Origin of the sequence: Nocardioides sp. zg-1308 (genome assembly GCF_013155375.1) — a bacterium.
Classification (GTDB): Bacteria; Actinomycetota; Actinomycetes; order Propionibacteriales; family Nocardioidaceae; genus Nocardioides; species Nocardioides renjunii.
This window is the reverse complement of sequence record NZ_JABJQY010000002.1, coordinates 1,635,089-1,747,034: the sequence shown is the minus strand read 5'-3', so window position 1 is coordinate 1,747,034 and position 111,946 is coordinate 1,635,089. Positions and strand designations below refer to the sequence as shown.

Genomic DNA, 111,946 nt, shown 5'->3' with positions numbered 1-111,946 from the left:
TCCCCCGGCCCCGGCTCCACCGTCTCGAGGATCTGGCCCTCCACGAGCCGGGTGAAGGTCTGGGCCTGGATGCGTACGGCGTCGGGCCCGAGGTCGGCGGTGAGCTCGGACGAGCGGCCGAACAGGAAGTCGCCGGTGAGGATCGCGACGTGGTTGTCCCAGCGGGCGTTGGCGGTGTCGGCCCCGCGGCGCAGGGCCGCCTCGTCCATCACGTCGTCGTGGTAGAGCGAGGCGACGTGGGTCAGCTCCACGACGCACGCGGCGGTGTCGACCTCCGGTGCGTCCGGGTGCGTCCCGGCCTCCGCCGCCAGCAGCACGAGGAGCGGCCGGAACCGCCGTCCGCCCGCCGCCATCAGGTGGGTCGCCGCCTGCGTGACGTAGGGCGTGCGCCCCTGGCAGTGCTCGGCCAGCAGCTCCTCGATGCGCGCCAGCCGGCCGACCAGCCGGAGCTCGAGCTCGGCGTCGACGACGGGCATGGCGAGGGGCGAGTCGGTCACCTGATGAATTCTCCCGCAACCGCCGCCAGGTCGAGCACCGGGCCGGGCAGGACGCCGAGCACGAGCGTCACGGCCGCGCCGACGGCGATGGTCGTCGCGGTCAGCACGGACGGGTACGCCACGCTCGGACCGGCGCCGATCGGCTCGTCGAAGTACATGACCTTGATGACCCGGATGTAGAGGAACGCCGCGATGATGCTCGCGAGCACGGCGGCCACGACGACCGGCCACGCCCCCGCGGCGAGGGCCACGGAGAAGACGGCCAGCTTGCCGACGAAGCCCGCGGTGAGCGGGATCCCCGCCATGGCGAGGAGGAAGAAGGCGAAGACGGCCGCGACCACCGGCGACTCCTTGCCGAGCCCGGCCCACCGGTCGATGGCCGTGGTCTCGCCGCCGCCGTCGCGGACCAGGCTGACCACGGCGAACGCGCCGATCGTGGCGAAGCCGTAGGTGGCGAGGTAGAACAGCACCGCCTGCACCGAGCTGATCTCGCCGACCGCGAGCTGGTCGGAGGCCTGGATCCCGATCACGCCGGTGAGGATGAAGCCGGTGTGGGCGACCGAGGAGTAGGCCAGCAGGCGCTTGATGTCGCTCTGCGTGATCGCGAGCGCGGCACCGACGAACATCGACAGGATCGCGATGATCCACAGCATCGGCTGCCACGACCAGCGGTCGGCGCCGAGGGCGACGTAGAACAGGCGCATGATCGCGCCGAAGGCGGCGACCTTGGTGCCGGCCGCCATGAAGGCCGTGACCGGGGTCGGGGCGCCCTGGTAGACGTCGGGCGTCCACGCCTGGAACGGCACCGCGCCGACCTTGAACAGCAGGCCGACGGAGAGCAGGCCGGTGCCGAGGAGCAGCAGGCTGGAGCTGCCGACGTCGTTGCGGACCGCCTCGTTGATCGCGGCGAAGTCCATCGACCCGGCGTAGCCGTAGAGCATGGCGGCGCCGTAGAGGAAGAAGCCGGACGAGAACGCGCCGAGCAGGAAGTACTTGAGCGCCGCCTCCTGGCTCAGCAGCCGGCGACGGCGCGCCAGGCCGGTGAGCAGGTAGAGCGGCAGCGAGAGCACCTCGAGGCCGACGAACATGGTGAGCAGGTCGTTGGCGGCCGGGAACAGCATCATCCCGAAGACCGCGAACATCATCAGCGGGTAGACCTCGGTGTGCTCGCGGTTGGCCGCGATGGCGGCGGTCTCCGCGTCGGTCCCGGGCACCGCGGCGGCCTGGCCGGCGAAGGCCGAGACGCCGTTGTCGAGCCGGCGCTCGGCGAAGAGGAGGACGCCGGCGATGGCCAGGGCCAGCACCAGTCCCCAGATGAAGAGGCTGGGCCCGTCGACGGCGATGGTGCCGCCGACCGCCAGGACGCCGCGCGCGGCGCCCTCGTCGTACGTGGTGACGTCCCGGGCGACCAGCACGACGCCGACCAGCGCCACGACGAGGCCGACCAGCGCCAGCACGACCTGGGCGGTGTAGCGCGCGGCGCGCGGGAGGAAGGCCTCCACGACGACGCCGAGGCAGGCGACCCCGAAGACGACCAGCAGCGGCCACAGCTCGAAGTACTCGATGCTGGGCTTCACGAACTCGGTCACTGGGGACCACCCTCCTGGCCGATGCCCACTTCCGCGAGGGTGTCGTGGACGACGGGATTGATGACGTCGAGCAGCGGCATCGGGTAGAAGCCGAAGAGCACCAGTGCGAGCAGCAGCGGCGCGAGGATGCCGACCTCACGCCGGTCGAGGTCCGCGACGGGCGCGAGGCCCTCGCGGCCGGCGGCCCCGCGGCCGCCGCCGGTCATCGTCCGCTCGTACATCCAGAGCGCGTAGAACGCGGCGAGGACGATGGCGAGCACGGCGACCGACCCGACCAGCCAGTGGTGGTCGAACGCGGCGATGATGACGAGCATCTCCGAGACGAACGGCGACAGGCCGGGCAGGCCGGCAGCCGCGAGCCCGGCGACCAGGAAGAAGCCGGCGAGGACCGGGGCCGTCCGCTCGACGCCGCCCATCTGCCGGATGGACGCCGTGCCGGTGCGACGGATGAGGAACCCGGCGACCAGGAACATCAGCGCCGTCGCGATGCCGTGGTTGACCATGTAGAGGATCGCGCCGGCGCCACCGGTGGAGCTGAACACGAAGATGCCCAGCACGATGAAGCCGAAGTGCGAGAGCGACGTGAGGCCGATCAGGCGCAGGACGTCGTCCTGGCCGATGGCGACCAGCGCGCCGTAGATGATCGAGACCAGCGCCAGCGCGACCACGACCGGCGTCGCCCACTGCGAGGCGTCGGGCAGCAGCCCGAGGCAGAACCGCAGCATGCCGAACGTGCCGATCTTGTCGAGGACGCAGACCAGGAGCACCGAGGTGCCGGTCGTCGCCTTCTCGGTGGTGTCGGCCAGCCAGGTGTGCACCGGGAACATCGGCGCCTTGATCGCGAAGGCGATGAAGAAGCCGACGAACAGCCAGCGCTGGGTGGTCTCGTCGATGTCGATGGCGGCGAGGTCGCTGAGCAGGAAGCTCGGGCTGCCGGCGTTGGCGGAGACGACGTAGAGGCCGATCACCGAGGCGAGCATGATCAGCCCACCGGCGAGCTGGTAGATGAGGAACTTGGTCGCGGCCCGTCCCCGACCGGCGCGGCCGAAGCCGCCGATGAGGAAGTAGGCCGGGATCAGCGTCGCCTCGAAGACGACGTAGAAGAGCAGCACGTCGGTCGCGGCGAAGACCGCCAGCGACATGGCCTCCAGGGCCAGGGTCCAGGCGAAGAACGCCCGGGCGCCGCTGTTGCCCGGCTCGTCGGACTCGCGCCAGCCGGCGAGCAGCACGATCGGCACGAGGACGACGGTCAGCAGGATCATCAGCAGGCCCAGGCCGTCGACGCCCAGGGCGTAGTGGACGCCGAGGGACTCGATCCAGGTGTGGGTCTCGGTGAGCTGCATGCCCCCGCCGGCGTCGTACTGCGTGGCGACGACGACGCCGGCGACCAGCGTCGCGGCGGCGAAGCCGAGGCCGACCAGTCGGGCGAGCGCGCCCGGCACGACGGCCGTGACGACCGCGCCGACCAGCGGCAGCAGGATGAGGATCGTCAGGATCATGCGGGGTCCTCGCAGAGTTGTTCGGTGGAGGAACGAAGCGGGGGAGGCGAAGAACTCTGTGGGGTGGTCATGCGAGGTTCACCGCCAGGAGAGCGAGGACGACCAGGAGGGCGCCCCCGAGGAGGGACAGGGCGTAGGAGCGCACGAAGCCGTTCTGGATGCGGCGCATCGTGCGGGACAGCCCGCCGACGGCGGCCGAGCCGCCCTCGACGACGCCGTCCACCCCGACCCGGTCGAAGGTGGTCAGGCCGCCCACGAGCGAGGCTCCGGGACGGACCACGACCGCGTCGTTGATCGCGTCGCCGTAGAGGTCCGCACGCGCGGCCCGGGTCGCGAAGGAGACGTCACGGGGCGCCTCCCGCGGCACGTCGCGCTTGCCGACGAGGAACCAGGCGGCGGCGACGCCGAGGGCGACGACGGCGGTGATGATCAAGGTGATGACGATCGCGGGCAGCGGCGGCTCGTGGTGCTCGGCCTGTCCGGTGACCGGCTCGAGCCAGGTCACTATCCAGTCGTTGAGCAGCAGGGCACCGCCGAGCACGGACAGCGCCGCCAGCACGATCAGCGGCACGGTCATCACCTTGGGCGACTCGTGCGGGTGGACGTCCTTCTCCCAGCGCCTGCTGGTGAAGAACGTCAGCAGCATGAGGCGGGTCATGTAGAAGGCAGTGATGCCCGCTCCGATGACGGCGAGGACACCGACGAGCAGGTTCTCGGCCAGGGCGGACTCGATGATCTTGTCCTTGGACCAGAACCCGGAGAACCCGGGGAACCCGATGATGGCGAGGTAGCCCATCGCGAAGGTCAGGAACGTCACCGGCATGGCCTTGTTGAGCGCGCCGTAGTGGCGCATGTCGACGTCGTCGTCCATCCCGTGCATGACCGAGCCGGCGCCGAGGAACATGTTGGCCTTGAAGAACCCGTGGGTGAGCAGGTGGAAGATCGCGAACGGGTAGCCGACCGGCCCGAGGCCGGCGGCGAGCATCATGTAGCCGATCTGGCTCATCGTCGAGCCGGCCAGCGCCTTCTTGATGTCGTCCTTCGCGCACCCGAGGACCGCACCCCACAGCAGCGTCACGGTGGCCACCACGACCACCGCGGTCTGCGCGATCGGGGCGAGGTCGAAGATGAAGTTGGCGCGCACCACGAGGTAGACGCCGGCGGTGACCATGGTGGCGGCGTGGATCAGCGCCGAGACCGGGGTCGGGCCCTCCATCGCGTCGAGCAGCCACGCCTGCAGCGGCACCTGTGCGGACTTGCCGCACGCCCCGAGGAGCAGCAGCAGGCCGAGCGCCGTCAGCGTGTCCTGCGACGCGTCGCCGGCCAGCTCGCTGACGCCGCCGAAGTCGGTGGTGCCGAAGGTGGCGAACATCAGCGCGATGGCCAGGGACAGGCCGATGTCACCGACGCGGTTGATGACGAAGGCCTTCTTGGCGGCGGCGGCCGCCGAGGGCTTGTGCTGCCAGAAGCCGATGAGCAGGTACGACGCGAGGCCGACGCCCTCCCAGCCCAGGAACAGGCCCACGAAGTTGGCCGAGAGGATCAGCGTGAGCATGGCCGCGACGAACAGGTTGAGGTAGCCGAAGAACCGGCGCCGGCGCGGGTCGTGCTCCATGTAGCCGATGGCGTAGACGTGGATCAGCGAGCCGACGCCGGTGATCAGCAACAGGAAGAGCGCGGCGAGCTGGTCGTAGAGCAGGTCCATGCCGACGGTGAGGGAGTCGGTCTCGAACCAGGTCCAGAGCTGCTGGCCGACCTGGCGCTCCTCGGCGTCGCGGCCGAGCAGGGCGAGGAAGAGCGCGAGGCTCAGCACGAACGACAGGACCGCCATGGCGGTGCCGAGGAGGTGGCCGTGCTTGTCGACGGTGGCCTTGAGCGACCCCTGGAGGAACGGCGCGACGCCGAGCAGCAGGACCGCACCGAGCAGCGGCAGGGCGATGACCAGCCACAGCAGGTCGAACACGCCACCGGCCATGCCGTCGGGGGCGACCACGGGTGCGTGGCCACCGTCCTCCGCCGCCATGAGGACCGAGTGGGACAACAGGTTCACGAGTGCTCCCTCAGTACTTCAGCAGGCTGGCGTCGTCGACCGAGGCCGAGCGTCGCGTGCGGAAGATGGTCATGATGATCGCGAGCCCGATCACGACCTCGGCAGCCGCCACCACCATCACGAAGAAGGCGGTGATCTGGCCGTCGAGGTTGCCGTGCTGGCGGGCGAAGGCGACGAACGCCAGGTTGCAGGCGTTGAGCATCAGCTCCACGCACATGAACACCACGATGGCGTTGCGGCGCACCAGGACGCCGACGCAGCCGATGGTGAAGAGGATCGCGGAGAGGATCACGTACTGGGTCACTTCACGTCCTCTTCGGTGTTCGCGGCCGCGCCGGCCTTGCCGGAGGTCTCCGGCATCGTGGCCGGGTCCCCGATCTGGCGGCGTACGTCGTCGATGTCGTCGGCGAGCGCGGGAGCCGAGCGGACCGTGCCGCGGGCGGCGAGCACCCGGGAGACCGACGACTCGGCGGCCGTGCCGTCGGGCAGCAGCGCCGGGGTGTCGACGGCGTTGTGCCGGGCGTAGACGCCGGGCGAGGGCAGCGGACCGGGGTGCTTGCCGTGCTCGGCGTAGTCGCGCATCCGCTTCGCGGCGAGGTCGGCCTGCGTGGCCTTCGGCGTGAGGCGCTCGCGGTGGGCGAGCACCATCGCGCCCAGCGCGGCGGTGATCAGCAGGGCGCTGGTCGCCTCGAAGGCGAAGACGTAGCGGGAGAACAGGATGTTGGCGATCGCCGGCACGTTGCCGCCGGCGTTGGCCTCGTCGAGGCCGACGACGGCACCCAGCGTGACCTGGCTGATGCCCACGACCAGCACGGTGCCGAACAGCAGGCCGAGGACGACCGCCATCACCCGCTGGCCGCGGATGGTCTCCACGATCGAGTCGGAGGCGTCGACGCCGATGAGCATCATCACGAAGAGGAAGAGCATGAGGATGGCGCCGGTGTAGACGATGATCTGGACCGCGAAGAGGAACGGCGCGTCCAGGACGGCGTAGAGCACCGCCAGGCTGATCATCACCACGGCGAGGAGCAGCGCCGCGTGGACGGCCTTGCGGACGAAGAGGATGCCGAGGGCGGCGAGCACCATGATCGGGGCCAGGAGCCAGAAGGCCATCAGGACTCCTTCTCGGTCGAGCTGGTCCACTGCTCCTGGGCCTGCGCCTCGCCGCCGACGGTCGCCGGGTCGGCGGTCCGCCCGCTGTAGCTGCCGCGGTAGTAGTCGCCCTCGTCGTCGCCGAGCCGCATCGGGTGCGGCGGCTGCTCCATCCCGGGCAGCAGCGGCGCGAGCAGGTCGGACTTCTCGTAGATCAGGTCGGCGCGGTTGTTGTCGGCCAGCTCGTACTCGTTGGTCATCGTCAGCGCGCGGGTCGGGCACGCCTCGATGCAGAGCCCGCACAGGATGCAGCGCAGGTAGTTGATCTGGTAGACGCGGCCGTAGCGCTCGCCGGGGCTGAAGCGCCCGGACCCGTCGGGCAGGTCGACGTTGGAGGCACCCTCGACGTAGATCGCGTCCGCGGGGCAGGCCCACGCGCACAGCTCGCAGCCGATGCACTTCTCGAGGCCGTCGGGCCAGCGGTTCAGCTGGTGCCGGCCGTGGAAGCGCGGAGCGGTCGGGAGCTTCTCGAACGGGTACTGCTCGGTGACGACCTTCTTGAACATCGTCCGGAAGGTGACGCCGAACCCCGCGATCGGGTCCCAGAGGCTCTCCTTGACGCTCTTCGAGCCGGAGCTGGACTCACTCATGGTTCTCCTCCGCTGAAGCGGTGACGGTGGTGCGTCCCCCCGGCGAGTGGGTGAACGTCAGCGGCTGCGCGCCCCCGCGGACGGCGCCGCCGGCGGGCATGGGCGGGACGGGGAAGCCGCCGGCGAACGCGTCGTGCGGCTCGTCGGCTTCCTCGGCCCGGGTGTCGTCGTCCTTGTCGCCGCTGTCGCCGAGGAACATCAGCCCGACGGTGAGCACGAGCAGGACGGCGATCGCCGCCACGAGGTAGGTGCGGTTGATGTTGCCCTCGAGCGAGATGACGCGGATGGTGGCCACGGCCACGATCCAGGCCAGCGAGACCGGGATGAGGACCTTCCAGCCCAGCGCCATGAACTGGTCGTAGCGCATGCGGGGCAGCGAGCCGCGCAGCCAGACGAAGAGGAAGATGAAGATGAAGACCTTGCCGAAGAACCAGAGCAGGGGCCAGTAGCCGCTGTTGGCGCCCTCCCACACGTTCTCGATGCCCCAGGGAGCGGCCCAGCCGCCGAGGAACAGCGTGGTGGCGATGGCCGACACCGTGGCGAGGTTGATGTACTCGGCGAGGAAGAACAGCGCGAACTTGAGGCTGGAGTACTCGGTGTGGAAGCCGCCGACCAGCTCGCCCTCGGCCTCGGGGAGGTCGAAGGGCGCGCGGTTGGTCTCGCCGATCATCGAGATCACGTAGATGACGAACGACGGCAGCAGGATCAACCCGAACCACAGGCGGTCCTGCGCGGCGACGATCTCCGAGGTCGACATGGAGCCGGCGTAGAGGAACACCGCGACCAGCGCCAGGCCCATCGCGACCTCGTAGGAGATCATCTGCGCGCTCGAGCGGAGGCCGCCGAGCAGCGAGTACGTCGACCCGGACGACCAGCCGCCGAGGACGATGCCGTAGATGCCGATCGAGGCGATGGCGAGCATGAACAGCACGGCCACCGGCATGTCGGTCAGCTGGAGCGGGGTCTCGTGGCCGAAGAAGTTGACCACCGGCCCGAACGGGATGACCGCCCAGGTGATGAACGCGGGGACGACCGCGATCACCGGCGCGATGAGGAAGACGACCTTGTCGGCCGCCTTGGGGATGATGTCCTCCTTCAGCGCGAGCTTCACGCCGTCGGCCAGCGACTGCAGCAGTCCGAACGGCCCGTGCACGTTGGGGCCGATGCGGTGCTGCATCCGGGCCACGACCCGGCGCTCGAACCAGATGTTGAACAGCGTCAGCAGCACCAGGGTCAGGAAGATGAAGACGGCCTTGAGCGCGATGACCCACCACGGGTCCTGGCCGAAGGCGGCCAGGCCGGGGTCGGGCAGCTCGGCTGCCAGCGGGAGGATGCTCGTCACTTCGTGGCTCCCTTCAGGGCCAGACCGGTGCTCTCGACCGACGCCGCCTGTCGCAGCGTCACCGGGCTGCCCGGCGAGGCGAGGTCGGCCAGGACGCCGCGGCCGAAGGACCGCGCCGGGACCCAGACCACGTCGTCGGGCAGGTCGGCGATGAGGACCGGCAGCGTGACGCTGCCGCGGTCGCCGGAGACGGTGGCCAGCTGCTCGCGGCCGGGCTCGCCCTCGAGCAGGCCGAACACGGACTCGTACGTCGCCCGGCTCACGCGCACGACGGGCGTGCGGCCGGTCGCGCGCAGGTGCGCCTCGCCGTCCTGCATCGAGCCGAGGTCGACCAGCTGCTTCCAGGTGGCGAGGGCCAGGGCTCCGGCACCGCGCCTGCCCTTGGCGGCGCGCGGCGGCTTGCCGGCGTCGTGCGCCGGGCGGGCGCCGTCCCACGGGCCGAGCGACTGCATCTCGGCGCGCACGTCGGCGACCGTGCGGAAGCCGAGCGGGCGGCCCAGCTCCTGCGCGATGCCGGCGAGGACGCGCAGGTCCGGCAGCGACGAGGGGTTGGCGAAGACGGCCTCGAACGCGCGCGGGCGGGCGTCCCAGGTCACGAAGGTGCCGGCCTTGTCGGCCACCGGGGCGACCGGGAGGACGACGTCGGCGACTCGGGTCACGTCGGTCTCGCGCAGCTCGAGGCTTACCACGAACCCGGCCGCGTCGAGCGCGGCCCGGAAGGCGGCGGGGTCGGCGGTGTCGTCGGGGTCCACGCCACCGACCACCACTCCCCCGAGCTCACCCTTGGCGAGGGCGGCGACGATCGCGTTGCCGTCGCGACCGACCTTGGCGGGCAGCGTGTCGACGCCCCACGCGGCGGCGAGGTCGACGCGCGCAGTGGCCTCGGTGACGGGACGACCGCCGGGCAGCAGGTTGGGCAGCGCACCGGCCTCGACGGCACCGCGGTCGCCGGCGCGGCGCGGGACCCAGGCCAGCCGGGCTCCGGTGCCGGCGGCGAGCTCGGCTGCGGCGGTGAGGGCACCGTGGGTGCCGGCCAGGCGCTCGCCGACGAGGATGATCGCGTCCTTGGTGACGCCGTGCTCGGCGTCGCGGAGCGAGCCGATGACCTCGACCTCGGTGCCGGGCACCGCCGGCACCAGCCGGCCCTTCATCTTGCGCAGGCCGCGCGAGGTGTAGGGGGCGACGGAGACCACCTGCGTACGTCCGCGCTGGGCGGCCTTGCGCAGGCGCAGGAAGATGGTGGCGGCCTCGTCCTCGGGCTCGAGGCCGAGGAGAACGACGACCGGCGCGGCCTCGAGGTCGGCGTAGGTCACGCCGCCTGTGAGCGCCACGTGCGACGCCAGGAAGCTGGCCTCCTCGGCGCTGTGCGGGCGGGCACGGAAGTCGACGTCGTTGGTGCCGAGCGCGACGCGGGCGAACTTGGCGTAGGCGTAGGCGTCCTCGGCGGTCACGCGACCGCCGGTGAGGACGGCGGCGGCACCGGCGGCGCGCAGGCCGCGGGCGGCCACGGCGAACGCCTCGGGCCACGACGCGGGCCGGAGCTCGCCGTCCTCGCGGACCTGCGGGTAGGTGATCCGGTCCTCGACCTGCGTGTAGCGGAAGCCGAACCGGTCCTTGTCGCTGATCCACTCCTCGTTGACCTCGGGGTCGTTGCCCGCGAGGCGCCGCATCACCTTGCCGCGTCGGTGGTCGATGCGGATCGCGGCACCGCAGGCGTCGTGCTCGGCGACACCGGGGTTGGAGACGAGGTCGAAGGGACGCGAGCGGAAGCGGTAGTCGGCCGAGGTGAGCGCACCCACCGGGCAGATCTGGATCGCGTTGCCGGAGAAGTAGCTCTCGTAGGGCTCGCGCTCGTAGATCGCGACCTGCTGCAGCGCACCACGCTCGGCCAGGGCGATGAACGGGTCACCGGCGATCTGCTCGGAGAAGCGGGTGCAGCGCGCGCAGAGCACGCAGCGCTCGCGGTCGAGCAGGACCTGGGCGGAGATGTGGATCGGCTTGGGGAACGTGCGCTTGATGCCACCGGAGTGGGCGAAGCGGCTCTCGCCGCGGCCGTTGCTCATCGCCTGGTTCTGCAGCGGGCACTCGCCACCCTTGTCGCAGACCGGGCAGTCGAGCGGGTGGTTGATCAGCAGGAACTCCATGACGCCCTGCTGGGCCTTGTCGGCCACCTCGCTGGTCGCCTGGGTGTTGACGACCATGCCCTCGGCGACCGGCAGCGTGCAGGAGGCCTGCGGCTTGGGGAAGCCACGGCCGTTGCCGGCGTCGGGGATGTCGACCAGGCACTGGCGGCAGGCGCCGACCGGGTCGAGCAGCGGGTGGTCGCAGAAGCGTGGGATCTGCACGCCCACCTGCTCGGCGGCGCGGATGACCAGCGTGTCCTTGGGGACGCTGACCTGGACGCCGTCGATGGTGAGCGTGACCAGGTCGGTGCCGACCGTGTCGGGCGCCTTGTCGGTCGCAGTCATGCATGTGCTCCAGCGGGTGCGAAGGCGGTCGAGGCGGCGGCGTCGAAGGGGCAGCCGCCGTGGGTGAGGTGGGCGAGGTACTCGTCGCGGAAGTGCTGGATCGAGCTCGAGATCGGGCTCGTGGCGCCGTCGCCGAGCGCGCAGAACGAGCGGCCCAGGATGTTGTCGCACTGGTCGAGGAGCAGGTCGAGGTCGGCCTCGCTCCCCTGCCCCTTCTCCAGCCGGGCCAGCGTCTGGGTCAGCCACCACGTGCCCTCGCGGCACGGGGTGCACTTGCCGCAGGACTCGTGCTTGTAGAACTCCGTCCAGCGCAGCACCGCGCGGACCACGCAGGTGGTCTCGTCGAAGAGCTGCAGCGCACGGGTGCCGAGCATCGAGCCGGCCGCACCGACGGACTCGAAGTCGAGCGGCACGTCGAGGTGCTCGGGCGTCAGGAGCGGGGTGCTGGATCCGCCCGGCGTCCAGAACTTCAGCTCGTGGCCCTCGCGCATGCCGCCGGCGAGGTCGATGAGCTCGCGCAGGGTGATGCCCAGCGGGGCCTCGTACTGGCCGGGGGTCCGCACGTGGCCGGACAGGCTGAAGATGCCGAAGCCGTTGGACTTCTCGGTGCCCATGCCCGCGAACCACTCCGGGCCGTTGACGATGATGCTCGGGACCGAGGCGATCGACTCGACGTTGTTGATCACGGTCGGACTGGCGTAGAGGCCGGCGACCGCGGGGAACGGCGGACGCAGCCGCGGCTGGCCGCGGCGGCCCTCGAGGCCCTCGAGCAGCGCCGTCTCCTCACCGCAGATGTAGGCGCCGGCGCCGGCGTGGACGACGAGGTCGAGGTCGTAGCCCGAGCCGTGGATGTTGCTGCCGAGGTGGCCGGCCAGGTAGGCCTCCTGCACCGCGCGCTGCAGGCGTCGTACGACGTGGAGGACCTCGCCGCGGACGTAGATGAACGCGGTGTGGGCGCGGATGGCGTAGGCGCTGACGATGACGCCCTCCACCAGCGTGTGCGGGCTGGCCATCATGAGCGGGATGTCCTTGCAGGTTCCCGGCTCGGACTCGTCGGCGTTGACGACGAGGTACTTGGGCCGCGGGTTGTCCTGCGGGATGAAGCCCCACTTCATGCCGGTGGGGAAGCCGGCGCCGCCGCGGCCGCGGAGGCCCGACTCCTTGACGGCGTTGATCACGTCGTCGGGGGCCATGGCGAAGGCCTTGTCGAGCGCCGCGTAGCCGCCGCGCTCCTCGTAGGCCGCCATGGTCCAGGCGCGCTCGGCGTCCCAGTTGTCGGTGAGGACCGGGGTGAGTGTTCCCATCAGCTGTCTCCCTTGTCCTGGGTGGCCGAGGTGCGAGCCGTGTCGGAGGGCTCCGGAGCCGTCCAGCCCTTCTCGCGGGCGATGGTGAGGCCGGCCAGCGAGGCGGGACCGGCGGTCGGTCCCTCGTCGGCACGGTCGTCGGGGAAGCCGGCGAGGACCCGCTCGGCCTCGCGCCAGGTGCACAGCCGCGGGCCGCGCGTGGAGTGGACGGGGGTGCCGGCTCGCAGGTCGTCGACCACCTGGACGGCGGACTCCGGGGTCTGGTTGTCCATGAACTCCCAGTTGACCATCATCACCGGGGCGTAGTCGCAGGCCGCGTTGCACTCGACGTGCTCGAGGGTGATCTTCCCGTCGGCGGTCGTCTCGTCGTTGCCGACGTCGAGGTGGTCCTTGAGCCGCTCGAAGATGAGGTCGCCGCCCATCACCGCGCACAGCGTGTTGGTGCAGACGCCGACGTGGTAGTCGCCGACCGGCTTGCGCTTGTACATCGTGTAGAAGGTCGCGACCCCGTTGACCTCGGCGGCGCTGATGCCGAGCACCTCGGCACAGGCCTCGATGCCCTCGGGCGTGATCCGGCCCTGCACCGACTGCACGAGGTGCAGCATCGGCAGCAGGCCCGAGCGGGCTTCGGGGTAGCGAGCCGCGATCTCGCGCAGCTCGGCGAGGGTCGTGGCGTCGAGGGCGTCAGGCGCCGAGGTGTGCCCTCCGGCAGTCTGCTCGGTGCTCATCGGTCGACTCCTCCCATGACGGGGTCGATGGAGGCGATCGCGACGATGACGTCGGAGACCATGCCGCCCTCGCTCATCACGCTGGTCGCCTGCAGGTTGGTGAACGACGGGTCGCGGAAGTGCGCCCGGAACGGACGCGTCCCGCCGTCGGAGACGACGTGGGCGCCGAGCTCACCGCGGGGGGACTCGATCGGCACGTAGGCCTGACCGGCGGGGACCCGGAAGCCCTCGGTGACCAGCTTGAAGTGGTGGATCAGCGCCTCCATCGACTCGCCCATGATGTGGCGGATGTGGTCGAGGCTGTTGCCCATGCCGTCGCTGCCGATGGCGAGCTGGCTGGGCCAGGCGATCTTCTTGTCGCCCACCATGACCGGGGCGCCCTCGAGGCCGGCGAGGCGGTCGGCCGCCTGCTCGACGATCTTGAGCGACTCCGACATCTCGTTGAGCCTGATCCGGAACCGGCCGTAGGAGTCGCAGGTGTCCCAGGTCTGGACCTCGAAGTCGTAGTCCTCGTAGCCGCTGTAGGGCTGGGTCTTGCGCAGGTCCCAGGCGTAGCCGGTCGAGCGGAGCACCGGACCGGTGATGCCCAGCGCGATGCACCCGGCGAGGTCGAGGCGGCCGACGTCGACGAGGCGGCCCTTGAAGATCGGGTTGGCGTTGCAGAGCGCGGCGTACTCGTGCAGGCGCTTCTTCATCAGGGCGATGAAGTCGCGGATCTCGTCGAGGGCACCGGGCGGCAGGTCCTGGGCGACGCCGCCGGGGCGGATGAAGGCGTGGTTCATCCGCAGGCCGGTGATGAGCTCGAAGAGGTCGAGCACCAGCTCGCGCTCGCGGAAGCCGATCGTCATCACCGTCAGCGCGCCGATCTCCATGCCGCCGGTCGCGATGGCGACGAGGTGGGAGGAGATGCGGTTGAGCTCCATGAGGAGCACGCGCATGACCTGCGCCTTCTCGGGGATGTCGTCCTCGATGTCGAGCAGCCGCTCGACGCCGAGCACGTAGGTCATCTCGTTGTAGAACGGGGAGAGGTAGTCCATGCGGGTGCAGAAGGTCACGCCCTGCACCCAGGAGCGGTACTCCATGTTCTTCTCGATGCCGGTGTGCAGGTAGCCGATGCCGCAGCGGGCCTCGGTGACCGACTCGCCCTCGAGCTCGAGGATGAGCCGGAGCACGCCGTGGGTGGAGGGGTGCTGCGGGCCCATGTTGACCACGACGCGCTCCTCGGCGGACTCGCCGATGCTCTGGGTGATCGAGTCCCAGTCCTGGCCGGTGACGGTGAAGACGCGGCCCTGGCTGGTCTCGCCGCCTGCCGCGTAGAAGTCCTGGTCGGTGCTCATGTCAGTTGTAGCTCCTGCGCTGGTCGGGCGGCGGGATGCTGCCGCCCTTGTACTCCACGGGGATGCCGCCCAAGGGGTAGTCCTTGCGCTGCGGGTGGCCCGGCCAGTCGTCGGGCATGAGGACGCGCGTGAGTGCGGGGTGGCCGTCGAAGACGAGCCCGAACATGTCGTAGGTCTCGCGCTCGTGCCAGTCGAGGGTGGGGTAGATGCTCACCAGGCTGGGCACGTGCGGGTCGCTGTCGGGAGCGGTGACCTCGAGCCGGATCAGCCGGTTGTGGGTCATCGAGGTCAGGTGGTAGACCGCGTGCAGCTCCCGGCCGGTGTCCTCGGGGTAGTGCACGCCGCTCACGCCGGAGCAGAACTCGAAGCGCAGCGCCTCGTCGTCACGCAGCATCTGCGCGACGAACGGCAGGTCCTCGCGGCGGACGTGGAAGGTGATCTCGCCGCGGTGGACCACGACGCTCTCGATGGCCGTCATCAGCTCGGTGGCGGCGAGCCGCGCCTCGAGGGCGTCGGCGACCTCGTCGAACCAGCCGCCGTAGGGCCGCGCCGACGGAGCGGGGAACACCTTGCCGGCGACGAGTCCTCCGTAGCCGGAGGTGTCACCCGTGCCGGTGACGCCGAACATGCCGTGGCGCTCGCCGACCGCGCGGACCTCGCCGGTGGGAGCAGGCACGTTCTCGGGCGACTGGTCGGGAGCGGGCTGCGCGACACCGCTGCCGGTGCCCGTCTCGTCCTTGGCCTCCTCGAGGTTGCGCTCCTCCGCGGGACGGGCCGACTCGTTGGCGTCGGCCTTGTCGTCGGACTCGTCCGAGGCCTGGCCCGCGACCTTCTCGTCGACCTTCTCCTCGGGGGTGTCGGCGGCCTGCTGGTCGGGCTTGTCGTCGCTCATCGCAGCAGGCCCCTCATGTCGGAGGTCGGCAGGGCGCGCAGGGCGTTGGTCTCGAGCTCGGCGACCTCGTTGCGACGGTTGACGCCGAGCTTGGTCTGCTGGACCTGCTCGTGCAGCTTGAGGATCGCGTCGATGAGCATCTCCGGGCGGGGCGGGCACCCGGGGAGGTACATGTCGACCGGGACGACGTGGTCGACGCCCTGGACGATGGCGTAGTTGTTGAACATGCCCCCCGACGAGGCGCACACGCCCATGGCGAGCACCCACTTGGGCTCGGGCATCTGGTCGTAGATCTGGCGCAGGACGGGGGCCATCTTCTGGCTCACGCGCCCGGCGACGATCATCAGGTCGGCCTGGCGGGGGCTGGCCCGGAAGACCTCCATGCCGAAGCGGCCGAGGTCGTACTTGGGGCCGCCGCTCGTCATCATCTCGATGGCGCAGCAGGCGAGGCCGAAGGTCGCGGGCCAGAACGAGGCCTTGCGCATGTAGCCGGCCACGCCCTCCACCGTGGTGAGCAGGACGCCGCTCGGCAGCTTCTCTTCCAGTCCCATGATCAGTCCCAATCCAGTCCGCCGCGGCGCCACACGTAGGCGTAGGCGACGAAGACAGTGGCGATGAACAAGACCATCTCGACGAGTCCGAACAGGGCCATCTGGTCGAAGTGCACGGCCCACGGGTAGAGGAAGATGATCTCGATGTCGAAGACGATGAACAGCATCGCCGTGATGAAGTACTTGACCGGGAAGCGGCCGCCGCCGACGGGCTGCGGGGTCGGCTCGATGCCGCACTCGTAGGAGTCGAGCTTCGCCCGGTTGTAGCGCTTGGGACCCACGAGGGCGCTCATGATCACGGAGAAGACCGCGAAGCCCGTCGCGATGAGTGCCAGCGCCAGGATCGGCGTGTAGAGATCCATCGCTTTCCTTCCGGTGCCTGCGCCGGCGGAGTGGAGCATGTGGCTTTGTGAATGTCTTCACGAGTGGCGCGCGCCACAGTGTAGATCTCCGATGCGGCGTGCGTCACGTCGGGGGCCGGACCACTCACACCCGCGTTGACCTGCGCATTTAATGCACGCAGGCGTGCCCTAATTCACCTCGCGGAAGCCCCGCTCGGACGGACCCGCTCAGGCGGTGGCGCGGTGCAGCGCGACGATGCCGCCGGTGAGGTTGCGCCACTCGGGGCGCTTCCAGCCCGCCTCCGCCACCATCGCGGCGAGCTCGGGCTGGTCGGGCCAGGCACGGATGGACTCGGCCAGGTAGACGTACGCGTCCGGGGCGCTCGCCGTCACCGACGCGATCCGCGGGAGCGCCCGCATCACGCCGTCGAGGTAGACGGTGCGCAGCGCGCCGTTGACCGGGCGGCTGAACTCGCACACGACGAGCCGGCCGCCGGGGCGGGTGACGCGGCGCATCTCGCGCAGGCCCGCGAGCGGGTCGACGAAGTTGCGCAGGCCGTAGGAGATGGTGACCGCGTCGAAGGTGTCGTCGAGGAAGGGCAGCCGCGTGCCGTCGCCGGCCACGAACGGCAGCCCCGGGCGGACCTTGCGGCCCTGCCGGAGCATCCCGACCGAGAAGTCACAGGGCACCGCGGTGGCGCCGTGCGCGGCGAAGGGCTCGCTCGAGGAGCCGGTGCCGGCGGCGAGGTCCAGGACCAGGTCGCCGCGCCGGGGGGCGACGGCCGCGACCATCGAGCGGCGCCAGCTGCGCTGGATCCCGGCGGTCATGAGGTCGTTGGTGAGGTCGTAGCGCCGGGCCACGGTGTCGAACATGCGACGTACGTCGGTCGGTTGCTTGTCCAGGTCAGCGCGGGCCACGCGGCGAGCGTAGGCGTCCGAGCCCCGGTCACGGCAACGTGGGGGTGTCGCCGGACGTCCCTACACTCGTCACGTCGATGGCCGCTCCCGGGGGAGGACCCACATGCCACGCCACACGCCGTCCCGCGCCCGCGCGCTCCTGGCGGCCCTGCTCTGCGGGGTCACCGGCCTCGCCGCCGTCGTGACCGCCGGTCCCGCAGCGGGCTCGTCGGTCAGCCCGTCGGTGAGCGCCGCGTCGTCGTCAGCCCGTGCGTTCGCCCCGCTCCGTCTCGGCGACCGCGGTTGGGCGGTGCGGGTGCTGCAGAGCCGGCTGCACCAGCTCGACCTCCACTCCGAGGTCGTGACCAGCCGCTTCGACGCGGAGACCCGCGACGGCGTGGCCACCTTCCAGCGCCGCCGCGGCTGGACCGCGGACGGCGTCGTCGACGAGCGCACGTGGCGCAGGATCGTCGCGCTGACCACCGAGCCGACCACCGAGGCGCTGCACAACGTCTACACGCCCGGCCGCCCGCTGCTGCAGCGCGGCGACAGCGGCCTCCGGGTCAGGCAGGTCCAGGCCCGGCTGCAGCAGGCGCGGCTCTACGACGGCGAGGTCACCGGCCGGTTCTCCGCCCGGACGGTGGCCGCCGTGCAGGCCTTCCAGACCCGGCAGCGGTTCCCCGTCACCGGCGAGGTCGACCGGCGGACGCTGACCCGGCTGGAGGGCAGCACCCGCGCGCCGACCCGGGCCGAGCTCTTCAACATCGTGGCGCAGGGCCCCCCGCTCGACCCACGGTGCACCACGGGCCGCGCGATGTGCATCGACAAGACCTCGCGCTCGCTGCGCTGGGTGGTCGACGGGGTCGTGCTCGAGACGGTGGAGGTGCGCTTCGGCTCCGACGAGCTGCCCACCCGTGAGGGCGCCTTCTCGGTCTTCCGCAAGTCGCGCGACCACGTCTCGAGCCTCTACGACACCCCGATGCCGTTCGCGATGTTCTTCTCCGGCGGGCAGGCGGTGCACTACTCCCCCGACTTCGCCGCCAACGGCTACGACGGTGCCTCGCACGGGTGCGTCAACGTGCGCGACCGCGCGAAGGTGGCGTGGCTGTTCGACCGGGTCAGGCTCGGCGACAAGGTGATCGTCCACCGATCCTGACCGGTCGCAGCCTCGCTCAGATCTCGAGCTGGTTGGCCAGCGACGACAGCTTGTGCCGCGCCATGGCCAGGTTCGCCCGGCTCTTGTCGAGCACCAGGTAGATGAACAGCCCCGGGTGGTCCTTGGGCAGGTTGATCAGGTGGTAGGCCTTGCCCAGGGTGATGAGGATGTCGTCGATGGTGTCGTTGAGGCCGAGGCTCTCCATGGTGCGCATCTTGGCGCGGACGACGTCGGTGTTGCCGGCGGCCGCCACGTCGAGGTTGAGGGCGCTGGCGTCGCCGGCCTGGCCCAGGGCCATGCCCGACTGGTAGTCCACGAGGAGGGCGGCGACGGCGCCGTCGATGTTCACGGCCTCCTTGAGGATCACGTCAACGTTGGTCATGTCATTTCCTTTGTTCTCATCCCGACCAGGGTGGTCGGGAAGTGTGTGGGGGGAGCTGCCGGCGCGACGCCGGATGCTCCCGGTGAGGCGGCTGCGGCGCTCGCTCACGACGCGGCCTCGCGCGCCTTGGCGAGCAGCAGCTTGTCGAGGAACGACTCGCCGCCGATGAGGGACAGGGAGGGCAGCACGAAGGCCGACTCGTCCGGCTCGGGCTGCGCCGTCTCGCGCTCCGTCTCGAGCTGGAACTCGCGCGCCGGCTCGCGCCGGGCCCGCCGCGGCAGGTCCGCGGCGTCACCGAGCACGACCGGCGGCGGGACCGGGAGGTCGGCGGGGAGGAGGGCGGGGGTCCCGGTCCCGGACACGCGGGCGCCGCCCGCGGTGAACGCCTTCCGCACGACGTCGGGGACGTCGGCTGCCACCACCGACGCGAGGTTGCCGCCGGCCCAGGCCCGCAGCGTCGCGGGGTCGGCCGCGCGCGCCCGTCCCGGGCGACGCCGGCGGTGGTCCCCGGCGGCGGCGGTCGCGAGCAGGCCGGGCACCGCCGCGACGGCGTCCTGGCCGAGCGCCAGGACGCTCGGCCGCACCGCGGCCATGGCCGCGGGCAGGTCGGCCGGGGCGGCCACGTGCAGCAGGGCGCCGCCGGACTCGAGGTGGGCGTCGCGGACCTGCTGCACGAAGGGGTCGGCGAGGTCGCCGCAGAGCAGCGCGACGCCGTCGCCCGGGACGAGCTCCCCGGCCCGGTCCGGGTCAGCCACGCGGCCGAGCGGCGCCCCGGACCGCAGCACCCGGGCGGTGGTCCCCGCCGGGTCGACCACCCGGTCCGCGCGGTCCACGGCGTCGGGGTCCATCACGAGCCGCTCGGCGCCGAGCTCGAGGAGCCGGTCCCAGCCGCGGCCGCCGCCGAGGGCGAAGACCATCGCGGAGGGCAGGGGCAGGCCCACCAGCCGCTGGAGCTCCGACTCGTCCTCGCAGACGACCAGCCGTACGTCGGCACCGGCCAGCCGGCGGGCCAGCTCGTCGGCACCCACCTCGGGCGACACGTGGACGACGACGGCACCGACCGCGCGCAGGGCGACGTCGAGCTCGGGCACCCCGTGGCCGGCCGGGAGGAGCGACAGCACGACCTGGTCGGGCCGCAGCCCGCTGCGGACGAGCCCGGCCGCTGCCCGCTCGACGGCGTCCTCGACCTGCGACCACGAGCGCGCCTCGAGGGCATCGACCGGGCCGACGAGGAAGGCGGTGTCACCTCCGTGCTCCACGGCACGGGCCCTCACCCGGCGCCGTGCCGACGGCGCGAGCCGTGCTCGTACGCCGTGCGGCAGCGCCGAGGCGCGAGCCTGCGGGATGAAGGCCACCTGGGAGCTCCTCTGAGTACTGGTTGAATGTGCAACCAGCATTCCGCGCAGTCCGTGCCTCCGGATGGGCGTTTTACCCGTTCGTGGTCAGGTCGTCGACGAGCCGTGGAACGAACGCCCGGTCCGTGAGACCGCCGTCACGCGCCGTCACACCCTCTAGGAGGGGGCGAGGGAGAACGCGGAGTCGAGCTCCTGACCGGCGCGACCGCGCCGCGGGAGGGAGGTCGCGTCGACCACGGTGACCGGCGCGGGGGCCGGGACGGGGACCACGGCGTGCTCGTCGGCGAGGTGCAGCCGGACGGCCGGGTGGTGCGCGATCCGGCCGAGCCGGAAGCCCAGCGTCGTGGCGAGGGAGCTGATCGTCCGGTTGACGCGGGCGTCGAGGGCGAGCACCCGCACCCGTCCGCCCCACCACGGGGCCAGTGCCGACACGTCGTCGGCGAGCCTGCGGGCACGCGAGCCGAGCCTGGCCTCGGCGACCCGGGCCGAGGTCGCCTCGAGCACCTCCCGCGGGGTCGGGTGCCACGGCGCGCCCGCGACGGTCCCGGCCTCGACGAGGTCCTCGAGCACCCGGGCGGCGGCGTGGTCGAGCAGGACGTGCGTCGGCGAGAAGTGGGCGAGGGCGCCCTCGAGGTCCTCGGGGTGCTCGACCCACGCCAGCGTGCACCCCGCGGTCAGGTGCGCGTCGCGGACGACCGTGGTGAACCGGTCGGTCGCCTCCCCGGTGAGCACGACGACGTCGTCGGCGGTGAGGTCGGCGAGCGTGCCGGAGGACTCGGGGCGGAACAGCCAGGCCTCGCTCTTCTCGCGCGGCAGGCCGAGCACCGCGCTCGACGGGGCGCCCACGCGGACGGAGTCGACCCAGGACAGGAGCTCGGGCTGGCGCTTGCGTCGCTCGAGGCCCATGGCCCGCAACCGCTCCCAGGACCGGTCGTCGCACTCGAACAGCTGGGCCTCGAGCAGGGCGGCCCGGCGCAGGAGGGAGAGCCGGCTCTCGTCGTCGACGATGACGAGGCGGACCTCGATCTCGTCGAGGAGGCGGCCCACCTCGGCGGCGTCGAGGTGCTCGGGCAGGAGCAGCGGCACGGCGCCAGCGACGCGGGTGGCCAGCTCGAGCTCGACCTGCCGGATGCCGGTCGGCACCCTGATGACGACGACCTGGCCCGGGTTGACGCCGGCCTCGATCATGCCCGCGGCGCCGTCGATGACGTGGCGGTAGAGCTCGTTCCAGGTCAGCGTGCTCCACGACCGGCCGTCGCGCTCGGCGACCGCCACCTCGAGGGCGCGGTTGCGAGCGTGGCGTGTCAGCCGCGTCAGCGGCGATTCCTGAACGGGCACCTGCGCCTCCCTGGCTCGTGTACCGCCGCAACGTAGGCCAGGAGCCCCTCTCCTGTTCACGGATTCGTCGATCTCCGCACGGCCGGCTCGGTGCCCCGGCGTAGGCTCCCCCCTCGTGACGACCCCCTCGTCCGCTCCCACCGCGCCCCTCGTCGTGCGCACCGTCGCGGTGGACCTGGCGGACCTCCCCCTCCTCGACCTGCTGCCGGCGCAGGAGCCGGTCAGCTGGCTGCGCCGCGGCGAGGGCCTGGTGGGCTGGGGCGTCGCCGCGCGCCTCGAGACGTCCGGCCCGACCCGGTTCAGCGATGCCGTGAAGTGGTGGTCCGAGACCGTGGCACGCGCCGAGGTCGAGGACCTCGTCGGGGAGCCCGGCACGGGACTGGTCAGCTTCGGCACCTTCGCCTTCGCCGACGAGCCCGGCGACTCGGTGCTGGTCGTCCCGCAGGTCGTGGTCGGCCGGCGTGCCGGTCGCACGTGGCTGACCACCGTCTCGGTCGACGCACCGGACCTGGCCCCGGCGCCCGTGCCCGACCCGCCCGTCGGCCTCGTCTTCTCCGACGGCGCCCGCAACGGCGACGAGTGGATGAGCGTCGTCGCCGAGGCCGTCGGCCGGATCTCCGCGGGCGACCTGGAGAAGGTGGTCCTGGCCCGCGACCTCATCGCCACCACCGACGAGCCGCTGGACGTGCGCTGGCCGCTGCGCCGCCTCGCCGAGCAGTACGAGATGTGCTGGACGTTCCACGTCGACGGCCTGTTCGGGGCCACCCCGGAGATGCTGGTGCGGCGCGAGCGCGGCCTGGTGACCTCACGGGTGCTGGCCGGCACGATCCGGCGTACGGGTGACGACGGGCGCGACATGGCGCTCGCGGCCACCCTGGCGCGGTCGTCCAAGGACCTGGAGGAGCACGAGTACGCCGTGCGCTCGGTCGCCGACGCGCTCGAGCCGCACTGCTCGTCGATGAACGTGCCCGAGGCGCCGTTCGTCCTGCACCTGCCCAACGTGATGCACCTGGCCACCGACGTGAACGGCGTCGTGCACGACGCCGCCACGTCGCTGCAGCTGGCCGAGTCGCTGCACCCGTCGGCGGCCGTCGGCGGCACCCCCACCGCGGCGGCCACGGACCTGATCGCGGAGATCGAGGGGATGCCGCGCGACCGCTACGCCGGGCCGGTCGGCTGGATGGACGCCTCCGGCGACGGCGAGTGGGGCATCGCGCTCCGCTCGGCGATGGTCATCGACGGCGGCGTGCGGCTCTTCGCCGGCTGCGGCATCGTGGCGAGCTCCGACCCCGAGGCGGAGCTGGCCGAGTCGCAGGCCAAGTTCGTGCCGGTGCGCGACTCCCTCGGCGCGGACTGACCCGCGGACCGACCCCGGACCGACCTCAGAGGTCCTGGCCCGGCTCCCGGCGCTCGAACGACTGGCCGGCCGGCAGCAGGTTGCCCATGTGCGTGGCGACCATGTCGAGGCCGATGTCGCTGTAGACGCGGTCGTGGATGCCCAGCGACCTCGGCGCCGCGACCTCGCGGACGAAGTCGACGGCCTCCGCCACCTTGAGCCACGGCGCGCTGACCGGGGCGAGCAGCACGTCGACGGCCCGGCCGGGCGGGGTGAGGGCGTCGCCCGGGTGGTAGACGCTGGTCCCGCCCGACTCGAGGACGTAGCCGGAGTTGTCGAACCGGTCGTAGTCGGGGTGGATGACCGCGTGCTTGTCCCCCACCACCTCGACGGCCGTGCCCGCCACCTCGAGCCGGTCGCCCGGGCGGACGACGGTGACGCGCTCGGCGACCTCGGGCGCCTGGTCACGCAGCAGCCGCTCCACCGCCGCGATCGTCCAGACGGGCACGTCCGTGCCGCGGAGGTGGTCGGGGTGCACGTGGTCGGCGTGCTCGTGCGTGATCAGGACGGCATCGGCGCCCGCGAGCGCGGCCGCGTCGGTGAAGACGCCCGGGTCGATGACGACGACGCCGCCGTCACCCTCGATGCGCACGCACGCATGACCGAACTTGGTGATCCTCATGACACGCAGCCTAGGCGGCGAATCGTCTCCCGCACGGGGTGCGCGGTTATGGTGGTCGCGCCTCCGACTGGGTGGAGTGCCCTGGGGGAAAGCCAATCGCACCCGAGACGAAGAGAGTTCACATGTCTGCACGCCGCGTGCTCGCAGGCAGCGTCGCCGCGCTGCTCCTGCCCGCGTCCCTGCTCCTGACGACCGAGACCGGATCGGCCACCGAGTCGGCGGCTCGCGCCGCCTCGACGCCGACCGCCGAGAAGGCCGGCCAGAAGATCTCGCTGGAGGTGCTGCCGCAGATCGTCCAGCAGGGCCGGGGCGCCGCCAGCGCGAGCTCCGCGAAGGCTGCCGTGACCGCGACGATCAAGCCGGTCAAGGTGGGTCGCAAGGTCGTCCTCGAGCAGCTCAACGGCTCGTCGTGGACGAAGGTCGCCACCGCCAAGCAGGAGAAGTCGGGCCGCGCCCACTTCGCCGCACTGGTCTCCAAGGGCGGCCTGCCCCTGACCTACCGCGCCACCGCGCAGAAGGCCGGCGGCCTCAAGGCAGTCACCAGCACCAGCCAGGACACCTCGCAGTGGGTCACCCCGACCTTCACCGACGAGTTCTCCGGGGGCTCGCTGTCCTCCGTGTGGAGCATGCGCGGCCAGGACTACGAGAAGCAGAGCAAGCGCGCCTGCTCCAAGGGCTCGCCGAAGGCCGTCAAGGTCGGCGGCGGCGCGCTGCGCCTCAGCGTCATCAAGGACCGATCGGCCAAGGGCAAGTGCACGGCCAAGTCCCGCAAGGTGACCAAGAAGATCAGCTACCGCCTCAACGGCCACGTCGGCACCGCCAACGCCTTCAGCTTCCGCTACGGCGTCGCCGCCGCGCGCATCAAGATGCACAAGCTCCAGGGCCAGCACGCCAGCTTCTGGCTGCAGCCCAACGGCGAGAACCAGCCGGGCAGCGACGGCCACGAGATCGACGTCATCGAGTACTTCGGCGACAAGCACCCGCAGGGCGGCCTCACCAGCTTCATCCACTGGTACAAGGGCAAGCGCCTGATCAAGACCGGCTCGTGGATCAAGGACTCGAAGTCGTTCCTGAAGAACAAGGGCGACGGCTGGTCGAAGAACTACCACGTGTTCTCGGTCCAGTGGACCCCGAGGGCGATCATCTTCCGCATCGACGGCAAGGAGACCTGGCGCACGTCGGCCCGCGTCTCCAAGGCGCAGCAGTACCTCATCCTGAGCCTGCTCGCCTCCGACTACGAGGCCCTCGAGATGAACGACAAGAAGCTGCCGCAGCACATGTACGTCGACTGGGTCCGCGTGTGGGAGACCCCGCAGCCCTGATCGACTGACCAGCAGGCACCAGCACCACGATCCGCGCGTTGTCCCCTCAGGGGGACAGCGCGCGGATCCTTTTCTCCAGGTCCGCGCGGTTGTCGCGGCGCACACGCGCCTCGACCACCTCGATGCCACCGTTGGGCGTCGCGAGCGCCTGCTCGAGCTCCGGCAGGCTCCGCACGGCGAGGTGCGGCACCCGGGCGGCGGCGCACAGGCTGCCCAGGTCGGCGCCGTGCGGGGTGCCGAACAGCGTGTCGAAGCGGTCGGCGTACTCGGGCGCGCCCTGCTCGAGCGTCGCGAAGATCGAGCCGCCGTCGTCGTTGACCACCACGATCGTCAGGTCGGGCCGCGGCTCGCGCGGGCCGAGGAACAGCCCGGTCGTGTCGTGCAGGAACGTCACGTCGCCCATCAGCGCCAGCGCCCGCGTGGACTGCGGCCGGCCCAGCGCCGCGCCGATCGCGGAGCTCGTGGTGCCGTCGATGCCGGCGAGGCCGCGGTTGGCGATGACCTTGCGGCGCCCCCCGACCTCGTAGCGGGCGACCATCAGGTCGAGGTCGCGGACGGGGTTGGAGGCGCCGACGAACAGCAGCCCGCCCGGTGGCAGCGCCCGGCTCACGGCGCCGGCCACCTCGTGGGGGGTGAGGTCGGGCTCGGCGGCGAGCAGCCGGTCGAGCTGCTGCGAGACGGAGCGGTCCGCGCTGCGCCACTCGTCGAGCCACGACCGGTCGGTCTCGTCCGTGGCCAGGAGGTGGATCGCCTCGTGGTCCACGGCGAACGGGCGTCGGGTCCACATGCCGCGGTGGTGCGCGGACACGACCTCGACGTCCGGGCGCGCGAGCAGGCGCGCGACCGGGCGGGACAGCGTCGGGTGGCCGAGCACGGCCACGCGCTCGACCCGCGCGCCGAGCGCGCCGTTGAGGAGGAGCCGGTAGGCGCGGATCGCGTTGTCGCCGGTGCGGCACCCGCTCGACGGCTCGGCGAGGAGCGGCCACCCGGCGCGCTCGGCGATCACCCGGGCGACCGGACCGGCGTCGTCGCCGGCCACCACGACCGTGCGCGGGCCGGGGGCCAGCAGGTGCTGGGTCTGCACCGGGCCGAGGTCGGGGTCGACCCACTCGGGCACACTGCCGACGTCCCAGCCGTCGTCGGGGAGGAGCGGGTCGTCGAGCTGCACGTTGAGGTGCAGCGGCCGCCGGTGCCGGTGCCGGCGGAGGAAGGCCAGCTGCTCGTCGAGGTCGGCGGCGGCCACGTCGAGGGTGGGAGCGAAGGCGCCGAAGACGCCGGCCTGCTCGGTGGTCTGGTTGGCGCCCGTTCCCCGGAGCCGGGCCGGACGATCAGCCGTGACCGCGACCAGCGGGATCCCGGCGTGGGCGGCCTCCATGACGGCCGGCAGCAGGTTGGCGACGGCGGTGCCGGAGGTGCACACGACCGCCGCCGGTTCGCGGGTGACCTTCGCCAGCCCCAGCGCGAGGAACCCGGCCGTGCGCTCGTCGATCCGCGTGTGCAGGCGCAGGGCGCCCGCCTGCGCGGCGTCGAAGAGCGCGAACGACAGGGGTGCGTTGCGGGACCCCGGCGCGAGCACCGCCTCGCGCGCCCCGGCGCCGCGGAGCGCCGTGACCACGGTCCGGGCGAGCTCCGTCGAGTCGTTCACGAGGAGCGATCCTGCCCTACCGACGCGAGCCGGTCGCGCCAGTGGGCCGCCCGGTCGTCGGGAGCGGCGAGCCGGGCGAGCGCCGCCTCGTCCACCTCCGGCCGACCCACCCGCAGCACGCCGTCGACCGGGAGCATCGGGGCGAGCGCCACGTCGTCCGTCAGCAGCTGCACGGTGGCGAGCCCGCAGGCGTGGTGCAGCTCCGGGAGGGCCGCCGCCAGCGCGACCCCGGCGGCGATCCCCACGCTCGACTCCACGGCGCTGGAGACGACGACCGGCATCCCGATGTCCTCCGCGATCCGCAGGCACGCGCGCACCCCGCCGAGGGGCTGGACCTTGAGCACGGCGATGTCGGCGGCCTCGAGGTCGCGGACGCGGTAGGGGTCCTCGGCACGCCGGATCGACTCGTCAGCGGCGACCGGCACCCGCACCCGCCGGCGTACGACGGCGAGGTCCTCCACCTCCGCGACGGGCTGCTCGACGTACTCCAGGCCGCCGGCCGCCCGGTCGAGCGCCGCGACCGCGCGGACGGCCTCGTCGACGTCCCAGCCCCCGTTGGCGTCGACCCGGACGAGGCCGTCCGGGCCGAGCGCGTCGCGCACCGCCTCCACCCGGGCGAGGTCGTCGGCGAGGCTCTGCCCGCGCTCGGCGACCTTGACCTTCGCGGTGCGGCAGCCGCCGGCCGTGACGATGGCATGGGCGTGCGCGGGGTCGGTGGCCGGGACCGTGACGTTGACCGGCACGTGGTCGCGCAGCGGCTCGGGCCAGCCCTGGTCGGCGGACTCGCGCGCGCAGGCGAGCCACGGGCGCGAGGTGGCGTCGTCGTACTCCAGGAACGGCGACCACTCCCCCCAGCCGGCGTCCCCGCGCAGCAGGACGCCCTCGCGGACGGTGATGCCGCGGAACCGGGTGCGCAGGGGGATCGAGAAGACGTGCATCAGAGGCCGGCCTGCAGGGCCTGGCGGTCGACCTTGCCGTTGGGCAGCAGGGGCAGGCGCTCGACCCGGTGGAACTCGCGCGGCGCCCAGGACCGGGGGTGGTGCACGCTGACCCAGTCGCGCAGCTCCGCGTCGCGGGCGGTGCCGACCAGGACCGCGACGACCTTGTGGCCCCACTCCGGGTCCGGCACGCCGAACACCTCCGCCTGCTGCACGAGCAGGTGCTCGCGCAGGCGCTCGGCGACCGTGGAGAGCGGGACCTTGACCCCGCCGCTGACGACGACGTCGTCGATGCGGCCGACGACGCGGAGCCGGCCGTCCTCGTCGAACCGGCCCGCGTCGGAGGTCAGGAACCAGCCGTCGACGACGCTCTCGGCCGTCAGGTCCGGGTCGTCGTGGTAGTGGCTGAACAGCGTCGGGCCCGCGATCCGGATGCGACCGTCCGCACCGATCGTGACCCCGACGCCGTCGAGCGGGAGACCGTCGTAGACACAGCCACCGGCCGTCTCCGAGGACCCGTAGGTGGTCACCACCCGGACCCCCCGGCCCTCCGCGCGCCGACGCAGGGCCGGGTCGAGGCCACCGCCGCCGACGAGCACCGTGTGGCAGCGGGCCAGCGCCTCCAGCTGCTCGGGGTCGGCCAGGATCCGGTGCAGCTGGGTGGGGACCAGCGAGACGAACGCCGGGACGTCGGAGTCGCCGGCGGCCAGGGCGGTCGCGATGTCGAGCCCCTCGACGACCGTCGGCGCGTGCCCGGCGACGAGCGAGCGGACGACGACCTGCACCCCGGCGACGTACGACGACGGGAGCGCGAGCAGCCAGCGCCCCGACGCACCGAGCCGGCGGGCCGAGGCGCCCACGCTGGCGAGCACGGCCCGCCGCGGGACCACCACGCCCTTGGGCCTGCCGGTGGAGCCGGAGGTCTCGATCAGCAGCGGGTCGGGGACGTCCTGCTCGAGCCACCGCGACAGCTGCCGGACCGCGACCGCGGGCTCGTCCGAGGGTCGGAGGAAACTCACACGACGAACGCTAACCGGTCTGCGACCATCGGGCGGATGGACGGCACGGGGACCGAGGACGGGACCGAGGACCGCTCCCGCAGTGCCCCACCGCGGGAGTCGTGGTGGCGACGACAGCTGCCGCCCAGCCCGCTCGCCCGGTCGCTGTCGGTGCAGTCGATCCTCTTCGCCGTCGGCGAGGGCACCTTCATCACCGGCTCGGCCGTCTTCTTCACCCAGATCGTCGGGCTCTCGCCCGCCCAGGTGGGCATCGGCCTCACCGTCGCCGGCATCACGTCGTTCTTCTTCGCCGTCCCGTCGGGCAAGCTGGCCGACCGCGTCGGCACCCGGCGCACCTGGGCCGTCAGCGCGTTCCTCACGTCCGCGCTCTACCTGGTCTGGCCGTTCATCCACGGCTTCGCGGCCTACCTGCTGATGATGGTGGTGCTCGAGGTGGTCAGCCAGGCCGGCTGGAGCGGGCGCGGGGCCTACACGCTCGACATCTTCACCCGCGAGGAGCGCGTCGAGTCGCAGGCGTTCATGCGGGCCGCGCTCAACATCGGCTTCACCCTCGGTGCGCTCATCGGCGGGCTCGCGCTGGCCACCGACAGCGACGCCGTCGTGCGGGCGGTGCCGGTCCTCACCGGCGCGATCCTGCTGGCCAACGCCTGGTGGATCACCCGGCTGCCCGACCCGCCCGCCCGGGCCGTGACGACCCACGCCGACGACGCCACGATCAAGCCCGCGGCGCTGAAGAACCGCGCCTTCCTCGCGCTGATGACCGGCGACGGCGTGCTCGGCACCAACCAGGTGCTGCTCAACATCGTGATCCCGCTGTGGCTGGTGGAGGAGACCGACGCACCGCGCGTGCTGCTCGCGTGGCTGTTCGGCACCAACACCGTGATGGCCGTGCTGCTGCAGGTCGCGGCCGCCCGCGGGGTCGACTCGGTCGCCCGCTCGCTGCGGGCGTCCTACATCTCGGCGGGGTTCTTCGTGCTGTCCTGCGCCATCGTGCTGGCCACCCACGACACCCTCGGCTGGTTGACGATCTTCCTGGTCTGGCTGGGCCACGTGACGGTCACCGGTGCCGAGCTGTTCCAGTCGGCCGGCTCCTGGGGCTTCCAGTCTGAGCTGACCGATCCCGACCAGCGCGCGGAGTACCAGGGCGCGGCCCACATCGGTCACACGGCCGGCTCGGTGTGGGCGCCGGCGCTGTTCACCTGGCTGGCGTTGGAGCAGGGCTCGCTGGGCTGGATCGTCATCGCGGCGATCGTCGTCGTCTCCACCCTCACGATGGCACCCTCGGCGCGTGCCGCCGAGCGCTATCTCGCCCGGCACGGCAGCGCCGCCTGAGGCGGGACGCACGTCGTACTGTCGGCGCATGAGTGCCTACTGGATCTGCGTCTACAAGGCCGTGCACGACCCCGCCAAGGTGGCGGCGTACGCCGACCTCGCCGGCCCGGCCCTGCGCGAGGCGGGCGGGCGGTTCCTCGCCAGGGGGTTGCCGGAGGCGACCTTCGAGAAGGGCGAGTCGACCCGCACGGTGGTCATCGAGTTCCCGTCGGTGGAGGCGGCCGTCGCCGCGCACGACAGCGCGGGCTACCAGGAGGCGCTGCGGGCCCTCGGCGACGGCGCCGACCGCGACCTGCGCGTGGTGCCCGGCGCCTGACGGCGCCCAGCGGGCTCCGGCGAGGGTCGGTGGCGCCGCCTACCCTTCGCGACATGGCCGGTGGGATGACGTCGGGGCGACGGGAGACGCTCGCCGAGCGCGTCGCCAACACCCGGGCGCGCGAGGCCGGCCACGGGGTGGCGCCCGAGCGACCCGTCGAGCACCCGGCGCCCCGCGAGCCGCCGGCCCCGCCGGTGCGGCACTGCTGGTACGACGGGCCCCACGGTCGCCAGGCCGCGTTGCTGCTCGGCTGGCGGCAGGTCGAGGGCCGCTACAGCGGCCGGATCGTGGTCGCCGCACCCGAGCCCGACGGCTGGGCCGTCGTCGAGATGTGGGTGGACCAGGGGATGCTCTCCCCCGCCGGCACCTGACGACGCGGCCCGCCGTCGGTCCGGGGTGGCGCACCCCACCCGGAAATCGGAGGACGGACGTCGGTGCCGCGGGAGAGGATGTCGGCGATGCTCACTGCCCTCAAGCGCTACGCCACTCCCCCGTCCACCCTCGCCGGGCGGCTGTCCGCCCAGTCGCTCATCTTCGCCTCCGCGGACGGGGCCTTCCTGGCCGGGTCGGCGGTGTTCTTCATCCTCGTCGTCGGCCTGTCGCTGGGCCAGGTGGGCCTCGGTCTCACGATCGCCGCGATCGCGAGCTTCGTGGTGGCGGTGCCCATGGGCAGGCTGGTCGACCGCTTCGGCCCCAAGCGGATGTGGTCGCTGAGCGCCCTGGTGCAGGGCGCCCTGTTCGCGGCGTGGCCGTGGATCGACAGCTTCCCCGAGTACGTCGCCCTCGCGGTGGCCATGGAGGTCGTCGGCACGCTGGCCGGCACCGCCCACGGCGCCTACGTCATCGACGTCCTGCCGCCGGCCGAGCGGGTGGAGTCGCGGGCCTACATGTACTCCGCGCTCAACCTCGGGTTCAGCCTCGGCGGGCTGATCGGCGTGGTGGCGATCGCCTTCGGCACCGACGCGCTGCGGTGGGCACCGATGCTGAGCGCGGTGCTGTTCGTGGCCAACAGCGTCGCGGTGCTCCGGCTGCCCGACGCCAGCCACGACGTCCGCGGGCCGGAGCCGCGCGCCAAGCCCGAGGGCATCCCCGCGATCCGCAACCGCAGCTGGCTCGCGGTCACCGCCCTGACCGGCGTGATGTGGACCAACCAGGTGCTGCTGCACACCGTGATCCCGGTCTGGCTGGTCACCGAGACCGACGCCCCCGAGGTCCTCGTCGCGCTGCTCTTCGGCACCAACACGCTCATGTGCATCGTGCTCCCGCGGCTGGCGTCCCGCGGCATCCGCGACGTCACCACCGCCCTGCGGGCCGTGCGCCTCTCCACGGTCTTCTTCGTCCTCACCTGCGTGATCACCCTCGTCACCCACGAGACCGTCGGCTGGCTGACGATCGCGCTCTTCTTCCTCGGCCACGTCGTCCTCACCTGGTCCGAGCTGTTCCTGTCCGCGTCGGGCTGGACCCTCGAGGTCGAGCTCATGGACCCGCGGCGGCGCGGCGACTACCAGGGCGTCTCCGAGCTCGGCGGCACCCTCGGCCGCTTCTGGGCGCCGGCGGTCTACGGCTTCCTCGCGATGGAGTGGGGCGCCTTCGGCTGGCTGACCATCGCCGCCATCGTCACCGCGGCCGCGACCGGCCTCCACTTCGCCGCCCACGCGGGCCGGCGCTGGCTCGAGCACAACGTGCCGGCCGACGTCCTCGCCGACGCCCGCGCCGACGCTCCCGACGTCGAGGAGGTCGCGGCCGCCGGACCGCCCTCGCTCCTCGACCCCGACCCGGCACTGACACAATCCGGCGGTGACCTACCCCGCTGACTGGCTCGCCGGCGCCCGGCCGCGCACCCTTCCCGCGGCCGTCGCCCCCGTGCTGGCCGGCACCGGTGTCGCGGCGCACGTCGACGAGGCGGTGTGGTGGAAGGCGCTGCTCGCCCTCGTCGTGAGCCTCGCGCTGCAGGTCGGGGTCAACTACGCCAACGACTACTCCGACGGCATCCGCGGCACCGACGCCGACCGGGTCGGCCCGATGCGCCTGGTCGGGTCCGGTGCGGCGACGCCGGCCGCGGTGAAGGCCGCGGCCTTCGCCGCGTTCGGGGTCGCCGCCGCCGCCGGCCTCGTGCTCGCGGCGACGACCGCCTGGTGGCTCGTCGCGGTCGGCGCCGTCTGCGTGGTCGCGGCGTGGTTCTACACCGGCGGGGGCAAGCCCTACGGCTACCTCGGCCTGGGCGAGGTCATGGTCTTCGTGTTCTTCGGCCTCGTGGCGGTCGTCGGCACGACCTACGTCCAGACCCGGACGTGGGAGTGGCCGGCCCTCTACGCCGGAGTCGGCATCGGCGCGCTGGCCTGCGCCATCCTGGTCGCCAACAACCTCCGCGACATCCCCACCGACACCGTCGCCGGCAAGCGCACGCTCGCGGTGCGGCTGGGCGACGAGCGCACCCGCTTCCTCTACGCCTTCCTCGTCCTGGCGGCGGCCGCCGCGGTCGTGGCCGTCGCCGCAGCGACCACCTGGTGGGCGCTGGTGGGACTCGGTTTCCTCGCCCGGGCCGCGGCCCCCACCCGGGCCGTCCTGACCGGCGCGTCCGGCCCGTCCCTCGTCCCCGTGCTCGCCGCCACCGGCGCCTCCGAGCTGGTCTGGTCGGTCCTCGTCGCGGTGCCGCTGCTGGTCCTCGCCTGAGGGATAATCCGTGGCCGCGCCGCCGAGCCGTTCACTAGCGTGACCGCGTGGACTACGACGTCGCGACCCTCGACCTGTTCGACGACTCCGAGGCCGCCGTCGCCCGGCGGAGGGGGTGGATCGAGGGCGTGCTGCGCGGGTTCCGCGACGACCGGCCCGAGGACGAGATGGTCCAGCGGTGGGTGGGCCACTACCGCGCCGACCGGGTGGTGGTCCGCGGCGCCTGGCTGCCCGAGGGGGAGTTCGGTGCCGGCCCGATCCCCGTGGCGACCTACGCCAGCCTCGACAAGACGCTCAACGCCGGGCGTGGGCTCCTGCCGCTGCGGATGATCACCGACGTCACCACGAGCGCCGCCCACCGCCGCCGGGGGCTGCTGCGCCGGTTCATCGAGGACGACCTCGCCGACGCCGTCGCGCAGGGTGTGCCGATGGCCGCCCTCACCGCGTCGGAGGCCACCATCTACGGACGCTGGGGCTTCGGCGCGGCGACGTTCCGGTGCGGCGTCGAGGTCGACACGACACCCGGCTTCGAGATGCGCTCCTCCAGCGACCCGGGGCGCGTCGAGCTCATCGAGCCGAAGGACGCGTGGGCGCACGTCAAGGGGGTCTTCGACGCCTTCCACGCCCGGCAGCGGGGCTCGGTCGAGTGGCCCGCACAGTACGAGGACATCCACACCGGCGCCTACGACTTCGACGGCGGCGGCGCCAACCGCAAGCTCAGGGCCGCGGTCCACCTCGACGCCGACGGCCACGTCGACGGCTTCGTCCTGTTCAAGCACGGCGAGAAGTACTCCCTCCGCGTCGAGGAGATGATCGCGCTGACCAGCCAGGCGCAGCTCGCGCTGTGGTCGCTGCTCGGCCGGATGGACCGCATCCGGACGGTCACCTTCAACCTGTTCCACCCCGAGGACCCCCTCGCGTGGGCGCTCACGGACCTCAACCGCGTGCGCACGACCGAGGTCCAGGAATTCCTCTGGCTCCGCGTCCTCGACGTCCCCCGGGCCCTCGAGGCCCGCCCGTGGGCCGGTGACGGCGCGGTCGTGCTCGAGGTGGACGACCCGCAGGGCCACGCCGCCGGCCGCTTCGAGGTCACCGCCACGGACGGCACCGCCGCGGTGGCCCGCACGGACCGTGCCGCCGACGTCCACGTCGACGCGAGCACCCTGGCCAGCCTCTACCTCAGCGCCGTCCCGGTCGGGCTGCTGCGGCGCGCCGGTCGCGTCGACGGCCCGGACGAGGGCGTACGCCGGTTCGCCGCGATGGCGGACCTGGCCGAGCCGCCCCACAGCCTCACGGGGTTCTGAGCGAGAGGTCGCGGCCCAGCAGGCCGCCGAGCAGCGAGACCTCGGCGCGCGCGGCGGCCAGGTCGGCGTCGACGAGGCGGCAGGTGAGCTCCACGCCGTCGCCGTGGACGCGCCAGGTCCCGGCGACGACGCCGTCGACGACCACCGGGGCGGCGCCGCGAGTCATGGCGGTGCGCTGCTCGGGCGGCACGACCCAGGTGTCCTTGGTGCCGGGGCCCATCACCCAGTCGTCCTTCCCGGGCAGGAGCACGACGCGGCTGGCGGGCCGGGTGCCGGCGACCTCGTCCGCGTCGTCGGCGACGAGCCACCGGCGCTCGCCCTCGACGTCCACCTCCACCAGCCCGGGCTCCACCTCGGCCCACCAGCGGCGCAGCCGCGCCCGCCCGGCGCTGAGACCGCCCCCGAGCCAGTCGTCGAGGTGGGCGGGCGTGGCCGGGCCGTAGGCACGGAGGTAGTCGAGGACGGCGCGCGGCCCCGCCTCGTCGAGCGGCGGGATCCCCGCCCAGGCGGGTGACGCGGCAGGGCTCTGCAGGGTGAGCGGTCCGTCGAGCTCGGGGCCGAGGACGATGTCGCCCTGCCACGCGAAGGGCTTGAGGAAGGTGGGGTTGGGCTCGGCGAACTGCGGGGCCAGGTGGGCGAACCGACGACCGGCGGTCAGCGCGTCGGCGACCGCCTGCGGGACGACCGGGCCGTCGGCCACCGCACCGCGCACCACCTCGCGCAGGTCGGGCCACTCCTCGGGCCGGACCCGGTAGTGCTCGACCCAGCTGCGCAGCTCCCACTGGCGGCCGGCGGCGCGCAGGGCGAGGTAGGCGCCGGCGGTCTCCGGGGCCATCAGCTGCACCGAGCCGCGGAACGAGAAGGTGCGCATCAGCCGGCCGTCGCGGAGGGCCCGCTGCACCTCCCCCGGCTCGCCGGGCGACGCCAGCCGGCGGCGTACGGCGAGGTCGGGGTCGGAGCCGAAGACGGAGACCGCGGCGAGGGTGCGCACCACCTCCGCCGGTCCGGACGCACCGCCGACGAGGTGCTGGCGCCCGAGGCGCCAGGCCAGCGCCTGGCGGCGGGTCAGCGTCGGGGCCACCACTCGACCTGGACTCAGTCCCGGTCCTCGCGCGCCTTGCGCTCCTCGAACGCGGCCGCGGCCTTCGCGGCCCGCGTCTCGACGCGTCGGGCGAAGGCCTCGCGCTGGCGGTCGAGGAGGTAGAACGAGGCGACGCCGGAGATCAGGAAGGCCAGGACCACCGCCCAGAACAGGTTGAAGCGGCCGTCGAGGACCAGGGCCATGACACCGACGACGATGCCGAACGAGGCGAGGAACAGCGCGATCCGCATCGCTGTGTAGACGACGAACTCCTTCACGGCTCCAGCCTAGGACGTGCCGACTACATTGGAGGAATGCTCAAGGTCCTGCTCGTGGTCGCGCTGATCGCGTTCGCCGTGTGGGTCCTGGTCAGGCTGTCGCTGCGGCGCCTCGACGGCGCCAGCGGCTCACGCCCGCGGGTGATCGGCCCCGACGACGACCCCGACTTCCTGCGTGGCCTCGACCGCCCGCGCGACCCCGACGACGGCTGAGGACCCGGTCCCGGCGTCCTCCGCGACCCGGTCGACCCGCACGACCTCGCCCGCGCTCTCGGCGTACGAGTGCTGGCTGGAGGAGCTGAAGAAGTTGATCCCGATGAAGTTGAACCAGAGGGTCGCGACGCCGAGCAACGCCAGGTAGGCGGCGTTGCGCCCGCGCCAGCCGGCGGTCGCCCGGGCGTGGAGGTAGGCGGCGTAGACCACCCACGTGATGAAGGCCCACACCTCCTTGGGGTCCCAGTTCCAGTAGGCGCCCCAGGCCTGGTGGGCCCAGATCGGCCCGGTGATGAGGACCGCGAAGGTCCACACCGGGAAGGCGAAGGCGTGCATCCGGTAGGACAGCCGGTCCAGCCGCGCGAGGTCGGGGACGCGGGCGAGGTAGCCCGTCCGTGCGCTGGAGCGGCTCTTGACCAGGTAGAGGACCGAGAGCAGCGCGCCGATGGTGAAGGCGCCCGTCGAGATGACGGCCGAGACGACGTGGATCACGAGCCAGTAGGAGTTGAGCGCGTCGGGCAGGGGCAGCACCGCGTCGTCGAGCGCGAGGAAGGCGGCCATCAGCGCGGCGACGATGAACGTCGTCACCAGCGGGCCGAGCCACTCGGTGCCCCACACGAAGCTCGAGACGAGGAACACGAGGGCGACCACGAAGGTGCCCGAGATCGCGAACTCGTACATGTTGCCCCACGGCACCCGGTTGGGGTCCGCGGCGAGGCCGCGGGCCACGAGCGCGACGAGGTGCACCGCGGCCGCGAAGCCGGTCAGGACGAGCCCGAGCCGCCCGGCCATCGCCGTGCGCCGGTCCTCCACCGTCTCCTCCGAGCCGACGGTGCGCAGCCCGGCGAGCTCGACGAAGTAGGCGAGCATCGCCACGAAGTAGAGGACGGCCGCGGCGATCACGCCCTGGTAGCTGAAGACTTCCCACTGTGCGTCGGTCACGACGTCTCCTCCTCGGGCCTCTCGGCCTTGTCGGCCGTCTCGGCCTTGTCGGGGCCCCGGAGGGCCGCCACGATCTCGTCGAGCTCGGTGCTCTCGCCCGGCACGGCCCCGTTGGACCGGTCGAGGCGGGCCACCTCGACGAGGGTGCTGCCGTCCTCTCGGCGCCGCGCGCGCACCCACACCCGGCGCGGCCGCACGAACAGCGAGCCGAGCAGCCCCGTGAGGGCGAGCACGACACCCACGAGCGCGACCATCTTGCCGGGGCTGCGGCTGATTTGGATCTTGTTCCAGCGCTGGAGGCCGTCGAAGGTGACGCTGCCGAGGCCGTCGGGCAGGGTCACGGTGTCGCCCGGGCGCAGGTCCATCCGGAACGGCTGGCCGTTGGCCTTGAGGACCTGCGTGGCGCGGGTCTTGTCGAGGACGTAGACCGACGAGCCCGAGCCGTCGTCGAGGCCGACGTCGCCGGTGTAGACCTGCAGGGAGACCAGCGGGTCGAGCGCGTCGCCCCAGATGGACGCCGGCATGGTCAGCTCGCCGGCGGCGTCACGGCCCATCGCGAACGTCGGGTAGAACGTGCCCTCGAGCCCGATCTGCTCGGGCTGGGCGTCGGGTGCCTTGATGACCCCGAACGACTCGAACGTCTGCGCGTTGGTGGGCAGGAAGACGCTCGGACCCGACTGGACGACGTTGCCGTCGCCGTCGCGGATCGTGACGACCGGGGCGTAGCCGTGCCCGACCAGGAAGACGTCGGTCCCGCCGATCGCCAGCGGGTGGTTCACCTTGAGGTCGTACTCCTGCGCCTCGGCGCCGGGCTCGGTGGTGTAGTCGAGGTGGGCGACGAACTCCCGCGCCATCCCGGCGCGCTGCCCCTCGGTGATCCACTCGACGTCGAAGTCGGTGATGCTGAAGGAGAACGGCTCCATCACCGCCGGGTCGAACAGGCTGCCGGGCGCGAAGTCGTCGTACTGGGTGAGGTTGTTGGAGAAGCCGAACTCGTCGCCGTTGTACATGATGACGCCGCCCTTGTAGCCGAACAGGCTGCCGACGGCGACCCCGACCAGGACGATGGTGACGGCGAGGTGGAAGACCAGGTTGCCGGCCTCGCGCAGGTGGCCGCGCTCGGCGGCGACGGCGTCGGAGCCCTCGGCCCGGTCCACGCGGAACCGGCGCCCGCGGACCACGTCGGTGGCCCGGCGCAGCACGTCCTCCGGGTCCTCGTCGGTGACGTACGACGTGCTCTCGGGCAGCCGCGAGAGGTGGCGGGGTGCGCGCGGCGGCCGGGCGCGCAGGGCGCGGCCGTAGACGAACAGGCGCGGGATGATGCAGCCGACCAGCGAGATCATCAGCAGGATGTAGATCGCGGAGAACCACACCGAGCCGTAGACCGAGAACAGGTCGAGCCGGTCCCAGATCGGGGCGAGCCGCGGGTGGTCGTCGCGCCACTGCGAGACGGCCAGCGAGTCGATGTTCTCCTGCGGGACGACGGATCCCGGGATCGCGGCCAGGGCGAGCAGCAGCAGCAGGACGAGCGCCGTGCGCATCGAGGTCAGCTGGCGCCACGACCAGCGGACCAGCCCGCGGGCGTCGAGGTCCGCGGGCAGCGGGGTGGCCTGGCGGTCGTCGGACGGCCGCTGCCGGAGGTCGGTCACACCGCCACCGTGAATCCCTGGACGGCCTGCAGCTGCAGCCACTGCACGATGCGGTCCCACCAGCCCGTGACGAGGAGGATGCCGACCACGACCATCATCCCGCCGCCGATGCGCATGACGAGGACCTGGTGGCGGCGCACGACCGCGAAGGCGCGGATCATCCGCCGGTAGGCCACGGCGGCGGCGATGAAGGGCAGGCCGAGCCCGAGCGCGAACACGGCGGAGAGCACGGCCCCGCGACCGGCGGTCGCCTCGTTGACCGACAGCACGTTGATGGCTGCCAGCGTCGGGCCGACGCACGGCGTCCAGCCGACGCCGAACAGGAAGCCGAGCAGCGGCGCGGCGGCCAGCCCGACGGCGGGGACCTTGTGGATGCGCCAGTCGCGCTGGAGGAAGCCGATCCCGCCGAGGAACGCGACGCCGAGCAGGATCGTGATGACCCCGAGGACGACGTTGAGCTGGCGGGTGTGGGTGAACAGCCAGGCGCCGGCGGCACCGGTGAGGCTGCCGAGGAGCACGAAGACGACCGAGAAGCCGAGCACGAACAGCACCGCACCCGTCACCAGCCGGCTGCGGCGGGCCTCCTCGAGGTCCGCGCCGGACAGCCCCGTGGCGTAGGACAGGTAGCCGGGCAGCAGCGGGATCACGCAGGGGCTGAAGAAGGACACCAGCCCGGCGAGCAGGGCGACGGGCAGCGCGAGGATGAGCGACCCGGAGAGGGCCGTCTCCTGGAAGAGCTCACCCATCCGCGGCCGCCGCCTCGACCAGCGAGAGGAGGGTCTGCGTGGTGGGGATGCGGCCCTGCACCGAGGCGGCCACGCGGCCCTCGGCGTCGAGCACGACGGTGCTGGGGATGGAGCGCGGGTTGAGCGTGCCGGCGAACGACAGCAGCGCCTGGCCGTCGGGCGAGTAGATCGAGGGGTAGGGCACCTCGAAGTTGCGGACGAAGGCGAGGGCCTTGTCGGCGGACGAGTCGCGGATGTTGAGCCCGACGAAGGTGGCGTCGTCACCCAGCTCGGCGGCGGCTTCGTTGAGGTCGGGCTGCTCGACCCGGCACGGGGGGCACTCCGACCACCAGACGTTGACCACGACCGGCTTGCCGCGCAGCTGCGCCAGGTCGACGTCCTGACCGTCGAGGTCGGTGCCGCTCAGGTCGACCGGAGCGTCGCGGTCCTCCCGGGCCACCTCGACCGGGACGCCCTCCCCCGAGATGTAGCCCTTGTCGCCGGTGCCGGACAGGCCGGAGCAGCCCGCGAGCACGAGCAGGCAGGCGAGGGCGAGGAGAGGAGCGACGAGCGCGCGCAGGAGCTTCAGGGCCGGTCCTCCCGCGGCGCCCCGCCGGCGGAGAACGGGGCGGACCGGTCGGCGACGGGGATCAGGTCGCCCGCCGGCTCGGAGTAGCGGACCTGCACCATGCGGTCGCCGTCGAAGACCACGCTGGTCAGCGAGCACAGGGTGCACTGGCGCGACTTGGGGTGGTGGAGGTAGCTGCGCTTCTCGAGGAACAGCCGCGTGGTCCAGATGGGCAGCTGGTGGGACACGATGACGGCCTCGTGGCCGCGGGCCGCGTCGCGCGCGTCGTGGATGGCGGCGACCATCCGGCCCGCGATCTCGTCGTAGGGCTCGCCCCACGAGGGCTTGAACGGGTTGTACATGTGGCGCAGCAGCCACGGCTGCTTGACGAAGGTCATCGCGCCGCCGCCGAAGTTGACGCCCTGGAACTCGTTGCTCGACTCGATGACGCGCGGGTCGACCGTCGGGGTGAGGCCGCGCGCCTCGGCCAGCGGCGCGCCGGTCTCGCGGGCCCGCTCGAGCGGGGACGTACGCATGTGCACGATGTCGCGGTGGCCGACGGCCTCGGCGATCCGGTGCGCCATCTGCCGGCCCAGGTCGGAGAGGTGGAAGCCGTCGAGGCGGCCGTAGAGCACGCCCCCGGGGTTGTGCACCTCGCCGTGGCGGAGGAGGTGGACGATCGTCCGGTCACCCATGTCAGCGGCCTCCCGCGGTCGCGGCTGCCGCGGCGGCGGCGGGCAGCGCATCGATGATGGTGGACACCGCCCGGTCGTCGTGGGCGGCGGAGACGAACCACGCCTCGTAGGCCGACGGCGGCAGGTAGACGCCCTGGTCGAGCATGGAGTGGAAGAACGCGGCGTAGGCGCGGGTGTCCGTCCGGCTCGCGGTGGCGAAGTCGCGCACCGGCCCACCGGTGAAGAAGACCGAGAACATCGTGCCGGCGGTCTGCACGGTGTGCGGCACGCCGGCCGCCCCGAGGTGCTCGGCGACGGCGTCCCGGATGGTCGTGGCCGTGGCGTCGAGGTGGGCGTAGACCTCGGGGGTGGCGAGCCGCAGCGTCGCGAGGCCCGCGGTGGTCGCCACCGGGTTCCCCGACAGCGTGCCGGCCTGGTAGACGGGCCCCTCGGGGGCGAGGTGGGCCATCAGGTCGCTCCGGCCGCCGAAGGCCGCGGCCGGGAAGCCGCCACCCATCACCTTGCCGAACGTCATCAGGTCCGGGACCCAGCCCTCGACGGCGCCGTCGAGGCCCCAGCCGCCCTGCGCGGTGGCGCGGAAGCCGGTCATCACCTCGTCGCTGATGAACAGCGCGCCGTGCGTGCGGCAGGTCTCGGCGAGGAACGCGTTTAAGCCGGGCTCCGGCGGCACGACCCCCATGTTGCCGGGGGTGGCCTCGGTGATCAGGCAGGCGATCCGCGGACCGTGCGCCGCGAACGCCGCCCGCACCGCGTCGCGGTCGTTGTAGGGCAGGACGAGCGTCTCGGCGGCCGAGGAGGCGGGCACGCCGCTGGTGCCGGGCACCGCGAGCGTGGCGACGCCCGAGCCGGCCTCGGCGAGCAGCGGGTCGACGTGACCGTGGTAGCAGCCGGCGAACTTGACCACCAGGTCGCGGCCGGTGGCCCCGCGGGCCAGGCGGATGGCCGACATCGTGGCCTCCGTGCCCGACGACACGAACCGGACCCGCTCGACCGGTGTGCGCGCGACGATCTCCTCCGCCAGCTCGACCTCGGGCTGCGTCGGCGTGCCGTACGACGTCCCGCGGGCGACGGCCGCCATGACCTGGGCCTGGACCTCCGGGTGCGCGTGGCCGAGGAGCATCGGGCCCCACGAGCAGATGAGGTCGACGTAGTCGTTGCCGTCGGCGTCGGTGAGCCACGCGCCGGACGCCGAGGTGATGAAGCGCGGCGTCCCGCCGACGGCGTTGAAGGCGCGGACCGGCGAGTTGACGCCCCCGGGGGTCACGGCCCGGGCACGGTCGAACAGCGCCCGGCTGGCCGCGGTCGAGGTGGACATGGTCGCGGTGGTCACCCCCCCATTGTCGCGTAGGTGGGCAAGCCGTCCCCAGCCGGTGCTCACCCGCAGGGGGAGGCTGTGCCTTGGCCCACAGCCGGGGGCTGCGTAACGTGCGTGGGGAGATTCCTCGTCGGGGGGTGTGGATGGCCCCCGAGGGGGCATGATGGACCGGGAAGACCCAGGGGAGAGTGTCCGACATGTCGAGTTCCGCCCACATCCGCCGAGCGACCGCGATCATCCCGCTGGCCGTGCTCTCGGCCGCGTGGACGGCCAGCCTCGCCGGTGTGGGCGTCGGGTCCGCCAGCGCCGACCCCGAGGGCTCCGGGACGCTCCCCGACGGCACCAACCTCCCCGCCGCCGTCATCGAGGCGCCCGCCAGCGTGGGCGACGCCGTCACCCGTGCCGCCGCGGTCACCCCCGGCTCGGCCGGCGACATCCCGCAGGTCGCGCTCGCCGCCTACCAGCGCGCCGAGGGCGTGATCAACAAGGCCGACCCGGGGTGCCGGCTCTCGTGGGAGCTCGTCGCCGCGATCGGTCGCGTCGAGTCCGACCACGGCCGCTCCGGCGGCAGCTCGCTCGACGAGTCGGGCGTGGCCCGGCCCGCCATCGTCGGCATCGCCCTCGACGGCAGCAACGACACCCAGGCGATCGTCGACACCGACGGCGGGCAGTACGACGCCGACACCCGCTGGGACCGCGCGGTCGGCCCCATGCAGTTCATCCCGTCCACCTGGTCGGTGGTGGGCGTCGACGGCGACAGCGACGGCCGCCGCGCCCCGCAGGACGTCGACGACGCCGCGCTGTCGACCGCCGTCTACCTCTGCTCCGGCGAGGACGACCTGTCGACGGAGCAGGGCCAGCGGGCCTCGGTCTACCGCTACAACCACTCCAACGACTACGTCGACCTGGTCCTGTCCATCATGCAGGCCTACCTCGACGGCGACTTCAGCGCCGTGCCGACCTCCACCCTGCCCAGCGGGGTCATGGTGCCGGGGACGACCGCCGCCACTGGCGGGACCGACGGCGGCGGCGACGGGAACCGCGGCGGCAAGGGATCGGCCGGCACCAAGGACGACCGCGACGAGGACCGGCCGACGAAGAACCCGTCGCCGACCAAGGGCCCCAGCCCGACGACGACGCAGACGACGACGCCGACCCCCACGCAGACGCCCACGCAGGACCCCACCCAGGACCCGACGCAGAACCCGACGCCGAGCCCGACGCAGAACCCGACCCAGAGCCCGACCCAGTCGCCGACCGACGACCCGACGGCCGTGCCGACCCAGACCCCCACGTCCCAGCCGACGGCGGTGCCGTCCACGCTGCCCCCGCTGCCGACCGTCCCGGTCCCGACGCTGACGCAGACGCTCACCTGGGCGCAGGCCCAGGCGCAGTGCCTCGCCTCGGGGATCCTGGCGATCAACCTCAACCAGCTCAATGCCTGCATCAACAACCTGATGAACCCCTAGGCGGGCGCCCCGGACACGTGTCCGGGATGTCGCCCCAGGCCTCAGCGGGCGAACAGCCGTGCGGCCTCCGAGGCCCAGTAGGTCAGCACCACGTCGGCGCCGGCGCGGCGGATCGAGGTGAGGGTCTCCAGGATGGCGGCCTCGCGGTCGATCCAGCCGTTGGCGGCGGCGGCCTCGACCATGGCGTACTCGCCGGAGATGTTGTAGGCCGCGACCGGGACGTCGACGGCGTCGCGCACCCGGCGGACGACGTCGAGGTAGGACAGGGCCGGCTTGACCATCACGATGTCGGCGCCCTGCTCCACGTCGAGCAGCACCTCGCGCACGCCCTCGACGGCGTTGGCGGGGTCCTGCTGGTAGGTCCGGCGGTCGCCGACGAGCGAGGAGTCGACGGCCTCGCGGAACGGGCCGAAGAAGGCAGAGGCGTACTTGGCGGAGTAGGCCAGCACGGAGACGTGGCTGTGCCCGGCGCCGTCGAGCGCCTGCCGCACCACGGCGACCTGGCCGTCCATCATCCCGCTGGGACCGACCATGTCGACGCCCGCGGCCGCCTGGGCGAGCGCCATCTCGGCGTACGCCGCGAGCGTCCGGTCGTTGTCGACCTCACCGTCGCTGGTGAGCAGGCCGCAGTGCCCGTGGTCGGTGAACTCGTCGAGGCACAGGTCCGACATCACGGTGAGCTGGTCGCCCACCTCGGCGACGACGTCGGTGATGGCGAGGTTGAGCACGCCCGCGGGGTCGATGCCGCCGGAGCCGGTGGCGTCCTTGTGCTCGGGGATGCCGAAGAGCATCACGCCGCCGAGGCCGAGCTCGGCCGCCTCGGCGGCCGCCCGCTTGAGCGAGTCGCGCGAGTGCTGGACGACGCCCGGCATGGTGGAGATCGGGCGGGGCTCGTCGATGCCCTCGCGCACGAAGACCGGCAGCACCAGCGAGCTGGGCACCACGTGGGTCTCGGCGACCATGCGCCGCAGCGCCGGGGTGCGCCGGAGCCGGCGGGGTCGGATGGTCGGAACCTCGAGCTGGCTGTCCTCGGTCACGGGTCCATCCTTCCCCACCGCTGGTGGCTACTTGGCGCGGGCCTTGCGGCGCCCGGAGGCGGTGCGCTCGCTGGGGCGGGTGACGGGCTCGCCGCCCTCCAGCATCGCGAGGCGACGCGTGGCGCCGAAGTCGGCCAGCGCGTCCACCAGGACCTCCACGTCGGGCGTGGGCGCGAGGACGTCGACCCGGAGGCCGTGCTCCTCGGCGGTCTTGGCCGTCGCGGGACCGATCACGGCGATGATCGTCGACGGGTGCGGCTTGCCGGCGATGCCGACCAGGTTGCGCACCGTCGAGGACGAGGTGAAGACGACGGCGTCGAACTTGCCGGTCTTGATCGCGTCGCGCACCGGCGCCGGCGGCGGGGTGGCGCGCACGGTCCGGTAGGCCGTGACGTCGTCGCACTCCCAGCCGAGGTCGACCAGGCCGGCGACGAGGTTCTCCGTGGCGATGTCGGCGCGCGGGAGGAAGACCCGGTTGATCGGGTCGAGCACCTCGTCGTAGGGCGGCCAGTCCTCGAGCAGGCCGGCGGCGGACTGCTCACCGGACGGCACGAGGTCGGCGCGGAGGCCCCAGTCGGCGATGGCCTGGGCGGTCTTGTCGCCGACCGCGGCGATCTTGAGCCCGGAGAACGCGCGGGCGTCGAGGCCGTAGTCCTCGAACTTCTCGCGCACGGCCTTCACCGCGTTGACCGAGGTGAAGGCGATCCACTCGTAGCGGCCCTCGACGAGGCCGCGCACGGCCTTGTCCATCTGCAGCGGGTTGCGCGGCGGCTCGACCGAGATGGTGGGGACCTCCTCGGGCACGGCGCCGTAGTCGCGCAGGCGGCGCGAGAGCGAGCCGGCCTGCTCCTTCGTGCGGGGCACCAGCACGCGCCAGCCGAAGAGCGGCTTGGTCTCGAACCACGACAGCGTCTGCCGCAGGTCGACGACGTCGCCGATGACGGTGATCGCCGGCGGCGAGATGCGCGCCGCGCGGGCGTCGGCGGCGATGTCGGCGAGCGTGGAGATGAGGGTCTGCTGCTCGGTCGTGGTGCCGACGCGGGTCATCGCGACGGGAGTCTCGGGCGAGCGGCCCGCCTCGATGAGGGCCGCGGAGGTCTCGCCGATGCTGCCGACGCCGGAGAGCAGGACGAGGGTGCGGTCGTCGGCGTAGGCGCTCCAGTCGACCTTCTCGCCGCAGGTGACGACGGCCATCTCGCGGTGCCGCTTGGTGGTCAGCGGGATGCCGGCGTAGGCCGGGACCGCGCTCACCGACGAGACGCCGGGGACGACCTCGAAGCCGACGCCGGCCTTGACGCAGGCCTGCGCCTCCTCGGGGCCGGAGGCGTAGAGGAACGGGTCGCCGGTCATCAGCCGGACCACGCGCTGCTTCTTGCCGTGGCGTACGACGACCTTGGCGCGGGCCGCGTGGGTCAGCGGCTGGCCGTCCTCGCCGAAGCCGCCGTCCACGATCTCCGGTCCGTCCCAGGACCCGTCGGGGCCCTCGGCGAGGCCGAGGAGCGACCGGACCAGGTCCACGTGCTCGGGGGCCTCGGTCACGACGACCTCGGCCGCCTCGATGAGCTCCACGGCACGCACCGTCAGCAGGCCCGGGTCACCGGGTCCGCTGCCGACGAACGACACCCAGCCCTGGGCGGGGGTGGTGGCCTGCGGGGTCTGTACTCGCGTCATGCGTGCTGGTTCCTCACTGGTGGTGCTTCCATCAGGTCTGCTGCTCCCTCGGCGAGCATCTCGCTCGCGAGGCGTGTTCCGAGGTGGGCGGCGTCCGCGACCGGGCCGGTCGCGCTCATCCGCACCGACAGCCCGCCGTCCTCCGACAGGGCCACGGCACGCAGCCACAGCTCCTCGCCGTCCTCGCCCTCGACCACCTCGGCCAGCGCACCCAGCGGGGCCGAGCAGCCGGCCTCGAGGGCGGACAGGACGGCGCGCTCGGCCGTGACGGCGGCGCGGGTGGCGGGGTCCTCGAGGTGCGACAGCGCGGCGACCAGGTCGGTGTCGTCGGAGCGGCACTCGACGGCGAGCGCGCCCTGGCCGGGCGCCGGCAGCATCTGCAGCGGGTCGAGCACCTCGGTGACCTCGTCGAGCCGACCCAGCCGGGCCAGCCCGGCACGGGCCAGGACGACCGCGTCGACCTCGCCCTCGCGGACCTTGCGGATGCGGGTGTCGACGTTGCCGCGGATGCCGTGGAGGTCCAGGCCGAGGCCGAGGGCGGCGAGCTGGCTCACCCGGCGCGGCGAGCCGGTGCCCAGGGTGCTGCCGACCGGCAGCTCGCCCAGGGTGAGCCCGTCGCGGGCCACGACGACGTCGCGGGGGTCCTCGCGCAGCGGCACCGCGGCCAGGGCGATGCCCTCTGCCGGGGTGGTGGGCAGGTCCTTGAGCGAGTGGACGGCGACGTCGACCCGCCCGGCGAGCAGGGCGTCGCGCAGCGCGCTGACGAAGACACCGGTCCCGCCCATCGTGGCCAGCGGGGCCGCACTGCGGTCGCCCTCGGTCGAGACCTCGACGAGCTCGACCTCGCGGCCGAGGCGCTCGCGGATCATGTCTGCCACGAGGCCGGACTGGGTGGTGGCCAGCGCCGAGGCGCGGGTGCCGAGGCGCAGCACGGCGGGGGTCGCGGCCGTCATGGCTTGCCCTCCGCCCGCGTCATCCGGTCCACGGCCTGCGGGTCGAGGCGGAACAGCTCGGCCAGCGCGGCGGTGTAGGAGACGGCCGGCTCGGCGTCCGCGAGCTCCTTGACCCGCACGGTCGGCTCGTGGAGGAGCTTGTCGGCGACCCGGCGCACGGTCTGCAGCACCTCGGCGCGGGTGGCGTCGTCGATCTCGGGCAGGCGGGCGGCGAGGCGCTCCATCTCGGCGTCGACCACCGTGGTCGCCATCGAGCGCAGCGCGACCACGGTGGGCGTGACGCTCGCCTGCCGCCGGACGGCGAGGAAGGCGGCGATCTCCTGCCCGACGATGGTGCGTACGTCGTCGACACCGGCAGTGGCCTCGAGACCGCGCAGCTCGTCGGCGAGGCCGGCGAGGTTGATCAGCTCGACGCCCGGCAGCTCGCCGAGGGCGGGGTCGACGTCGTGGGGCAGCGCGAGGTCGATGACGGTCAGCGGCCGGTCGCTGCTGCCGCGGGCGGTGACCACGTCGGAGAGGCGCACCAGCGGCTCGGGCGCCCCGGTGCAGGAGACGACGAGGTCGGCCTCGGCCAGCTGGGCGCCCAGCGCGGACAGCGGCAGCGACGTGGCGCCGTACTCGTCGGCGAGGCGGTCGGCGTTGGCGGAGGTGCGGTTGAGCACCGTGATGGTGCCGGCGCCGCCCCGCGCGAGGTGGGCGACGGCGAGGGACGCCATCGCGCCGGCACCGATCACGACGACGCGCGCACCGGCGACGGCCACGGCGCTGCGCTCGAGCGCGGCGCTGACCAGCGACGGGGCCGCGCGGTCGATGTCGGTCTCGGCGTGGGCGCGCTTGCCGACGCGCAGGGCCTGCTGGAAGAGCGTGTTGAGCGCCGGGCCGACGGTGCCGTGCTCCTGGCCGACGCGCAGGGCGTCGCGCGTCTGGCCCAGGATCTGGCCCTCGCCGACGACCATCGAGTCGAGGCCGGCGGCGACCTGGAAGAGGTGGGAGACCGCGCCTTCGTCGTAGTGGACGTAGAGGTGCGGCAGGAGGGCCTCGGTGGGCTGGCCGGCCCGCTCGACGAGGAGGCCGGACAGGGCCTCGACGGAGCCGTGGAAGCGGTCGACCTCGGCGTAGACCTCGAGCCGGTTGCAGGTGACGATCGCGGTCGCCTCGGTGACGTGCTCGCCGCCCATCACGTCGGCGATCAGCTTGGTCGTGCCGTCGCCGTCGAGGGCGAGCCGCTCCAGCAGCTCCACCGGCGCGGACTTGTGGGAGATCCCCACCACGAGGACGCTCACGAGACACTCTCCGATCCGGGCACGATCGCCTTCCGCTGCTCGTGGTAGGCGAGGATCTGCAGCTCGATGGACAGGTCCACCTTGCGCACGTCGACGCCGTCGGGCACCGACAGGACGGTCGGCGCGAAGTTGAGGATGCTGGTGATGCCGCAGGCGACCATCCGGTCCGCCACGGACTGCGCGGCGACCGCCGGGGTGGCGATCACGCCGATGGCGACGGCGTGCTCGGCGACGATGGACTCGAGGTCCTCGAAGGAGCGGACGTCGAGGCCGGCCACGACCTCGGCGTGCCGTGCGGGGTCGGCGTCGAGCAGCGCCACGACCCGGAAGCCGCGGCTGCGGAAGCCGGAGTAGTTGGCGAGGGCGTGGCCGAGGTTGCCGATGCCCACGATGACCACGGGCCAGTCCTGGGTGACGCCGATCTCGCGGGCGATCTGGTAGCGCAGGTACTCCACGTCGTAGCCGACGCCGCGGGTGCCGTAGCTGCCGAGGTAGGACAGGTCCTTGCGGAGCTTGGCGCTGTTGACGCCGGCGGAGGCGGCGAGCTCCTCGCTGGAGCAGGTGGTGGTCCCGTCCTCGGCGAGGCCGATGAGGGCACGCAGGTACACGGGAAGCCTGGCGACGGTCGCCTCGGGGATGTCCCGGGCAGAGTCGGGGGTCCGTGCAGTCACAGCGCTGCTTCTTTCCAGCCAGGTGACGGGAATCGCCTGACTCCGCCACTGTAGGAGTTTGTGAACGGGAGAACAAAACGAGCCGAGCGTGGCCTAGCACATGTGAGAAGACCCACCTGCGGCGGGGGTCCCGCGATTTGCGCGGAGGGTCCGAGGAGGCGTAACGCGACCCGTCGCGACCCTCATCGCAGGAGCTCGGCGAGCATCCGGTCCGAGGCGAGCAGGGCGTCTCGGTCGTGGGTCGAGGCGCTCGCCAGCAGCTCGTCGGCGCCGGTCCGCGCGACCAGCGCCTCGAGGCGGCGCCGCACGGTCGCGGGGCTCCCCGCCACGGCCCGGTCCAGCGACGCCTCGACGCGGCGCTCCACCTGGCTCGGCCACGGCGAGCTGCGGATCGCGGCCACGCCTTCGAGCGGCGGGAACTCGCCGGTCTGGCGCGACACCGCCATCGCGTACGCCTCGGGCAGGGCGAGCTCGCGCGCGGTGGCGTCGTCGTCCGCGACGAGCGCGTCCAGCGAGATCGTCACGCGCGGAGCGCTGTCCCCGTGCGGACGGAACCCGCGGCGGTAGCGGGCCAGCGCCTCCGGCAGCTCGTCGGAGTCGAGGACGGGTCCGCCGACGACGACGGGCAGCCCGAGACGAGCGGCGGCCTCGAGCCCGCGCCCGGTGGCGAGGAGGTGCACCGGCACCGGCCGACCGGTGACGGGCCGCACCGTCACCTCGGCCGTGCCCTCGAGGTAGCGACGCAGCTCGGCGAGGTCCTCCTCGAAGGTGTCCACGGCGTCGAGCTCGCGCCGCAGCGCTCGGCGCACGGGCGGCGTGAACCCGAGCGACCGCCCGATCCCGAGGTCGACCCGTCCCGGGTGCAGGGCGTCGAGCACGAGGAACTGCTCGGCGACGACCACCGGCTGGTGCAGGGGCAGCATGACGCCGCCGGAGCCGATCCTGATGCGGGAGGTCCGCGCGCCGATCGCGGCGAGGAGCACGGCGGGCGTCCCGGAGGCGATGCCCGGCACCCCGTGGTGCTCGGCGACCCAGTAGCGGTCGTAGCCGACCTGCTCCGCGTGCACGGCGCGGGCCACCGTCGCCCCGATCGCCTCGGCATCGGGCGCGCCGAGGCGCGTCCGCGAGCGGTCGAGCAGGGAGAGCCTCACGTCGGTGCAACGCGCAGCCGGGCGGTCGCCTTCCCTCAGGAGCCGAGCGCGGCCCGCAGGCGCGCCTCGTCGACGCGCCAGAAGTCGTGCTGGCGCCCGTCGACGAACGTCACCGGGACCTCGTCGCCGAAGCGGTCGACGAGGTCGGGGTCGGCGTCGATGTCGACCTCGTCGAACGACTCCCCCAGGTCCGCGCACACGGCCGCGACCACCACCCGTGCGTCGTCGCACAGGTGGCAGCCCTGCCGGGAGTAGAGGGTGACCCGGGCCGGGGCCGGCGTGGCGGTCACTCGAGCAGCCCCAGGACGCGGCGCCGCTCCAGCCCGCGGAGCCGTCCCTTCTGGACCCGGCCCGTCACGGTGAGCGGCAGGGTGTCGACGACCTCGATCCGCGCGGGCTGCTTGAAGCGGGCCAGCCGCTCGGCGGCGTGGGCGCGGACCGCCTCCTCGACGCCGGAGGGGTCGCCGCTGGCGACGACGTAGGCGACGACCGACTCGCCGGTGTCGGCGTCGGGGGCACCGACGACGGCCGCGTCGAGGACGCCGTCCACCTCGCGCAGCACGTCCTCGACCTCGGACGGGTAGACGTGGAAGCCGCTGACGAGCACCAGCTCCTCGACGCGGTCGACGAGGAAGAGGTCGCCGCTGGCGTCGAGGAAGCCGACGTCGCCGGTGCGGAACCAGCCGTCCCCGTCCGGGCCGTCGGCCCCGTCGGGCCAGTAGCCGCTGAAGAGGTTGTCGCCGCGCACCTGGATCTCGCCCGGGTCCTCGGTCGCGACCCGGCCGCGGGTCTCGTCGACCAGCCGCAGCTCGATGCCCGGCAGGGCGGCGCCCACCGAGCCGGGCTGCGGCGGGTTGCTGCACAGGGTGCTCGTCACGACGGGCGCCGCCTCGGTCAGCCCGTAGCCCTGGTGGACCGGGACGCCGGTGGTCGCCGTGAACTGCTCGACGACCTCCGCCGCGAGCGGCGCGGACCCCGACAGCACCAGCCGGACGGGGCCCATCCGCTCCGCGAGGTGCTCGTCGGGCAGCCAGTGCGCGAAGACGGGCGGTGCGACGGGCACCACGCTGCACGCCTCGTCCTCGATGAGGTCCAGCACGGCCTGCGGCTCGAAGTGCTCGACGAGGAGCAGCCGGGCACGGTGCCGCAGGACGCCGCCGAGGACCGCGTTGAGCCCGTAGACGTGGAAGAGCGGGAGCGCGCCGAGGACGACGTCGTCGCCGTGCATCATCGGCGGCTCCACGGCGGCGACCTGCTCGATGTTGGCGAGCAGGGCGCGGTGGCTCAGCATCGCCGCCCGCGGACGGCCCGACGTGCCGCCGGTGTAGAGCAGCGCCGCCAGCTTCTCGGGGTCCGGCAGCGGGGGGACGGGGCGTACGACGTCCGCGCGCAGGTCGGCGAGCGCGAGCTCCCCCTCCGCGGGCTCTGTGCCGGTCACCACGACGGTGGGCGCGGGGGTCGCCCCGTGCCCGGACAGGCCGGACAGGGCGGCGCGGACGACGTCGACCGCGGACTCGTCGACCACCACCAGGCGCGCGCCGGAGTCGGCGACCATCCGCGCCACCTCGTCGGCGGTGGAGCGCGGGTTGACCGGCACGGCGACGACCTGGGCGCGCAGCACGCCGAGGTAGGTCGTGACGAACTCGATGCGGTTGCCCACCACGATCATCACGCGATGCCCGGCGCGGATGTCGCGCGCACCGAGACCGGTGGCGATCCGGGCCACCTCGTCCTCGAGACCGGCCCACGTCAGCGACCGGCCGCCGCCCTCGACGAGGGCCCGCCGGTCGGGGACGTCCGCGGCGGCCTCGGCCACCAGGGCGGAGACGTCGTTGCGCGGCATGCCGCGATCCTTCCACAGCTACGCTGACGCGATGACCCGATCCGAGCGCTCTCGCCGGCTCGACCTGCAGCAGCGATCGGCGCTCGCGGGCGAGGCCGCGGCGGCGTCCGCGGAGGTCGAGAACGCCCTCACCACCCCGACCGACCCGGGCGCCGCGGCGTTCTTCGACGTCGACAACACGATCATGCAGGGCGCCAGCATCTTCCACCTCGCGCGAGGCCTGCACCGACGGGAGTTCTTCACCACGCGCGAGATCGCCGCGGCGGCGTGGAAGCAGGCCTACTTCCGCGTCGTCGGCGTCGAGGACCCCGAGCACGTGGCCGACGCGCGCAACTCCGCGCTGTCCTTCATCGCCGGCCACACCACCGCCGAGCTCGAGGAGCTCACCGAGGAGATCTTCGACGAGGGCATGGCCCACCGGATCTGGCCGGGCACCCGCGCCCTGGCCCAGATGCACCTCGACGAGGGCCAGCGGGTCTGGCTGGTGACCGCGGCGCCCATCGAGATCGCCGCCGTCATCGCCCGCCGGCTCGGCCTCACCGGCGCGATGGGCACCGTCGCCGAGCACGTCGACGGCGTCTACACCGGGCGGCTGGTCGGTGACCTGCTGCACGGCCCGGCCAAGGCCGAGGCCGTCAAGGCGCTCGCCGCCCGCGAGGGCCTCGACCTCGCCCGCTGCTCGGCGTACTCCGACTCCAGCAACGACCTGCCGATGCTCTCGCTCGTCGGCGACCCGTGCGCCATCAACCCGGACGCGCGCCTGCGCGCCCACGCCCGGGCCGCCGGCTGGCGGGTCCGCGACTACCGCACCGGGCGCAAGGCGGCACGGGCCGGGCTGGTCGCGGCCGCGACGGCCGGCGCGGTGTCGGGCGCCGTCGTCGCCGGGATCGGGCTGCGGGGCCGGCACTCCACCTCTTGAGGTGGGATCGGGCCACCGCGCGCTGCAACTCCGGGTTACCCACGGGTTCACACGGACACGGGGGCCACTTATCGTGGACACTGCTGCAACCGGGAGGGGGACCTGCATGCGCTCGACACGCGACCTCGAGCATGCCTTCGACGAAGGCATGGACGCGCTGCGCCGCGCGGTCCTCGCCGTCCTCGCCCCGCAGCCGCAGCTGTCCGCCACGCCCGCGGGTGCGCTCCCGGCGCACGTGCTGCTGTCCGAGACCACCGCACCGGGCTCCACCGCCCGTCCCGGCGGCGACGACGCCGTGCCCGGCCGGTCGTGGACCGCGGGCTCCGCACCGGTCGGCGACGAGGACCAGGCCACGTCGTCCGAGGCCGACGAGGCCGAGCGCGAGCGGCTGATCGCCCTCGTCGAGCTGGCCCGCGCGGGCGACAAGGACGCGTTCGGGCTCCTCTACGACCACTACCAGGCCTCGGTCTACCGGTTCCTCTACCACCGCACCCGCTCGCAGGTGCTCGCCGAGGACCTCACCTCCGAGACCTTCTTCCGCGCGCTGCGGAGCATGAACGGCTTCCGGTGGCAGGGCAAGGACTTCGGCGCCTGGCTGATGACCATCGCGCGCAACCTCACCACCGATCACTTCAAGGCCGGACGCACCCGCCTGGAGATGACGACCGAGGACATGACGCCGCACGACGACGCCACCGAGGGACCCGAGGGCACGGTCATCGCCGGGCTCACCAACGAGGTGCTGCTCAAGGCCCTCACCGAGCTGCCCACCGAGCAGCGTGAGTGCCTGATCATGCGCTTCCTGCAGGGACTCTCGATCGCGGAGACGGCGCTGGCCCTCCACCGCTCGGACGGCGCCGTCAAGCAGCTGCAGCTGCGCGGCGTCCGCAACCTCGCCAAGCTCCTGCCCGAGGGGTTGAGGGACTCGTGACCTCTCCCGTAACCCGCACCTCGTCCCGGTCGTTCGTCTGTGTGGGAGGAACCACCAGCAGTGAGACAGGACGATCCCGATGACAGCCCCCTTCGCGGCGCGACGGCGTGCCGACGAGTTCGAGGCGCTCCTCTCCCGGCGACCCGGCACCCCGCTCACGGATGACGAGGCGGCGCGCTACGCCGACCTCCTCGGGGTCGTCTCGGACCTGCGGTCCGTGCCCGACGTCGCCGCCCGTCCGGAGTTCGTCAGCTCCCTGCGCGAGCGGCTGATGGCCGAGGCCGACACCGTCCTGGTCCCCCGGCCCTCCCGGCCCTCCGCACCCGCGCGTCTCGCGATGCCGGCCACGGTGCGCACCCGCCAGCGCCGCCTCGGCGCGGTGCTCGGCGGTGCGGCCCTCGTCGGCGCCGCGGCCACCATGGCGGTGGCAGCCCAGACCGCGCTGCCCGGCGAGTCGCTCTACGGCGTCAAGCGCGGCATCGAGTCCGCCCAGGTCCGCCTCGCCGACGACGACGCCGCGCGTGGGCGCACCCTGCTGGCGCAGGCCGACACACGTCTCGACGAGCTCGAGGAGATCGCTGCCGGCGAGGGGGGTCGCGAGCAGCTGGTGCCCGACACGCTCGAGGACTTCACGCAGCAGTCCAGCGAGGGCGTCCGCAGCATCCTGACGGCCTACGACGCCGGTGGCGCCGGTGGCGCTGGTGGCGCCGAGGCCGACGTGCAGGCGGACGTCGAGGCGGCACGCGAGTTCACCGCGACGAGCATGGACCGCCTCGTGGAGCTCGAGGACCAGCTGCCGCTCAGCGCCCGCGAGGACCTCGTCGCGGCCGGACGCACCCTCAGCGACCTCGACCTCGAGGTGAGCAGCGCCTGCGGCGGCTGCGAGGGCGGGATCACGACGACCCCGGAGTTCCTGCTCACGAGCGCCGGCCTGCCCACCGACCTGCTGACCGGCCTCGACACTGACGAGGCCACCCTCGAGGCGGCGCCCGTCTCGGGCCAGGACCTCACGGGCCTCGAGGTTCCTCCGGAGCTCGGGCCGCCGCCGGCCGGGCCGACCGACGTCCCCGGCACCGCGACCACCACGGCGGCTCCGACGACCACTCCGACGCCCGGGGCGACGACCGGGCCCACCACCGGGCCCACGACACCGGCCCCGACCACCCGGCCGGGGCTGCCGACGCAGACGCCCTCCCCCGTCGCGCCCATCCCGACCCAGAGCGTGCCGACCACCCGGCCCGACCCGACCCAGGGCGTCAAGGACCTCACGCAGGGGGTCACCGGGACCGTCACCAGCACCACGGGCGACCTCGCCAGCCAGCTCAACGGCGTCACCGGTGGCGCGCTCGGCGGCCTGACCTCCGACGTCGACGACGCCACCGGCGGCCTCATCAGCGAGGTGACCGGCACGCTCAACGGGCTCACCGGCCTCAACCTCGGCAACGCGACCGGCGGCCTGCTGCCCGGCCCGAACCGGCCCTGACCGACCGGCGCCGACGGGCCCTGACTGGCCCTGCGCCGTCTAGCCGAAGACCCCGCCGCGCTCGCGGAGCAGGTCGAACAACGTGTGCTGGATGGTCTCGCGCACCTGGTCGGTGACGTTGAAGACGAGCATCGGGTCCTCGGCCTCTGTCGCGTCGTAGGAGTCCGTGCGGATCGGCTCCCCGAACTCGAGGATCCACTTCGACGGCAGCGGCACCAGCCCGAGCGGACCCAGCCACGGGAAGAACGGCGTGATCGGGATGTAGGGCACGCCGAGCAGCCGGGCCAGCGAAGGGACGTTGCCGACCAGCGGGTAGATCTCCTCGGCGCCCACCACCGAGAGCGGGATGATGGGTACGCCGGTGCGCAGGGCCGCGGACACGAAGCCCCCGCGACCGAAGCGCTGCAGCTTGTAGCGCTCGCTGAACGGCTTGCCGATGCCCTTGAAGCCCTCGGGCCACACCCCCACCAGCTCGCCGCCGGACAGCATCCGCTCGGCGTCCTCGATGCAGGCGAGGGTGGCTCCCGACTTGCGCGCCAGCGAGCTCACCAGCGGCAGCTTGAACACCAGGTCCGCGCCGAGCGGCCGCAGGAAGCGGTGGGCGTGGTCGTGCACCGCGAGCATGGTCATGAGGCCGTCCACGGGCACCGTGCCCGAGTGGTTGGACACCACGAGGGCGCCGCCCTCGGCCGGGATGTTCTCCAGGCCGCGGACCTCGAGGCGGAACCACTTCTCCGCCACGGGGCGCAGGGCGGTCATGAAGAAGCGCTCGGTGAGCTCGCGGTCGAAGCCGTAGTCGTCGATCTCGTAGTCGCCCTCGAGGCGACGGCGCACGAACGCCATCAGCTCGGCCAGGCGGCGCTCCCAGTCGTCGCCGAACACCTCGACGGCCGCGTCCTGCAGGGCGGAGAGCCAGTCGCCGACGGGGATGCCGTCGGTGGGCCCCGCAGCGGTGACCGGGGGACGCGGCGGGGTGGGCCCCGGGCCGGTCGGGGTGGACGCAGCCGGAGCGGCCGGCTCGCCAGCAGGCTCAGCAGCAGGCTGGGTGTCCGGCTCTGCGGCAGGCTGGGTGGCTGCCTTCTTGGCGGGAGGCCGCGCGTTGCGGGGCTTGGGCGCGAGGTTGCGGGCCGCCGAGGACGGCCGCGCGCTGCCCGAGCCGCGCCCGGGACGTCCGCCGGTGCCGATGGGGATGACCACTGCGTCCTGGCGCGACGGGGGGCGGGCCTCCTCAGGCACGACCGGCCCCTTCGAGGTCCGCGGGCGACAGCGCCCGGCAGAAGTCGGCGAAGGCCTCGGCGGTGGAGTAGGTCGGCTCGAAGCCGAGCACCGTGCGCATCCTGGTGGTGTCCACCCCTCGACCGTAGGTCAAGAACCCCAGCTGCTCCGGAGAGAAGTCCGAGAGGCGGGCCTGCCGCATGGTGGCGCCGAGCCGCCCGACCGCGAAGCGCGGCATCGCGACCGACGGCCGGCCGAGGCGTCGTACGGCCTGGGTCAGCGTCAGCAGGCCGTCGCCGGCGACGTTGAAGGTGCCGGGCGTGCCCGTGACCACGGCGTGTCGCAGCACCCGCATCAGGTCGTCCTCGTGGAGGAACTGCATGCGCGGGTCGAAGCCGAGCACGCGCGGGACGACGGGCAGCCGGAAGTAGTTGGTCAGCGGGCTCGACACGTGCGGGCCGATGACGTTGGCGGCGCGGACCATCGTCACGGCGACGTCCGAGCGGCGGCGCGCGAAGCCGCGGACGTAGCCCTCGACCTCGTAGACGTCCTTGGCGTAGCCGGAGGAGGGCAGGCGCTTGGGGCCCATGTCCTCGGTGAACATCGCGGGGTCGCGCGGGCCCGATCCGTAGACGGTGGTCGTCGACTTCACCACCAGGCGCTCGACGGTCGTCGACTTCTGGCACGCAGCGAGCAGCTGCATGGTGCCGATGACGTTGAGCTCCTTCATCGTCCCGCGACCGCCGGCCGAGCCGGGCGTGGCGATCACGCTCATGTGGACGACGGTGTCGACGTCCTCCTTGGCGAGCACCTTGGCGATGACCGGGTTGCGGATGTCCGCACGGACGAAGGAGACGTCACCGATGTCGCCCCGGGGAGGGACGACGTCGACCCCGATCACTCGCTCGATGGACGGGTCGCCGGCCGCGGCGCGCGCGAATCGTCGCCCCAGGTCCCGGGAGATCCCGGTGACCAGCACGACCCGTCCCATGGGCGAAGGTGCTTACTTGCCGAGCTTGCGGCGCTGGACGCGCGTCTTCTTGAGCAGCTTGCGGTGCTTCTTCTTGGCCATGCGCTTGCGCCGCTTCTTGATGACAGAACCCACGTGGATCAGACCTTTCCTTGCGGCCGACACTCGTCGGCCGGACCTGCACACCCTAACGGCCGGGGGTGTGGAGGGTGGAATCGCGTCTGATGGACGTCGATCGAGCGCCGCGCCAGCGTCTGGTCGCGGACGAGCAGGCGTCAGCCGGCGTTGTAGAAGCTCTTGCGCAGGTACTCGTTGACGTCGTCCTCGGTGACCCGGAACGAGCGGCCGACGCGGACGGCGGGCAGCTCACCGCCGTGGACGAGCCGGTAGACCGTCATCTTCGAGACGCGCATCTTGGCCGCGACCTCCGCGATGGTCAGGAACTGCGCCTCGGACATGTCGCCAGGGGTGTTCTCAGCCATGGTGTGCACCGATCCTTCTGTGCGGAACGGCGCCGGCTTCCCCACCGGCGTCACAGGCGTGCCGCTTCCGGTGACAATAGGGCTCGCGTGACGCGTGGGGAAGAGGAATGCCAGAGAAACTTGTGTGACTGGCGGCGTGTCGGGTTGATTGTTCGCCGGTCGAGCCCGGAGTGGATCGAACCCGGCGAAGATCGAGCGAGCCCGCGACCGAGGCACGAGGTCGCGTCAGGCGTGTCGAGATCTCCGGCGCCTGCGATCAGGGCAGCGGGTCGAGTCCGTGCAGCGGGAACACCGCGGTGCGGGTGGCGTGGATCGCCCGGTCCAGCCACGCGTCCGGGTCGTAGCCGGCGGACCAGTCACGGTAGGCCGGCGTACGCCCGTCCGTCATGCGGTGCGGGGCGGTCGCGCCGAGCACCTCCTCGACGTACGCCCGCCAGCCGGGAGGGGTCTCGAGCCCGGGCTCGAGCGGGCGGCCCGACGCGATCGCGAGCAGGTGCGTCCAGGCCCGAGGCACCACGTCAACGACGGAGTAGCCGCCACCGCCGGTCACCACCCAGCGGCCGTCGGCCACCTCGTGGGCGAGGTCGTGGAGGGCGAGGTAGGCCGCGCGCTGGCCGTCGACGCTGAGCATCATGTGGGCCAGCGGGTCGTTCATGTGCGAGTCGCACCCGTGCTGGGTCACCAGCACGTCGGGGGAGAACTCGCGCAGCAGCGGGGGCACCACGGCGTGGAAGGCCCGCAGCCACCCGGCGTCGGACGTGCCGGGCGGGAGCGCGACGTTGACGACGCTGCCCTCGGCACCGTCGCCGCCGGTGTCGGTCGGGAAGCCGGTGCCGGGGAACAGCATCTGGCCGGTCTCGTGCAGGGAGATGGTCAGCACGCGCGGGTCGTCCCAGAAGACCTTCTCCACGCCGTCGCCGTGGTGCACGTCGATGTCGACGTAGGCCACCCGCTGGGCGCCGTCGGCCAGCAGCTGGGTGATGCCGACCGCCACGTCGTTGTAGATGCAGAAGCCGCTCGCGCGGTCGGGCATCGCGTGGTGCAGGCCGCCGGCGATGTTGACCGAGTGCAGCGACTCGCCGCTCCACACCTGGCGGAACGCCTCGAGGGTGGCGCCGACCACGTGGGCGCTGGCGAGGTGCATGTCCGCGAACACGGGGTCGTCCTCGGTGCCGAGGCCGCGCGCCAGGTCCTCGAAGCCCGGCGTGCGGCCGGCCTCGGTGACGGCGTCGATGAGGCCCTGCTCGTGGACCGTGGCGATCTGCGCGTCGGTGGCGACCGGAGCGTCGACCCGCTTGATCTGGTCGAGGACGCCGAGCTCCTCGGCCAGGCGCATAGTGAGGTCAACGCGGATCGGGGACATCGGGTGGGTGGGACCGAAGTCGTACTCCGTGAGCGTCGGGTCGAAGACGACTGACGTGGGCCCAGCGCACTCCATGTGGCGGACGTTACCCCGTCGTGGTCGCTCAGGATCCCTCGGCCAGCTCGCGCGAGCGGTTGCGGGCGGCCTCCATCGCGGCGAGGAAGGCGGCGCGGACCTTGTGGATCTCGAGCTCGCGCAGCGCCGAGGCGGTGGTCCCGCCGGGGGACGTGACCTGCTCGCGCAGCACGACGGGGTGCGAGCCTGTCTCGCGCAGCATCGCCGCCGAGCCCACGAGGGTCTGCACGACGAGGTCGGTCGCCGTGGCGCGGGGCAGGCCGAGGTGGACGCCCGCCTCGATCATCGACTCGACGACGAAGAAGATGTAGGCCGGGCCGGAGCCGGAGATCGCGGTGACCGCGTCCATCTGCTTCTCCGGGATGCGCAGCACCCTGCCGGTCGAGGCCATCAGCGACTCGACCTCGGCGAGGTGCGCCTCGTCGCAGTGCGAACCGGGCGAGATGGCGGCCATGCCCTCGTCGACGAGCGCCGGGGTGTTGGGCATGACCCGGACGACGGCGACGCCCTCGGGCACGCGCGACTCGATGAAGGCGGTGGTGATCCCCGCGGCCAGCGAGACCACCAGCTGGCCGGCCCGCAGCTCGGGGGCGATCTCGGCGAGCACGTCGCCCATGTCCTGCGGCTTGACCACGAGCGCCACGGTGTCGGCCTTGGCGGCCGCCTCGCGGTTGGAGACCACGGCCACGCCGTAGCGCTCCTCGAGCTCCTGGGCCCGCTCGGGCCGCTTCTCCCCGACCATCAGCTGGTCGACGCGGCGCCCGGCGCGCACCAGCCCGGACAGCAGGGTCTCCCCCATGACGCCGGCGCCGATGATCGCTGTGCTCACGGGGGTCAACCTACTTCTTGGAGACGAGGGAGCGCGCGAAGAAGGCGAGGTTCTGCGGCTTCTCGGCCAGGCGGCGCATCAGGTAGCCGTACCACTCGGTGCCGTAGGGGATGTAGACGCGCACCGTCTCGCCGGCGGCGGCGAGGCGCTTCTGCTCCTCGGGCCGGATCCCGTAGAGCATCTGGAACTCGTAGGTCCCCGGGCGGCGGCCGAAGCGGCTCGCGAGCGAGGAGGCGATCTGGACCATCCGCGGGTCGTGCGTGGCGATCATCGGGTAGCCCTGGCCGGCCAGCAGCACCTTGAGGCAGCGGACGTAGGCCTTGTCGATGTCGAGCTTGTCCTGGAAGGCGACCTCCTCGGGCTCCATGTAGGCGCCCTTGCACAGCCGCACGCGCGAGCCCTCGTAGGCCAGCGCCCGGCAGTCCGCCTCGGTGCGGTGCAGCATCGCCTGCAGCACCGCTCCGGTCTCCGGGAAGTCCTTGCGGAGCTCGCGCAGGATCGTGAGCGTGGAGTCGGTGGTGGTGTGGTCCTCCATGTCGAGGGTCACCGTGGTGCCGGCGTTGCGGGCCGCGCGGCAGATCTCGCGGGCGTTCTCCAGCGCCACCTTGTGGCCGCTGTCGGGGAGGGACTGGCCGATGGCGCTCAGCTTGACCGAGACCTCCGAGTGCGGGGCCAGGCCCCGGGCGGTGAGGTCGGCCAGCACCTCCTTGTAGGCCGCCACGGTGGCCTCGGCCCGGGCGGCGTCGGTGGTGTCCTCGCCGAGGTAGTCGAGGGTGACCCGCAGGCCGTCGTCGACGAGCCGGGCGGTGGCGTCGACGGCGTGGCCGGTGGTCTCGCCGGGGACGTAGCTGGTCACGATGCCGCTCGAGACGGGCATGGTCGAGACGAGCTTCTTGACGCCCTGGCTGCGGGCGAGGAGCAGGATCGGCTGGCGGAGCAACGACATGGCGGCAAGGCTACGCCGACCTCCACCGAACCTTCACAGGTCCTCCACCCCTTCCGGGCGGTGGTTCTCCTAGCGTCGTGGACATGATCAGTGCGCGCGGTCTCACCAAGCTCTACGGCGGCATCCGCGCCGTCGACGACCTCACCTTCGACGTGGTCCCGGGCACCGTCACCGGCTTCCTCGGACCCAACGGCGCCGGCAAGTCGACCACCATGCGGATGATGGTGGGACTGGACCGGCCGACGTCCGGCACCGCCACGATCGGCGGCAGGGCGTACGTCGACCTGGCCTCGCCGCTGCACGAGGTCGGGGCCCTCCTCGACGCGGGCGCCATGCACCCCGGCCGCACCGGCCGCGCGCACCTCGCGGTCGCGGCCCGCACCCACGCGATCCCGCTGGCCCGGGTCGACGAGGTGCTCGAGCAGGTCGGGCTGGCCTCGGCGGCGCGCCGCCGGATCAAGGGCTACTCGCTGGGCATGCGCCAGCGGCTCGGCATCGCCGGCGCGCTCCTCGGCGACCCCGGGGTGCTGCTGTTCGACGAGCCGGTCAACGGCCTCGACCTCGACGGGGTCCGGTGGATCCGCGCCCTGCTGCGCGGGTTCGCCGACGAGGGCCGCACGGTCCTGGTCTCCAGCCACCTGATGAGCGAGGTGCAGCTGGTCGCGGACCGCGTGGTGGTCATCGGCGGCGGCCGCCTGGTCGCCGACACCGAGACCTCTGCGCTGCTGCGCAGCGCCGGCGGGCCGCGGGTCCGGGTGCGCACGCCCTCGACCGAGGAGCTGGTGCGCCACCTGCCGGCCCACGCCGTCGTCGAGCGCACCGGCGACGGCGAGCTCGAGGTCTCCGGGGTCGACGCCCCGGACCTCGGCGACCTCGCCCACCACGTCGGCGTACGGGTCCACCACCTCGCCGAGGTCGAGCAGTCGCTCGAGCACGCCTACCTCTCCCTCACCGGGACGACCCCCGGCCCCCAGGCCGACCCACAGCCCGCATCCCGACCCGACTCCCGACCCGAAGGAGCCCTCCGATGAGCCCCGCCCTCGCCCTGGCGCGCACCGGTCGCGCCGAGTGGTCCCGCATCTGGTCCGTGCGCTCGAGCTGGATCTTCGCCGTCGTCCTCGCCGTGGTGGTGCTGGGCTTCGGCGCCGTCATCGGCAGCGACGCGGCCGCGGACCCCTCGGACATCACACCCGGGTCGACGGCCTGGGACGGGGCGCGGTTCACCGGGATGTTCGCGCTGTTCGGCATCCTCGCGATGGCCGTCGTCGTCTCGACGGCCGACCACGCGACCGGCGGGATCGTGCCGACGCTGCAGTGGACGCCGCGCCGCGGCATCCTGCTGGCCGCGCGCACGGTGGTGGTCGTCGCGACCACGACCCTCCTCGGCGTGGGCCTCGTCCTCGCGGGGGCGACGGTCGTCTGGTCGTTCGTGCCGCACCTCGGCCTGCCCCTCGTGGACGGGCTGGAGATGGCGGGCGACCTCGGCTTCATCCTGGGATCCGGCGCGCTGCTGGGGGTCGGGCTCGGCCTGGCGACCCGCAGCACCGCGGCCGCACTGGTCCTCGCCATCGCCCTCATGCTCGTCGGCCCGCTGCTGCTGGCCCAGCTGCCCTACGAGTGGACCCTCGACGTCGCGACCCACCTGCCCGGCTCCGGAGCGCTGTTCCTCATCTTCGGCGAGGGCCCGCGCGACGACATGACCACCACCTCGGCCCGCCTCACCCTCGCCGCCTGGGGCCTGGCCTCGCTGGTCGCGGGCGGCTGGCGGCTGCTGGCCACCGACGCCGACCGCTGACCCGTCCGACCTGCGTCCACGTCTTTCCACGACCCACACACCTCACCACCACGACCTGCGATCCTGATCGCGAGGAGGACCCATGTCCGCTCTCCTGTCCGCACTGCCCGCAACCCCGCGCGCCCGCTACGGGCTGGCCGCGGCGGTGTCGCTCGGCACCGTCCTGTTCCTGCTGCTCGGCATCGGCGCGCTCGGCATCGTCGGCGACGGTGACCGCGACGCGGTCTACCTCGCCGCCCCGGCCGTCGGCCTGCTGGTCGCCGTCGCCACCCGGTTCCGCGCCCACGGGATGGCCCTCGCGCTCGCCGCCGCGGCCGTCACCACGCTCGTCGCCGGCGCCGTCGCCGTCGGCCTGGTCGTCGCCGACGGGGCGAGCGCCTCCATCGGCGACGTCGTCATGCTGACCGTGATGTACGCCGTCCTCTTCGGCGTCGCGGCGTGGCTGTTCACCCTGGTCAGGGCGTCCGACGCCTGAGGGTCGCCGCCCCCAGGCCGAGCGCGGCGAGCGCGAAGCAGCACACGACGACCACGTTGCGCCAGACCTCCGCCGTGTCCGCGGCCCCGACGAGCTCCTGCATGGCGTCGACGGCGTACGACAGGGGCAGCACGCCGCTGACGGCCTCGAGCACGTCGGGCATCTGGTCGCGCGGCACGAAGAGCCCGCAGAGCAGGATCTGCGGCAGCACGAAGGCCGGCATGAACTGCACCGCCTGGAACTCCGTCGTGGCGAACGCGCTGACGAGCAGCCCGAGCGCCGTGCCGAGGACGGCGTCGGCGACGGCCACGACGCCCAGCAGCCAGACGGGGCCCTGCACGTCGAGGCCGAGCAGGCCCACGCTGACCGCGACGGCCAGCGCCGCCTGGACCGCGGCGAGCAGGCCGAAGGCGAGGGCGTAGCCGACGAGGAAGTCGAGCTTGCCCATCGGCATCGTGAGGAGCCGTTCGAGGGTGCCGGAGGAGCGCTCACGCAGGGTGGTCACGCTGGTCACGAGGAACATGACGATGAAGGGGAACATCGCCAGCAGTCCCGGCCCGAACGTGTCGAAGAGGTCGCCGGGCAGCTCCTCGAACATCCACCACAGCAGGCTGATCAGCAGGCACGGGACGACCATCAGCATCGCGAGCGTGCGGTGGTCGCGGCGGACCTGGATGAGCACCCGCCCGGCGACGGCGAGCGTGACGCGCGGCGTCATGCCACCTCCTCCCGTCCCTCGACGAGGCGCAGGAAGGCCTGCTCCACGTCGGCGGCCCCGGTGCGCTCGCGGACCTCGTCGGGCGAGCCGTCGGCGATGATCCGCCCCTCGCGCATCAGCAGCAGGCGGTGGCACCGCTCCGCCTCGTCCATCACGTGGCTGGAGACGAGCACCGCCGCGCCGCCGTCGGCGATCCGGTGGAAGAGGGCCCAGAGGTCGCGGCGCAGGACCGGGTCCAGGCCGACGGTCGGCTCGTCGAGCACGAGGAGGTCGGGCTCCCCGAGCAGCGCGACGGCCAGCCCGGCCCGGCTGCGCTGGCCGCCGGAGAGCCTGCCGACCACCTGGTCACGGTGGTCGCCGAGCGAGACGGCCTCGATCGCCCGGTCCACCGACGACCGGTCCACGCCGAGCACCCGGGCGAAGAACGACAGGTTCTCCGCCACGGTCAGGTCGTCGTAGACGCTCGCCGCCTGGGTGACGTACCCGATCCGGGTGCGCAGGTCGGCACTGCCGGCAGGCGAGCCGAGGACCTCGACGGTTCCCGACCGCACCCGCTGCGCGCCAACGAGGCAGCGCAGCAGCGTGCTCTTGCCGCAGCCGCTCGGTCCGAGCAGGCCGGTCACCCCGGCCGGGACGTCCAGCGAGATGCCGGGCAGCACCTCGCGCTCACCGCGTACGACGACCAGGTCGCGTACCTCGACGACGTTTTTCATCATGTGTTGAATTGTGCGCCGGGAGCCGAGGCGCGTCAACCCCCGGCCGGAACGCAAAGCGGTGAGTGAGGCAGGTTCTGAGCGCCAGAACCCTGCCTCACTCACCGCTCGAGATCGGGAAGGAGATCCTCAGTCCCCCAGCGGCGCCAGCAGCGCCTCCTGGCCCTCGAACGCGACCAGCAGCAGGTCGGCCATCCGGAAGCGCCCGTCCTTCTCGCCGAGGTCGGGCCGGAACCCGGGGTTGCGCACGATCGAGTGGGTGCTGCCCTCCATCGCCCTGTGGAACGTCTCCACCACGAGCCGGGCGCCGACGCCGGTGAGGTGGCCGTCGTTGAGCTCGGCCTCGCGCAGGACGTAGAACCACAGCGGGGTGTCGGCCAGGAAGGCGTCACGCTGGGCGTCGGTCAGCGAGTCCAGCTGCGCGGAGCCGGGCCCGCCGGCGCCGTCGCGCAGCTGTGCCCTCGTCAGGGTCGTCACCGGCACCCCGCTCGCGCGCAGCAGCTCGGCCATCTGCTGCCCGCTGGCGAGCCGGAGCATCCGGGCGCGGACCAGGTTGCGGAAGGCGAGGTTGGCGCGGATGGTCGCCTCGTCGGAGACGCTGCCGTCGAAGGAGCCCTTCGGCAGGGCCGCCAGCGGGTCAACGAGGCGGGTGTCGATGCGCCGAGCCAGGTTGAACTCCCCCGGCGGCGGCTTGAGCTCGTCGTGGCCGACCTGCGAGAAGCGGTAGAGCCGGCGCCAGTCGGCGATCCAGTTCGACGGCAGCGTCGGGTCCCCGTTGCCGACGCCACCGCTGGTCCCGGAGAAGAAGAACAGCAGGTCGAGGGACCCGGAGCCGTCCGGGAAGCGGGCGTTCCAGTCGTACGCCTCGCGCACCATGGCGTGCCCGAGCCGGAACGCCGCGACGGAGAACTCGACCGGCATGGTCGGCATCGTCAACGGGTCGGCGCCCGGGTCGACCACCTTGCGACCGTTGGTGAAGACGTCGGTGACGACGTCGCCGTCGCAGATCTTCGGCAGGTAGTCGGTGCGCAGCATCCACTGGTAGTGCAGCACCACCTTGCGCCGCGCCTTCTCGAACCGCTCGGCGGGCGGGGTGGCCGGGCCGAGGCCCGCGACGACGCGGTTGTGGAAGCGGATCATCGCGGCGTGCGTCTGCGCGACCACGAGGTTCTCGTCGTTGCGGCGGTCGGGGATGGCCGCCTTGCCCCGGCCGGCTCCGGGGCCGCCGACGCGGGGCACGTCGAAGCCGACCCGCGCCCGGTCGCCGCCGATCTTCGTGGTCCGGCCGACCTTGAGGCGGGTGCGGTCGGCCTCGTAGAAGTCGGCGGAGACGCCGTCGAGCGGGCCGGCGCCGTAGAGGCTGTCGAGGTCGAGGGTCGGCGAGCGCCCCTGCAGCAGCGCGGCCGGCGAGACGCTGTCGCCGAAGGCGACGGTGGTGGCGTCGAAGGTCAGGTCGTGGTCGACGAACTGCCCGAGGTAGGTGAACCCGGCCGGGATCGTCCCGTCCACCACGGGGCCGCCCGTCATGGCGAGGGCCACCTTGCGCAGCGTGGTCTCGGGCAGGCGTACGCCGGGCGGCCCGAGGCGCGAGAAGCGGAAGGTCGGCGCGGCGGCGAGGGCCGGACCCCGGGCGGCCGTCGTGTTGGCCCGCGCCGTGGTCGGTGGTGCGGCCCCGGGGTCGGTGGACCCGACGACCCCCTCGCCCTCGATGTAGAAGCTCTCCCGGCCGTGCCGCGAGGCGTGGCCGGGTGTGTGCTCGGGTGCGGGTGCCGTTCCCTGTGCCATGGCGTGCCCTCGTCTGCCGGTGGGATGTCGGTGAGCTGTCGGCCCACCCTCCACCCGCGTGAGCACCGGGCGCATCCGCAATCCTGCGGATGTTGCGGCTCGGCCCCGGGCCGCACTGGTCAGGCCGTGGCGGTCACGGCAGGTCGCCGGTCAGGTAGTGCTGCAGCACCGGCCCGATGCGGGCGACGACCTCGTCGGCGGGCATGTCGGCCATCGGCGGCAGCGCGATGACGTAGCGGGTGACGATGAGGCCTACCACCTGGCTGGCGACGAGCGGGATGCGCGCCTCGGGCCGGTCGGGGACCAGCTCGGCGAGCAGCGGCCCGACCACCACCGGGATGAACGCCTGGCGCACCAGCCCGCCGTCGTCGTCGGCGAGCAGCGAGCGGACCATCGCGAGCAGGCCCGGCCGGATCGCCGGGTCGTCCCAGACGCCGAGGAAGGTGCGCAGCAGCCGCTCCCCCGCGCCGTCGGGACCGGCGGCGACCACGGGGGCGAGCACCTCGCGCGGGTCGACTGGGATCTCGAGGGCGGCGACGAAGAGGTCGTCCTTGGTGCCGAAGTAGTGGTGCACGAGGGCGGGGTCGACGCCGGCGGCGGAGGCCACCCCGCGGATGGTCGTGCCGCGGAAGCCCTTCTCGGCGAACGACGCCCGCGCGGCGGCGAGCACCTCGGCGCGGGTGTCCGGCGCGCCCGGTCGACGTCCGCGGGACGCGCGGGCAGCCGCCGGCGCCGTCACGGCGTGGTCACCCCGAGGTGGGTCCGGGCGAACTCGAGCGACTCGGTCAGGTCGAGCTCGCGCTCGGCGCGGCCGGCGGCGCGGCGGGTGTTGATCTCGAGCACCACGTGGCCGGCGAAGCCGGTGCCGGCGAGGTGCTCGAGGAACCCGGCGGCGCCCATGATCCCGCGGCCCGGGACGAGGTGCTCGTCCTTGGCCGAGCCGCTGCCGTCGGTGAGGTGCACGTGGCGCAGCGTCTCGCCCATCCGCTGGGCCATCTCGACGACGTCGGAGCGCGCGATGGCGGCGTGGGAGAGGTCGATCGTGGTGTGGGCGTAGTCCTGCTCGCTGGGGTCCCAGCCGGGGAGGTACATCTCCATGCCGCGCCGCGACGAGGCCCGCCACGGATACATGTTCTCGACCGCGAAGGCGATGCCGGTGCGGGCCTCGAGCGACGCGATGCCCTCGACGAAGCCCGCGGCGTAGTCCTTCTGCCAGCGGAACGGCGGGTGGACGACGACCACGTCGGCCCCGACCGCGTGGGCCATCTCCGCCGACTTCTCCAGCTTGACCCACGGGTCGGTGCCCCAGACCCGCTGAGTGAAGAGCAGGCACGGGGCGTGGACGGCGCAGACCGGCACCCGGTGGTGGTCGCTCAGCTTCTTGACGGCGTCCACCTGCTGGCTCAGGGCGTCGATGCCGACCATCACCTCGACGGCGTCGTAGCCGAGGGAGGCGGCCCAGCCGAAGGCATGCGCCGTCGACTCGGGGTAGACCGAGGCGGTGGAGAGGCCGATCAAGGGCGTGGTGGTCATGATCAGCGCCGCCTCGAGACCACGGAGATCCGGTCGAGCCGCTCGAGGATGACGCCCTCGCGCAGGGCCCACGGGCAGATCTCGAGCTCGGGGAGGTCGAAGATGTCCATGCACGCCTCGGCCACGAGCGCTCCGGCCACGATCTGGTGGGTGCGGCTCGGCGAGACGCCCGGCAGGGAAGCAAGCTCCTCGGGGGAGAGCGCCATCAGCTTGGGTATCCAGCCCGAGAGCGTCGCCAGCTCGAGCGCGCGCGGGACCAGCGGGCCGTCGGCGCTCGGCGCGGCGCCGCAGATGCGGGCGAGCGAGCGGAACGTCTTCGACGTGGCCGCCGCGCGGTCCGGTACGCCACCTCGCAGCAGGTGGCCGGCGTCGCGGGCGATCTCGGCGCGGATCTGCTTGCGGAGGCCGCGGACGTCGTCCTCGGTGGCCCGGTGCGGCCCGTCGCGGAACGCCGTACGGGCCACGCGGGCGGCGCCGAGGGGCAGCGACCACGCCACGTCGGGCGCCTCGTCGGTGCCGCCGGCGATCTCCAGCGAGCCGCCGCCGATGTCGAAGACCACCAGCCGCCCGGCCGACCACCCGAACCAGCGGCGTACGGCCAGGAACGTCAGCCGCGCCTCGTCCTCGCCCGACAGCACCTCGAGCCGGACCCCGCTGTGCTCCTCGACGTGGGCCAGCACCTCGTCGGAGTTGACCGCGTCGCGCACGGCCGAGGTGGCGAAGCCGAGCATCTCCTCGCAGCCCTTGTCGCCGGCGATCTCGGTGGCCGAGGCGCAGAAGTCGGTGAGGGCGTCGATGCCCTTCTGCGTGACCGCGCCCTCGTCGTCGAGGTGCTCGGCCAGGCGCAGGGCCTGCTTGTGCGAGGACGCCGGGAGGGGCGCGGCGCCGCCGTGCGCGTCGACCACCAGCAGGTGGCCGGTGTTGGATCCGATGTCGAGGACGCCCAGGCGCATGACCGCCACGCTACTAGGGCCGCGGTGCGCGACTAGGGTTGCGGAGTGCCCGAAGTCGACCTGGTCTTCCCCCGCGCCTTCGTCGAGTTCGCCGACCCGGCCGACGAGACGCAGGTCTTCCGGTGCGACCTGACCTGGCTGACGTCCTCCTACATGTGCATCTTCGGGCAGGGCTGCCAGGGCATCTACGCCGACGCACCCGACGTGGGCTGCTGCACGCTGGGTGCCCACTTCGCGGACAAGGACGACGAGCGACGGGTGGCCGGCTTCGTCGCCCAGCTGACCCCCGACGACTGGCAGCTCCACCCGCGGCGGTCGGTGCGGACGTCGGACTGGATCGAGACCGACGAGGACGGCGAGCGCAAGACGCTGACCGTCGAGGTCGACGGCCAGCAGGCGTGCGTGTTCCACAACCGGGTCGACTTCGCTCCCGCCACCGGCCCGGGCGGCGCCGGGTGCGCGCTGCACGGCCTGGCGCTGCAGCAGGGCCGCAACCCGCTGGAGACCAAGCCCGACGTGTGCTGGCAGCTGCCGATCCGTCGCCAGTTCCGCAACGTCGAGCGCCAGGACGGGACGGCCTACACCGAGGTGTCCATCGGCGAGTACGACCGGCGCGGCTGGGGCCCGGGCGGCCACGACCTCGACTGGTACTGCTCGGGCAACACCGAGGCCCACGTCGCCCTGGAGCCGGTCTGGGTCACCCACGAGGCGGAGCTGGTCGAGCTGATGGGCGTCGAGGCGTACGCCGAGCTGAGCCGCCACTGCGAGGCGCACGCCCGCTCCCGGTCGGCCCTCGCGCTGCACCCGGCCGACCCGCGCTGAGGCTGGCCGGACCTTCGACAGGGATCTGTCGACGTCAAGAGACCTGACCCCGGTGTGGCTGCCGGGAGGGAACAGGCTCAGAATCTCTGCATGCGCCTGGACCACGTCAGCTTCGCCGCCGGACCTGATGGACTCGCCAGCACCGCCCAGCGCCTCGGGGGGCTGCTCGGGACGACGTTCATCGACGGTGGCGTGCACCCCCGTTTCGGCACCCGCAACATGATCCTCCCGCTGGCCGGCGGCACCTACATGGAGGTCGTCGAGGTCCTCGACCACCCCGCCAGCGACAAGGCTCCCTTCGGTCAGGCCGTCCGTGCCCGCTCCGCCCTCGGCGGCGGCTGGATGGGCTGGGTCGTGGCCGTGTCCGACATCGCCACCATCGAGACGCGGCTGGGCCGCGAGTCGGTCAAGGGCAACCGCCACCGCCCCGACGGCACCGAGCTGCTGTGGCAGCAGATCGGGGTCAACGGCCTGATCTCCGACCCGCAGCTGCCGTTCTTCATCCAGTGGCTCACGCCGTCCGAGCTGCACCCGAGCAACGGCGCCAGCGGCGACTTCTCGCTGGCCTGCCTCGAGATCGCCGGCGACCCGCAGCGGGTCAGCGAGTGGCTCGGCGAGACCGTCGAGGCCCCGCTCGAGGACGTCAAGGTCGAGTGGGTCGCCCCCAACGGCACCCCCGGCATCGTCGCGGTGCAGCTGCAGACCCCCCGGGGCCTGGTCAGGATGTGAGGGTCCGCCCCTCCCCCAACATCTGGAACACCCCCGAGCTCTACGAGCTCGAGAACCGCGCGGCCGACCCCGAGGACCGCATCGCCACCGCCATGCGAGAGATCGGCGACTGGGCCGGACGCACGCTGCTCGACGTCGGCTGCGGCAGCGGCTTCCACCTCCCCCGGTGGGCCGGGTCCGCGACCCGGGTCGTCGGCGTGGAGCCCCATCCCCCGCTGGTCGCGCTCGCCCGCCGGCGTACGCGATCCCTGCCGCAGGTGAGCGTCCTGGCGGGCAGGGCGGAGGAGCTGCCCGTGCCGGACGCGTCGGTCGACGTGGCGCACGCGCGCTGGGCCTACTTCTTCGGCCCGGGCTGCGAGCCGGGGCTGCGCGAGCTCGACCGGGTCGTCCGCCGCGGGGGCACGGCGTTCGTCGTCGACAACGACCCCACCCGCTCCACCTTCGGCGCGTGGTTCCGCCGCGGCTTCCCCGAGGTGGACCCCGACGCGGTGGAGCGGTTCTGGTCGACGCGCGGCTGGCAGCGCCGCCCGATCGACATGGGGTGGTCCTTCGGGTCGAGGGCGGACCTCGAGTCCGTGGTGCGCATCGAGCTGCCGCCCGAGGCCGCCGAGGAAGCGCTGGCCTCGCACACCGGCACGACGGTCGACTACGCGGTCAACCTGTGGTGGCGCCACTTCTGAGCGACGCTACGTCCGGGCGCCTGCCCCGGGCGACGACATCGAACCGGGCACAGAGGGTACGTCGCGGTCGAGGCCGGCGGCCGCGCCGACCCACCCGAACGTGAGGAGCAGCCGTGGCGGACGAGAAGGGCAAGGGCAGCAAGACGGCCAGGAAGGCCAACGCCAAGGCCGACGAGGAGGGGAAGTCCAACCCCCGGAAGTCGTCGGCAGCGCAGGCCGAGCTCGGGAAGAAGGGCGGCAAGAAGGGCGGCAAGAAGTCGGGCAAGAAGTCCAGCAGCTAGGCGGGACGGCCGGCGACCGGGACCCCCGGCTGGCTCGACTCGCGGATGGCGAGCGTCGGCTCGAGCAGGACGCCCCGGCTGGCGACGGGCTGGTGCGAGAGCAGCGCGCGCAGCGTCCGGACGACCTCGACCGCCACGTCCTCGAGCGGCTGGCGTACGGACGTGAGCCCGACGGGGTAGACCTGCGCCACCTGCGAGTCGTCGAACCCGACGACCCCGATGTCGCGCCCGGGCGCGAGCTGGCGGATCCAGAGCGTGTGCAGCACGCCCATGGCGAGCGTGTCGGAGGCGCAGACGAAGGCCGTGGGCCGTGACTCGTCGAGGAGCACGGCGGCCGCCTCGGCGCCGCTGTGCACGACGTCCTCCACGCGGGACGCGAGGCCGGTGGTGGACAGGCCGTTGGCGTGCATCGTCGACACCCAGCCCGAGCGGCGGTCCTCGCCGATCGGGGAGTCCTTGCGCCACCCGATCCACGCGATGCGCGTGTGGCCGCGGTCGATGAGGTGCTGCGTCGCGAGGCGGATCCCGGCGGCCCCGTCGACGTCGACCCACACGTGGCGGGCGGTCTCGTCGTCCCAGGGGCGGCCGAAGGCCACGAACGGCGCGCGCTGCTGGCTCAGCCACGCGGCCTGCGGGTTGCCGAGGTAGGTGTCGGTGACGACGAACGCGTCGACGGCGGTGGAGCGCAGCAGGTTGTCGTAGCCGCCGACCGGGTCCTCGTCGTCACCGGGGAACAGCAGGACGTGGTAGCCCGCCTCCTCGCTGGCCTCGACCAGCGAGTGCACGAAGCGGTCCATCGCGGCGTTGGCCGTGCCCTCCTGGACCGGGTTGAAGCGCAGGCCGATCAGCGAGGACGTGCGGGTGCGGAGGTTGCGGGCGGCGCGGTTGGGCGAGTAGCCCAGCTCCGCGATCGTCTGCCGGACGCGCTCGAGGGTGTCGGGACGCAGGAGGTCGGGGTTGTTGACCGCGTTGGAGACCGTCTGCCGGGAGACCCCGGCGCGCTCGGCGACGTCGGCGAGCGTCGGCGGCGTCACCGGCAGCTGGCTGCCGAGCCGACGGTCGCTGTGCCCCATGGATCCCCCTCCGCGCACGTTGATCGATCCAACGGCGGTCAGCATAAGCCTTGGCGTCCGGGGGTCCGCGCCCACCACAGAGGTGAAGGGCCCTTGCGAGTATGAGTCGCAAGGGCCCTTCGGTTGACCGGATCGTGTGACGACCTCCGGTCGACGGCTCTTCCTCGACGATCCCCGCTCCTGCGTCACCCAGTCGCGGCGGCCGGTCGGCCGAAGCCTCCCGTCCGGACGGATCCTCGTCCCCGAGTCGTCCCGCCTCCCCTTGCGGGTCGGCGTGGGTGCAGTTCTACGCGACCGTTCCCGGGCGGCGCAAGGGGTCGCGGGAGCCCGTTCCCCCTCCACCGGTCCGTCCCCCGACCGGGGGCCTCCATCCCCAGCCGGGGACCGACTTGTGCACAGGTTTCGGGAGTCGTCCACAGGATGGGGCACATCCTGTGGAGAGGTGGTCCGTACCGGACGGGTGACGGTGGGCCCGTCGGGTGGCGCGGCGCGGACCGGGTGTCGGTGCCCTGACCTAGCGTGAGGGCCATGTCGACCAAGGCCAAGGCGCGTCCGTCCTATCGCTGCTCCGAGTGCGGCTGGGAGACCGGCAAGTGGGTCGGCCGGTGCGGCGAGTGCCAGGCGTGGGGCTCGGTCGCCGAGGCCGGGGCGCCGACGCTGCGGGCCGCCGCCGGCCCGGTGTCGACGCCGGCGGTGCCGATCGGGCAGGTCGCCATCACCGAGTCCGTCGCCCGCTCGAGCGGCGTGCCCGAGCTCGACCGCGTCCTCGGCGGCGGGCTCGTCCCCGGCGCCGCCATCCTCCTGGCGGGCGAGCCCGGCGTCGGCAAGAGCACCCTGCTCCTCGAGGTCGCCGCCCAGACCGCCCGCACCCGCCAGCGCACCCTCTACGTCACCGGCGAGGAGTCGGCCGCCCAGGTCCGCCTGCGCGCCGACCGCACCGGCGGGGTCCACGACGAGCTGTTCCTCGCCGCCGAGACCGACCTGGGGGCGGTGCTGACCCACATCGAGGAGGTCCGCCCGACCCTGCTGGTGGTCGACTCCGTCCAGACGATCGGCGCGTCCGGGGTCGACGGCGTGCCGGGAGGCGTCACCCAGGTCAAGGAGGTCGCCGCCGCGCTCATCCGCGTCGCCAAGACGCGCAACATCACCACGATGCTCGTCGGCCACGTCACCAAGGACGGCTCCATCGCCGGCCCCCGCGTCCTCGAGCACCTCGTCGACGTCGTCCTCCACTTCGAGGGCGACCGCAACTCGCGGTTCCGCATGGTCCGGGCCATGAAGAACCGCTACGGCCCGGTCGACGAGGTCGGCTGCTTCGACCTGTCCTCCGAGGGGATCTCGGCCGTCACCGACCCGACCGGCCTGTTCGTGGAGCACCACACCCAGGACGTCTCCGGCACGTGCGTCGCGGTCACCATGGAGGGCCGTCGCCCGCTCCTCGCCGAGGTGCAGGCCCTGCTCACGCCCTCGCCGCTCGAGCGGCCACGACGCACGGTCTCGGGCGTGGAGTCCTCCCGCGTCGACATGGTGCTGGCCGTGCTGACCCGCCACGCCCGCCTGCGGATCACCGGCAGCGACACCTTCGTGGCGACCGTCGGCGGGGCCAAGCTCCACGACCCGGCCGCCGACCTGGCCATCGCGGTGGCGGTGGCGAGCTCCCACCTGGGGGTGCCGGCGCCCCGCGGGGCGGTGGCGATCGGCGAGATCGGTCTCGCCGGTGAGCTGCGCCGGGTGCGCGACCTGCCCCAGCGCATCGCCGAGGCGGCCCGCCTCGGCTTCAAGGTGGCGGTCGTCCCGCGCGGACGCACGCTCGCCAGCGAGCGCGGGATCCCCAGCCACCGCACCGTCGACGGGCTCAAGGTGATCGAGGTCGACGACGTCTTTGGGGCCCTGTTGACGCTCGACCTCACGCCGCCCCTCTGAGCCCGCTCCGACCCGTTCTCGCGACCCGGCCTCGCGACCCGGCCGACCCTCCGAATCCGGGCTTCGCGCCCGGCCGCCGGGGCGGGCACCCCAAAGGATCACTGGGGAGGGCTGCTTCACCCCTACACTGCACCCGATGGCGCGCGGGGGCGGCGCCCGCAGAGAGAGCACGTGGAGGACCCGGTGGCAGAGCGCGTCGACGAGCAGCTCAGGCTGCGCGCAACCCTGGCGTCCATCGCCCCCGGCACCCCGCTGCGTGACGGCCTGGAGCGCATCCTCCGCGGCCGCACCGGCGCCCTGATCGTGCTGGGCCTCGACAAGACGGTCGACTCGATCGCGACGGGCGGCTTCACCCTCGACGTGCCCTTCACCGCCACCGGGCTGCGTGAGCTGGCCAAGATGGACGGCGCGATCATCCTCGACAAGGACATCACGCGAGTGCACCGGGCCGCGGTCCACCTCATGCCGGACCACACGATCCCCTCCGAGGAGACCGGCACCCGGCACCGCACCGCCGAGCGCGTCGCCAAGCAGACCGGGCACCCGGTCATCTCGGTCTCGCAGTCGATGCAGATCATCGCCGCCTACGTCGGCGAGATCCGCCACGTCCTCGAGGACTCCGGCAAGATCCTCTCCCGCGCCAACCAGGCGCTGGCCACGCTCGAGCGCTACAAGCTGCGCCTCGACGAGGTCTCCGCGACGCTCTCCGCGCTGGAGATCGAGGACCTGGTGACCGTCCGCGACGTCGCCGTGGTCGCCCAGCGCCTCGAGATGGTCATCCGCATCGCCCGGGAGATCGAGGACTACGTCCTCGAGCTCGGCACCGACGGTCGTCTGCTCTCCCTCCAGCTCGAGGAGCTCGTCACCGGCGTCGACGCCGAGCGCGAGCTGGTCGTCCGCGACTACCTTCCCCACGCCCGCCGCCGCATCGCCGGCCCCGAGTCCCACCTCGCCGAGCTCGAGGGCCTGTCCCCCACCGAGCTCGTCGACCCCGCGGCCGTCGCCCGCGCGATCGGCCTCGGCGGGGCCGAGCACCTCGACGCCGCCGTCGCGCCCCGCGGCTACCGGCTGCTCGCCAAGGTCCCGCGCCTGCCCGCCGCCGTCGTCGACCGCCTCGTCGACCACTTCGGCGGCCTGCAGCAGCTGCTCTCCGCCGGTATCGACGACCTCCAGGCCGTCGAGGGCGTCGGCGAGCTCCGCGCCCGCAGCGTCCGCGAGGGCCTGTCCCGCCTCGCGGAGTCGAGCATCACCGAGCGCTACATCTGAGCCGGGCGGCGGCGGCGTGGGCTGCACACGTGTCCGAGATACCGCCCCCGCGCCCGGCGTACGACGACCACATCCCGCACACGTGTCCGAGAAACCGCCCCCGCGCCCGACGTACGACGACCACACCCCGCACACGTGTCCGAGAAACCGCCCCCGCGCCCGACGTACGACGACCACACCCCGCACACGTGTCCGAGAAACCGCCCCCGCGCCCGACGTACGGCGACCACGTCCCGGACACGTGTCCGAGAAACCGCCCCCGCGCCCGGCGTACGACGGCCACGTCCCGCACACGTGTCCGAATTGTCGCCCCGGACCATCCCCGGCCGGCGCCTGAGCCCCGTCCCAGGCGACGAAAGCGTGGCTCACCCACCGCCGAGGCCGCTCACCCCGCGGAGTTCCCCGCCCCGTCCTCGCCGGGCGTGTGGGCGGTGTCGCCGTTCTTCCCCTTGCCGCCACCCTGCTGCTGGGGGTCGGCGGTCTGGGTGACGACCCCCGGCTGGGGGGCGACGAGCTCGAACTGGACGTCGGTGGCGTCGCCGCCGAGAGCGGCCGCCTGCACGTGGTAGAACCCGAGCTCGGCCCAAGCGGTGAGGTTCGAGCAGGTCTCGTCCGAGCGCTTGGCCGACCAGGTCACCACCACCGGGGCGTCGACGGCCGAGCGGACCACCACGTCCTGCACCGGGATGGCGGCCGGGCACTCGCGGGTGCTCCAGATGTAGTCGTCGCCCGACGTGATCGTCACGGTCATCGTCTGCGCCGACGCCTGCCAGGTGCAGGCCTCGCTCACCAGCGTGCGCAGGGTGATCGTGATGGGGATGTCGGACCCGCCGGGCGCCGAGGTGATCGCCGGCGTGGCGACGATGTCGGACTCGGCGCACGGGCCGGTGGGCTCGGCCAGGACCGGCTCGGGCGGAGCCGTCTCCTCCTGGCGCTGCTTCTTGCCCTTCCCCTTGCCCTCTCCCTTGCCGTTGCGCTTCTTCCCCTCGGTGCCGGTGGTGGCGCCGGCGGTCGGGCCAGCGCTGGGCGCCGTCTCCTCGACCGTGGCGCCTGCCTGGGTGGCCCGTTCTGCGCCGTCGGAGGAGCCGTCGGACGAGCCGCCGAGCAGCCGGGCGATGACCACGACGAGGAGGAGCGGGATGCCGAGCACGACGATGCGGCGGGTCCAGTAGACCCGGGCCGGGAGCGGCCCACGAGGTCGTACGGTCGTCGGCATGGGGTCAGGCTAGGCAGCGACCGGCCCGTCTCGGCGGAGGCGCACCGACTCACCTACGATCGCCGCGATGGACACGCCCGCACCGAGCGACCTGCACGACGCCGTGCTCGACTGGTACGACGACCACGCGCGGGTCCTGCCGTGGCGCGGCCCGGAGGCCTCGCCGTGGTCGGTGATGGTCAGCGAGCTCATGCTCCAGCAGACCCCGGTCGCCCGGGTGGTCCCGGTCCACGCCGCCTGGCTGGAGCGGTGGCCGACCCCGGCCGACCTCGCCGCGGCGCCCACGGGTGAGGCGGTGCGCATGTGGGGCCGGCTGGGCTACCCCCGCCGGGCCCTCCGCCTCCACGCCGCCGCCGTCGCGATCGTCGAGCGCCACGACGGCGTCGTCCCGGCGGCGTACGACGACCTGCTCGCGCTGCCGGGCGTCGGCGACTACACCGCCGCGGCGATCGCCAGTTTCGCCTTCGGCCGCCGGCACGTCGTGCTCGACACCAACGTCCGCCGGGTCCTGGCGCGAGCGGTCTCGGGCGCCGAGCTGCCCGCGCCGGCCGTCACCCGCGCCGAGCGCGACGTCGCCACCGCGCTGCTGCCCGACGACCCCGCCACCGCGGCGACGTGGGCGGTCGCCACGATGGAGCTGGGCGCGCTCGTGTGCACGGCGCGCCAGCCCCGGTGCGACGCGTGCCCCGTCGCAGAGGTCTGCGCCTGGCGTGCCGCCGGCTTCCCGGCGTACGACGGACCGCCCCGCCGCGGGCAGGCGTGGGCCGGAACCGACCGGCAGTGCCGCGGACGCATCATGGCGCTGGCCCGCGACGCCGCCTCGTTCGGGCTCGCCCAGGTCGAGGCGGCCTGGCCCGGGACGGAGCAGCGCGAGCGGTGCCTCGACAGCCTCGTCGCCGACGGCCTCCTGACACAGGTCACCCCGGGGCGCTGGGCGCTCCCGGGGTGATCTGGTGAGGCGGGTCAGGCCATGAGGCTCAGGCCTCGTTGGCCTTGGGGATGTCGGTCGGTCCCGCCGAGTCGTCCGGCCCGTCGCCGAGCGGACCCTCCACGACCGTCTCGAGCGGCGGCATGTCGGGCACCGTCGAGTTCTTCTGGCCGCGGAACGTGAACGTCGCCGTGGGGCCCTCGCCCTCGACGTCGACCAGCACGATCTGGCCCGGGCCGACCTCGCCGAACAGCATCTTCTCGGCCAGGACGTCCTCGATCTCGCGCTGCACCGTGCGGCGCAGCGGACGCGCACCGAGCACCGGGTCGAACCCGCGCACGGCGAGCAGGTCCTTCGCGGACTGGGTGAGCTCGAGGGACATGTCGCGGTCCTTCAGGCGCAGCTCGACGGCGTCGATCATGTTGTCGACCATCGCCACGATCTGCTCCTGCGACAGCGGCGGGAACACGACGATCTCGTCGACGCGGTTGAGGAACTCGGGACGGAAGTGCTGCTTGAGCTCCTCCGACACCTTGCTCTTCATCCGCTCGTAGGAGCCCGCCGGGTCGGCGCCGACCGCGCCGAAGCCCAGGTTGACGCTCTTGGCGATGTCTCGCGAGCCGAGGTTGGTGGTCATGATGATGACGGTGTTCTTGAAGTCGACGACGCGACCCTGCGAGTCCGTCAGGCGACCCTCCTCGAGGATCTGCAACAGGCTGTTGAAGATGTCGGGGTGGGCCTTCTCGACCTCGTCGAAGAGCACCACGGAGAACGGCTTGCGGCGCACCTTCTCGGTGAGCTGGCCGCCCTCCTCGTAGCCGACGTAGCCGGGGGGCGAGCCGAACAGGCGCGACACCGTGTGCTTCTCGGAGAACTCGCTCATGTCGAGCTGGATCAGCGCGTCCTCGTCGCCGAAGAGGAACTCGGCGAGCGTCTTGGACAGCCAGGTCTTCCCGACGCCCGAGGGGCCGGCGAAGATGAACGAGCCACCGGGACGCTTGGGGTCCTTCAGACCCGCACGCGTACGACGGATGGCACGGCTGAGGGCCTTGACGGCCTCCTCCTGGCCGATCACGCGCTTGTGGAGCTCGTCCTCCATCTTGAGCAGACGGGTGGACTCCTCCTCCGAGAGCTTGACGATCGGGATGCCCGTGGCGACGGCCAGGACCTCCGCGATCAGCTCCTCGTCGACCTCGGCGATCTCGTCGAGGTCACCGGCGCGCCACTGCTTCTCGCGCTCGCCACGGCGCGCGGCGAGCTGCTTCTCCTCGTCGCGCAGGCGGGCCGCGGCCTCGAAGTCCTGCCCGTCGATGGCCGCCTCCTTGCGCTGGCGGACGTCGGCGATCTTCTCGTCGTACTCGCGCAGGTCCGGCGGCGCGGTCATCCGGCGGATGCGCAGTCGCGAACCGGCCTCGTCGATGAGGTCGATGGCCTTGTCCGGCAGGAACCGGTCGGAGATGTAGCGGTCGGCCAACGTCGCCGCCGAGACCAGGGCCTCGTCGGTGATGGTCACACGGTGGTGCGCCTCGTAGCGGTCGCGCAGGCCCTTGAGCATCTCGATGGTGTGCGCGATCGAGGGCTCCTGCACCTGGATGGGCTGGAAGCGGCGCTCGAGGGCGGCGTCCTTCTCGAGGTACTTGCGGTACTCGTCGAGCGTGGTGGCACCGATGGTCTGCAGCTCGCCGCGGGCCAGCATCGGCTTGAGGATGCTGGCGGCGTCGATCGCGCCCTCGGCCGCGCCGGCGCCGACGAGGGTGTGGATCTCGTCGATGAACAGCACGATGTCGCCGCGGGTGCGGATCTCCTTGAGCACCTTCTTGAGGCGCTCCTCGAAGTCACCGCGGTAGCGAGAGCCGGCGACCAGCGCACCGAGGTCGAGCGTGTAGATCTGCTTGTCCTTCAGCGTCTCCGGCACGCTGCCGCGGACGATGTCCTGGGCGAGGCCGGCCACGATCGTGGTCTTGCCGACGCCCGGCTCGCCGATGAGCACGGGGTTGTTCTTCGTGCGGCGCGACAGGATCTGCATGACGCGCTCGATCTCCTGCTCGCGCCCGATGACGGGGTCGAGCTTGCCCTCGCGCGCGGCCTGGGTGAGGTTCTGGCCGAACTGGTCGAGGACGAGCGAGCTCGAGGGGGCCTCGCCGCCGGAGCCGGACGTCTGGGCGCCGGCCGCGGCCGACTCCTTGCCCTGGAAGCCGCTGAGCAGCTGGATGACCTGCTGGCGGACCCGGTTGAGGTCGGCGCCGAGCTTCTGCAGGACCTGGGCCGCGACACCCTCGCCCTCCCGGATCAGGCCGAGCAGGATGTGCTCGGTGCCGATGTAGGAGTGGCCGAGCTGGAGCGCCTCGCGCAGCGAGAGCTCGAGCACCTTCTTGGCGCGGGGCGTGAAGGGGATGTGTCCCGAGGGAGCCTGCTGGCCCTGGCCGATGATCTCCTCGACCTGGGCGCGCACGGCCTCCAGGGAGATGTCGAGGGACTCCAGCGCCTTGGCAGCGACGCCCTCGCCCTCGTGGATGAGGCCGAGCAGGATGTGCTCGGTCCCGATGTAGTTGTGGGAGAGCATGCGGGCCTCTTCCTGGGCCAGCACGACAACTCGCCGGGCTCGGTCGGTGAACCGCTCGAACATGTGCGCTCCTCTACGTCTGCGTGGTCCGCCTGCCTCCCGCCGGAGCGGGAACGCGGACACTGGGCTCAACGCCCGCCATCAGCCTACGTGTTCCCACCCCAGTCACCAGAGCGTCCGCTCACAGCGAACGGGACCGACGGATGGGCACCTAAAGTGTAGTAAGTCAGTATGGTTATGCTCTCGGGCTGTTGCTCCACCACCCGAAGGACGTCCGATGAGCCTCACCCCGACCCTGCAGCGCGCGGCACCGCGTGACCGCGACGTCGCCGACACCCGCCGCCGGGGCGCGCGACGCACGCGCGTACGTCGTACGGCGCTGCACGTCACCACCTTCGTCCTGCTGCTGGCGACGTGGTGGGTGGTCACCCGGGCCGGCCTGGTCCGGCCCCTGTTCCTGCCCTCGCCCGGCGACGTGTGGGACGCCTTCGTCCGCGCCAACTCCGACCACCCGGTGAGCGCGGGATCGGACCGCATCGTGCGGGGCGAACAGAACTACTACCTGTGGGAGCACCTGGTCGCGAGCCTCCAGCGCATCGCCGCCGGCGTCGGCGGGGGCATCCTGGTCGGCGTGCCGCTCGGCCTGGTGATGGGCACGACGTTCCTCGGCACCCTGCTGGAGCCCTACCTCAACTTCCTGCGCTCGCTCCCGCCCCTCGCCTACATCGGCCTGCTCATCGTGTGGTTCGGGATCGGCGACACCTCCAAGGTGTGGCTGCTGTTCCTCGCCGCGTTCCCGCCGATCACGATGGCGACGATGGCCAGCGTCCGCGGCGTGCGCGAGGACCAGGTCAACGCCGCGCTCAGCCTGGGCGCCCGTCGTGCCCAGACCGTGTGGGCCGTCGTGCTGCCGTCCACGCTGCCCGACGTCCTGACCGGCATCCGGGTGGCGACCGGGTTCGCGTGGACCACCGTCGTGGCCGCCGAGATCGCCAACGGCATCCCCGGGATCGGCGGCCTGGCCTACCTCGCCGGCGAGCAGCTGCGCAGCGACCTCGTCGTCGCCTGCATCTTCGTGATCGGCCTCGCCGCCATCGTGCTCGACCTGGGCCTCAAGTCGCTCGAACGGGCCCTCGTGCCGTGGCGCGGCAAGGCCTGATCCACCTACCCACCCCTCACCCCGCTGACAACCAGGAGCACTGATGCACCCCTTCCGCACCCTCGCCACGGCCGCCACCGCAGCCGCCCTCGCCCTCGGCCTCACCGGCTGCGTCGAGGCCGGCCGCTCGAGCACCACCGCCCCCGAGGACTCCGCGTGCCCGTGGACGCCCGACGAGTCGGTCGAGACGACGGCGAGGATTGCCTGGCAGGCGATCCCCAACGGCGACGTCGTGGTCAAGGACCTCGGCCTGCTCGAGGCCTGCATGCCCAACGCCACCATCACCTGGGTCCAGGCGGCCTCGGGCGGCGACGTCGTGGGCTACTACGGCGCCGGTGAGGTCGACCTCGGCCTGATGGGATCCTCGCCGGCGACCATCGCCTCGTCCGCGCCGACCAACGCCGACGTCGACATCGACGTGGTCTGGATCCACGACGTGATCGGCGACGCCGAGTCCCTCGTCGTCAAGGACCCCGCCGTCACGGACCTGACGGGCCTGCGAGGCGGCACCATCGCGGTGCCGTTCAGCAGCACCGCGCACTACTCGCTCCTGCAGGCCCTGATCGAGGAGGGCCTCGACCCCGACAAGGACGTCAAGGTGATCAACCTCGACCCGGAGAAGATGGCCGGCGCCTGGCAGGGCGACCAGATCGACGCCGCCTGGGTCTGGGACCCCACGCAGAGCCAGCTGATCGAGGACGGCGGCACCCGCATCCTGTCCAGCGCCGACACCGCCGAGGCGGGCCGACCCACCTTCGACGTGGGCACCGTCGACGCCGCGTTCGCCGCGGACAACGCCGCGTTCATGGAGCAGTGGGCGAAGGCACAGGACCACGCCGTCACGATGATCCAGGACGACCCGGAGACCGCGGCCGAGTCGGTCGCCGTCGTGCTCGGCATCGACCCCGAGGACGTCCTCCCCCAGTTCGAGGGGCTCACCTTCCTCGACGCCGCGACCCAGGCCGGACCGGACTACCTCGGCGGCAAGCTGGCCGAGGACCTGCACACCACGGCGTCCTTCCTGCTGGAGCAGGGTGGCATCGAGGCGGTGGGGAGCACGCAGGACTACGCCTCGCACGTCGATGCCGGCCCCGCCGCGTCGGTGACGCCGTGACCGCCCGTACGGGGCACGGCCGCGCCATCGTGCTCGACGGGGTCGCGAAGAGCTTCGACGTCGGCGGGGAGTCGATCCCCGCCCTGGCGGCCACCACCCTCGACATCGCTCCCGGCGAGTTCGTCACCCTCGCGGGACCCTCCGGGTGCGGCAAGACGACCCTGCTGCGGATCCTCGCCGGCTTCACCGAGCCGAGCAGCGGCTCGGTGACGGTCTCGGGCGAGCCCGTCCGGGGCCCGGGGCACGACCGCGGTGTCGTCTTCCAGCAGCCGACCCTCTTCCCGTGGCTGAGCGTGCGCCGCAACGTCGAGGTGGGCCCCCGCTTCCAGCGGGTGCCGGCGGCCGAGCGACGCGCTCGCGCCGACCGCTACCTGGAGATGGTGGGGCTCGACGCCTTCGCCGACCACCGCCCGTACGAGCTCTCCGGCGGCATGCAGCAACGCTGCCAGATCGCGCGCGTGCTCGCCGGCGACCCCGACATCGTGCTGATGGACGAGCCGTTCGGCGCCCTCGACGCGCTGACCCGCGAGCGCCTCCAGGGGGAGCTCCTCCAGATCTGGCGCGAGACCGGCAAGACCGTCCTGTTCATCACCCACAGCGTGGACGAGGCGGTCTACCTGGGGTCCCGGGTCCTCGTGATGAGCCCCCGACCGGGGCGGATCGTCTTCGACGCCCCGGCCCGGTTCGGCCGCGACGGGGAGAGCGTGCCGGTGGAGGAGATCCGCTCGCTCCCGGAGTACACCGACCTGACGGCGGACGTGCGTCGCGCCATCTACGCCGACGTCGCGTGAGGGCAGCCCACCGGGACCGGTGAGCCGCCTCGCGCGCGGCGGCGGTCAGTGGGCGGCGTCGTAGGCCTGCTGCACGTCGGCGGAGATGCGGCCGCGCTCGGAGACCTCCATCCCCTGCTCCTTGGCCCACTCACGGACGTCCTTGGTGTTGGAGCCCGAGGAGGACGCGCCGTTGGTGGACCGGCGGGTGCGGCGGGACCCGCCGGCGACCTTGCGGGCGTGACCGACGTAGCCGCTCAGCGCCTCGCGCAGGGCAGCGGCGTTGGCGTCGTTGAGGTCGATCTCGTAGGTCGTCCCGTCGAGGCCGAAGGTGACGGTCTCGGTGGCCTCGGTGCCGTCGAGGTCGTCGACCAGGACGATGTTGACCTTTTGTGCCATTGCGGATTCCTTTGCTTTCCTGCGACAGGGCGAAAGCAGTGTGGCAGCAACTCAGGAATTGCACAAAAGGAGTCAGGGAATTCTTGACGACGCAATTCAGGAATTGCGTTCGAAGACCAGTCGCAATCCCTGCAGGGTGAGCCACGGTGAATGAATCGTGAAACACCCACAATCGTCGGTGAGCAACGGCGCCAAATGCCCGGTCGAAATCACGCTGACATTCTCGGCGGGCTCGCCGAGCTCGGCGATCATCCGCGCGACGAGCCCCTCGACCTGGGCGGCGACGCCGAACACCATCCCGCTCTGCAACGCCTCCACGGTGTTCTTGGCGATCACCGAGCGCGGACGGGCCAGCTCGACCGTGCGCAGCTGCGCGCCACGGCGCCCGAGCGCCTCGAGCGAGATCTCGATGCCGGGGCAGATGGCGCCGCCGACGTACTGGCCCTTGGCATTGACGACGTCGAACGTCGTGGCTGTGCCGAGGTCGACGACGATCGCGGGTCCCCCGTGGAGTGCTGCGGCGGCCAGGGAATTGACGATCCGGTCGGCACCGACCTCGCGGGGGTTGTCCATGAGGACCGGGATGCCGGTGCGGACCCCCGGCTCGACGACGATGGCGGTGACGTCACCGAAATGGCGTTCGAGCATCTCGCGCCACTCGTGCAGGACGGCCGGCACGGTCGCGCAGACGGCGATGCCCTCCACCTCGTCGGCACGCTCGCCGAGCAACCCCGTGAGCAGCATCGACCACTCGTCGGCGGTGCGCCGCTCGTCGGTGGCCACGCGCCAGTGGGCGGTGACCTCGTCGCCGTCGAGCAGCCCGACGAACGTGTGGGTGTTGCGGATGTCGGCGGCGAGCAGTGTCATGCGCTCGTCCCCGGCCCGTCGACCAGGTCCATCCCGATGTCGAACACGACGACCGAGTGCGTCAGGGCACCGACGGACACGAAGTCGACCCCGGTGGCGCCGATCCGGCCGGCGCGCTCGAGGGTGATCCCGCCGCTGGCCTCGAGCGGCACCCGCCCGGCCGTACGACGGACCGCCTCTGTCATCAGCTCGTCCGACATGTTGTCGAGCAGGATCCGCTCCGGCGGCCCGGGCAGCGCGAGCAGCTCCTCGAGCTGATCGAGCGTCGTGACCTCGACCTCGACCGGGAGCCCCGGGTGCCGCCCCCGGATGGCCTCGAGCGCGGGGAGCACACCACCGGCCGCGATGACGTGGTTGTCCTTGACCATCGCCATGTCCTGCAGGCTGGTGCGGTGGTTGACGCCGCCGCCGCAGCGCACGGCGTACTTCTGCAGGGCGCGCAGGCCGGGCAGCGTCTTGCGGGTGTCGAGCACCCGCGTCGGCGAGCCCTCGAGCGCCTCCACCCAGCGCGCCGTGGCGCTCGCGATGCCGGAGAGGTGGCAGGCGAGGTTGAGGGCGGTGCGCTCGGCGACCAGCAGGCGCTGGGTGAGCCCGGCGACCCGCATCACGACGTCGCCGCGCTCGACGCGGGTGCCGTCGGGCAGGCGGTCGCTGATCGTCGCGTCCGCGCCGACCATGACGAAGGCGACGGCGGCGACGCCGAGGCCGGCCACGACCCCCGGCTCCCGGGCGGCGAAGACGGCCTCGCCGCGGGCGTCGGGCGAGATGGTCGAGGAGCTGGTCGGGTCGTCCGCGCGGTGGTCGGGGAGGTCCTCGGACAGCGCCCGCCGGAGCACGTCCCACACGTGGTCGAGGTCGAGCCCGGCGGCGGTGAGCTCGTCGCGCAGCTCCTGCGGCACGTCGCTGGGTCTCGTCATGCGGGGTCCCTGCGGCGTTGTTCGGAGGAGCGGAGCGGAGGAGAAGAACGTCGTGGGGTGGTCATGCGACGACCTCCGTGGGGTCGGTGGAGGGGGCGTAGGTCCACTCCACCCGCACCGTGCCGTCCGCGTCGAGCCAGGAGTCGACGTGGCCGGCCCTCGTGTCGTCGCGCTCGGGGTGGTCCTCGCGCCAGTGCGAGCCGCGGGTCTCCGTGCGCAGCGCAGCCGCCGCGGCCAGCGCGGTGCTGATGGTCAGCAGGTTGGTCGTCTCCCAGGCCGCGGGGTCGACGACGGCGTCGCCCGGGTCGAGCGTGCCGAGGACGTCGAGGGCGTCGGAGAGGCCGTCGGCGTGCCGGAGGACACCCACCCGGTGGGTCATCAGGTCCTGCATCACTCGGCGCCGCTCCCCCGAGACCAGCCCCTCGCGCCGGTCGTCCTCGGCGGGCTCGGCCCAGCCGCGGAGCTCGGCCGGAAGGACGTCGGCGATCCGGCGGGAGAAGACCAGCCCCTCGAGGAGCGAGTTGGACGCCAGCCGGTTGGCGCCGTGGACGCCGGAGCAGGCGACCTCGCCGGTCGCGTAGAGCCCGGGCACGGTCGTACGTCCCCACAGGTCGGTGGCGACGCCGCCGGAGGCGTAGTGCTGGGCCGGTGCGACGGGGATGAGCTGCGTGACCGGGTCGACCCCGTGCTCGCGGCAGACGCGGAGGATGGTGGGGAACCGGCGGGCCCAGAACCTCGATACGGCGGCTCGTTCCTCACCGCCTGCTCGATCACCGGGGTGGCTCGCTGCGCTCGCGGGTAGCCCGAGGTGTCTGGCGTCGAGCCACACGTGGGGCTGCCCGGTCTCGACCATCCGGCGGGTGATGGCCTTGGCCACCACGTCGCGGGGCGCGAGGTCGGCGAGCTCGTGCTGCCCCTGCATGAAGCGCCGGCCCTCGGCGTCGACCAGGAAGGCACCCTCGCCGCGGACGGCCTCGGAGATCAGCGGCTGCTGGCCCTGCGAGTCGGGTCCCAGCCACATGACGGTCGGGTGGAACTGCACGAACTCGAGGTCGCGGACCCGCGCGCCCGCGCGCAGGGCGAGCGCCATCCCGTCACCGGTCGAGACGCTGGGGTTGGTGGACTGGCTGAACACCTGGCCCAGCCCGCCTGAGGCGAGCACCACGGCGCGGCAGTGCACGGCGCCCACGCCGTCGCGCTGCCCCTCGCCGAGCACGTGGAGCGTCAGCCCGGCGACACCGCCGTCGGCGGCGAGGAGCAGGTCGACGGCCAGCGCGTGCTGCACGACCTCGATCTCGGGCGCGCGCTCGACGGCGGCGATCAGCGCCCGTTGGATCTCCGCACCGGTCGCGTCCCCGCCCGCGTGGGCGATCCGGTCACGGTGGTGGCCGCCCTCGCGGGTCAGCGACAGCTCGCCGTCGGGGTGGTGGTCGAAGCGGGTGCCGAGCGCGATCAGCTCGTGCACCGCCGCGGGGCCCTCGGTCACCAGGACCCGGACGGCCTCGGGGTCGCACGCCCCCGCGCCGGCGACGAGCGTGTCGCGCTCGTGCTGCTCCGGGGTGTCCTCGGGGCCGAGCGCCGCGGCGATGCCGCCCTGCGCCCACTGGGTCGACCCGGCGGCGAGGACGTCCTTGGTGACGACGAGCAGCCGCAGCGACGGATCGGCCGCGTGCACGCGCAGCGCGGCGGTGAGGCCGGCGATCCCGGACCCCACCACCACGACGTCGGCGCGGGTGGCCCAGCCGGGGGCGGGCGCGCGGAGGCGGCCCGGGACCGGCCGGTGAGCAGTCATCCGTGCAGGCTAGCGAGTGGGCCGGGGCGCCAGCAGGTCGCCGCGGCTCAGCGTGGCGTCGCCGAAGGTCTCGGCCGGGTCGTAGCCGGTCGCCAGGACCTTGTTGTCCCCGTCGACGAACACCACGTGCGGCTGGTGCTCCTTGGCCTCGGCGGTCTCCATCTGGCCGTAGCCGATGAGGATGACCGTGTCGCCGGGGTGCACGAGCCGCGCGGCGGCGCCGTTGATGCCGATGACGCCCGAGCCGCGCTCGCCGGCGATCGTGTAGGTCTCGAGGCGGGCGCCGTTGGTGACGTCGACGATGTGGACCAGCTCACCGGGCAGCAGGTCGGCGGCGTCGAGCAGGTCCTCGTCGACCGTCACCGACCCGACGTAGTGCAGGTCGGCCTGCGTCACTGTCGCCCGGTGGATCTTCGAGGTCATCATGGTGCGCAGCATCAGCTGCTCCTTTCACTGGTGGTCGAGGCCGCAGGCGCGGTCCCCGCCGTCATGAGGTCAGGGGTGGCGCGGTCGAAGACGACCGGCACGTTGTCGATCAGCCGGGTGGTGCCGACCCGCGCCGCCACCAGGACCCGGCCCTCGCCGGTCTCCGGCGGCTCGCCGAGGTCGGGCCCGGTGAGGGCGAGGTAGTCGAGCTCCAGCCCCGGCTCGGCCTTGAGCACCGCCATCGCGGCCCAGCGCGCCGCGGGCACGCCGTACGCCGCCCGCTCCTGCGCGGCCCGCAGCGCCCGGCTCAGGGCCAGCGCGGTCCGCCGCTGGTCGGCGTCGAGGTAGCGGTTGCGGCTCGAGAGGGCCAGTCCGTCGGGCTCCCGCACCGTCTCCGCGCCGACGACGTCGATGCCCAGGCACAGGTCGCGGACCATCCGCCGGATCAGGACGAGCTGCTGGTAGTCCTTCTGACCGAAGACCGCGACGTCGGGGCGGACCAGGCCGAAGAGCTTGGCGACGACGGTCAGGACGCCGTCGAAGTGACCCGGCCGGGAGGCGCCGTCGAGGATCGTGGCGACCGACCCCGGCGCGACGGTGACGCCGTCGCGGACGGAGTCGTGGCTGAACCCGCCGGGGTACATCTCCTCGACGCCCGGCGCGAAGACCACGTCGACGCCCTCGGCCGCGCAGACCTCGAGGTCCGCGTCGAGCGTGCGGGGGTAGCGGTCGAGGTCCTCCGTCGGGGCGAACTGCATCGGGTTGACGAAGATGCTCACGACGAGCGGACCGTCCGTCGCTGCGCGCGCGGCACGCATCAGGCTGGCGTGGCCCTCGTGGAGGGCACCCATCGTCGGCACGAACGCGACGCGTCCGCCGGACCTGCGGGCGCCGTCGAGCAGGGCTGAGAGCTCCTCGCGGGTGGACGCGAGGACGGGGGCTGCGGTCATCGGTGCTCGGCGCCCGCGCGGGTGCCGGCCTCGGCGGCCTGCAGGACCCGGAGCATCTTCGCGGCCCGGATGGGCAGCAGCCGGCCGTCGGTGACGGCCCGGTCGAGCGTCGCGCGGGCCATCGCGACGTAGGACGGCAGCGTCTGCGGCGCCGTCGCGACGAGGTCGGCGAGGTGGGCGCGCACGGTCTCCACGTCGCCCCGGACGATCGGGCCGGTGAGGGCGGCGTCGCCGTCCTCGAGCGCGTTGTCGAGAGCGGCGGTCAGCAGCGGCCGCAGCGTGGCGGCGGGGTCCTCCGCACCGGCGGCGGAGAGGATCTCCATCGCCTCGGCCACGAGGGTGACGAGGTGGTTGGCGCCGTGGGCGAGGCCTGCGTGGTAGAGCGTGCGGCGCGACTCCGGCACCCACATCGGGCGGCCGCCGAGGTCGGCGACGAGAGCCTCGGTGAGGGCGCGGTCGGCGTCGTCGGCGGTCACGCCGAAGACGCAGCCCGACAGTCGCGGCAGGTCGACCTCGGTGCCGGTGAACGTCATGGCGGGGTGCATCGCGATGGTGGTCGCGCCCGCCGCGCGGGCGGGCTCGAGGACGGCGAGGCCGTGCCGTCCGCTGGTGTGCACGACGAGCTGGCCCTCCCGCACGGCACCGCTGGCCACGAGCATGGTGACGACGTTGGACAGCATGTCGTCGGGGACCGTCAGGAGGAGCAGGTCGCTCGCACGGGCGACGTCCGTCGGCTTGGCGGCGTGGACGCCCGGCAGCAGCTCGGCGATGCGGCGACGGGAGGCGTCGGACTCGCCGGCGGCGGCGACGACCTCGTGGCCCGAGGCGCGGAACCCGGCTGCCAGTACGGCGCCCACCCGCCCTGCTCCGACCACGCCGATGCGGTGCTTCGTCATGTCGACCTCTTCGTTTCAGTCCCTCGCGGGTACCGATCTACTGCGATCAACCTCGAGCCTACGCCTGCGGATTCCGTGGTGGAACGCCAGCGGGCGTGACGCACGCCACGTGATCGACCGGGCCACGACAGCCGGTGAGCGGAGCAGACGTGCGGGATCAGCGCCGCAGCACGCGGCGGGCGAGGACGTTGCCCGCCAGCTGCACGACCTGGACGAGCGCGACGATGATGAGCACCGCCGTCCACGTCACGACGGCGTCGAACTGACGGAATCCGTACTGCAGGGCGAAGTTGCCCAGCCCGCCGCCGCCGACCACGCCGGCGACGGCGGTCATGTCGACGATCGCCACGAAGACGAAGGTGTAGCCCAGCACCAGCGGGCCCAGCGCCTCGGGCAGCACGACCGTGCGGATGATCCGGGCGCGGCTCGCGCCGACCGACCGGGCCGCCTCGATGACGCCGGGGTCGACCGTGACGAGGTTCTGCTCGACGATGCGGCTGATGCCGAAGGTGGCCGCGAGCGTCAGCGCGAAGATGATCGCCGGGTTGCCGATGCCGGTGCCGACGACCACCCGCGCCAGCGGCTGCACCGCGGCGATGAAGATGACGAACGGGATCGGCCGGAAGAAGTTGACCAGCACGTTGAGCACGACGTTGGCGGGGCGGCTGGCGTAGAGCCCGCCGCGGCGGGTGACGTACAGCGCCAGGCCGAGCAGCAGGCCGAGCACGCCGCCCAGCCCGAGGGTGAGCGCGACGATGTAGAGCGTCTCGTAGGTCGCCTGCCACACGAGCGGCCAGAGCTCGCCGATGTTGGTGTCGATCGCGAGGGCGGTCATCGGGCCAGCTCCGTGGTCGGGACGAGGTCGCGGACGGCGCCCACCGCGGCATCGACGGCAGTGGGGTCGCCCTCGAGCGCCAGCGTCAGGTTGCCGAACGTCTCGCCCTGGACCTCCTCGATCCCGCCGTAGACGAGCTCGAAGCGCACGCCGTGGCGCAGCAGCTCCGCGAACACGTCGCTCTGGCGGACCTCGTCGCCGCGGAAGGCGAGCTTCACGAAGCGTCCGGCGTGACGGGCGTGCAGCGCGGCGAGCGCCTCGGCGTCGGGCTCGTCGTCGACGATGGTCGCGACGAAGCGCCGCGTGACCGGTTGCTGGGGGTCGGACAGCACCCGCACCACCGGCCCCTCCTCGACGATGCGCCCGGCCTCCATCACGACGACGCGGTGGGCCAGGCTGCGCACGACGTCCATCTCGTGGGTGATCACCACGATGGTGATGCCGAGCTCGCGGTTGACCCGGCGCAGGAGGGCCAGCACCTCCTGGGTGGTCTCGGGGTCGAGGGCGCTGGTCGCCTCGTCCGCGAGCAGCAGGCTCGGGTTCGTGGCCAGCGCGCGGGCGATGCCGACCCGCTGCTTCTGGCCCCCGGAGAGCTCGTCGACGTGGCTGTGCGCCTTGTCGGCGAGGCCCACGAAGTGCAGCAGGTCCGAGATCCGCTTGTTCTGCTCGGCGCCCGGCACGCCGGCCACCTGCAGCGGGTAGGCGATGTTGCCCCACACGGTGCGCGAGCGGAACAGGTTGAACTGCTGGAAGATCATCCCGATGCCGAGCCGGACCTCGCGGAGCTCGCGCTCGCCGAGGTCGGTGACCTCGCGGCCCCCGACGCGGACGCTGCCGGAGGTCGTGGTCTCGAGCGCGTTGATCAGCCGCACGAGGGTGGACTTCCCGGCGCCGGAGTAGCCCACGATGCCGACGATCTCGCCGGCCTCGACGCTCAGGTCGACGCCGCGGATCGCCTCGACCGCGGCCCCGCCGCGAGCGGCGGGGAAGGTCTTGTGGACGTCGGTCATCTCCACGAGTGGCATCGGGGCTCCTCCTCCTCGTACGGCGTGCGGGGCGCCGCGGACTACTGGCGGGCCTCGGTGTCGGCCACGACCTCGTCGAGGGCCGCCTGGAGCTCGTCCTGGGGGACCTGGACGAGCTCGGCGGTGCCGCCGGAGACGTCCTGGACCCCGTCGAGCACGGCCTGCGTCGTCTGGTAGACCTCGACGAGCTTGGCCAGCGTGGGGTCGTCCCGGTCCTCGGCGCGGACCGCGAACACGTTGACGTACGGCAGCGCCTTGGGGTCGTCGGCGTCGTCGGTGGCCAGGGCGTCCTCGAACTCCAGGCCGGCCTTCTCCACGAAGTCGTTGTTGACGATCGCCGCGGCGACGTCGGGCAGCGAGGTCGGCGTGAGGTCGGCCTTGATGGCCTTGACCTCGACCCGGGACGCGCTCTCGTCGATGTCGGCGAGCGTGGAGTAGATGCTGCCGCCGTCCTCGAGGGTGATCAGGCCGGCCGACTGGAGGATGAGCAGCGCGCGGGCCTGGTTGCTGTCGTCGTCGGGCACGACCACGGTGTCGCCGTCCTGGATCTCCTCGACGGAGTCGACCTTGGTGGAGTAGAGGCCGAGCGGGTAGATCGCGGTCGAGCCGAGCGGGACGAGGTCGTCGTCGTTGGCGACGTTGTACTCGGCGAGGTAGACGAGGTGCTGGAACTGGTTGACGTCCAGCTCGCCCTCGCTCAGCGCGGGGTTGGGCTGGGTGTAGTCGGCGAAGTCCTTGACCTCGACGTCGATGCCCTCCTCCGCGGCAGCGTCCACGAGCACCTGCCAGTAGGGGTCGCTCGCCCCGACGGTGCCCAGCACCACCTTCGCGTTCTCCTCGCCGCCGGCGGCGCCGGCCTCGTCACCGCCGCGCGACCACAGGACGCCGGCGACGACGGCGAGGACCGCCAGCACGGCGATGCCGATGATGACGGGCGTGCGCCGCGAGGAGGGCGGCGCGATCTGGGGGAGCTCGGAGGACATGGTGGAGCCTTTCGACGTACGCGGCGGTGGGCCCGGTCCGCGCGCGCCATAACTCAACTAAGTCACTGCGCAAACTCGACCAAGGCCACGAGGACCATAGACCGGTGGAACCGTCGCGCAGCGGACCCGTATGCCCGATCAGCCTGTGAACCGGGTCACGGAGGGGGAGTCGCCGGCAACGGGCGGTGCCTCAGGCGCGCAGGTGCAGCCTCGCGTGGTCCGGGTCGTCGACCACGAACGGCCGCGGGGCACGCGGCAGCCAGGCGTGGGTGACGTGGTCGACCACGTGCACGCCCTCGGGCGCGACGATCTCGACGACGCCCTCGGGCACCTCGCCGGAGTGGAGCGCGTTCCAGACCAGCCACTCGCGACGCTTGCGGCGGTTGCGGATCGAGGTCGCGAACGACTCGGGGTTGGTCCAGTGGGCGAACTCGTCGCCGTCGAGCCACTTGAGCTCGACGCACAGGCCCTGCGGCAGCGCGAACATCTCGATCCGCTCCGGGGTCGTGCGGATCTCCCACTCGGGAGCCTTGGTGTAGACGTAGTCGGGGCTCATCGGGAAGCCCCACTCCTCGATGTTGCGCAGCCCGAGGTCGAGGAAGGCCCGGCTCTCGGACTCGATGTAGAGCCCGTGGCGCGGGAAGCGGATGACGGCCTCGGCCATCCCGACCTGCCAGGACAGGTCGGCCATCGAGACCTCGCCCTCGGTCGTCAGGACCATGTCTCCGTCCCACTTCCAGGAGTAGCGGGTGCGGACGTGGGAGAAGCACCAGTTGTAGAAGTAGGCGAGGGAGTGCACCGAGCGCTCGTTGACCGCGAGGTGCTCGGCACCCGCGCGGGCCACCTGGAAGGGGTACTCCTTCAGCGTGAACCGGTCGGAGAGGCCGTGCTCGGCCGCGACCCGCAGGGCCTCCTCGCCCGTGCCGTCGTCGGAACCGTTGTCGACGAGCAGGACGTGGTCACAGGCGCGCAGCAGCGGCGGCAGCACGAAGCGCAGGCCCGGCGCCTCGTTCTTCACGCGCAGCACCGCGGTCGCCCCGCGGCGGAGCCCGCCGGGCTGGTTCCACGGCCAGACGATGTCGAAGTCGGCGTGCCCCTCGATGTTGGTCAGGCCGTGACCGGAGCCGATGGGGACCGTCACCGGTCGTCCCGCTCGCGCCCGAGCGCCTTGCGGACCCCGCGACGCACCGACGGCGGGATCGCGGCGCGCACGTCGTGGGGCACGCGGTCGGCCAGCGACCGCGACGGCGCCTCGGCGGCGGACTCGGCGAGCGCCTGCCGGCGACCCTGCAGGCGGGCGTGGACCGAGCTCGAGCGACTGATCGCGGCGGCCTCCTCGTAGAGGTCGACGTACTCCTCGCGGAGCTGGTCGAAGGTGGCGCGCGCCTGAGCGGTGTCGCCGCCCTCGTCGGCGAGCTTGTTGAGCTCCTCCCACGTCTGGCCGGTCAGCTCGTGGAGGCGCCGGGGCAGGGCGAGGTCGTCGAGCGTGGCGGTGACGCGGCGCAGGTTCGGGTCGATGAAGCGGTGTACCTCGCGGATCTGGTCGCTGCGCGTGTGGATGATCGTCTGCAGCCCCAGCGCGTGGCCCAGGGCCGTGCTGGTGCGCACCCAGTCGGTGAGCAGGTCCTCGTAGCGGACGAACACGCGCCCGCCGTCGCCCTCGGGCGGCCGCGTCGCCCGCTCGGTGTGGAGCAGCATGTTGACCCAGCTGGCCGCGAGGTGCGCCGAGCCGAGCTTGTTGGCGTAGTACTTCTGCTTGGAGCCGACCACCTCGGCCGGCGGGCGGAGCATGGTGGCGAAGACCGGCGTCGCGCCCGTACGGATCGCGGCGACGCGCCACAGGCCGAGGAACCAGCTCAGCCGGGGGTCCTTGACGACGAGCTCGGGGTGCTCGGCGAAGTGCGGCTCGAGCCACTCGCTGACCCGGATCCGGGCGGGCTCGCGGCTGCAGATGCGGCCGGTGTCGAACCACGCCGTGGGCCGCGAGTCGCTGACCTGCACGAGGGCCTCGGCGAGCCACTGGTCGTGGACGTCGACGACCCACTGCGGCTCGCTGAACCCGCGGGGGTTGGAGTCGTCCGGCGGCACCTCCGGCAGCGGTACGTGCATGCCGAGGCGGGAGACGATGCCGGCGAGCGTGCTGGTGCCGCTGCGCCCGGCGCCGGCGACGAAGAGGACCTTCCGCGGCACTCCGTCGGGGTTCATCTCGTCGATCGCTCTGGGCTGCTCGGTCACGGCGGGCAGCCTACCGGCGGGCCCGGCTCCCGAGCCGCGCACCACTAGGCTCGCGCGACATGAAGCGGCTGTTCTCCCGGGCTCCCCTCCTCGGCGTGGTGGTCCCCGCCTGGGGCGTGGAGGACTACCTCGACGACTGCGTCCGCTCGCTGCTGGCGCAGACGCACACGCGGTGGGAGGCGGTGGTCGTCGACGACGGCGCGACCGATCGGACCGGCGAGATCGCGGACGAGTGGGCACGCCGGGACAGCCGCATCAGCGTCGTGCACTCGGCCAACGGCGGCCTCGGCGCGGCCCGCAACCTCGGCGTCGCGCACGTGCGCGGCGACTACCTCGCGTTCCTCGACTCCGACGACGTCCTGCCGCCGACGGCGTACGCCGACCTCGTCGGGGCCCTCCAGCGGTCGGGCTCCGACTTCGCGACCGGGTCGGTGGTGCGCTGGGAGGGTGACCGGCTGGTCGAGCCGCCGTGGATGCGCCGGCTGCACCGGCCGCTGCGGGGCGCGCGGATCGAGGACCGGCCCGAGATCCTCGGCGACGTCTTCGCCTGGAACAAGGTGTGGCGCCGGTCCTTCTGGGACGCGGCGGGCCTGGCGTGGCCCGAGGGCCTGCGCTACGAGGACCAGCCCACCACCACCCGGTCGTTCCTCGACGGGTCGTTCGACGTGCTCGACGAGGTGGTCTACCGCTGGCGCATCCGGGAGGGCTCGATCACCCAGAGCCGCGCGTCGTCGATGGAGGACCTCGCCGACCGGTGGGAGACCAAGCGGCAGGCACTGGCGTCCGTACGCGCGCACGGCTCGGCTGAGGTCGAGCAGGTCTTCGTCGACCGGGTGCTGGCCGGCGACCTGTGGCGCTACTTCCTGCTCGTGCCGGGGGCTCCCGACCCGTGGTGGCGGCTGCTGCGCGCCGGGGTGCTCGAGCTGTGGGGGCAGCGCTCGCTGGTGCACAGCGGGCTGCCGCCGGTGCACCGGCTGGCGGGGTGGCTGGTCGCCGAGGACCGGCGCGCGGACGTGGTCTCGCTGATGGAGTGGGCGGGGACGCTCGACGGCCCGGCACCCCGGGTGCAGGACGTCGCCACCGGCGCCTGGCGGCTCTCGGTGCCGCACACGGTGCTCGACGACAGCACCGTGCCGCCCGAGGCGCTGGCGCTGCGGGAGCACGAGGTGTGAGCTCGGCCCCGTCGGCGGTCCCCCGTCGCGCTGCCGCTCCACCACGCTGCTGCTTCACGACGCTGCTGCTTCACCACGGTGTGCAGACCGCGGGCACTCCCCTCGGTCACGTGATCGAGGGACGTGCCCAGGCGGCTGCACACCGTGGTGAACGGCGAGGCTGAACGGTCAGGCTTGGATCAGAGCAGGCCCTCGGACTCGAGGAACTCCTGCGCGACGGCGGCCGGCTCCTCGCGGTCGATCTGGACCTGGACGAGCAGCTGGCCGAGCGTCTCGTTGTCGAGCGCGGCCATCAGGTCGTTGAGGGTGCCCTCGACGTCCGGGTGGTCGGCGAGGAAGTCCGACGACACGGCCGGGACGAGGTTCTGCGCGGGCTGGATGCCCTTGTCGTCCTCGAGCAGCAGCAGGCCCTGGTCCTCCAGGGTGCCGTCGAGCGTGCTGGTCTGGCCGATCTGGGCCTCACCGTCGAGCACCGCCTGGAACGTCTCGGTCGAGGCGTAGCCCAGCGGCTCGAGGGTGATGTCGATGCCGTAGGTGTCGACGAGGCCCTTCTCGCAGTCGGTGCGGCCCTTGCAGTCCGGCGCGGCGGCGAGCGTGACCGCCTGCCCCTCGAGGTCGGACAGCTTGGTGACGCCCTCGGCGTCGGAGAACTCCTGGCTGGCGAAGTAGCCGTTGGCGGAGAACGCCTCCGAGGGCTCGAGCAGCGTGATGCCCTTCTCCTCCAGCAGGGTCGCCCCGGCGTCGATCGTCTCCTGGGCGTCGCTGGTGGAGAGCGGCTCGGCGTCGGGACCGTTGGCGTCGGTGTTGAGCTGGTCGACGATGCCGGCGACGTACTCCGGCGCGATCTGGACGGCGTCGGGCATCTCGTTGAGGTAGACCGGGCGGGTGTCGACCAGGCGGGTCTCCACCTCGTAGCCCTCGGCCTCGAGGACCTCCTGGTACATCGCGGTGACGAGGGCTGCCTCGTCGAAGCTCTGGCTGCCGATCACCACGGAGGTGCCCTCGCCGGAGCCGCCCGAGCCGGAGCCCGAGGTGGTGGGGTCGTCGTTGTCCTCGGCGAGGTCGTCGCCGGCGCAGCCGGCCAGCAGGGCGGCGAGCGCCAAGCCGGTCACTGCCATGAGCGGACGTCGTACGTGCATGTCCTTCAACCTTCTGTGTCCCGTGGCCGAGCCACGCGTGTCCGGTGATGCGAGCGGTGCCGCTCAGCCCCCGGTGGGGGCCTCCGTCACCGTAGCCGAGCGCACCGACAACGCCTCATCACGATCCGGTGACGGACCCCGCGGCATGGGGTCGACCGCCCGCTGCAGGGCCGCGGCGACCACCTCCAGCACCAGCGCGACGACGGCGACGACGACCGCGCCGGCCATCCCCTGGGCGTAGTCGTTGCGGGCGAATCCCTCGGTGATGATCCGGCCGAGACCGGGCCCCGCGACCAGCGCCGCGATGGTGGCCGTCGCCCAGACCTGCACCAGCGCGAGGCGTACGCCCGAGGCGACCACCGGCAGCGCGAGCGGCAGCTCGACCCGCCGGAAGCGCTGCGCCGACGACATCCCCATGCCGTCGGCGGCCTCCAGCACGTCGGGCGACACCTCCCGCATCGCGACGTAGCCGTTGGTGATGAGCGGCGGCAGGGCGAAGAGGACCAGGGCGATGAGGGTGGCCAGGCCGGCGCGCCCGTAGGGACCGAAGTCGGCGGAGCCGGGCCAGTCGGCGGCCACCAGCAGCGCGAGCAGGGCGAAGGTGGGGACCGCACGGCCGACGTTGGAGACGTTGACGGCGAGGAAGCCGCCGCGACCGATGTGGCCCAGCCACAGCGCGAGCGGCAGTCCGAGCAGCATGGCGGCGACGAGCGCCGTGGCGGTGAGCAGCAGCTGCTCGAGCAGCCGGGCCACGAACCCGCCGGCGCCCGTCCAGCTGTCGGGGTCGAGGAGGTACTGCCAGGTCTCGGCGAAGAGCTCCATCAGCGCGTCCCCGCCGTCCACGGCGTCAGCACCCGTTGCAGCACCACGAGCAGGACGTCCAGCACCAGCGCGAGGACCACGCACAGCACGGCCGCGGTCATGAGCTCGGCGCGGAAGTCGCGGGCGACACCGTGCGAGATGAGGTTGCCGAGCCCTCCGTAGGACACCAGGGTGCCGACGGTCGTGAGCGCGATCGTCGACACCGCCGCGACGCGCAGCCCGGCCATCGCGACCGGCAGCGCGAGGGGCAGCTCGACGCGGGTCAGCATCCGCGCCCGGCCGTAGCCCAGCCCGCGCGCCGCCTCGCGCACCTCGTCGGGCACCGAGCGCAGGCCGTCGAGCAGCGCCCGCACCAGGATCGTCAGCGCGTAGAGCCCGAGCCCGATGACCACGGTCGCCGGGGAGAGCCCGGTGAAGGGCACCAGCAACGGCAGCAGCGCGAGCGACGGGATCGTGTAGAGCCCGGCGCTGAAGCCGAGCACCGCCGACTCGAGCCGCGTGTAGCGGCGGGCGAGCAGGGCGAGCGGGAAGGCCAGCACCACGCCGAGCGCCAGCGCGGCGAGGGTGATGGCGACGTGCTGGACGAGCGCGTCGGTGATCTGCTCGTGCCGGTCCTCGACGTACTGCCAGCAGAACCACTCGTTGACGAACCGGCTGTAACAGCTCGGCTCCGCCGCGCTCACCAGTAGTGTCACGAGCATGGACGCTACCGCCTCGGTCGCCGGATCGACGCCACCCGCGAGGACCGGCGGGGCCACCGGCTCGAGTGACGCGATGATCCGCCTCGAGGGGGTCGGCAAGACCTATCCCGACGGCACCGTCGCCGTGCACGAGCTCGACCTCGACGTCGGCCGCGGCGAGATGGTCTGCCTCGTGGGCCCGTCGGGCTGCGGCAAGTCGACGACGCTGAAGATGATCAACCGGCTCATCGAGCCGACCACCGGCCGCATCTGGCTCGACGGCCACGACGTCACCGGGGAGGATCCGGTCGCGATGCGGCGCGGCATCGGCTACGTCATCCAGCAGATCGGCCTGTTCCCCCACCAGCGCATCGAGCAGAACGTGATGACGGTGCCGCTGCTCTACGGCGAGTCGAAGGCCACCGCCCGCGAGCGGGCCCACGAGCTGCTCGCGACGGTCGGGCTCGACCCCGAGCAGTACGCCCGCCGCTACCCCCACGAGCTCTCGGGCGGGCAGCGCCAGCGCGTCGGCGTCGCGCGGGCGCTGGCGGCCAACCCGCCGGTCCTGCTGATGGACGAGCCGTTCGGCGCCGTCGATCCCGTGGTGCGCCGCGGGCTGCAGGACGAGTTCCGCCGGCTCCAGGAGGAGCTCGGCAAGACCGTGGTGCTCGTGACCCACGACATCGACGAGGCGATCCGCATGGGCGACCGGGTGGCCGTCTTCGCCGTCGGCGGCCGGCTCGCCCAGTTCGCCACCCCCGTCGAGCTGCTCGCGCGCCCGGCCGACGACCAGGTGGCCGACTTCGTGGGCGCCGGCGGGCTGCGCGGGCTCTCCGTCACCCGGCTGCGCGAGGAGCACCTCGAGCCCCTCGACGGCGTCTCCACCGGTGACCTCGGCTCGGCCATCGACATCGACTCCTCGCTCGAGGAGGCGCTCGCCGCGATGCTGCGCCACGACAAGCCGATGGTCGGCGTGCGTCGCGGCCCGACGTTCCTCGGCGTGCTCACCCCGGCCGGGGTGCACCGGGCGCTGCGCGAGTCCCTGCGCGCCTAGCGCTACGTGACCGGCACGCTCGTTCCTCGCGTGCTACGTGACCGGCACATCCCGGTGCCAGGACTCGGTGACGTACGTGGTGCCCCAGCCCATCGCGGTGTAGATCCCGTCCGCGCCGGTCGGGGAGTCGGCGTCGACCTCGAGACCGACGCGGTCGCGGCCGCGCGAGGCCGCGTCGGCGATGATCGTGCGGAGCAGGCCGGAGGCGACGCCGCGGCCCCGGGCGGACTCGAGGACCCCGAGGTAGGCGACGTACGACCCGTCCGGGCCGGTCGCGGACTCGCTCACGCTGCCGACCAGCGCGCCGGCCGGCTCCACCGCGCCGGTCGCCTCGTCCGCGACCTCGGCGAGCCACCAGTGGTCCCAGCGGTGCCCGGGGTCCTCGCGCAGGCGGTGGATGAACTCCTGGAAGGTCTCCCCGGCGGAGTTGAAGTGGTCGGTGAAGGCCCCCTCGAGCACCTCGTGGACCGCGCGCAGGTCGGCCTCGTCGGGCATGCCGTCCGAGTCCGGGCCGCCCTGCCGCTCGACGAGGCGGAAGACGACGCCCTTGCGCTCCCAGCGCGCCGGGTCGGGCACCAGCTCCGCTTCCGCTGGCTCGACGGAGCGGCTCATCTGCCACCAGGTGCGGACCTTCTCGAAGCCGGCTGCGGCCAGCCAGGCGTGCTGGCGCTCGTCGTCGGCGAACGCGCCCGTGTCGATCTGCTGCACCTCGAGCCCCCGCGCGGCGCCGACTGCCCGCGCCTGCGCCTCAGCCCACTCGAAGAGGACGGCGCTGCACCGGTCGGCCACCGCGTCGTCGACCGCGCGGTCGACGATGTGGACGAGGAGCATCCGGCCCTCGGCGCGGTCGTGGACGCTCCCCCACGCCCGGACGACGCCGTCCGGGTCGCGCACGACGACGTTCTCCCGCATCAGCAGGCCGCGCTCGGAGACCTCGACGAGGACCTCGTCCGTGCCCGAGCCCGCCCAGCCGCGGCCGGCGCGCTCGTGGCCGCGCAGCAGCTCCGCCAGCCGCTCGACGGTGGCCGCGTCGGCGCCGTCAGGTGCCTCGACGACCCAGCCGCGAGGCAGGCCCGGGTCCTTGGGCAGCGCGTCGGCGGGATCGCTCTCGAACCTGTTGTCCTCGGGGATCACGGTCGGCCATTGTTCCGTACGCCGTCGCGGCCCACCCCGGCGGTGAGTGAGGCAGGGTCCGGATGCAGAAAACCTGCCTCACTCACCGCTCGATCGCCTCGGCGGTGCGTGAGGCAGGTTCTGCGTCACGAGAAGCTGCCTCACTCACCGCTCGATCGCCTCGGCGGTGGGTGAGGCAGGTTCTGCGTCACGAGAAGCTGCCTCACTCACCGCCCGGCGGGGCAGCACGGGCCGGCGGTGAGACAGGGAGGGCGGTCAGGCGCTGCGGTGGGCGCTGCGCGCGACGGTGGCGCGCAGGGCGTCGAGCTCGGCCTCGAGCTCGGCGACGATCACGATGGCCTCGGCGGCGCGCCCCTCGGCGTCGTCACGACCCCGCTCTGCGATCTCGCGGCCACGCTCGGCGGCGTCGGCGCGACGGGCTTCCTGGCCGCGCTTGAGCTGCGACTCGGCGGCGGACTTCTGGGCCGTCGACAGCGCGCGCTCGAGCACGGCGAGCGCCTCCTCGCGGTCGGCGATCTTGCGGCGCATGTCGGCGGCGAAGGCGGCGGCCTCCTCGGTGCGCTGCTCGGTGAGGACGCGGTAGTCCTGGGCCTGCTGGGCGCGGTCGCGCGCGGCGTCGTGGCGGGCCTGCATGAGCTCGGAGTGGGTGATGCGGGTGGCGGCGGCCCCGAGGACGAGGGCCACCACGGCAGCGACTGCGGTCAGGCCGGCCGACGAGGACACCAGCGCGGCCACGACGACCGCGGCGGCGACGGCGAGGAGGACGACGGCGACGACCAGGCGCGTGCTGCGCTGGCGACGACGTGCCGCCGCGCGGGACGCCTGTGACTGCTGGGGCTGCTGGGAAGGCATGGCGCCACCCTAGGCCTGCGGCCGGCCCCCGTCCGCGCGACACGCACGCTCGAGGGCCAGTGAGGCGAGGGCCACGACCGCGCCGGCGACCGCCGCCACCAGGGCGCGCAGGATCCAGCGGTCGGCGTACTGCGAGTCGTCACCCAGCCAGCTGACGGCGTAGCCGACGTAGCCGGCGCCCACCAGCGTGCCGCCGAGCGCGCACGCCCGGGCCAGGACGAGGCGGTTGACCGCCTGGTGCGGCTCGAGCCGCTCGCCGCGCACCTGGACCGTCTGCCACGTGTGCCACGCGAGGAAGGACATGATGAGCGCGACGAGGACCAGCGCGAGGGCCTGGGACCACGAGACCAGCGGCGCGCTGCCACCGACGCGGACCATCAGCGGGTGGATCCCCCACCCGAGGACCAGCCCGACCACGGCGCAGGTCGTCAGCGCCCGCGCCGACGTCGGACGCAGCGACCCGTGTGGCTCCGACGGCTCGTCGTCCGGTCCGGGCTGGCTCACCAGCGGGTCACTCGACCTCGAGCGTGAGGTCGTCGCGCTTCTTGACTCCCGTCGAGTCCGCCGCCATCAGCAGGTCGGCGATGGGGCCGCGCTCGGGGAAGACGGCGTCGGGCTCGAGGTCGTGCCAGGGCTGCAGCACGAACGCCCGCTCGTGGGCGCGCGGGTGCGGCAGGCGGAGGAAGTCCTCGTTGGAGCGGCGGTCGCCGACGACGATGAGGTCGACGTCGAGCGTGCGGGGGGCGTTGCGGACGTGGCTGCGCTCGCGCTCGTAGGCGTCCTCGATCGCCAGCGCGCGCTCCATCAGGCGCGCGGCGGGCAGCGTGGTGTCGGCGAGGACGACTGCGTTGAGGTAGGGACCGGAGCCGTCGGGCGAGTCGACCGGGGCGGTCTCGTAGACCGGCGAGACGCCGGTGACGAAGAAGTCGGGGGTGTCGGCGAGCGCGTCCACCGCTCCCTGCAGGGACGACAGCCGCTCACCGAGGTTGGATCCGAGAGCGACCACCACCCGGCGGATCGGGTGCATCTCTCCGGTGAGGGAGTCGGCATCCACGAGGTTGGGATTGGGTGTCTCAGTCATGAGCGTTGCCTCGCGTTCTGGTGATCGTCAGCGCGACGTCCGAGTACGTCGCGTCGATGGGTGCATCAGGTTTGTGGAGCGTGACTCGCGCCCATTCAACACGAGTGTCCAACAGGCACACATCGGCGATGCGTTGCGCGACGGTTTCTATCAGGTCCACCGGATCGCGCTCCACGGCGGCCTTCACGTCGGCGGTCAGGGTGCCGTAGTTCACCGTCTCCACCAGGTCGTCGGTGGCGGCCGCGCGACGCGTGTCGATCCCCAGCACCAGGTCGACGACGAAGGTCTGCCCCTCGCGCCGCTCGAAGTCGAAGACGCCGTGGTGGGCCCAGCACTCGATGCCCGTCACGGACAGCTCGTCGGTCATGCGTGGTCCTCCCAGTGGGACAGCGGGTCGGTGGCGTCAGCCTGTGGGGCGTCGGAGGACTCGCCCATCGCCACTCCCATCGCCGCGACGACGGCGAGCGCGTCCCGCGTGGCGCGTACGTCGTGCACGCGCAGGCAGTCGACGCCGCGGGCGGCCAGCAGGGCGACGAGGGCCGCGTGGGCGTATTCGCGCCCGTCCACGGGCCGCGGCTCGCCGTCGACGGTGAGCAGCCGGCCGAGGAAGGACTTGCGGCTCGCCCCGACCAGCAGGGGGCAGCCCAGCTCGCGCAGCGAGCCGAGCGAGGCCAGCAGCTCCCAATTGTGGTGGCCCTCCTTGGCGAAGCCCAGGCCCGGGTCGAGGACGACCCGCTCGCGCGGCACCCCGGCCGCCTCGATCGCCTCGAGGCGGTCGCCCAGCTCGCGGCGTACGGACTCCACCACGCCGTGCGGGGAGTAGTCGGCGAAGTCGCGCATCCGGTCGGCGTGCGCGCGCCAGTGCATGGCGACGTAGGAGGCGCCGTGGTCGGCGACGACGTCGAGCACCCGCGGGTCGGCCAGGCCGCCCGACACGTCGTTGACGATCCGTGCCCCGGCGGCCAGCGCCGCCTCGGCGACCTCGGAGCGCATCGTGTCCACGGACAGCAGCGCACCGCTCGCGGCGAGCTCGCGGATCACCGGCACGACCCGGTCGAGCTCCTCCTCGACGAGCGGGCGGGTGGCGCCCGGGCGGGTGGACTCGCCGCCGATGTCGAGCAGGTCGGCCCCCTGGGCGAGGAGGGCGCGACCGTGGTCCACCGCCGCCTCGGTGGTGTCCCATCGGCCGCCGTCGGAGAACGAGTCCGGGGTGACGTTGACGACCCCCATCACCCGGGGAGCACGTGGGCGGCGGCCCTCGGTCACCTGGTGCCCGAGATCAACGCCATCGCCTCGGCGCGGGTGGCCTGGTTGGTCAGCATCGCGCCGCGCACCGCGGAGGTGATCGTGCGCGCGCCGGCCTTGCGCACGCCGCGCATGGTCATGCAGAGGTGCTCGGCCTCGATCACGACGATCACGCCGCGCGCCTCGAGGATCTCCATGAGCGAGTCGGCGACCTGGGTGGTCAGCCGCTCCTGCACCTGCGGGCGCCGGGCGTAGACGTCGACGAGCCGGGCCAGCTTGGACAGCCCGGTGATCTTGCCGGTCTCGGCGGGGATGTAGCCGACGTGGGCGACCCCGGTGAACGGCACGAGGTGGTGCTCGCACATCGACCACAGCTCGATGTCACGGACCAGCACCATCTCCTCGTGGCCGATGTCGAAGGTGGTGGTCAGCACGTCGCGGGCCGTCTGGCGCATGCCCAGCGTCATCTCGGCGTACGCCCGTGCGACCCGCGCCGGCGTGTCGAGCAGGCCCTCGCGGGAGGGGTCCTCCCCCATCGCCGCCAGCAGCTCGCGCACGGCTGCCTCGGCTCGCTCGTGGTCGAAGTCGGGCACCTCCTCGGGCGCCCGCTCCGGGACCGTGATCGGGTCGGTCACGGAGCGTCCGGGTGCGGCGGCGTCGGGGTGTCCGGGCCGAGCTCGGGGGCGCCGTGGATGTCACCACCGGCACCCGGGGGCGTCAGGATGGCGCCGCCCGAGGACTCCGGGGCGAGCGCGCCCGCGTGCACGCGGTCGCGGATCTCCTGCGGGATGTCGACCGGCGGGATGGTCGAGGGCACCCGCTCCGGCGAGCCGGTCCAGGCCGGTCGCGCGGACCGACGGTTGAGCGGCTCGAAGATCGTGGCGATCTCGCCCTTGTCGAGGGTCTCCCTGTCGAGGAGCGCCAGCACCAGGGAGTCGAGGACGTCACGGTTGGTCTCGAGGATCTCGAAGGCCTCCTGGTGCGCCTGGCCCAGCAGCTTCTTGATCTCCTCGTCGACCGCGGCGGCGGTCTCCTCGGAGTAGTTGCGGGTGTGGCCCATGTCGCGGCCCAGGAACGGCTCGGAGTTGCTGTCGCCGAGCTTGACCGCGCCGAGGCGCTCGGTCATGCCGTACTGGGTCACCATCGCGCGGGCCAGGCTGGTGGCCTTCTCGATGTCGTTGCCGGCGCCCGACGTGACGTCGTGGAAGATCAGCGCCTCCGCGGCCATGCCGCCGAGCATGTAGGCGAGGGAGTCGAGCATCTCGCTGCGCGTCTGGGAGTACTTGTCGCGGTCGGGCAGGACCATCGTGTAGCCGAGCGCACGGCCGCGCGGCAGGATCGTCACCTTGTGCACCGGGTCGGTGCCGGGCAGCGCCGCGGCCACCAGGGCGTGGCCGCCCTCGTGGTAGGCGGTGATGAGCTTCTCGCGCTCGCTCATCAGGCGCGTACGACGCTGCGGGCCGGCGATGACGCGGTCGATGGCCTCGTCGAGGGCCTCGTCGGTGATCATCTTGGCGTTGCCGCGAGCGGTGAGGAGCGCGGCCTCGTTGAGCACGTTGGCCAGGTCGGCGCCGGTGAAGCCGGGCGTGCGGCGCGCGATGCTGAGCAGGTCGATGTCCTGCGCGATCGGCTTGCCGCGCGAGTGGACCTTGAGGATCTGGTGGCGGCCGTTGAGGTCGGGGGCGTCCACCTGGATCTGGCGGTCGAAGCGGCCCGGGCGCAGCAGCGCGGGGTCGAGGACGTCGGGGCGGTTGGTGGCCGCGATCAGGATGACCCCGCCGCGCACGTCGAAGCCGTCCATCTCGACCAGCAGCTGGTTGAGGGTCTGCTCGCGCTCGTCGTGGCCGCCGCCCATGCCGGCGCCGCGGTGGCGTCCCACGGCGTCGATCTCGTCGATGAAGACGATGGCGGGTGCGTTCTCCTTGGCCTGCTCGAACAGGTCGCGCACGCGGCTCGCGCCGACACCGACGAACATCTCGACGAAGTCGGAGCCGGAGATGGAGTAGAACGGGGTGCCGGCCTCGCCGGCGACGGCGCGGGCGAGCAGGGTCTTGCCGGTGCCGGGAGGGCCGTAGAGCAGGACGCCCTTGGGGATCTTGGCGCCGACGGCCTGGAACTTGGCCGGGTCGGTGAGGAACTCCTTGATCTCGCCGAGCTCCTCGATCGCCTCCTCGCAGCCGGCGACGTCGCTGAAGGTCGTCTTCGGCATGTCCTTGGTGATCAGCTTGGCCTTGGACTTGGCGAACTGCATGACGCCGCGTCCGCCGCCGCCCTGGGCCTGGTTCATCAAGAAGATGAAGAGCAGGATGATGAGCGCGAACGGCAGGAGGGTCGCGAGCAGCGAGCCGAGGAAGCTCGGCTGGGGGGTCTCGGCCTTGTAGGACTCGATGGTCCCCTCGTCGACCTGCTCCTCCACGGCCGCGATCAGCGTCTCCTCCTGGCCGGTGACGTAGGAGGCAACGACCTTCTCCCCGCTGTCGCGGACGCCGTCGTCGAGCGTGGCGCGCATCTCGTAGTCGACGCCGTTGAACTCGATCTCCTCGACGTCACCGTCGGAGATGTAGGTGGAGAGGGTCGAGGTCTCGACCTCGTCGTAGCCGTCGCTGGGCGCGAGGAACTGGATCGCGAGCAGCACCGCGAAGGCGGACAGGACGATCCACAGCCAGGGACCCTTGAATATGCGCTTCACAGGTAACTTTCACCGGTTCGGAGTTGAGGAGGCGACGCTACACGCCGCTCGGGCGCTCATTCTTTCAGGCGGGGTGAAGCGGCGCCCGCGATCACGAGTAGACGTGGGGCGCGAGGGTGCCGATGTCGCGCAGGTTGCGGTAGCGCTCGCGGTAGTCGAGGCCGTAGCCCACGACGAACTCGTTGGGGATGTCCCAGCCGACGTACTTGGGCTCGACGGGCATCGAGAGGGCCTCGGGCTTGCGCAGCAGCGTGGCGATCTCGACGCTGGCCGGGTTGCGGCTGGAGAGGTTGTTGACCAGCCAGCTCAGCGTGAGCCCGGTGTCGATGATCTCGTCGACGATGAGCACGTCGCGGCCGCTGATGTCGGTGTCGAGGTCCTTGAGGATGCGGACCACACCGCTCGACTTGGTGCCGGACCCGTAGGAGCTGACGGCCATCCAGTCCATCTCGAGGTGGCGCGGCATGGCGCGGGAGAGGTCGGCCATCACCATGACGGCGCCGCGGAGCACGCCCACCACGAGGAGGTCGCGGCCCTCGTAGTCCTCGGTGATCTGGACCGCCATCTCGCCCAGCCGCTGCTGGATCTGGGCCTCGGTGAAGAGGATGTTGACCAGGTCGTTCTCCACGTGGGACGAGTCCATGGCTGAAGCCTAGGGCGTACGCCGCGCGCCCCCGCCGCCGGTCGGCGCGAGGGTCCGGCTCTCGCGCGGGTCCGCGCGGGAGTCCTCGTGCGGGCCCACGGGCAGGCGCGCGACGAAGGTGCTGCCCTGGCCGGACCGGCTGGTCACGTCGAGCTCGCCGCCCATCAGCTCCACGAGCTGGCGGCAGATCGCCAGGCCGAGCCCGCTGCCGCCGTAGGGGCGGGTCGTGGAGCCGTCCACCTGGCGGAAGGACTCGAAGACCGTCGCGAGGTCGTCCTCGGCGATGCCGATCCCGGTGTCCGAGACGGCGACCTCCACCGCACCGACGCCTCCGCCCGCGTCGGCCGCCGGGCGCACGTCGAGGCGTACACCTCCCTCCGGCGTGAACTTCACCGCGTTGTCGAGCAGGTTGCGCACGACCTGCAGCACGCGGGTCCGGTCCCCCGTCATCGTGGTGGGCACGCCCGGGGCGACCTGGTGCTCGAACCGGATGCCGGCACGGGCCGCCCGGGGCGCGTAGGCGCCGACCAGGTCGGCGACCACCCCCGCGACGTCAAACCGCTCCGCCGCCAGCGAGACCTGACCGGCCTCGATCCGCGAGAAGTCCAAGATGTCGTCCACGAGGGCCGTGAGGTGGTCACCCGAGCGTCGCATGGTGGCGAGGAGGTGCACCTGCTCCTCGTCCAGCGGTGTGTCCTCGAGCAGCTCGGCGGTGCCCAGCACCATGGTGAGGGGCGTGCGGATCTCGTGGCTCATGGTCGCGAGGAACATCGACTTGGCCCGCGACGCGTCGAGCGCGGCGTCGCGCGCGAGCTCCAGCTCGCGCAGCGCGCGCTCCTCGGAGCGCATCAGCCGGGCCGTCCGGACGAACGCCAGGAGGGTCAGCGTGGTGGCGCCGACGACCACCAGGACGAGGTGGTCGAGCTCGTCGCGGGTGTCGGCGAAGAGCATGAGCACGGGAGGCACCAGCAGGGGGACGATCGCGATGCCCATCTGGACCATGCGGCCGTTGGGCAGAGCGGGACCGCGGTCCACCCCCGACTCGGCCGAGCGCCACGTGCTCCGGGCCAGCAGCACCGGGGCGACCATCCAGGCGGCGTCCATGAGCAGCACGGCGTCGCCCTCGACGGACATCAGCCAGGCGATGTCCGCGGCCAGCCACAGGACGACGCCGATGCCGAACGACGCCTCGAGGTGCGCGCGCGCCGTCCGGCTCATCAGCACCCGGGCCACGAGCGCGAGCAGGACGGCGTCCGCCACGGGGTAGACCGACCACACGGCACGCACGTGCGGGGCGAGCTGCTGGTCGTTGACGATCGTGTGGATCGAGAAGTTCCAGAAGACCAGGATGCTGACGACCACGATCGTCACCGCGTCGAGCACCAGCGCCTGGGCGTCGCGACCCACCTCACTGCGGCGCAGCAGCACCCACAGCGCGGCGCACAGCACGACGTAGCTCGCGAACCACAGCGGGTCGGCCACCGACACGTCCGTGTCGCGCCCCTGCCACGCGAGCAGCTCCCAGGCGGTGTCGCCCAGCGCGGTGAGCAGGATGCCGGCCGCGACGAGCGAGCCGAACCGCCGGTGCTCCGCGGGGCTGCGGAGCGCTCCGACCCACGCCACCGCGCTGGCTCCCAGCAGGACGCCGAGGTAGACGAAGCGGTCGAGGGCAGCACTGTCCGCGACTGCGTAGACCCCCACCGCCGCGACGACGAGGGCGCCCACGCAGACCTCCACCCGAGTCCGCTTCCCCACGCGTCGGATCGTATGTCGACTGGTGGCCCGCGGTCCGGTAGTTGGGCGAGTTCGCCGTCCGGTCTCACCCCTCGGGTGCGGCGACGAGCTCGGCCACCACCTCGGCGAGGTGCTTGAGCGAGAACGGCTTGGTGACGTAGCGGGTCGCCCCGGCGGCGAACGCCTTCTCCCGGGTCTCCGCGTCGGCGTGCGCGGTGAGGATCACGATGGGCACGGAGCGCAGGTCGGGCAGCTCGCGGAGGCGGGCGCACAGCTCCCCACCGTCCATCGTCGGCATGCTCCAGTCGAGCACCGCGGCGGTGCAGCCCTCGGCCGTGGCGAAGGCCAGCGCGGCGAGCGGGTCACCGGAGCTGTGCACCTCGAAGCCACGCCGGCGCAGAGCGAAGACGATGAGGTCACGGATGTCGTCGTCGTCGTCGACGACCAGCACTCTGTCCATGGCTCCCCCGTTCCGGGCGGTGCGCCGTCGTCGGGCGCGCGATCCTCAGGTACCCACTCTGCACCGTCGTGAGGTGTCGCCGCTCCGTTGCTGGGTCCCGGACGCTCAACGGGCCTCGACCACGAGCAGTCCGTCGCGGCGCACGGCGCGCAGGTGGCCGGGGAGGTCGATCCACTTCTGGCCCCGCCAGCCGACGAGCAGCTTGTCGACCTCGAGGACGTGGTCGCGGGTCAGCTCGGACGCCGGGGCGCCGGCGTCGAGGGCGGCCCGGTGGACCACCCGGTGGCGCAGTGCCGGCGGCCGGGCGCCCAGGGTGGCGACGTCGAGGCCGCCGTCCCTGCTCACCTCGGCTAGCACCTCGGCGGCGAGCAGGTCGAGCAGGGCGGTGTCCTCGCGCAGCTGGTCGGCGGTGCGGGCGAGCGCCTCGGTGATCCCCGGGCCGAGCTCGGCCTCCAGCACGGGCAGCACCCGGTCGCGTACGCGCACGCGGGTGTAGCCGGGGTCGTGGTTGTGGGGGTCGTCCCAGGGCTCGATGCCCTCGACCAGGCAGGCGGTGAGGGTGTCGGTCCGGCGTACGCCGAGCAGCGGGCGCGCGAAGACGCCGAAGCCGGGCCGCATGCCCTGCAGCGAGCGACCGCCCGAGCCGCGAGCCAGGCCGAGCAGGACGGTCTCGGCCTGGTCGTCGAGGGTGTGGCCGAGCAGCACCGTGCGGGCGCCGAGGTGGGAGGCGACCTCCTCGAGGACGGCGTACCTCGCCTCCCGCGCGGCGGCCTCGGGACCAAGGCCGGAGACGGCGTCCACCGTGACGCGCGCGGTGAGCGTCTCGTCGACGCCCATGGCGGCGAGCTGGGCGACCACTCGGTCGGCCTGGGCGGCCGAGCCGGGTTGCAGGCCGTGGTCGACCGTCACCCCGACGACGCGGAGGTCGCGCTTGTGGCCCTCGAAGACCGCGGCCGAGGCCAGGGCCAGCGAGTCGGCCCCGCCGCTGCACGCGACGGCGACGACGTCGCCCGCGGACAGGCCGGACAGCGCCGCACGGACCGGGAGCCGGACCGCCGCGACGGAGGGGTGGAGCGTCACAGCACCCGGGCGACCCAGGCGTCCGGATCGCCGATCTCGTCCTTCGACGGCAGCGTCTCCGGCCCGGTCCACACGGCGTTGAACTGCTCCATGCCGACCTTGTCGACGACGTGGCGGACGAAGACGGCCCCGTCGCGGTACTGCGCCATCTTGGCGTCGAGGCCGAGCAGCCGCCGCAGCAGCTTGTCGAGCGTGCCGACGCCCTGGCGGCGCTGGTTGAACTTGGTGCGGATCTGCGCGACCGACGGGATGATGCTCGGGCCGACGCCGTCCATCACGACGTCCGCGTGGCCCTCGAGCAGCGACATGACGCCGGTGACCCGGTCGAGGATCTCCTTCTGCTCGGGCGAGGACACGATGTCGACGACGCTGGCGTTGCCGCCGCGGATCGCCTCGGCCCCGCGCCGCAGCCCGTCGAGCAGCGCGCTCGGCTCGATGGTGTCGGCGACGGCGTTCATCTGGGCCATCAGGTGGTCGCCCAGCCACGGGTTCGCCGTGAACTGCACGCGGTGGGTCTCCTCGTGGAGGCACACCCAGAGCCGGAAGTCGCTCGGGTCGGCGGAGATCTCCCGCTCGACGTGCACGATGTTGGGCGCGACGAGCAGCAGCCGGCCGTGCGGGTCGTGGAAGGGGTCGAACTGGCCGAGCACCTTGCTGCCGAGGAACCCCAGCAGCAGGCCGACCTCGGCGCCGGTGACCCGCGAGCCGATGGCGGCGGACAACCCGGACGGGGCGCCCTTCTTCTCGGTGAGCTTGTCGACGATCGGCGTCAGGATCTTGGCGAACCCGTCGGCGTTGGCCTGCAGCCAGCCGCTCCGGTCCACGACGAGCACCGGCGCCGTGCCGGCCGTCGTCCGCAGCCCGGTGAACTCGCTGACGAGCGGCGTCGACCTGGCCGCCCCCTCACGCAGCTCGATGACGGCGGCGGCCGCCTCGTCGGCGGACACCTCGGGCCCCGGGCCGGCGACCTTGGACCCCACGGTGACGGCGAAGTCCCAGTCGATCAGGTTCATGTCCCGACCCTAGCCGGGCGCGAACAATCCCTCCCCCGCCCAGGGAGGGGGTCCCCGGCGCGCCCGCGACGTGCAGGAGGAGCGAGCCGGACAGGCCCATGCGGGACCGACTCCTCGAGCGTTCCTCCAACTTCTGGGGGCGTACACGCCTCGACATGTTCGGGTTTCCCCGCATAGGCGGGGAAACCAGCGCGAGACAGACGGGGAAACCAGCGCGAGGGCAACCACCGCAGCGAGGCGGTCAGACGCACCGCCCGTCAGGCACCACAGCGGCACGCCGCGAGCGCCGCGGCGGCGCGGTCGAGGGCCTCCTGGGCGTCGTACCTGTTCTCCGGCCGCGTCCTGTCGGCGGCGAGGACGAAGGCCATCGGGGTGCCGTCGCGCCCGACGGCGATCCCGGCGAGGGCGTTGACCCCGGTGAGGGTGCCGGTCTTGGCACGGACCAGGCCGCGCGCGACGGCGGGACCCTCGGCGAAGCGGTAGGTCAGCGACCCGGTGAAGCCGGCCACCGGCAGGCCGGTGACGAGGCTGCGCA

The 111,946-nt window shown here is 72.8% G+C and carries 113 protein-coding genes (2 of these 113 cut by a window edge); 29 read left to right on the top strand and 84 right to left on the bottom strand.

Translation table 11 applies throughout. The annotated features are described in order from the left end of the window. The 16 genes from HN031_RS10160 to HN031_RS10085 all read right to left on the bottom strand — a co-directional run. A protein-coding gene (locus tag HN031_RS10160) for a polyprenyl synthetase family protein (protein WP_322425034.1) crosses the window boundary here: on the bottom strand, nt 1-497 show its start. It extends 502 nt beyond the left edge of the window; the window shows 497 of its 999 coding nt (coding positions 1-497); it begins with the start codon at nt 495-497; its stop codon lies off the left edge, out of view. Next, nucleotides 494-2,086: an NADH-quinone oxidoreductase subunit NuoN gene (gene nuoN, locus HN031_RS10155; RefSeq protein ID WP_172269532.1), complete on the bottom strand. Its 1,593-nt coding sequence runs from the start codon at nt 2,084-2,086 to the stop codon at nt 494-496. Before nuoN ends, HN031_RS10160 begins: the two co-directional genes overlap by 4 nt. Continuing rightward, nucleotides 2,083-3,585 carry an NADH-quinone oxidoreductase subunit M gene (locus tag HN031_RS10150; RefSeq protein WP_172269530.1) on the bottom strand — a complete coding sequence of 501 codons (1,503 nt, stop codon included), beginning with the start codon at nt 3,583-3,585 and terminating at the stop codon, nt 2,083-2,085. Before HN031_RS10150 ends, nuoN begins: the two co-directional genes overlap by 4 nt. Before the next feature lie 67 nt (nt 3,586-3,652). Then, the gene (gene nuoL, locus HN031_RS10145; protein WP_253943344.1) at nt 3,653-5,560 is read right to left on the bottom strand and encodes an NADH-quinone oxidoreductase subunit L; all 1,908 of its coding nucleotides are present in this window, start codon (nt 5,558-5,560) and stop codon (nt 3,653-3,655) included. Between the two features lie 85 nt (nt 5,561-5,645). After that, nucleotides 5,646-5,939, bottom strand: coding sequence for an NADH-quinone oxidoreductase subunit NuoK (nuoK, locus tag HN031_RS10140; protein ID WP_172269528.1), 294 nt, complete (start codon nt 5,937-5,939; stop codon nt 5,646-5,648). After that, nucleotides 5,936-6,748: an NADH-quinone oxidoreductase subunit J gene (locus tag HN031_RS10135; protein WP_172269526.1), complete on the bottom strand. Its 813-nt coding sequence runs from the start codon at nt 6,746-6,748 to the stop codon at nt 5,936-5,938. Before HN031_RS10135 ends, nuoK begins: the two co-directional genes overlap by 4 nt. Continuing rightward, the gene (gene nuoI / locus HN031_RS10130; RefSeq protein WP_172269524.1) at nt 6,748-7,377 is read right to left on the bottom strand and encodes an NADH-quinone oxidoreductase subunit NuoI; all 630 of its coding nucleotides are present in this window, start codon (nt 7,375-7,377) and stop codon (nt 6,748-6,750) included. Before nuoI ends, HN031_RS10135 begins: the two co-directional genes overlap by 1 nt. Beyond that, nucleotides 7,370-8,710: an NADH-quinone oxidoreductase subunit NuoH gene (gene nuoH, locus HN031_RS10125; RefSeq protein ID WP_367650775.1), complete on the bottom strand. Its 1,341-nt coding sequence runs from the start codon at nt 8,708-8,710 to the stop codon at nt 7,370-7,372. The genes nuoI and nuoH overlap by 8 nt, the downstream gene beginning before the upstream one ends. A 5-nt stretch (nt 8,711-8,715) precedes the next feature. Further along, complete coding sequence (locus HN031_RS10120) at nt 8,716-11,187, bottom strand: NADH-quinone oxidoreductase subunit G (RefSeq protein WP_172269520.1); 2,472 nt, start codon at nt 11,185-11,187, stop codon at nt 8,716-8,718. Next, nucleotides 11,184-12,491, bottom strand: coding sequence for an NADH-quinone oxidoreductase subunit NuoF (gene nuoF / locus HN031_RS10115; protein ID WP_172269518.1), 1,308 nt, complete (start codon nt 12,489-12,491; stop codon nt 11,184-11,186). Before nuoF ends, HN031_RS10120 begins: the two co-directional genes overlap by 4 nt. Next, a complete protein-coding gene (gene nuoE / locus HN031_RS10110) occupies nt 12,491-13,219 on the bottom strand; it encodes an NADH-quinone oxidoreductase subunit NuoE (RefSeq protein WP_172269516.1) in 729 nt (242 codons plus the stop codon). The genes nuoF and nuoE overlap by 1 nt, the downstream gene beginning before the upstream one ends. Next, nucleotides 13,216-14,556 (bottom strand): NADH-quinone oxidoreductase subunit D, encoded by a 1,341-nt coding sequence (locus HN031_RS10105; RefSeq protein ID WP_172269514.1) that lies wholly within the window; start codon nt 14,554-14,556, stop codon nt 13,216-13,218. The genes nuoE and HN031_RS10105 overlap by 4 nt, the downstream gene beginning before the upstream one ends. A 1-nt stretch (nt 14,557) precedes the next feature. Beyond that, nucleotides 14,558-15,232, bottom strand: coding sequence for an NADH-quinone oxidoreductase subunit C (locus HN031_RS10100; RefSeq protein WP_322425213.1), 675 nt, complete (start codon nt 15,230-15,232; stop codon nt 14,558-14,560). 212 nt (nt 15,233-15,444) lie between these two features. Beyond that, the gene (locus HN031_RS10095; RefSeq protein ID WP_172269510.1) at nt 15,445-15,999 is read right to left on the bottom strand and encodes an NADH-quinone oxidoreductase subunit B family protein; all 555 of its coding nucleotides are present in this window, start codon (nt 15,997-15,999) and stop codon (nt 15,445-15,447) included. Between the two features lie 2 nt (nt 16,000-16,001). Continuing rightward, a complete protein-coding gene (locus tag HN031_RS10090; protein ID WP_172269508.1) occupies nt 16,002-16,361 on the bottom strand; it encodes an NADH-quinone oxidoreductase subunit A in 360 nt (119 codons plus the stop codon). A gap of 207 nt (nt 16,362-16,568) precedes the next feature. Beyond that, nucleotides 16,569-17,258 carry a demethylmenaquinone methyltransferase gene (locus HN031_RS10085; protein ID WP_172269506.1) on the bottom strand — a complete coding sequence of 230 codons (690 nt, stop codon included), beginning with the start codon at nt 17,256-17,258 and terminating at the stop codon, nt 16,569-16,571. A 103-nt stretch (nt 17,259-17,361) separates the two neighbouring features. On the opposite strand from HN031_RS10085, the gene HN031_RS10080 reads away from it, so the two are divergent. Beyond that, complete coding sequence (locus HN031_RS10080; RefSeq protein WP_216652099.1) at nt 17,362-18,393, top strand: L,D-transpeptidase family protein; 1,032 nt, start codon at nt 17,362-17,364, stop codon at nt 18,391-18,393. Nucleotides 18,394-18,409: 16 nt separating this feature from the next. On the opposite strand, the gene HN031_RS10075 is transcribed toward HN031_RS10080, so the two are convergent. The 3 genes from HN031_RS10075 to HN031_RS10065 form a co-directional block, all read right to left on the bottom strand. Further along, nucleotides 18,410-18,775 carry a hypothetical protein gene (locus HN031_RS10075; RefSeq protein ID WP_172269504.1) on the bottom strand — a complete coding sequence of 122 codons (366 nt, stop codon included), beginning with the start codon at nt 18,773-18,775 and terminating at the stop codon, nt 18,410-18,412. A 104-nt stretch (nt 18,776-18,879) separates the two neighbouring features. Continuing rightward, complete coding sequence (locus HN031_RS10070; RefSeq protein WP_172269502.1) at nt 18,880-20,130, bottom strand: AMP-binding protein; 1,251 nt, start codon at nt 20,128-20,130, stop codon at nt 18,880-18,882. A 156-nt stretch (nt 20,131-20,286) separates the two neighbouring features. Then, a complete protein-coding gene (locus HN031_RS10065) occupies nt 20,287-21,468 on the bottom strand; it encodes an AMP-binding protein (RefSeq protein ID WP_172269500.1) in 1,182 nt (393 codons plus the stop codon). A 115-nt stretch (nt 21,469-21,583) separates the two neighbouring features. Between HN031_RS10065 and HN031_RS10060 the strand changes: the two genes are divergently transcribed. Beyond that, nucleotides 21,584-22,825, top strand: a complete 1,242-nt coding sequence (locus tag HN031_RS10060) for an isochorismate synthase (protein WP_172269498.1) — start codon at nt 21,584-21,586, stop codon at nt 22,823-22,825. Between the two features lie 25 nt (nt 22,826-22,850). Here HN031_RS10060 and HN031_RS10055 read toward each other — a convergent pair whose 3' ends face one another. After that, nucleotides 22,851-23,486, bottom strand: a complete 636-nt coding sequence (locus HN031_RS10055; RefSeq protein ID WP_172269496.1) for an MBL fold metallo-hydrolase — start codon at nt 23,484-23,486, stop codon at nt 22,851-22,853. A gap of 122 nt (nt 23,487-23,608) precedes the next feature. Between HN031_RS10055 and HN031_RS10050 the strand changes: the two genes are divergently transcribed. Next, entirely contained in the window at nt 23,609-24,808 is a 1,200-nt protein-coding gene (locus HN031_RS10050) for a family 16 glycosylhydrolase (protein ID WP_172269494.1), read from the top strand. A gap of 46 nt (nt 24,809-24,854) precedes the next feature. On the opposite strand, the gene menD is transcribed toward HN031_RS10050, so the two are convergent. From menD to HN031_RS10035, 3 genes are read right to left on the bottom strand one after another with little or no spacing between them, the layout of a single operon-like run. Beyond that, the gene (gene menD, locus HN031_RS10045) at nt 24,855-26,453 is read right to left on the bottom strand and encodes a 2-succinyl-5-enolpyruvyl-6-hydroxy-3-cyclohexene-1-carboxylic-acid synthase (RefSeq protein ID WP_172269492.1); all 1,599 of its coding nucleotides are present in this window, start codon (nt 26,451-26,453) and stop codon (nt 24,855-24,857) included. Beyond that, entirely contained in the window at nt 26,450-27,391 is a 942-nt protein-coding gene (locus HN031_RS10040) for an o-succinylbenzoate synthase (protein WP_172269490.1), read from the bottom strand. Before HN031_RS10040 ends, menD begins: the two co-directional genes overlap by 4 nt. Further along, nucleotides 27,391-28,410: an AMP-binding protein gene (locus HN031_RS10035; RefSeq protein WP_367650722.1), complete on the bottom strand. Its 1,020-nt coding sequence runs from the start codon at nt 28,408-28,410 to the stop codon at nt 27,391-27,393. The genes HN031_RS10040 and HN031_RS10035 overlap by 1 nt, the downstream gene beginning before the upstream one ends. A gap of 36 nt (nt 28,411-28,446) precedes the next feature. Between HN031_RS10035 and HN031_RS10030 the strand changes: the two genes are divergently transcribed. The 6 genes from HN031_RS10030 to HN031_RS10005 all read left to right on the top strand — a co-directional run bounded on the left by HN031_RS10030 (nt 28,447) and on the right by HN031_RS10005 (nt 34,035). Beyond that, entirely contained in the window at nt 28,447-29,742 is a 1,296-nt protein-coding gene (locus HN031_RS10030; RefSeq protein WP_172269488.1) for an MFS transporter, read from the top strand. Nucleotides 29,743-29,770: 28 nt separating this feature from the next. Continuing rightward, complete coding sequence (locus HN031_RS10025) at nt 29,771-30,058, top strand: DUF1330 domain-containing protein (protein WP_172269486.1); 288 nt, start codon at nt 29,771-29,773, stop codon at nt 30,056-30,058. A gap of 53 nt (nt 30,059-30,111) precedes the next feature. Continuing rightward, the gene (locus HN031_RS10020; RefSeq protein ID WP_172269484.1) at nt 30,112-30,429 is read left to right on the top strand and encodes a hypothetical protein; all 318 of its coding nucleotides are present in this window, start codon (nt 30,112-30,114) and stop codon (nt 30,427-30,429) included. An 87-nt stretch (nt 30,430-30,516) separates the two neighbouring features. Beyond that, nucleotides 30,517-31,872 carry an MFS transporter gene (locus tag HN031_RS10015; protein WP_172269482.1) on the top strand — a complete coding sequence of 452 codons (1,356 nt, stop codon included), beginning with the start codon at nt 30,517-30,519 and terminating at the stop codon, nt 31,870-31,872. Further along, nucleotides 31,856-32,731, top strand: coding sequence for a 1,4-dihydroxy-2-naphthoate polyprenyltransferase (locus HN031_RS10010; protein WP_172269480.1), 876 nt, complete (start codon nt 31,856-31,858; stop codon nt 32,729-32,731). The genes HN031_RS10015 and HN031_RS10010 overlap by 17 nt, the downstream gene beginning before the upstream one ends. Before the next feature lie 47 nt (nt 32,732-32,778). Next, entirely contained in the window at nt 32,779-34,035 is a 1,257-nt protein-coding gene (locus tag HN031_RS10005; RefSeq protein ID WP_172269478.1) for a GNAT family N-acetyltransferase, read from the top strand. On the opposite strand, the gene HN031_RS10000 is transcribed toward HN031_RS10005, so the two are convergent. Further along, nucleotides 34,022-35,116, bottom strand: coding sequence for a crosslink repair DNA glycosylase YcaQ family protein (locus HN031_RS10000; RefSeq protein ID WP_367650721.1), 1,095 nt, complete (start codon nt 35,114-35,116; stop codon nt 34,022-34,024). The two genes, HN031_RS10005 and HN031_RS10000, sit on opposite strands and share 14 nt — an antisense overlap. A gap of 14 nt (nt 35,117-35,130) precedes the next feature. Next, a complete protein-coding gene (locus tag HN031_RS09995) occupies nt 35,131-35,394 on the bottom strand; it encodes a DUF4229 domain-containing protein (protein ID WP_172269474.1) in 264 nt (87 codons plus the stop codon). A gap of 36 nt (nt 35,395-35,430) precedes the next feature. Here HN031_RS09995 and HN031_RS09990 point away from each other — a divergent pair, with 36 nt between their 5' ends. After that, on the top strand, nt 35,431-35,607 hold the full coding sequence (locus tag HN031_RS09990) for a hypothetical protein (RefSeq protein ID WP_172269472.1): 177 nt from the start codon (nt 35,431-35,433) through the stop codon (nt 35,605-35,607). Here HN031_RS09990 and ccsB read toward each other — a convergent pair. The 6 genes from ccsB to hemL are packed head-to-tail and all read right to left on the bottom strand — an operon-like array spanning nt 35,524 to nt 41,501. Next, the gene (gene ccsB, locus HN031_RS09985; protein ID WP_367650720.1) at nt 35,524-36,549 is read right to left on the bottom strand and encodes a c-type cytochrome biogenesis protein CcsB; all 1,026 of its coding nucleotides are present in this window, start codon (nt 36,547-36,549) and stop codon (nt 35,524-35,526) included. The genes HN031_RS09990 and ccsB overlap by 84 nt on opposite strands. Continuing rightward, nucleotides 36,546-38,198: a cytochrome c biogenesis protein ResB gene (locus HN031_RS09980; protein ID WP_367650719.1), complete on the bottom strand. Its 1,653-nt coding sequence runs from the start codon at nt 38,196-38,198 to the stop codon at nt 36,546-36,548. The genes ccsB and HN031_RS09980 overlap by 4 nt, the downstream gene beginning before the upstream one ends. Continuing rightward, a complete protein-coding gene (locus HN031_RS09975) occupies nt 38,195-38,944 on the bottom strand; it encodes a cytochrome c biogenesis CcdA family protein (RefSeq protein WP_172269470.1) in 750 nt (249 codons plus the stop codon). Before HN031_RS09975 ends, HN031_RS09980 begins: the two co-directional genes overlap by 4 nt. Beyond that, nucleotides 38,937-39,458, bottom strand: coding sequence for a TlpA disulfide reductase family protein (locus tag HN031_RS09970; RefSeq protein WP_322425058.1), 522 nt, complete (start codon nt 39,456-39,458; stop codon nt 38,937-38,939). The genes HN031_RS09975 and HN031_RS09970 overlap by 8 nt, the downstream gene beginning before the upstream one ends. A 50-nt stretch (nt 39,459-39,508) precedes the next feature. Continuing rightward, nucleotides 39,509-40,186, bottom strand: a complete 678-nt coding sequence (locus HN031_RS09965) for a histidine phosphatase family protein (RefSeq protein WP_172269469.1) — start codon at nt 40,184-40,186, stop codon at nt 39,509-39,511. Between the two features lies 1 nt (nt 40,187). Continuing rightward, nucleotides 40,188-41,501 (bottom strand): glutamate-1-semialdehyde 2,1-aminomutase, encoded by a 1,314-nt coding sequence (gene hemL / locus HN031_RS09960; RefSeq protein ID WP_172271569.1) that lies wholly within the window; start codon nt 41,499-41,501, stop codon nt 40,188-40,190. Nucleotides 41,502-41,698: 197 nt separating this feature from the next. Here hemL and HN031_RS22000 point away from each other — a divergent pair, with 197 nt between their 5' ends. Then, nucleotides 41,699-42,970: a lytic murein transglycosylase gene (locus tag HN031_RS22000; RefSeq protein WP_172269468.1), complete on the top strand. Its 1,272-nt coding sequence runs from the start codon at nt 41,699-41,701 to the stop codon at nt 42,968-42,970. A gap of 41 nt (nt 42,971-43,011) precedes the next feature. Here HN031_RS22000 and hemB read toward each other — a convergent pair whose 3' ends face one another. The 8 genes from hemB to HN031_RS09915 all read right to left on the bottom strand — a co-directional run bounded on the left by hemB (nt 43,012) and on the right by HN031_RS09915 (nt 51,579). Beyond that, on the bottom strand, nt 43,012-44,007 hold the full coding sequence (hemB, locus tag HN031_RS09950) for a porphobilinogen synthase (protein ID WP_172269467.1): 996 nt from the start codon (nt 44,005-44,007) through the stop codon (nt 43,012-43,014). A 27-nt stretch (nt 44,008-44,034) separates the two neighbouring features. Beyond that, nucleotides 44,035-45,678, bottom strand: a complete 1,644-nt coding sequence (locus HN031_RS09945; RefSeq protein WP_172269466.1) for a uroporphyrinogen-III synthase — start codon at nt 45,676-45,678, stop codon at nt 44,035-44,037. Continuing rightward, nucleotides 45,675-46,631, bottom strand: a complete 957-nt coding sequence (gene hemC, locus HN031_RS09940; RefSeq protein WP_172269465.1) for a hydroxymethylbilane synthase — start codon at nt 46,629-46,631, stop codon at nt 45,675-45,677. The genes HN031_RS09945 and hemC overlap by 4 nt, the downstream gene beginning before the upstream one ends. After that, the gene (locus HN031_RS09935) at nt 46,628-47,914 is read right to left on the bottom strand and encodes a glutamyl-tRNA reductase (protein ID WP_172269464.1); all 1,287 of its coding nucleotides are present in this window, start codon (nt 47,912-47,914) and stop codon (nt 46,628-46,630) included. Before HN031_RS09935 ends, hemC begins: the two co-directional genes overlap by 4 nt. Continuing rightward, nucleotides 47,911-48,585 carry a redox-sensing transcriptional repressor Rex gene (locus tag HN031_RS09930; RefSeq protein WP_172269463.1) on the bottom strand — a complete coding sequence of 225 codons (675 nt, stop codon included), beginning with the start codon at nt 48,583-48,585 and terminating at the stop codon, nt 47,911-47,913. The genes HN031_RS09935 and HN031_RS09930 overlap by 4 nt, the downstream gene beginning before the upstream one ends. Before the next feature lie 182 nt (nt 48,586-48,767). After that, the gene (locus HN031_RS09925) at nt 48,768-49,736 is read right to left on the bottom strand and encodes an MsnO8 family LLM class oxidoreductase (RefSeq protein ID WP_172269462.1); all 969 of its coding nucleotides are present in this window, start codon (nt 49,734-49,736) and stop codon (nt 48,768-48,770) included. A gap of 35 nt (nt 49,737-49,771) precedes the next feature. Beyond that, a complete protein-coding gene (locus HN031_RS09920) occupies nt 49,772-50,026 on the bottom strand; it encodes a glutaredoxin family protein (RefSeq protein WP_172269461.1) in 255 nt (84 codons plus the stop codon). Next, a complete protein-coding gene (locus HN031_RS09915; RefSeq protein ID WP_172269459.1) occupies nt 50,023-51,579 on the bottom strand; it encodes a class I adenylate-forming enzyme family protein in 1,557 nt (518 codons plus the stop codon). Before HN031_RS09915 ends, HN031_RS09920 begins: the two co-directional genes overlap by 4 nt. Before the next feature lie 31 nt (nt 51,580-51,610). Here HN031_RS09915 and HN031_RS09910 point away from each other — a divergent pair, with 31 nt between their 5' ends. The 3 genes from HN031_RS09910 (at nt 51,611) to HN031_RS09900 (ending at nt 54,912) form a co-directional block, all read left to right on the top strand. Continuing rightward, nucleotides 51,611-52,498 carry an HAD family phosphatase gene (locus HN031_RS09910; RefSeq protein ID WP_172269457.1) on the top strand — a complete coding sequence of 296 codons (888 nt, stop codon included), beginning with the start codon at nt 51,611-51,613 and terminating at the stop codon, nt 52,496-52,498. A 106-nt stretch (nt 52,499-52,604) separates the two neighbouring features. Further along, nucleotides 52,605-53,429 carry a sigma-70 family RNA polymerase sigma factor gene (locus HN031_RS09905; RefSeq protein ID WP_253943046.1) on the top strand — a complete coding sequence of 275 codons (825 nt, stop codon included), beginning with the start codon at nt 52,605-52,607 and terminating at the stop codon, nt 53,427-53,429. A gap of 79 nt (nt 53,430-53,508) precedes the next feature. After that, entirely contained in the window at nt 53,509-54,912 is a 1,404-nt protein-coding gene (locus HN031_RS09900; RefSeq protein WP_172269456.1) for a DUF5667 domain-containing protein, read from the top strand. Nucleotides 54,913-54,951: 39 nt separating this feature from the next. Here HN031_RS09900 and HN031_RS09895 read toward each other — a convergent pair whose 3' ends face one another. The 7 genes from HN031_RS09895 to HN031_RS09865 form a co-directional block, all read right to left on the bottom strand. After that, nucleotides 54,952-56,148, bottom strand: a complete 1,197-nt coding sequence (locus HN031_RS09895) for a lysophospholipid acyltransferase family protein (protein WP_367650718.1) — start codon at nt 56,146-56,148, stop codon at nt 54,952-54,954. Further along, nucleotides 56,141-57,118: an NAD-dependent epimerase/dehydratase family protein gene (locus HN031_RS09890; RefSeq protein WP_172269455.1), complete on the bottom strand. Its 978-nt coding sequence runs from the start codon at nt 57,116-57,118 to the stop codon at nt 56,141-56,143. The genes HN031_RS09895 and HN031_RS09890 overlap by 8 nt, the downstream gene beginning before the upstream one ends. 12 nt (nt 57,119-57,130) lie before the next feature. Next, nucleotides 57,131-57,232, bottom strand: coding sequence for an AURKAIP1/COX24 domain-containing protein (locus tag HN031_RS09885; protein ID WP_008356322.1), 102 nt, complete (start codon nt 57,230-57,232; stop codon nt 57,131-57,133). 140 nt (nt 57,233-57,372) lie between these two features. Then, nucleotides 57,373-57,579, bottom strand: coding sequence for a helix-turn-helix domain-containing protein (locus tag HN031_RS09880; protein ID WP_129454864.1), 207 nt, complete (start codon nt 57,577-57,579; stop codon nt 57,373-57,375). A 256-nt stretch (nt 57,580-57,835) separates the two neighbouring features. After that, complete coding sequence (locus HN031_RS09875; RefSeq protein WP_172269454.1) at nt 57,836-59,017, bottom strand: acetoin utilization protein AcuC; 1,182 nt, start codon at nt 59,015-59,017, stop codon at nt 57,836-57,838. Nucleotides 59,018-59,045: 28 nt separating this feature from the next. Then, nucleotides 59,046-59,846, bottom strand: coding sequence for a pyrroline-5-carboxylate reductase (gene proC / locus HN031_RS09870; RefSeq protein ID WP_322425072.1), 801 nt, complete (start codon nt 59,844-59,846; stop codon nt 59,046-59,048). A 10-nt stretch (nt 59,847-59,856) separates the two neighbouring features. Then, a complete protein-coding gene (locus HN031_RS09865; RefSeq protein ID WP_172271562.1) occupies nt 59,857-60,786 on the bottom strand; it encodes a proline dehydrogenase family protein in 930 nt (309 codons plus the stop codon). Nucleotides 60,787-60,875: 89 nt separating this feature from the next. Between HN031_RS09865 and HN031_RS09860 the strand changes: the two genes are divergently transcribed. From HN031_RS09860 to HN031_RS09850, 3 genes are all read left to right on the top strand, one after another. Further along, nucleotides 60,876-61,823 carry an ABC transporter ATP-binding protein gene (locus HN031_RS09860; RefSeq protein ID WP_172269452.1) on the top strand — a complete coding sequence of 316 codons (948 nt, stop codon included), beginning with the start codon at nt 60,876-60,878 and terminating at the stop codon, nt 61,821-61,823. Beyond that, nucleotides 61,820-62,587, top strand: coding sequence for a hypothetical protein (locus tag HN031_RS09855; RefSeq protein WP_172269451.1), 768 nt, complete (start codon nt 61,820-61,822; stop codon nt 62,585-62,587). Before HN031_RS09860 ends, HN031_RS09855 begins: the two co-directional genes overlap by 4 nt. Before the next feature lie 82 nt (nt 62,588-62,669). Continuing rightward, entirely contained in the window at nt 62,670-63,062 is a 393-nt protein-coding gene (locus tag HN031_RS09850) for a hypothetical protein (protein WP_172269450.1), read from the top strand. On the opposite strand, the gene HN031_RS09845 is transcribed toward HN031_RS09850, so the two are convergent. The 6 genes from HN031_RS09845 to HN031_RS09820 form a co-directional block, all read right to left on the bottom strand. Beyond that, a complete protein-coding gene (locus HN031_RS09845; protein ID WP_172269449.1) occupies nt 63,043-63,780 on the bottom strand; it encodes an ABC transporter permease in 738 nt (245 codons plus the stop codon). The two genes, HN031_RS09850 and HN031_RS09845, sit on opposite strands and share 20 nt — an antisense overlap. Then, a complete protein-coding gene (locus HN031_RS09840) occupies nt 63,777-64,496 on the bottom strand; it encodes an ABC transporter ATP-binding protein (protein WP_216652097.1) in 720 nt (239 codons plus the stop codon). Before HN031_RS09840 ends, HN031_RS09845 begins: the two co-directional genes overlap by 4 nt. A 126-nt stretch (nt 64,497-64,622) precedes the next feature. Then, on the bottom strand, nt 64,623-66,278 hold the full coding sequence (locus HN031_RS09835; RefSeq protein ID WP_172269448.1) for a heme peroxidase family protein: 1,656 nt from the start codon (nt 66,276-66,278) through the stop codon (nt 64,623-64,625). Nucleotides 66,279-66,411: 133 nt separating this feature from the next. After that, entirely contained in the window at nt 66,412-67,017 is a 606-nt protein-coding gene (locus HN031_RS21995) for a TetR family transcriptional regulator (RefSeq protein WP_172269446.1), read from the bottom strand. Further along, complete coding sequence (locus tag HN031_RS09825; RefSeq protein ID WP_172269444.1) at nt 67,014-67,811, bottom strand: sugar phosphate isomerase/epimerase; 798 nt, start codon at nt 67,809-67,811, stop codon at nt 67,014-67,016. The genes HN031_RS21995 and HN031_RS09825 overlap by 4 nt, the downstream gene beginning before the upstream one ends. Before the next feature lie 2 nt (nt 67,812-67,813). Further along, complete coding sequence (locus HN031_RS09820; protein ID WP_172269442.1) at nt 67,814-68,764, bottom strand: Ppx/GppA phosphatase family protein; 951 nt, start codon at nt 68,762-68,764, stop codon at nt 67,814-67,816. Nucleotides 68,765-68,809: 45 nt separating this feature from the next. On the opposite strand from HN031_RS09820, the gene HN031_RS09815 reads away from it, so the two are divergent. From HN031_RS09815 to HN031_RS09800, 4 genes are all read left to right on the top strand, one after another. After that, entirely contained in the window at nt 68,810-69,586 is a 777-nt protein-coding gene (locus HN031_RS09815; RefSeq protein ID WP_172269440.1) for a hypothetical protein, read from the top strand. Nucleotides 69,587-69,676: 90 nt separating this feature from the next. After that, complete coding sequence (locus HN031_RS09810; RefSeq protein WP_172269438.1) at nt 69,677-70,315, top strand: VOC family protein; 639 nt, start codon at nt 69,677-69,679, stop codon at nt 70,313-70,315. Further along, entirely contained in the window at nt 70,312-70,995 is a 684-nt protein-coding gene (locus HN031_RS09805; RefSeq protein WP_367650717.1) for a class I SAM-dependent methyltransferase, read from the top strand. Before HN031_RS09810 ends, HN031_RS09805 begins: the two co-directional genes overlap by 4 nt. Before the next feature lie 113 nt (nt 70,996-71,108). Then, nucleotides 71,109-71,276, top strand: a complete 168-nt coding sequence (locus tag HN031_RS09800; RefSeq protein ID WP_172269436.1) for a hypothetical protein — start codon at nt 71,109-71,111, stop codon at nt 71,274-71,276. On the opposite strand, the gene HN031_RS09795 is transcribed toward HN031_RS09800, so the two are convergent. Then, nucleotides 71,273-72,349 carry a LacI family DNA-binding transcriptional regulator gene (locus tag HN031_RS09795; protein WP_172269434.1) on the bottom strand — a complete coding sequence of 359 codons (1,077 nt, stop codon included), beginning with the start codon at nt 72,347-72,349 and terminating at the stop codon, nt 71,273-71,275. The two genes, HN031_RS09800 and HN031_RS09795, sit on opposite strands and share 4 nt — an antisense overlap. 528 nt (nt 72,350-72,877) lie before the next feature. Between HN031_RS09795 and radA the strand changes: the two genes are divergently transcribed. Further along, nucleotides 72,878-74,272: a DNA repair protein RadA gene (gene radA, locus HN031_RS09790; RefSeq protein WP_172269432.1), complete on the top strand. Its 1,395-nt coding sequence runs from the start codon at nt 72,878-72,880 to the stop codon at nt 74,270-74,272. Nucleotides 74,273-74,455: 183 nt separating this feature from the next. Continuing rightward, complete coding sequence (disA, locus tag HN031_RS09785; protein WP_322425083.1) at nt 74,456-75,538, top strand: DNA integrity scanning diadenylate cyclase DisA; 1,083 nt, start codon at nt 74,456-74,458, stop codon at nt 75,536-75,538. A gap of 385 nt (nt 75,539-75,923) precedes the next feature. Here disA and HN031_RS09780 read toward each other — a convergent pair whose 3' ends face one another. Beyond that, nucleotides 75,924-76,754 carry a hypothetical protein gene (locus HN031_RS09780; RefSeq protein ID WP_172269430.1) on the bottom strand — a complete coding sequence of 277 codons (831 nt, stop codon included), beginning with the start codon at nt 76,752-76,754 and terminating at the stop codon, nt 75,924-75,926. 67 nt (nt 76,755-76,821) lie between these two features. Here HN031_RS09780 and HN031_RS09775 point away from each other — a divergent pair, with 67 nt between their 5' ends. After that, on the top strand, nt 76,822-77,703 hold the full coding sequence (locus tag HN031_RS09775) for an A/G-specific adenine glycosylase (protein ID WP_172269428.1): 882 nt from the start codon (nt 76,822-76,824) through the stop codon (nt 77,701-77,703). Nucleotides 77,704-77,731: 28 nt separating this feature from the next. Here the strand turns inward: HN031_RS09775 and HN031_RS09770 are convergent, their stop codons facing one another. Further along, complete coding sequence (locus HN031_RS09770) at nt 77,732-80,308, bottom strand: ATP-dependent Clp protease ATP-binding subunit (RefSeq protein ID WP_172269426.1); 2,577 nt, start codon at nt 80,306-80,308, stop codon at nt 77,732-77,734. A 214-nt stretch (nt 80,309-80,522) separates the two neighbouring features. Here HN031_RS09770 and HN031_RS09765 point away from each other — a divergent pair, with 214 nt between their 5' ends. From HN031_RS09765 to HN031_RS09755, 3 genes are read left to right on the top strand one after another with little or no spacing between them, the layout of a single operon-like run. Then, nucleotides 80,523-81,404: an ABC transporter permease gene (locus tag HN031_RS09765; RefSeq protein WP_172269424.1), complete on the top strand. Its 882-nt coding sequence runs from the start codon at nt 80,523-80,525 to the stop codon at nt 81,402-81,404. Nucleotides 81,405-81,447: 43 nt separating this feature from the next. Next, nucleotides 81,448-82,518, top strand: a complete 1,071-nt coding sequence (locus tag HN031_RS09760) for an ABC transporter substrate-binding protein (RefSeq protein WP_172269422.1) — start codon at nt 81,448-81,450, stop codon at nt 82,516-82,518. Further along, a complete protein-coding gene (locus HN031_RS09755; RefSeq protein WP_172269420.1) occupies nt 82,515-83,309 on the top strand; it encodes an ABC transporter ATP-binding protein in 795 nt (264 codons plus the stop codon). The genes HN031_RS09760 and HN031_RS09755 overlap by 4 nt, the downstream gene beginning before the upstream one ends. Nucleotides 83,310-83,354: 45 nt before the next feature. On the opposite strand, the gene HN031_RS09750 is transcribed toward HN031_RS09755, so the two are convergent. The 12 genes from HN031_RS09750 to HN031_RS09695 form a co-directional block, all read right to left on the bottom strand. Then, nucleotides 83,355-83,687 carry an Lsr2 family protein gene (locus tag HN031_RS09750; protein WP_172269418.1) on the bottom strand — a complete coding sequence of 111 codons (333 nt, stop codon included), beginning with the start codon at nt 83,685-83,687 and terminating at the stop codon, nt 83,355-83,357. 96 nt (nt 83,688-83,783) lie between these two features. Then, nucleotides 83,784-84,554: a type III pantothenate kinase gene (locus tag HN031_RS09745; RefSeq protein ID WP_172269416.1), complete on the bottom strand. Its 771-nt coding sequence runs from the start codon at nt 84,552-84,554 to the stop codon at nt 83,784-83,786. Then, the gene (gene nadC, locus HN031_RS09740) at nt 84,551-85,471 is read right to left on the bottom strand and encodes a carboxylating nicotinate-nucleotide diphosphorylase (RefSeq protein ID WP_172269414.1); all 921 of its coding nucleotides are present in this window, start codon (nt 85,469-85,471) and stop codon (nt 84,551-84,553) included. Before nadC ends, HN031_RS09745 begins: the two co-directional genes overlap by 4 nt. A gap of 61 nt (nt 85,472-85,532) precedes the next feature. After that, nucleotides 85,533-87,263 carry an L-aspartate oxidase gene (locus tag HN031_RS09735; RefSeq protein WP_172269412.1) on the bottom strand — a complete coding sequence of 577 codons (1,731 nt, stop codon included), beginning with the start codon at nt 87,261-87,263 and terminating at the stop codon, nt 85,533-85,535. A 9-nt stretch (nt 87,264-87,272) separates the two neighbouring features. Then, nucleotides 87,273-87,701: an aspartate 1-decarboxylase gene (panD, locus tag HN031_RS09730; RefSeq protein WP_172269410.1), complete on the bottom strand. Its 429-nt coding sequence runs from the start codon at nt 87,699-87,701 to the stop codon at nt 87,273-87,275. Beyond that, complete coding sequence (gene panC, locus HN031_RS09725) at nt 87,701-88,639, bottom strand: pantoate--beta-alanine ligase (protein WP_172269409.1); 939 nt, start codon at nt 88,637-88,639, stop codon at nt 87,701-87,703. The genes panD and panC overlap by 1 nt, the downstream gene beginning before the upstream one ends. Next, entirely contained in the window at nt 88,636-89,535 is a 900-nt protein-coding gene (locus HN031_RS09720) for a Rossmann-like and DUF2520 domain-containing protein (RefSeq protein WP_172269407.1), read from the bottom strand. Before HN031_RS09720 ends, panC begins: the two co-directional genes overlap by 4 nt. Before the next feature lie 157 nt (nt 89,536-89,692). Next, nucleotides 89,693-90,370, bottom strand: a complete 678-nt coding sequence (locus HN031_RS09715; RefSeq protein ID WP_172269405.1) for a methionine ABC transporter permease — start codon at nt 90,368-90,370, stop codon at nt 89,693-89,695. Continuing rightward, entirely contained in the window at nt 90,367-91,395 is a 1,029-nt protein-coding gene (locus HN031_RS09710) for a methionine ABC transporter ATP-binding protein (RefSeq protein WP_172269403.1), read from the bottom strand. Before HN031_RS09710 ends, HN031_RS09715 begins: the two co-directional genes overlap by 4 nt. A 41-nt stretch (nt 91,396-91,436) precedes the next feature. Beyond that, nucleotides 91,437-92,378: a MetQ/NlpA family ABC transporter substrate-binding protein gene (locus tag HN031_RS09705; protein WP_172269401.1), complete on the bottom strand. Its 942-nt coding sequence runs from the start codon at nt 92,376-92,378 to the stop codon at nt 91,437-91,439. Nucleotides 92,379-92,568: 190 nt separating this feature from the next. Further along, complete coding sequence (locus HN031_RS09700; protein WP_172269399.1) at nt 92,569-93,519, bottom strand: hypothetical protein; 951 nt, start codon at nt 93,517-93,519, stop codon at nt 92,569-92,571. After that, complete coding sequence (locus HN031_RS09695; protein WP_367650716.1) at nt 93,516-94,613, bottom strand: sulfotransferase family protein; 1,098 nt, start codon at nt 94,611-94,613, stop codon at nt 93,516-93,518. Before HN031_RS09695 ends, HN031_RS09700 begins: the two co-directional genes overlap by 4 nt. A 59-nt stretch (nt 94,614-94,672) precedes the next feature. On the opposite strand from HN031_RS09695, the gene HN031_RS09690 reads away from it, so the two are divergent. Next, nucleotides 94,673-95,785 carry a glycosyltransferase family 2 protein gene (locus tag HN031_RS09690; RefSeq protein WP_172269397.1) on the top strand — a complete coding sequence of 371 codons (1,113 nt, stop codon included), beginning with the start codon at nt 94,673-94,675 and terminating at the stop codon, nt 95,783-95,785. A gap of 179 nt (nt 95,786-95,964) precedes the next feature. Here HN031_RS09690 and HN031_RS09685 read toward each other — a convergent pair whose 3' ends face one another. From HN031_RS09685 to HN031_RS09675, 3 genes are all read right to left on the bottom strand, one after another. Continuing rightward, entirely contained in the window at nt 95,965-96,924 is a 960-nt protein-coding gene (locus tag HN031_RS09685) for a glycine betaine ABC transporter substrate-binding protein (RefSeq protein ID WP_172269395.1), read from the bottom strand. Nucleotides 96,925-96,987: 63 nt separating this feature from the next. Next, nucleotides 96,988-97,767 carry an ABC transporter permease gene (locus tag HN031_RS09680; protein ID WP_367650715.1) on the bottom strand — a complete coding sequence of 260 codons (780 nt, stop codon included), beginning with the start codon at nt 97,765-97,767 and terminating at the stop codon, nt 96,988-96,990. Beyond that, complete coding sequence (locus HN031_RS09675; RefSeq protein ID WP_172269393.1) at nt 97,746-98,447, bottom strand: ABC transporter permease; 702 nt, start codon at nt 98,445-98,447, stop codon at nt 97,746-97,748. The genes HN031_RS09680 and HN031_RS09675 overlap by 22 nt, the downstream gene beginning before the upstream one ends. A gap of 73 nt (nt 98,448-98,520) precedes the next feature. Here HN031_RS09675 and HN031_RS09670 point away from each other — a divergent pair, with 73 nt between their 5' ends. Beyond that, nucleotides 98,521-99,480 carry an ABC transporter ATP-binding protein gene (locus tag HN031_RS09670; protein WP_172271548.1) on the top strand — a complete coding sequence of 320 codons (960 nt, stop codon included), beginning with the start codon at nt 98,521-98,523 and terminating at the stop codon, nt 99,478-99,480. A 33-nt stretch (nt 99,481-99,513) separates the two neighbouring features. Here HN031_RS09670 and HN031_RS09665 read toward each other — a convergent pair whose 3' ends face one another. The 14 genes from HN031_RS09665 to dacB form a co-directional block, all read right to left on the bottom strand. Continuing rightward, entirely contained in the window at nt 99,514-100,614 is a 1,101-nt protein-coding gene (locus HN031_RS09665; protein WP_367650714.1) for a GNAT family N-acetyltransferase, read from the bottom strand. A gap of 255 nt (nt 100,615-100,869) precedes the next feature. After that, the gene (locus HN031_RS09660) at nt 100,870-101,466 is read right to left on the bottom strand and encodes a hypothetical protein (protein ID WP_172269391.1); all 597 of its coding nucleotides are present in this window, start codon (nt 101,464-101,466) and stop codon (nt 100,870-100,872) included. 9 nt (nt 101,467-101,475) lie between these two features. Then, nucleotides 101,476-101,970, bottom strand: coding sequence for a DUF3180 domain-containing protein (locus tag HN031_RS09655; RefSeq protein WP_172269389.1), 495 nt, complete (start codon nt 101,968-101,970; stop codon nt 101,476-101,478). A 7-nt stretch (nt 101,971-101,977) separates the two neighbouring features. Further along, nucleotides 101,978-102,547 carry a 2-amino-4-hydroxy-6-hydroxymethyldihydropteridine diphosphokinase gene (gene folK / locus HN031_RS09650; RefSeq protein WP_172269387.1) on the bottom strand — a complete coding sequence of 190 codons (570 nt, stop codon included), beginning with the start codon at nt 102,545-102,547 and terminating at the stop codon, nt 101,978-101,980. Beyond that, nucleotides 102,540-102,914 (bottom strand): dihydroneopterin aldolase, encoded by a 375-nt coding sequence (gene folB, locus HN031_RS09645; protein ID WP_172269385.1) that lies wholly within the window; start codon nt 102,912-102,914, stop codon nt 102,540-102,542. Before folB ends, folK begins: the two co-directional genes overlap by 8 nt. After that, complete coding sequence (folP, locus tag HN031_RS09640) at nt 102,911-103,777, bottom strand: dihydropteroate synthase (RefSeq protein WP_172271544.1); 867 nt, start codon at nt 103,775-103,777, stop codon at nt 102,911-102,913. The genes folB and folP overlap by 4 nt, the downstream gene beginning before the upstream one ends. Nucleotides 103,778-103,809: 32 nt before the next feature. Beyond that, nucleotides 103,810-104,427 (bottom strand): GTP cyclohydrolase I FolE, encoded by a 618-nt coding sequence (folE, locus tag HN031_RS09635; RefSeq protein WP_172269383.1) that lies wholly within the window; start codon nt 104,425-104,427, stop codon nt 103,810-103,812. Then, the gene (ftsH, locus tag HN031_RS09630) at nt 104,424-106,481 is read right to left on the bottom strand and encodes an ATP-dependent zinc metalloprotease FtsH (protein WP_172269381.1); all 2,058 of its coding nucleotides are present in this window, start codon (nt 106,479-106,481) and stop codon (nt 104,424-104,426) included. The genes folE and ftsH overlap by 4 nt, the downstream gene beginning before the upstream one ends. A 91-nt stretch (nt 106,482-106,572) precedes the next feature. Beyond that, nucleotides 106,573-107,124 carry a hypoxanthine phosphoribosyltransferase gene (gene hpt / locus HN031_RS09625; protein WP_172269379.1) on the bottom strand — a complete coding sequence of 184 codons (552 nt, stop codon included), beginning with the start codon at nt 107,122-107,124 and terminating at the stop codon, nt 106,573-106,575. Between the two features lie 9 nt (nt 107,125-107,133). Beyond that, nucleotides 107,134-108,879, bottom strand: a complete 1,746-nt coding sequence (locus tag HN031_RS22300; protein WP_172269377.1) for an ATP-binding protein — start codon at nt 108,877-108,879, stop codon at nt 107,134-107,136. A 64-nt stretch (nt 108,880-108,943) separates the two neighbouring features. Beyond that, entirely contained in the window at nt 108,944-109,318 is a 375-nt protein-coding gene (locus HN031_RS09615; protein WP_172269375.1) for a response regulator, read from the bottom strand. Nucleotides 109,319-109,423: 105 nt separating this feature from the next. Then, nucleotides 109,424-110,398 (bottom strand): tRNA lysidine(34) synthetase TilS, encoded by a 975-nt coding sequence (gene tilS, locus HN031_RS09610; RefSeq protein WP_172269373.1) that lies wholly within the window; start codon nt 110,396-110,398, stop codon nt 109,424-109,426. After that, a complete protein-coding gene (locus HN031_RS09605; protein WP_172269371.1) occupies nt 110,395-111,411 on the bottom strand; it encodes a zinc-dependent metalloprotease in 1,017 nt (338 codons plus the stop codon). The genes tilS and HN031_RS09605 overlap by 4 nt, the downstream gene beginning before the upstream one ends. Nucleotides 111,412-111,668: 257 nt before the next feature. Further along, nucleotides 111,669-111,946: the 3' end of a D-alanyl-D-alanine carboxypeptidase/D-alanyl-D-alanine-endopeptidase gene (dacB, locus tag HN031_RS09600; protein ID WP_172269369.1), read on the bottom strand. 1,198 nt of this gene lie beyond the right edge of the window; only the last 278 of its 1,476 coding nucleotides appear in the window; its start codon lies off the right edge, out of view — the gene reads right to left on this strand; it ends in the stop codon at nt 111,669-111,671.

Coding starts and splice junctions, on each gene's coding strand:
- HN031_RS10150 (WP_172269530.1), bottom strand. CDS start 3,585: ATGATCCTGACGATCCTCATCCTGCTGCCGCTGGTCGGCGCGGTCGTC.
- nuoL (WP_253943344.1), bottom strand. CDS start 5,560: ATGGCCGGTGGCGTGTTCGACCTGCTGTGGCTGGTCATCGCCCTGCCG.
- HN031_RS10135 (WP_172269526.1), bottom strand. CDS start 6,748: ATGGCCTTCTGGCTCCTGGCCCCGATCATGGTGCTCGCCGCCCTCGGC.
- nuoI (WP_172269524.1), bottom strand. CDS start 7,377: ATGAGTGAGTCCAGCTCCGGCTCGAAGAGCGTCAAGGAGAGCCTCTGG.
- HN031_RS10120 (WP_172269520.1), bottom strand. CDS start 11,187: ATGACTGCGACCGACAAGGCGCCCGACACGGTCGGCACCGACCTGGTC.
- nuoF (WP_172269518.1), bottom strand. CDS start 12,491: ATGGGAACACTCACCCCGGTCCTCACCGACAACTGGGACGCCGAGCGC.
- nuoE (WP_172269516.1), bottom strand. CDS start 13,219: ATGAGCACCGAGCAGACTGCCGGAGGGCACACCTCGGCGCCTGACGCC.
- HN031_RS10105 (WP_172269514.1), bottom strand. CDS start 14,556: ATGAGCACCGACCAGGACTTCTACGCGGCAGGCGGCGAGACCAGCCAG.
- HN031_RS10095 (WP_172269510.1), bottom strand. CDS start 15,999: ATGGGACTGGAAGAGAAGCTGCCGAGCGGCGTCCTGCTCACCACGGTG.
- HN031_RS10090 (WP_172269508.1), bottom strand. CDS start 16,361: ATGGATCTCTACACGCCGATCCTGGCGCTGGCACTCATCGCGACGGGC.
- HN031_RS10080 (WP_216652099.1), top strand. CDS start 17,362: ATGCCACGCCACACGCCGTCCCGCGCCCGCGCGCTCCTGGCGGCCCTG.
- HN031_RS10075 (WP_172269504.1), bottom strand. CDS start 18,775: ATGACCAACGTTGACGTGATCCTCAAGGAGGCCGTGAACATCGACGGC.
- HN031_RS10055 (WP_172269496.1), bottom strand. CDS start 23,486: ATGAGGATCACCAAGTTCGGTCATGCGTGCGTGCGCATCGAGGGTGAC.
- HN031_RS10050 (WP_172269494.1), top strand. CDS start 23,609: ATGTCTGCACGCCGCGTGCTCGCAGGCAGCGTCGCCGCGCTGCTCCTG.
- HN031_RS10040 (WP_172269490.1), bottom strand. CDS start 27,391: ATGCACGTCTTCTCGATCCCCCTGCGCACCCGGTTCCGCGGCATCACC.
- HN031_RS10030 (WP_172269488.1), top strand. CDS start 28,447: ATGGACGGCACGGGGACCGAGGACGGGACCGAGGACCGCTCCCGCAGT.
- HN031_RS10025 (WP_172269486.1), top strand. CDS start 29,771: ATGAGTGCCTACTGGATCTGCGTCTACAAGGCCGTGCACGACCCCGCC.
- HN031_RS10020 (WP_172269484.1), top strand. CDS start 30,112: ATGGCCGGTGGGATGACGTCGGGGCGACGGGAGACGCTCGCCGAGCGC.
- HN031_RS10015 (WP_172269482.1), top strand. CDS start 30,517: ATGCTCACTGCCCTCAAGCGCTACGCCACTCCCCCGTCCACCCTCGCC.
- HN031_RS09990 (WP_172269472.1), top strand. CDS start 35,431: ATGCTCAAGGTCCTGCTCGTGGTCGCGCTGATCGCGTTCGCCGTGTGG.
- HN031_RS09975 (WP_172269470.1), bottom strand. CDS start 38,944: ATGGGTGAGCTCTTCCAGGAGACGGCCCTCTCCGGGTCGCTCATCCTC.
- HN031_RS09965 (WP_172269469.1), bottom strand. CDS start 40,186: ATGGGTGACCGGACGATCGTCCACCTCCTCCGCCACGGCGAGGTGCAC.
- hemL (WP_172271569.1), bottom strand. CDS start 41,501: ATGTCCACCTCGACCGCGGCCAGCCGGGCGCTGTTCGACCGTGCCCGG.
- HN031_RS22000 (WP_172269468.1), top strand. CDS start 41,699: ATGTCGAGTTCCGCCCACATCCGCCGAGCGACCGCGATCATCCCGCTG.
- HN031_RS09945 (WP_172269466.1), bottom strand. CDS start 45,678: ATGACGCGAGTACAGACCCCGCAGGCCACCACCCCCGCCCAGGGCTGG.
- hemC (WP_172269465.1), bottom strand. CDS start 46,631: ATGACGGCCGCGACCCCCGCCGTGCTGCGCCTCGGCACCCGCGCCTCG.
- HN031_RS09915 (WP_172269459.1), bottom strand. CDS start 51,579: ATGCCGCGCAACGACGTCTCCGCCCTGGTGGCCGAGGCCGCCGCGGAC.
- HN031_RS09910 (WP_172269457.1), top strand. CDS start 51,611: ATGACCCGATCCGAGCGCTCTCGCCGGCTCGACCTGCAGCAGCGATCG.
- HN031_RS09905 (WP_253943046.1), top strand. CDS start 52,605: ATGCGCTCGACACGCGACCTCGAGCATGCCTTCGACGAAGGCATGGAC.
- HN031_RS09900 (WP_172269456.1), top strand. CDS start 53,509: ATGACAGCCCCCTTCGCGGCGCGACGGCGTGCCGACGAGTTCGAGGCG.
- HN031_RS09890 (WP_172269455.1), bottom strand. CDS start 57,118: ATGGGACGGGTCGTGCTGGTCACCGGGATCTCCCGGGACCTGGGGCGA.
- HN031_RS09880 (WP_129454864.1), bottom strand. CDS start 57,579: ATGGCTGAGAACACCCCTGGCGACATGTCCGAGGCGCAGTTCCTGACC.
- HN031_RS09875 (WP_172269454.1), bottom strand. CDS start 59,017: ATGGAGTGCGCTGGGCCCACGTCAGTCGTCTTCGACCCGACGCTCACG.
- HN031_RS09860 (WP_172269452.1), top strand. CDS start 60,876: ATGATCAGTGCGCGCGGTCTCACCAAGCTCTACGGCGGCATCCGCGCC.
- HN031_RS09855 (WP_172269451.1), top strand. CDS start 61,820: ATGAGCCCCGCCCTCGCCCTGGCGCGCACCGGTCGCGCCGAGTGGTCC.
- HN031_RS09850 (WP_172269450.1), top strand. CDS start 62,670: ATGTCCGCTCTCCTGTCCGCACTGCCCGCAACCCCGCGCGCCCGCTAC.
- HN031_RS09845 (WP_172269449.1), bottom strand. CDS start 63,780: ATGACGCCGCGCGTCACGCTCGCCGTCGCCGGGCGGGTGCTCATCCAG.
- HN031_RS09840 (WP_216652097.1), bottom strand. CDS start 64,496: ATGATGAAAAACGTCGTCGAGGTACGCGACCTGGTCGTCGTACGCGGT.
- HN031_RS09835 (WP_172269448.1), bottom strand. CDS start 66,278: ATGGCACAGGGAACGGCACCCGCACCCGAGCACACACCCGGCCACGCC.
- HN031_RS09825 (WP_172269444.1), bottom strand. CDS start 67,811: ATGACCACCACGCCCTTGATCGGCCTCTCCACCGCCTCGGTCTACCCC.
- HN031_RS09820 (WP_172269442.1), bottom strand. CDS start 68,764: ATGCGCCTGGGCGTCCTCGACATCGGATCCAACACCGGCCACCTGCTG.
- HN031_RS09810 (WP_172269438.1), top strand. CDS start 69,677: ATGCGCCTGGACCACGTCAGCTTCGCCGCCGGACCTGATGGACTCGCC.
- HN031_RS09795 (WP_172269434.1), bottom strand. CDS start 72,349: ATGGGGCACAGCGACCGTCGGCTCGGCAGCCAGCTGCCGGTGACGCCG.
- radA (WP_172269432.1), top strand. CDS start 72,878: ATGTCGACCAAGGCCAAGGCGCGTCCGTCCTATCGCTGCTCCGAGTGC.
- HN031_RS09780 (WP_172269430.1), bottom strand. CDS start 76,754: ATGCCGACGACCGTACGACCTCGTGGGCCGCTCCCGGCCCGGGTCTAC.
- HN031_RS09775 (WP_172269428.1), top strand. CDS start 76,822: ATGGACACGCCCGCACCGAGCGACCTGCACGACGCCGTGCTCGACTGG.
- HN031_RS09770 (WP_172269426.1), bottom strand. CDS start 80,308: ATGTTCGAGCGGTTCACCGACCGAGCCCGGCGAGTTGTCGTGCTGGCC.
- HN031_RS09765 (WP_172269424.1), top strand. CDS start 80,523: ATGAGCCTCACCCCGACCCTGCAGCGCGCGGCACCGCGTGACCGCGAC.
- HN031_RS09760 (WP_172269422.1), top strand. CDS start 81,448: ATGCACCCCTTCCGCACCCTCGCCACGGCCGCCACCGCAGCCGCCCTC.
- HN031_RS09750 (WP_172269418.1), bottom strand. CDS start 83,687: ATGGCACAAAAGGTCAACATCGTCCTGGTCGACGACCTCGACGGCACC.
- HN031_RS09745 (WP_172269416.1), bottom strand. CDS start 84,554: ATGACACTGCTCGCCGCCGACATCCGCAACACCCACACGTTCGTCGGG.
- nadC (WP_172269414.1), bottom strand. CDS start 85,471: ATGACGAGACCCAGCGACGTGCCGCAGGAGCTGCGCGACGAGCTCACC.
- HN031_RS09735 (WP_172269412.1), bottom strand. CDS start 87,263: ATGACTGCTCACCGGCCGGTCCCGGGCCGCCTCCGCGCGCCCGCCCCC.
- panD (WP_172269410.1), bottom strand. CDS start 87,701: ATGCTGCGCACCATGATGACCTCGAAGATCCACCGGGCGACAGTGACG.
- panC (WP_172269409.1), bottom strand. CDS start 88,639: ATGACCGCAGCCCCCGTCCTCGCGTCCACCCGCGAGGAGCTCTCAGCC.
- HN031_RS09720 (WP_172269407.1), bottom strand. CDS start 89,535: ATGACGAAGCACCGCATCGGCGTGGTCGGAGCAGGGCGGGTGGGCGCC.
- HN031_RS09715 (WP_172269405.1), bottom strand. CDS start 90,370: ATGACCGCCCTCGCGATCGACACCAACATCGGCGAGCTCTGGCCGCTC.
- HN031_RS09710 (WP_172269403.1), bottom strand. CDS start 91,395: ATGCCACTCGTGGAGATGACCGACGTCCACAAGACCTTCCCCGCCGCT.
- HN031_RS09705 (WP_172269401.1), bottom strand. CDS start 92,378: ATGTCCTCCGAGCTCCCCCAGATCGCGCCGCCCTCCTCGCGGCGCACG.
- HN031_RS09690 (WP_172269397.1), top strand. CDS start 94,673: ATGAAGCGGCTGTTCTCCCGGGCTCCCCTCCTCGGCGTGGTGGTCCCC.
- HN031_RS09685 (WP_172269395.1), bottom strand. CDS start 96,924: ATGCACGTACGACGTCCGCTCATGGCAGTGACCGGCTTGGCGCTCGCC.
- HN031_RS09675 (WP_172269393.1), bottom strand. CDS start 98,447: ATGCTCGTGACACTACTGGTGAGCGCGGCGGAGCCGAGCTGTTACAGC.
- HN031_RS09670 (WP_172271548.1), top strand. CDS start 98,521: ATGATCCGCCTCGAGGGGGTCGGCAAGACCTATCCCGACGGCACCGTC.
- HN031_RS09660 (WP_172269391.1), bottom strand. CDS start 101,466: ATGCCTTCCCAGCAGCCCCAGCAGTCACAGGCGTCCCGCGCGGCGGCA.
- folK (WP_172269387.1), bottom strand. CDS start 102,547: ATGACTGAGACACCCAATCCCAACCTCGTGGATGCCGACTCCCTCACC.
- folB (WP_172269385.1), bottom strand. CDS start 102,914: ATGACCGACGAGCTGTCCGTGACGGGCATCGAGTGCTGGGCCCACCAC.
- folP (WP_172271544.1), bottom strand. CDS start 103,777: ATGGGGGTCGTCAACGTCACCCCGGACTCGTTCTCCGACGGCGGCCGA.
- hpt (WP_172269379.1), bottom strand. CDS start 107,124: ATGGACTCGTCCCACGTGGAGAACGACCTGGTCAACATCCTCTTCACC.
- HN031_RS09615 (WP_172269375.1), bottom strand. CDS start 109,318: ATGGACAGAGTGCTGGTCGTCGACGACGACGACGACATCCGTGACCTC.
- HN031_RS09605 (WP_172269371.1), bottom strand. CDS start 111,411: ATGAACCTGATCGACTGGGACTTCGCCGTCACCGTGGGGTCCAAGGTC.